This is a genomic window from Bradyrhizobium sp. Ai1a-2 (assembly GCF_000426245.1).
GTDB lineage: Bacteria > Pseudomonadota > Alphaproteobacteria > Rhizobiales > Xanthobacteraceae > Bradyrhizobium.
This window is the reverse complement of record NZ_AUEZ01000035.1, coordinates 1-91,538: the sequence shown is the minus strand read 5'-3', so window position 1 is coordinate 91,538 and position 91,538 is coordinate 1. Positions and strand designations below refer to the sequence as shown.

The window sequence follows — 91,538 nt, the reverse complement described above, 5'->3', positions numbered from 1 at the left end:
CGTGCGCGAAGCCGCATGGCTCGCCATCTCGGCGACACTCACCCGTTCATTGCGCAGAAAGCGCGTAAAACGCACCTCCTGCGCTCGGTCCCCCGCAAGACGACGAATGCATGAACCAGGCCGGCGAACGAGGGCGTCATGCAACGACGCCCCCCTTTTTCCAGGCGACGATCGCCAAATCGTCCCAGTCCAACCTCCATCGACATAAGACCTCCCTCCACAAGACCGCCTCTCATCAGGGAATCAGTCTTCGCCGATCTTCGCAACAAAGATGTGTGCATTAGATAGCCGGCGGTCCGGGACCTTGCCCGGCAGCACCTTCAATTCCTGCAGTTGTCCGTCGCTCAGGACGAAAACGCCGAACGTGCTGGGAAGCGGAAACCCAGGCTCAGCCGCGGAGGCAGGGGAGACGGTCGGTGCGTTGGCCACTGCCTGCGGACGCTCGATGGGTGCGCCTTCTCGCGGCGCGGAAGGCGCGTTCTGTGCCGGTGCGCGCGGAGGGCGCAGGAGCGCGACGATACCGGATCGCGCCGTTGGCCAGGAGAAGACGGCTGCGCCAACGATCGCGAGAACGAGCAATACCGCTGCGAGCCGGATGGGCGTGCTGAAGTCGCTCCATCGTTTCGATCGGCTGAAAGCGGAAAGCGCTGCAGTCCGGTGCTGGGGTGTTGCGCGCGCCAAGAACGGTGGAGCGGACATCGCTTGCGGGAATTCTGGCTTGGCCGTGCCCGGGCTGGTGGGCGATGCAAGCAGTGTGATGTCCTGGCTGCCTTCGGCGAAGAGGCGTTCGACCTCGCCGATCGCGCTCTCCAGCACCTCCATGGTCTGCCGCGAATGTCTGGCGTCGCCATGTCCGAATTGCTCGAGCAGGCGGATGCGGGCCAGGTCATAGACCAGCTCGCGCATTTGCATCGGATCAGCGGAGACGGACTGTAGCCGCGCGGAGAGAATGCGAATGAACTCCGCCCTCATCGCCGAATTTTGCGCAGTGTCAGACGGGTCGCCGGAAGCAGTCATTGCAATCGATCAAACTTCTTCTCTCTGCCTAGCAGCAAGAACGCGGGCATCAAAGTCCGAAGCATGGACTGCAACCCGTTGCCGCGGACCGATGTCGATAAGGCGCTTGCTTTTGCCGGAAAACCTGCAACATTCCGGGGAGTCATTCTTTAGTCGGTACTTTGATATGCGCGGCGTTCTGCCAGCTCTCGGTCTTTCCATCGTTTTGATGCAGCCGGCATTGGCGCAAGGCATCAAGGATCCGCCGAACTATCCGATGTCGGCCTCGCAGCGCGCGCAGAAGGCGCAGACAACGCAGAGCGCGTCACGGCCTACGACGATTCGCAACGTTGCAACCGGTAGCCTGCCCGCGGGCATGGCCGTCCAGCGGGTGTACCGCGACGGCAAACTTGTCGCACTCCCGCGATATTAGATCTCGGGAACTGCGGGCGGGCTTAGGCGTTTCTCGTCGCTCAGGAGACAAGGCGATGAAGGGCGTATTGTTGTTCGTATCTGTTCTGATCATCCCATCCGCCGCTGCCGCGCAGGGGGTGAGAGACCCGTCGACCCCGAACACGAATCAGGTCTTCACGGTGAATCCGCCCCAGCAGCCCGCGCGGCCAACTGCGACGCCCAACGTCCCGACCCAGATACCTTCTCCACCGCTTGGAGTACGACGCGCGCTTCCCTACCGAAGCAATGTCCGAGGAAGCGGCATCCGATAATCAGGTACACCTATCTCCGGTTGCGTGCGGTGGCAGCAGGATGAACGGATGGAAGACTGCGGCCACGCTTGTTGTTGCACTCGGCATCGTCGATTGCGCAAACCTCTCGTGCGCCGAAGACGTAGCGGCCAGCACCACGGATGACAGTCCGCTGCAGCCCGAGATATCGCGCAATGCGTGGCGGCAGAGGATCGAGGACGCGAAAAGAAGGGCGCGGGAAGTCGCGCAAGAGCGGCGGGAGCACCCCGAGCTCTATATGCCGATTCCCGAAGATCCCGACCTCGTCGCCACCGAGCGCGTTCTTAACGACGAAAGCCTGCAGGCCGGCGACATCGTCTCAACCAACCAGGGAATGTTTGTCTTCCGCGGCCGCACCGACCAGCCGCGGCGAGAGGAGGACTTTGTTCCGTTGCCGGCACGATGAGCCCGGCCGCAGGCGTGGCCTGCACATAAAGAAACCCAAAGCGAGGTGCTTGACGCCCGCTTGGAGAACTCGCACATCCAGGCGAACTGTCCAACGAACGCCATGAATGCCCGCGATTTTGCGCTGCAAATCGATCAGATAATTATGGCCTCACGTCCGAGCATCCGCATCGCCCGAAAAGCCCACTCCAAAGCGGAGGCGGATTTTGCCACATGGCTGATGATGGCCAAGCTCGGGAGCTTCGATGACTTGCCTCCAAATGCGCAAGGGTTCTTGCTCAGCTATCGAGCCAGGCTCGAGCGGATGAGCGAGGCCGAGTCGAAAGCGGTGGCAGTTCGCGAGGTCTACGACGCCTATTATGGCGAGATGGGAGGCGTTGGCGCGGCGCCGGAACTGGAAGCTCTCGCTACGTCAGTGGATAACGGCGTCGTGCGGTCGCAGGGACAGCGTAAGCCTCCGCCAGCTCGGCAATCGGCGGCCGCCCCCGAAAGGCCAGCCGTCCGAAAATCCGTGCCGGCCCTGCTGATCTTCGCAGCCATGGTGGCTCTGCTCGTCGCCTACAAATTTCTGATAAATTGAGCGGTCAGATTCCTGTTTTGACGCGTTTTCTTCACGCGAACCGGTATCCACTTCGCTCGAAAACGCTCTAGCGCTTCGGCTTGGGGAGCACCATCCTGCCTTGGGACGCAACGCCACCCCATTTCGCGGACCAGGCGACTTCCGAGCCTGAGGGTCGCTCGGCGACTTCCTGACCCCGAGCTCCCTGCAGTGCAAACAGGGCGCCCTGGGGATCGACACATCGCGCGATCCAGCAACCATCAGGCAGTTCGATCGGACCCTGAAGGATCCGGCCTCCGCCAGCATTGACGCGCTTCGCAGCCGCGCCGATGTCGTCGACATTGAAATAATAGAGCCAGCATGGCTGCGGCACGCTCGGAAGCTTGGTGAGCATGCCGCCGATCGTCTGTCCGGCCGCCGAAAACAATTGATACAAATCTGCGGGATCGGTTTCAGCGTTGGCCTTCTGCCAGCCAAAAAGCTCGCCGTAAAAATCAAAGATCTTGTTGCGGTCTTGAGCCAGCAATTCGTGCCAGCCCACGCGCCCAGGTTCGTCTAACCCAATTGGTTGCCGTTGGCCGTACGTCAGTCCAGTGACCAGCGCAAAGGTCGCCATTTGCGGATCGGCGACCACTGAAATTCGCCCGATATTGCTGTCGGTCGGCGGCACGAAGATGGCGCCTCCGAGACGCCCGATCTCGGCGGCCGTCGCATCCATGTCATCGACGGCGACGTAACCGACCCATCTCGGCGTTGCCCCCAATCGTCGCCCTTCTTCCGGGAGATCCATAAGCCCGCCTACCGGGACATCGCCGGCAGTCAGCACCGTGTAGGCCAGTTCCGGAGTCGATGCGTCCTTCACACTCCAGCCGACGACTTCGCCATAAAAGGCGCTTGCTGCTGCAAGGTCCGTGGTCAGGAGTTCATACCAAGCGAAGCGTCCGAGTTGGTCAACCAAACCAGTTTCTCCGTTCAGCCTGGGGACGATTGCGGCACTGCATCAGCGGCGTCGTTGCAATTTGCGCCGCGGTGCGATGACGAAAATATGGCGGTCTCGTTCATGAAGATGAATGCAATCTGAACGCGCGTCATCGCACTTTGGTGTATGCGTCAATCTTGCTTGCCTTGCGCGCTCAGCGTACAGTTACTCTGACGGATATCCTTCTTGCAACGTTCGGAGGATGCGACCATGCAGCGGCTGAAGCAAGCTTCGAAAAAGAAGCGCGTAACCAAAACCGCCGTACCGGCACTAGGAGCAGCCGGACTAACTTTTTCGCTAGCCGGTAGCGCATTAGCAGCGGTCGTACCGACAGGCGATCTTCAACAGAGGCCGAATTCCGCACCTGGACCGGTGATCACGCTCGGTGAAGAGGAACTTGCCGACGTCAGCCTCGCCACCTTCCATCTCTTCGACAACGAAAGCATCGCTGGCGGCGTGCAGCTCGCTCGCGGATGCGGTGGCTGCCACGGATGTGGTGGGTGCCGGGGATGCGGTGGCTTCCGCGGATGCGGTGGTTGTCGCGGTTGCGGAGGCTGTGGATGCAGAGCCTGCCGATGCGGCGTCGGATTTGGTGGCTGTGGCGGCGGTTGGATAGGGATCGGCGTGCCGTGGGTGGCATGCGCAGGTTGCTGTGCATCGTGGGGCCGGTGCCGCTGGTGCTAGGCGGCGGCGCGTCCTGATTGCGTATCAACAAGCCGCGATTGCATTGGCCGGGCTCGCGATCGACCCGGCCAGTTTCTTTGTCCTCGTCGTAACGTTCGCCCGCCAGCGTGGACAGCTTGCCGGTAACAAGCGAGTGTGATCCAACTCAATCGAACAATTCCAGAAGGCGCCAGCGCGCAAGTCCGGCTGGGCCAACGGCTCGCCGTGCGCTGGCGATCTGAGATGACAGCCAACAAGGTTCGCGTGCTCACCCGATGACAGCCAATCGCAAGACCCGTGTTGCAAGCCAGACCCGCAAAGGCATTTTGCGGTTCGCGCCAAATTTCACCGCCTATGTCCTGCCTCCCGATGTGGTCTGCCTCTATTCCGAGGATCGCAAGTTCTTCCTGCACGGCGAGCTCTATTGTGCTCTGGCCACGGCGATCGGAAAGAATGGGAAAGCAGCACCGGAACTCATTCGCCAGCTTTCGAAGAGCTTCCCGCCCGACAAGATCGAGGAAGCGATCAAGCGGCTGCTCGAGCGTCGATATGTCGTGACAGCGGCATCGCACGGATTCGGCGACGCCGTCGCTGGATATTGGGCGAGCCTCGGCCTGCCTCCCGGGGTCGCTGAACAGAATCTGCGCGACTGGCCCGTGCAGGTGGAATCGATCGACGTCAAAGGCGCCACGCAACTGACCGCCGCCTTGAGCAAACTCGGCGTTCGATTCGCCAAGCGTTCGCCCAAGCTCGTGATCACGCTGGTGAACGACTATCTTGACCGGCGGTTGGCCGAGATGAACGGCGAGCGCGTGGCCGACAAGACGCCGTGGCTGCTGGTGCAGCCGTCCGGCGTGTTTCCGCTGGTGGGACCGGTGTTCAAACCGGGCGAGAGCGCCTGCTGGACGTGTCTGTTCGATCGCATGATACGCAATCGCGAGATCAAGGGGTTTCTCGATCGCGGATCTGTGCGCCCGGTCGCCGTATCGCCTCTGGTCAATGACCCCATTGGGCAGACCGCAATCCATTTCGCCGCCGTCGAAATTGCGAAGGCGATTGCTTCCGGCTTTCGCACGGACCTGCGCGATCACATTGCAAGCTTCGACCTGACTGGTGCGGTCATCGCCAAGCACCATGTCGCGCGGCGCCCGCAATGTCCGACCTGCGGCAGCAAGAAGCTGCAGAATCCGCGTCGGGCGGCGATGCCGATCGAGATCGCCGAGGGCAGAAAGCTCATCATGACCAGCGGTGGATACCGCACCGTGACGTCTCGAGCCACCGTGGCGCGTTTCCGCAAACATGTAAGCGCGCTGACCGGCGTGGTTACGCGGCTCGAGCGGATCGAGGCCGATCTGCCGATGAACACCAATTTCTTCGCCCACCACAATTTCTCTGCACCGGCCCTCAGCGTCGACCAACTCAGGTCGGGACTGAGCGGCGGTAGCTTCGGCAAGGGCTCGACAGCCGAGCAGGGCGAAGCCAGCGCTTTGATGGAAGCGATCGAGCGCTACTCGGGCATTTTTCAGGGTGACGAGATCAGGACGGAGCGCCGCTTTGTCGATTTCGCTCCCGGCGACGCGCTGCTTCCCAACGATGTCCAGCTTTTCAGCGAAACCCAGTTTCAAAACAGGTATGCGCCGCCACCGGACGATTCACATCCGGTTCCTGAGCCGTTCGATCCCTCGACCAAGACCGAGTGGTCACCGGTCTGGTCGCTGCGCGACAAGCGCTTCAGACATCTTCCGACCGGCCTGCTGTACTTCTTCTATGGCGGCTTCCATACCGATTCCAACGGATGCGCGGCCGGCAACACCCGCGAGGAAGCCATCGTTCAAGGCTTCCTCGAACTCGTTGAACGAGATGCCTACGCTATCTGGTGGTACAATCGGCTGCAGCGTGCCGAGGTCGATCTCAAGCAGTTCGACGATTCCTACGTGCAGGATCTGCAGACACAGTTTGCCGATGCCGGGCGCAGGCTGTGGGTGCTCGACATCACCAGCGATCTCGGCATTCCCGCTTACGTGGCGATCACGCACTGGATGCAGAACGGACATGAAAATATCGAGTTCGGTTCCGGCGCGCATTTCGATCGCCGGATAGCCCTGCTGCGTTCGCTCACCGAGCTGACCCAGTTCATGTCGATCGGCATGATGGGCGGCGGAAGCGGCGAGAAGCCGACGCTTGACGGCGTCACGCCGCTGCGCCTGCGGGATTACCCGTTCCTGATCCCCAGCGACAATCCGATTGTCCCGCCGGCGCCAAGCCTCAAGGTTCACGACAATACGCGCGACCAGGTCAACGCCTGCGTCGAGATCGCCACCGGCGCGGGATACGATTTCCTCGTGCTCGACCAGACGCGGCCCGATGTCGAGGTCCCCGTCGTCAGAGTGCTCGTTCCAGGCTTGCGGCATTTCTATCGCCGCTTCGCACCGGGCCGGCTTTACGATGTTCCGGTGAAGCTCGGATTACTGGATCGCCCGCGGCCGGAAAGCGAACTCACTCCGTTCCTTCCGCACACCTGAGGGTGGTCCTTCGTGCCCGCTCCACGGAAAAAGCCGACCAGCAAGATCGCGCCAGTCATTACCGCCCGATTGAACGGTCGTTTTTCCCTTCAGATGCAGGCGGACGGAAACGTCGTCATCTCCCTAGGCGACCATCTGGTCAGTCTGGGACCGTTGAGCGCGGCCGCGATGGACCGCGCCGGACACCTGACGACCGGTCTGCCGCTCGCTTCCTTCGCCGGCAAGAGCGCGCTTGCGAGGGAAGTCGACGTGCTCGTACATCGACTGGCGCGGCATGGGCTTCTCGAATACCGCCTGTCCAGTCCGGGTGACGAGCGGGACGTCGTGGTCATTGAGCCGCAGGTCCCCGAGTACTGGCCGCAGCGCGCCAAGCTGGGCGACGGTGATACGGTCGTGCTGTCGCGCTTCGCCTATCTGCGTCGGCGCGGCAACGAGATGGTGCTGGAATCGCCGCGCGCCGGCGCGCTGTTTCGGATTGGCGATCCCGCCATCGCCGCTACCCTCGCTGCGCTGTCACGGCCGCAAAAGATCGGCAAGCTTCGCCGCCAGGCGGCCTCCGTCAACCTCGACCTGGTCGGGCTGCTGCTTGACAGCCAGATTCTGCTCAAGCTCGACGCGAAGAGCGGCGAGGGCCTTCGGCTGAATGAAGGCGACGGCAATCTCGTTCTCTGGGATTTTCATGATCTCGTGTTTCACACGCGGAGCACGGAGGGCCGGCAGGCCAATCTGCTTGGCGGCACCTTCGCCTATGCGGGCGCCGTTCCACCGCTGCCCGCGGTGCGTGCACCTTGGCCCGGCAAGACAATCGACTTGCGCAAATTCTCCATCTCGGAGCCGATCTCATCCTTCGCAAAGTTGTTGCGCGAACGCCGTTCGATACGGGATTTCGACGACGAGCATCCGGTCACCCTCGCCGAGCTCGCGCAGTTTCTCGACACGACCGCCCGCGTGCTGTCGGAATGGAAGAGCGGCGCGAGTTTCGACGGCGGTCCCGAAGTCACCTACAGCACAAGGCCCTATCCGTCGGCCGGCAGCGCGTACGAACTGGAATTGTACCTCGCGGTGTCCAACTGCGAGGGGCTTGCCCGCGGACTTTACCATTACGATGCGGGCGGCCACGCGTTGGTAGCGATCGGCGCCTCCGCCCAGCAGCTCCATTCGCTCTCGACAGCGGCCGAGTTTGCCATGGACGCGCCCGGTCCGCCGCAGGTCCTGATCATGATCGCCGCGCGCTTCGGGCGGATCTCCTGGAAATACAGCTCGATCGCGTATTCGCTGATCCTGAAGGATGTTGGCATCATGCTTCAGACATTCTACCTGGCCGCGACTGATATGGGCCTTGGCGGCTGCGCCATCGGCATTACCAACATCGATCTGTTTGCAAAAATGACGGAGCTCGAATTTCACGTGGAGAGCCCGGTCGGTCAATTCGCACTCGGGCGCGGCAAGAAACCGCTTGCCGCAAGCTAGAGAACCGGCCGCATTGTTTCGCAATACATGACGGTCCGCGCGCGGCACGGCTGCGTCGTGAGAAGCGGCTCGCGCCATTCAAAATCGCTCAGGTCATATCGGCTCATCCAAAGTCTGAATCAGATTCCGCCACGAGATGGAAGTTCCTAGGCGGCAACGCCCCAATTCTTGTCCTTCCCGCCGTTCTATCGCATCCTGAAAAGCGGACGTGCGAACCGCTTTGAGGACAGGAATTTCGATGGCGACATCACTGTACGATCTTAGCGTGCCCACCTTCCTTCAGACTGTGCAGGCTGTTGGGGGTTTTCTTGACCGTGCTGCCGCTCATTGCTCGGAGACGGGCGCTGATCCCGACGATTTCGTCAACGCGCGCCTCTTCGACGACATGGCGCCTTTTCACTTTCAGATCGAAGCGGCTTGGCACCATGCCGTGTGGGGACTGGAAGCCGCGAAGACCGGTGTTTTTGCTCCACCTGCGCTGGTTGGACCGGTTCCGTTCGCCGATTTGCGGGCCATGATCGACAAGGCGGAAATGGCGCTGGCGGCCTTCACCCCCGACGAGGTGAATAGCTGGGCGAGCAAGGATTTGGACCTTCAGATTGGTCCGCGAAGGCTCGCCTTCACTTCGGAGACCCTCATTCTCTCCTTCTCGTTGCCGAACTTCCATTTTCACGCCGTCACTGCCTACGACATCCTGCGCTCGCGAGGCGTACCTCTCGGAAAGCGCGATTACGAGGGACGGCTACGCACCCGATCAGCGTAAACCGAAAGTCTACGATCCGCCCCCGCACGAAAAAGCAGGCGTTCCGCGATCCATCAATCTCAGCCGTTCCGATCTATGGGTCCACGGCCTAGCTCGATACGTGCAGTAAGAAGTGGTCGCATTGAAACAAAAATTGATCGAATCCTCCAAGAAGAGCGAGGATATTTCCTAGAAATGGCTTGATTTCTCCGTTCGCTAACTCGTCAGCGGTACTTTATTTGATGAGTAGGCAATCATGATTGATCAGCAACTAGCTCTACGGGCAATTGGCGAAGCCCGACTCATTTTGGAAGAATACGTCCGGCCTTCTCCTGCACGCTCTGACTTGATCGTTGCTGCAATCCGATTGCCGCAACGAAGCGGTTGAGCGCGCTCATGAGACAGCCGCTACAATCGTTGGCTTTGACCGCGTGTATTTCAGTGCTCCCGTTGATCGGGATATCAAATGCGCAGGCAAAGCAACAATGCAGCGCCGCGATGCCATCAAATCCGCAGGGGCAGTGGTGGTCCTATCGCCTCATCGACGGAAGAAAATGCTGGTATGCGGGCAAGCCGATGCTTTCGAAAGCGTTGCTCGAGTGGCCCAGGAAGGCGTCTGTCGAATCGGGTTCTCCAGAAGTCGGAGGCGTCGTCATGGCGAAGACTGGCGACCCATTGGACGCACAAGCGTTGGCACTGAGAGAGACTGACACCTTCGAAGCGCGATGGCGTGCCCGGATATCTATTTGCGGCGCATGCAATTGATCAACATTCATGACCGAGCGATACGAGCTCGCATGGCATTGGTCGTCGGTGCGAAGAGGTTGATTGTCTGTTCGCCGGCGTGCACCTCGACGAGATAGACGGCGATATTCTCTGCGCCAAGGACGAGGGTACCGCCGCAAGGGATCAAGGGCGAATTCGGACTGCGCGTTCGGTTGCTGCGTCCAAGATATTGGGACGCGAGCTCATGCCGACTGTTTCATAGGTCTGGACACCGTTGACGTGCCCGCGTTTGGGGCGCCGGGCTTCGCCATCCGCAAGCCACCGCCGCTTTGTCCGGAAGTTGGACAGTGGGCTCCAGCGGCACCGCCGGGCGAGAGTCAGCAGAAGCCATCTGCAATTTCGAGCGCGAGTCCGGTCAGCGCAGAAAGCCGACATCGCGACGTTGGTCAGCCTTGGGCCATAAGGCGAAACAGCTATGATATGAAAGGGGCCTCCAACTGAGTGGCGTTGCATCCGAGAATTACCCATCATGGACGAGATCACGAGGTCATTGAACGAGTTCGATCCGATTGTCGGCGGAAGACCTTTGCGATTAGTCCAGACAGAGCGCTTAAAATTGCCTTCCTGATCCGCGGTGATGATTGGCGCCCTCTGAGAGCACCATGGTCACTCGCGCCATGTTTGGCCTAATCGCCGGATGTCTGCTTATCCGCTGACGCGCCACGACGCGATTTCCGGGTTCAAATGGGTCGAGCGCTCGGCCTTACTTGTGTAATGGCGACGCCGCAGATCGCGAGCAGCCCACCGACAATCAACTTTGGGGTCATGCGGTCGCCAAGGAACAACACGCTCGAAATCAAGGCGAACACCGGAAGCAGCAGACCGAACGGCGCGACGCGGCCCATGGAGCAACGGGCGATCAGCCAGAACCAGAGGCCAAACCCAACAATTCCTCCGATGAAAATTGTGTAGGCGAGCGCCAGCCAACCACGTTCATCCGCCGTGACAAGGCTCGCCAGTTGTCCATATTCGAGGAGCAACGACATCAGCATGACCTGCGGCACCGTGAGCAGCGACGACCACCCCATCAACATCAGGGGATCGAAAGGGCCATAGCGTTTCGTCAAGACGTTGGATACCGCGAATGCGAAGGCTGCCCCGACCACAAGCAGCAGCGGAAGCGCGTTTGCCGACAGGCCAGGCTCCGCTGCCAACACGACCACGCCGACGAATGCAAGCACCACTCCGGCGGATGTGGTGCGAGACGGCCTCTCCGCGAGCAGCGGCCAGGCTAACAGGACGGTGAAGGGCGTGGCGAGTTGATATGCGACGGCCGACATGCTTCCCGAGCCGAGCCCAAGGCCAACATAGAAGAGCCCGAAGTTCAGTCCGCCAAAGAAAATCGAAATAGCGGCGATAGGGCCGAACTGTTGACGCGTGGGCCTTTTGACGAACGGAACCAGCAGCAGCGCGATGGCCAGGAAGCGCAGTGCGAGGAAGAAGAGGGGCGGAAACTCCGTAACGCCCACCTTGATGGCCACGAACTGATAACCCCAGAGCAAGGGAACGGCCACCGCGCAGACGATCTGGATCGCAGACATGGCATCCTTCCTTTCAAGACCGATCAGTCCAAATATCGACGTGCCATTAGCGAAGACGTCCATGGGTTCTTCTACTTGATGAAGCGGTCGAGAAGGGCCTCAACGGTGGCTTGCGATGTGGTCCGTGTCGGTGCCGTTTTGCCGACTACTCGCAGCCCTTCAACGAAACAAACGAGAATTCGGGCGGCACTTGAAGGCTCAACACCATCGGCCAACTTGCCCGCCGTCCTCGCACGGGAAAGCGCATCCGCCACCCTGGCCTCCATGGCTTTGAAAAAGCTCGCGATGCGACGACCAACTTCAGCATCCTGGCCGGCCAGCTCCATGGCCGTGGCCACCAGCAGGCATCCGCGCCGACCATTGGCGCCGCTCGTGCGGTCAACATAACCGGCAAGGTAGGCCCGCAGGCCGTCGACCGGCTCTCTGCGGGGGTCGAGTTCGACATCCATCCGTGTCAGGGCATCGGCGATGTAGCGATCAAGCGCACGCAAGAAGAGCGAGTGTTTGTCACCGAAAGCGGCGTAAAGGCTGCCACGCGAGAGCTTCGTCGCACGAAGAAGGTCCGGGAGCGCCGTGGCGTGATAGCCGCGCGACCAGAATACATCCATCGCGCGCTCGACAGCGGCTTCCACGTCGAAACTTCGGGGGCGGCCACGGGGCAACTGCATTGGGGTTTGGCGGCTCATTGCTGATATATAGACCAATTGGTCTTTAAATCGCAAGTGACCCGCTCGTAAGGTACCAACGGCGCCCTCGCTCGTCCCCTGTAAATGACCGCAAGGCTCTGAAAGCCAAGGCCGTTTCTCGCGCCTGGCCGATTGCACCGGCCGCAGGTGTAGTCTCCTTGGCCTCAGAAACCGAGGAGTAGGGTCATGCCAGACAATGCATCCGGTCGGCTGACCATCCCCGGCCGCACGTCCCGCATCCCCGCCACAAACGAGGCAGAGCGTACCTTGGGTCGAGACGGGCGGATGGATGCCGCAAAGGAGATGGGCCAGCACAAGGGAGAAGCCGATGACCAGATCAAATGCGATGATTATTCGCAAAGCCTACGAGGACTTCGCGCTGGGAAACGTCCCTGCGGTCTTTGCAGCCTTCGATCCGAGCATTACTTGGCATGTTCCCGGCCATAGTCCGCTATCAGGCGATTACACCGGGCACGATCAGGTGGGGAGCTTCTTTCAACGCACGATGGAGCTTTCCGGGGGGCTGTTTAGCATTGATGTGCACAACGTCCTGGCCGAGGGCGATCTCGTGGTCGTGTTGGCCACCGCAAATGCAGAGAGAAGGGGGGTCTCCGAGAGATTTCCGGAGGTGCATGTCTGGAAAATGAAGGACGGGAAGGCGATCGAGTTCCGCGAGTATCAAGGTGACGAGCAGCGAGAGGATCGCTTCTGGTCCTGAGACCGGATTTGAGACCCGCTCGCCAAGCCGCGCTCTTGATGTTTACGATCCACTAGCCGCTGGCCCCATCGGCATTGGGAAACCGCCATGAAAATTAGATGCTATACCAAGGCGTCTCTTGCTCTCGCAACTTTGTTCATGGCGCCAGTCAATGTCAGCATGGCACCCGCAATGGGGCAGCCGGCCGCGCTCACGACCAAACAATCGAACGCACGCGATACCTACACTCACTCATTGAGCAACTTCAAATCGATCCTGAACGAGCGGCGCAGCGAGATCGACTCGAATCGCCGGCTTCCGAACCTGCCGGGACAAGCACTCTATCTTGCACGTATCGATCTCATGAGTGCCTACAAGGATCTCACGGATGCGCTTCCATCCAAAATCGGAAGACCCAACAAATTCGGAATTCCTCCCGAGTACTTTGACGCCGATATTGAGCCGCTGGTTGATGAGTACGGCAAGCTCTTCGACCTCATGGAGGCGCCGCCCGCCAACGCGCAAAACTCGGCGACACCGTTCAAGGATGTTTTCGATTTGGGCGTTGCGATCGCGCGAGCCAAGGGCCTTGATGCCACTCAGGCCGAAGCGGCAGGTCGGATCAGCCTGGGGCTCTTTTTTGCGGAGACAAACGGCAAGCAAAATGTCGGGAATGCGCGCTCGAATACATACAAGGGTAGTCTGCAGACAGGACCAGATGAGGATCGGAATGGCCGAAGGAAATGGGAGGCCCTGAAGAAGTCGATGATCACCTCTGATCCGGAATTGATCGCTCGCGATGACAGGGAAGAGGCGCGGATCGGCGACATGGATCATCGGCTCAATCACTGGACCGCGGTGAGAGACGGCCTCATGAACGCCCACGCAGACCTTTTCCGGGAAATCCCCGCAATCGTGAAAACGCTGCCAAGCCCGATCGATCAAATGAAATTCTTTGAGCTCATACAGATCATTCCGACGCCGACAAGGTCCGCGCTCAGGTCGGGCCACTTGACGGACTACAGGGTGTCCGACCGCGTGATCATGAGGCATCTGCGAAACAACAGTATCTTCGCTTTTGGACAAGCCGACAGAAGAAGAACATCGGCATCCTTCCGCGAAATTCTTGATGCGATGTGGCTTTTCAATAGGAAATTTGAGCGAGCGATTTCGAAGGTTGAAGAAGTCAGGGCGCGGTAAAGGGTTGTTCTTCCGTACGGCCGAGGGTCAGCCAGAGCACCGGCCCTATCGGCGAAACGGTCAGCGCGGCCACGACTGCGCCTTGAGCGGCCTGATTGTCCTCCGCCTGGATCGAAGCATCGAGCGCGGGTTGATTCAGAACCTGCGCCGTCAGCCGTGCCCAATCCTGGGGGCCGCCCCAAAATCAGGGTTCGACAGGGCCGTCGGGACGCGACCGGGCTTCGGGTGAATTCGGGGGCCAACCCCCGTGACGACGTACTCGAACCGGAATAGCATCCGCGCATTGGAGGCGATCATGTTCAACCCAACTCAAATTGTCATCCAAGCGTTCGTTGAGCAACTTAAAGGCAAGTACGGCCAAATCTACGGAATCCTCGAGCCCGCCTATCCGGATATCATTGGTTTCGTCGGGCGCCTCGCGCTGGAGAATATTGCCAACAGCGATGCGGCCTACCACGACATGAACCACACCATCATGGTGACGTTGGTCGGCCAGGACATTCTACTCGGCAAGCATACGATCGAAGGTGGCGTCAGGCCCCGCGACTGGCTCCATTTCATGATTTCGCTCTTGTGCCACGACATCGGCTATGTGCGTGGGGTCTGTCGGGGCGACCGGAATGGACAATATGTCTGTAACGAAAACGGTGATCTCGTGCAAATATCCGCCGGAGCCACGGACGCATCCTTGACCCCGTATCATGTCACGCGATCCAAGCTCTTTGTCCGCGAACGTTTCGGCAGGGTGAGCTTGACCGACATCGATACGCAAGAAATCGAGGCAAACATCGAGCACACGCGCTTTCCGGTACCGGAGGGCGAGGAGCATACCAATACAACGGATTATCCTGGCTTGCTTCGTGCAGCCGATTTGATCGGCCAATTGGCCGACATCGACTATCTGCGCAAGACGTCGGCCTTGTTTGCCGAATTTCGGGAAACCGGTGCGAGCGGGAAGCTCGGATATCAAACTCCCGATGATTTACGCGCAGCGTACCCCACTTTTTCTGGAATGCTGTCTGCCCCTATATCGGCGACGCACTTCGGTATCTGCGGGTCACGCAGGAAGGCAAGCAATGGATCGCCAATCTCTATGCGCACGTGTTCTCAGAAGAGCACCGGGGAGCCATTACTGGTGCACTGCCGAGTGGCCCAGCTGGCGGAGGCAGCGGGTCACCAGCGTCGCTTTGACCGCGTTACGACCGCGTCCGGTCTTCCCCTGACGCAAAATTTGCGCCTACATTGCTCCGGCTTGGCGTTACGTACGACGGCAGAACCAACTAATTGACGGATTGCATGGGTGCCGACCGGCTTCGACTATCTACATCCATGACATCCGACCATAACGACGGCCTTTACCCGCACGAGAAAATACGATGCAGCCCAGCATTGCAGATTTTTCGACGATACTGGACCGCATTCTTAATGCGGCCGCAGACAATCTCAGGATCGCAAAGATTCTGGTCCAAATGGGACTTGATCCCAACAACATCACCTCCGACGCACTGTTTAATCGGCTGGTCGAAATTGTGCTGGCCAACATCACGCTCGCCAACATGTTCGCCTTGGTCGGCGCCATCTTCTTTGTCGCTACCTTGCTGATGCAGACGATGGTGCCGCTTCGGGTCGCGAACATGGTCGGCTGTACATTCTTCGCGACCTTTGGCGCGCTTTCCGGAAACGTCTCCACTTTTCTCCTTTATCTGCTGTTGCTGCCGATCAACGCCGTTCGCCTCCGTCAAATGCTCAAGCTCGTCAAGAAGGCACGCAGCGCGACGCAGGGCGACATGTCGATGGAATGGCTCAAGCCGTTCATGACCGAGCGTCGATATCGCCGGGGCGACAGATTGTTCAAGAAGGGTGATGCGGCTGCCGAAATGTTTCTCACCGTCACAGGGAAGTTTCTGGTCAAGGAAATCGGCGTCGAGCTTCCGCCAGGACGCCTCATGGGAGAACTTGGCTTTCTCACGCCGAATAACCGACGAACCGGGACGGTCGAGTGCATAGAAGACGGACAAGTCCTCACCATAACTTATGAAAGGCTACTCGAAATCTACTTTCAGAATCCGCAATTCGGCTATTACTTCCTCCTCCTGACCAGTCAGCGCCTCCTGGAAAACATCTCGCGGCTGGAAGGAATCATTGCGCAACAAACGGCTGGACCACAGACGGCGCCCCCGAGTGACCTGGCTTAGCCCTTGGCCCTCAATTGCGGCACACGCGGTAAGCAGGGTACGCGTCCTGGATTAGTATCGCCGCAACAGGCCGCTGAACTTCGGGTCCAGGGCCTGCGCGGATTCCATCAGCAGGGTTTTGCCGCTCTGGGTGGCCTGTACATAGGCTGCGATGAGCGCGGCTTCGAAACGGGGGCGGTTCGAGAGTACGGCGCGGATATCCGATAGAGCGAGCAGGCGGATTTCTTCATCCGAGGCGGCCGAACTCGACGTGACGGCCTGAAGTCTCATAAACGCGACGTCGGACGACACGGGTCCCGTGAGGTAGGAAGCCTTCAGTGCGGGAAGGGCTGTGCCGTTGGTCCGCGCTTTCAACGTTGCGAGGGTCAACCAGAGCACCGGCCTTATCGGCGAAACATTCAGCGCGGCCACGACTGCGCCTTGGGCGGCCCGATTGTCCTCCGCCCGGGTCGAAGCATCGAGAGCGGGTTGATTGAGAACCTGCGCCGTCTTCGCGATGGCATGATCAGCGAGAAAATCTCCATCGAAGGGAAACAGAGCCGCGAGGACGGTGGAGGCAAAACCTGTCCCGGCCTCGGGTTGAAATCTGCCCGTGACCAGCTCGTCTGCACGAAGCTTGGACCGACTCAGGGCCGCACAGAAGGCGAAGCCGGCATAGGTGATCAGTACCACCGCCGTGCACGCTCCTACCGCGCGGAGCCAGGTCATTTGATTCATCGGCTGAATATGTGGATGAGCACCGTCTGTTCGCCGGCGCGCTGGATAAACCCAATTGAAACTTCAAATCGCGAGCAGACTATCACCCTGTATCGTCAGCAGCGTCAAGTTGCCGGTCGCATAGGCGCCCGTATCGATGTTGATCCGGTTCGGCCGAACGTCGGGTGCGCTGACGGGCGTGTGTCCGTGAACGATGTATTTGTCGAAACGCTCCTCGGAATTGAGGAATTCCTCCCTGATCCAGAGCAGATCCTGGTCGTTCTGCCTGTCGAGCGAAACGCCGGGACGAACGCCGGCGTGGACGAAGAAGAAGTCCCCGCAGGTGAACGAAGTCGGCAACTGCTCGAGGAACGCGAGGTGCTCGGGCGGCAAGGCATGCTTCAATCGCTCGATGAACTCGACCTGTTCCTCGGCGGTCGGATTCATGGTCGGGGTCACGCCATAGGACATCAGCGTCAACAGGCCGCCGTAGTGGCGCCAGTCCTGCAGCTTGGCGGGGTCCTTCAGGACGTCGAGCAGAAACACCTCGTGGTTCCCCTTGAGGCAAACCGTTTCGTGACTTTGGCTGCGCCGGATCAGGATATCGAGCACAGCCCGCGATTGCGGTCCGCGATCGATGTAATCGCCGAGAAAGACCTGGATGGCGCGCTCCGGCGCCGACCGGTCGAGATCAACGTCGATTACGGTTAAGAGCGATTGAAGAAGATCTGCCCGTCCGTGGACGTCTCCGATCGCATAGACGCGAACGCCATCGGGAAGCCGGGGCTTGATGTTCTTGCGAAAGCGTCGGGTCAGACCCATCCTTAAGCCAACTCGCCTGTCTCTGGAGCCGAAGCTCCAGGTCCTTGTTTTGACACGTTTTCTTCACTCGAAAACGCGCTAGAGCCGATCAGTCCTGCGACGGCTCTTATCAGAGACCATTCCGGACTAATATCGTTAATTGTTATAGAATGAGTTGCGTCGGTTTTGACTAAATGGCCGCGCAGCGAATGAGCTGTATCTCAAGAGGTCTTTTGTAGCTTGCCCGCAACAAGAACGGGGGAGCGCAAAATGCGCGGAGTTGTAAAGGTCTTGGCGGTTGCCGCCGCCATCTTCACGATTGGGTTGCAGCACGGTGCGAAGGCCGGCTTTGTCGGTACGCCGATGGCGCTGCGCGGGGCCATTCAATACATCAAGTTCGATGCGCCGACACTGCCGCCGATGGCGTTCACGATCTTTTGCCTCAAATATTCCCAGGAGTGCAAACCGCGCCGCATGGTGTTCCGAGGCGGACGGCTGAAGCTGACCGCCGAGCGTTGGGCCGATCTCAAGGAGGTCAACCATTCGGTGAATGCCGGGATTCGGCCGCAGGCCAATCTCGAAGGGCTTGCCGGCGAGAAGTGGCTGCTGCATCCCGCGAGCGGGGACTGCAACGACTATGCGGTGACCAAGCGCCACGAGCTGATCGCAAGGGGGTGGCCGGCCCGGGCCGTCCTGCTCAGTGAGGTGGTGACGAACTGGGGCGAGCATCACCTGGTCGTTGTGGTGCGCACGTTCAGCGGCGAGCTGGTCCTCGACAATCTGTCCCAGAACATCATGCCCTGGTCGCGCAAGCCCTATCGCTGGGTGCGGATCCAGATGCCCAAGAACCCCAACTATTGGGCATCCCTGGGCGACCGCAACGCCTGATCTCCACGCAAACGCTTCGCGTTTGTCGCGAGTGCTCTAGATTCTTGTTTTGACGCGTTTTCTTCACGCGAACCGATGTCCACTTCGCTCGAAAACGCGCTAGCTCATCGCGCGGCTTGGCTGACGCTTTGCGAGAGGCCAAGCCCCACGATCACCGCAAGGCAGATGATGGCCCCGGTGCGCAGCAGGCCGGGACCGGCAAACCCCTGCACGATGCCGAAGCTGAGGCAGGCGGCGGCCGCCGCCGGGAAGAAGGAGTCGCGGCCGCGCCGCAGCGCGCCTGAGACGAGGCGTGTCAGGAGCGAGAGCGCAATCGCGACCGCCAGTGCCAACCCGATCCAGCCCGTTCCCACGAATAGCGCGATCGCCGCGGAGGGGGCGGCGAGCGGTCCCGTTGCATCGCCGGGTTGATAGATCCGGCCAATCGACTGGAAGGCTCCGGCGCCGGCACCGAACCAGCGCGTGTCGGCAATCAGGCGGTCGAGCACAGCGCGTGTCTCATCCGGCTGGATCGGCAGGAGCCGCAGCAGCGGCGATCCGGAGCCCTTTTCAAAGATCCAGGTCAGAACAAGAGCCGCGCCAACGGCTGCGGCCACGGCAATCGCGGTCGTGGCCAGCATCGACAAGTCCAGCCTGCGGATCGCCAAGATCAGCAGAAACAACGCGATGCCGAGCGCGCAGGCAACGGTGCCGTTCGCGTTGGAATCTGCCATGACAACAGCGCCGTTGATCAGCAGGCCGGCAAGCCCCAGCAAGCCGACGGCAACTGAACGGATGATGGCGTGACGCGTTTCGGCTCGTTCTGCAGCCAATTGAATGACGGCGAGATTGAGCGCCACGCCAAGGCCGCTCAAGCTGGTCGCGAAATCCCAACTATCCGGACCAATGCTCTCTCCGTGCAGCCGATAGTCAATGATCTTCAACATGGCCACGAGAGTTGTCAGCCCGCACAACACGAACAGGATGACTTCGGCCCGGCGACGATCCCTGCCCAGAACGATCGTCACCCCGAGCAGAGCGACAGATGCGAGCGCCAGAAAGAACGCACCGAGCGTCCGGCTGAAGTCGGCCGTGACGTATCCGAACGGGATTCCCTGCAGGGCATCGTATGTGGTGGTCCAGATCGGATGGGCCATCGCCAACCCGATCGGAATCAATTGCGCGCCGATGCAGAGCGGAATGGCTATCAACGCCCAGCGCAGCTTTGCCGTCGTGCGCAGGAAGTGCTCTCGATCGGCCTTGCTCGCGTCCATCGATGCCGCCAGCAGGCACACGCCTGCCGCGGCCATTCCGAGCTCGGTGACGAAGTCGGAGTTGGAAGGCTCAAGGGTGGTGGTGAAAACAAGCGCGAAGAGGAGGGCGAAATAAGCTAAGGACAATCGGACTGCTCAAAAAATGCCTGGACCGAGTCGGCACCATAGCTTCCGTCCGCTGCTTTTCAAAGAAGCGGTCGTGACAGCCGAATCTGCAAGTGCGGCGTCGGATCAGCGGGCCGTCTTGAGCGGACGAGCCACAGCGCGCGTTGCCCGCGCGGCCGCCACGGCGAAGCGCGTGAATGATCCGAACAGATATCCGCTGTGGAGGGTGAGCGCGCCGATTGCAAAGCCGGCGAGGCTTTCGACCAGCGTCAAGGAAAGGATCGGGGCGATCAGGAGTGCGATTGCGCCAGTCGCAAGGGTCAGCGGCAGAAGCACGAACACCTTGAAGCGCAATCCGAAGACGGCGCCAAAAAGAAAGCTGAATATTGCAACCTGAGCCATACGCACACACTCCTGGTTCGGAGTGTCGGCTCCAGACCTTAAAACGCGCTTAAGTCGGACAGACGGATTGCAGCTACCAGAGCGTTTTCAAGCGAGTGGGTACCGGTTCGCATGAAGATAACGGGCGTCAAAACAGGAAGCTCTAGCTGCAGCTTGCCAGCAACGTGCCGTAGGCTTCGCGGAGTCCGTTGAGCGCAACGATACCTTTGATTTCGCTTGTGGTTTCCTTGACGGTCACCGTCAATGAGGGCGTCGACTGCCATTTGCCGCTGGCCAGCACGCCTGCTTCCTCGGGCAGGAGCACCGCTGCTCCTGCGGCGGCCATCGTGGCCTCGAAGCTCTGGGAGAATCCCGCGGAGGCAAGGGTCACCTGGGGATGACTGCGCGGCGGAAAAGGCCGGATCAGCGCCACCAGCACTTCGACCTTGCCCTTCGGCGCACAGCGGATGATCAGGCCGGCGAAATCCGGATCAGACTGCCGGGTATCGGCCGTCTTCATGATGGCAACAAAGCTCTCGTCTGCCTTGGTCCCCTGGGTTCGGCTGAACTTCCAGTTCGACATATTGGCCACAGGTATCGGGGTCATCCTGCAGACCTGCGCTGAACCTGTGGCGTGACAGACAGTGTTCTCATAAGCCAATCGGCTGGCCGGTCCGACGCCGGTTTGCCCGAGCATCAGCAGCAATCCCAAGGCTGGAAGCATGTGAAAAGGTGCTCCGATACGGTAATTCGGGCCAAAAATTCGGGCTAAGGCTTAGCAAACCGGTGCGGGTTGGGAAACTCGGACGATGAGCTACCACCTTCACGAAGGGCCTTAACTAAATACCTGTAAAGGGCAGACTGCCTGTCATAAATGTTGCATATTTGATCATGATACCGTTGATCCGCATCCCGTAGTTGCGCCAACGCAACACTCACGGTTCCAAATCGCCGTTAACTATTTATTCGGGGCGGGAACGTCTTGTCGCAGTGCGAACAGCGCCGTACGACTTCCGTCATTGGGGAAGTTGGGGCGATTCATGTTTTGGTTTGCCAAGAGCTCATTTTTGAGCACGTCTGTTTTGTTGGTAAGTTTGGCCCTTGCTGGTTGCTCGACCAATCCGGGATCCGGGCCGCTCACCGACGATGTTCTTTCCCAAACGACCGAGAATGGACCGCAATACGAGCTCATTCCGATCAATGCGACCACGGTGAAGATCCTTCACACCCACGAGCCGAAGGGCCTCGCGGGCGCCTTCACCGACCAGCGGCCGCCGGCGAGCATCGTGTTCGGCATTGGCGACGTCGTCAGCGTCACGATCTTCGAAGCTGCTGCGGGCGGTCTTTTCATCCCGGCGGAAGCAGGCGTGCGTCCGGGTAACTTCGTGACCATTCCCGACCAGTCGGTGGATAACGACGGCTTTATCACCGTGCCCTATGCCGGTCAGATCAGGGCCGCCGGCCGTACCGCGGTCGAGATTCAGCGGGCAATCATCGAGCGCATCGGCAATCGCGCGATCGAGCCGCAGGCCGTCGTCGCGATGGCGAGCCAGCGCACGCAGCTCATCAGCGTGCTCGGCGAGGTCAACACGCCGGCGCGCTATCCGGCGAGCGCCGCTGGTGCCAAAGACAAGGTGCTTGACGCCATCACCCGTGCGGGCGGCATCAAGGGCCAGGGCTTCGAGACCTGGGTCATGCTGGAGCGCAATGGCAAGCGCGCCACGGTGCCGTTCGAGAATCTCGTGATGGCGCCGGAAAACAATATCTACGTTCGTCCCGACGACAGCATCTATGTCCACCGCGAACAGCAGAAATTCCTCGCGTTCGGCGCAAGCGGCCAGAGCGGCGAGTTCAATTTCGACGCCTGGCGCATCAATCTCGGGGAAGCGGTGGGCAAGGCGGGCGGTCTGCTCGACTCCCAGGCCGACCCGGCAGCGGTGTTCCTGTATCGTCGCGAACCGCGTGATGTGGCGGCTCAGCTCGGCATCGACACCAGCAAGTACACCTCGGACACGATCCCGGTCATCTTCAGCGTGAACTTCCGCGATCCCGGTGGCTTCTTCCTCGCCACCAAGGTGATGATGAAGAACCAGGACATCCTCTACGTCTCGAACTCGCGTAACGTGGAAGTTGCGAAGTTCCTGACCTTCCTGCGGGTGATCATGGCGACCGGCGGCGATGCGGTTAACCTCGCGAACGACTCGCTGATCTTCCGCAACAACATCAAGCTCGCGCCGTAACTCACCTCGGCCCGGCAAACAAAATGGCACCGTGACTTTGTCTCGGTGCCGTTTTGCGTTTATGAGCAAACTTTGTGTTGCTCAGATCTGTAGAGGCCACATGCTGTTGGTTCGGCTCGGGCGGGGTCACCTTGCTGCGGCGGCGTGCGCGGTGATCGGCTTGCTGGCAAGCGAAGGTCGGGCCCGTTCTGAGACGCTCGGCGTTCGCCACAGGATCGATGTCCTTGTCTCTGCCGAGCCGAATGCTCCCCTGATGGATCGCATGCGCGGTTCGAAAGGAGCGCTTTCCTTTACGGTGCGTCTGTCGGCGAACTCTCAGGAATCGCGCTATTTTGGTATGCTTTCACCGTCCTTTTCCGATATCGTCGTTCCAGAAAACGCGAGCACACCGCTCGTTGTGCAAACCAAGATCTGGGAGGAGCAGACCTGTCATCAGCGACGGGGTTTGCCGAAGGTTACGGTCACGGAGATCAAGGCGAATTTCGGTGGCGACGAGAACGGCATCGAGGTCTCGTCCGTCAATCGTCACATCGGGCTTCGCGTGCCCGCCGATGAACTCACGCCGGGCATCAAGCTGGGGCAGGGCAGCGACGAGAGCGGCTCCTTCTATGCGGTGCGCGCGCAAACGAGGGACAGCCGGCTGAATGTCGACCTGAAGATCTATCCGATCGACTGCTTCTTCTGAGAAACTTGCAAGAAACCTGAAAGCAAGAAACCTGAAAGAATGAGATTCGCGCGAAGAGGCCCATGCGGCTAGGCAGGCTCAATATCCGGTGGTCGAGAAACCTGCTTTCCACCAGCATCTTGGTTTTTGTCGTTGCCGGCGCGCCGTTCCCGTTCGGCTCCACCAACGATCTCTCGATTGCCTTTTGGTGCCTCTGCCTGGGTCTCGCGCTGACGCTCGCCTCCACCCGCGCGCTTCGAAGCGAACACGCATGGATCGTCGCTGGTATCGGGGTGATCATTGCGGGATACGCATTCGTGCTGCACGAGCAGCTTTCCGACCGCCCCTGGCTTGCGCCATTTCATCCGATCTGGAAGCAAGCCTCTGACCTGCTCGGCACGCCGATTGCGCCATCCGCGTCCATCGTCAAGAACGAATCGTTCTTTGCGCTCGGCGCGCCGCTCGCGAACATCCTGGCGCTGCTGCTTGGCCTGATCATCGGGGCGGAGCGTGAGCGGGCGCGGTTGATCCTGTGGGTGATCGCAGCCTCGGGCGCGATCTACGCGCTCTATGGCGTGTTGTCGTTCCTGATCGAGCCCACCATGATTCTGTGGCGCGACAAGACGGCCTATCTCGGCAGCGTCACCGGGACTTTCATCAACCGCAACACGGCAGCCGCCTATTTCGGCTCCTGCGCGGTGATCTGGATGCTGCTGATCCTCGAGAAGATCCGGCGGCGGATACCGGAGCGGCGCCTGATCTGGGGACGTCTTTCAAGAGACCTGGCGGACATGCCGCCACGCGAGATCATGCCGCAGGCGCTGGCGTTTCTGGTCTGCCTGATGGCGATGTTCATGACCACCTCGCGCGCCGGCGTCGGCCTGTCGCTGCTGGCGATGATCGTTTCAATCACCGTATTCTTGCGGAAGGATCTGCCACCGCGCACCGGCATATGGATCTCGCTCGGCTCCGGTATCGTCGTAGCGCTGGGTCTGTTGCAACTGCTCGGCGGGCGAGTCTCCAGCCGGTTTGACTCGCAAGGATTGGTGGACGAGGGGCGGGTGGAAGCCTGGAAGTCGACGCTGCGCATCATCGCCGACAATCCCTGGTTCGGGACCGGCATGGGCACGTTTCAATGGGCGTTTCCGCCGTATCGCAGCCCGAACATTTCGATTCGCGGTGTCTGGGACGCCGCGCATTCGACGCCGCTCGAGCTTGCCTCCGAGGTCGGGATACCGCTCGCGCTGCTGGTGGCGGCCGGCTGGATCGTGATGTTCGTCGTTCTCGCCAAGGGCGTGTTCGGGCGGCGACGCGATGTCATCATTCCGCTGGCGGCGGCTGCCACCGCCTGCCTTTCGCTCTTGCATTCGATGCTCGACTTCACCCTCCAGGTGCCTGGTTACAGCATTCCGTTTTTTGCGCTTTTTGGTGCAGGCCTTGCGCAGTCGTTTCGCTCAGGCGAGGCCGCGATCAAGCCGGGCGAGATGCAGGAGGGAAGCGACGGCGTGGCCGGCGAGCGGCAGCCGCGTACCCTTGAAGTTCATAAAACTGTCTATTTTTGAAGCGCTTGCCGCTTAACGAAGTTTTTAGAACATGTGGACAGCAGGAATCGGTTCCGCTACGTTGCGCAGCGCAGAGCGATATTCTCGCGCTCAGGGGCGGCTGATTTCAGGAGGAATTATATGAGCGTTCTTAAGTTCGCGCTGCGGTTGGCCGCGGCGGCGGCCATTGTTGCGACCGTATCATCGGCAGCCAGCGCGGCCGTCTATCCGCCGCGGCAGCAGCTTGCGGCGCAGATCATTTCGGACTTCAAGGGTTCGCCCACAAGCCTGTTGCAGCAGCATCCGCAAGGCGGCGCGGAGATGATTTCGCGCGTGCGTGACCTCGCGGCGTCCGATCCCACGACGCTTCCGGTGCTGATCGGGCTGCTGAAGGATTCGGCCACCAGCAAGGATCAGGTCCGGGCGATCGTGGCGGGTCTTGCGCAGGTTGCGCGGCTTGCGGCACGGAACGATCAGAGCTTCGCCGACGAGATTCAGCGCGCGATCGCCGGCACCAACAACCAGGACGTGATCTCCGCCTATCAGGCCGCGACCGGCGATGTCGCGATCGCTGCGGCCGGCGGCGGTGGTGGTGGCGGCGCTGGTGGTGGTTCGGGCGCCGGCGGGCCGACCGGTAATTTCGGTGCCGCGTTCGGTGGCAACAATGGCGGCGCCAGCCCGTTCGGCGGGTTGCACTATGCCAACTCCGGCTCGAACTTCGGCAGCGGCTCCGTCGGCAGCACGAGCAGCAGCGTCAGCCCGCGCCGCTGAGCGCGTTCGATTCCGCCGACGCGTTTCACCGGCTTTCGAGAGCGGCGCCAGTGCGCCGCTCTTCCGTATTTGGACGGGGCATTCACGCGAGTGTCATGCTTGTATGTGAGCTGTTTTCGAAACAGCGACACCGCTTTTCCGACCACGCTCGACCGCCGTTAAGCTTCACGCGAAATCTCGTGTGTGGAGTGCGACTGCGCCGCATCAATTAAGTTCATCCCCGTCTTGCGCCATGCTATTCTGCCGCACGGCATCGCGCGTTGGGGCACGGTATTTCCTTACGCTCGCGCGGGCTGCGGGGCGATCCAGATTAAAAATCCCGATCCGTTTGTCGATTGATACTTGAACGCTGGTTGATTTCAGGAATTTCAGATGCTGCAGGTGAATAAGCCGACCTCGGAAATCAACCGCGAATATATCGAAGTCGAGAGCTCCCCGACGCAGACGCTGACCTCCTATCTGGAGGTCATCAGGCGGCAGTTTCCGACCATGGTGGCGATCGTCTCGGCCTGCCTGATTCTCGCGCTGCTCTACCTGTTTACCGCCGCGCCGCAATTCACCTCGAGCGCCTCGATGGTGATCGACACCCGCAAGGTGCAGCTGTTCCAGCAGCAATCCGTGCTCGGCGACATCGCGGTGGATTCCGCGACGGTGGAAACCCAGGTCGAGATACTGAAATCCGAGAACATCAGCCTGGCTGTGATCCGCGACCTGCATCTGATCGACGATCCCGAGTTCACCGGCTCAGGCGGCGGCCTGCTCGGCACCGTGATCGGCGCGGTCGGCAGCCTGTTCTCGAGCGGCAGCGCGCCGTCCGAATTCGAACAGACGCGCAAGGCGCTGGAGCGGTTCGAGAAGAACCGCACCATCAAGCGGCTCGGCCTCACTTATGTGATGGAGATCGGCTTCACCTCGCTCGATCCGGCGAAGGCGGCGAAGATCGCCAATGCGATCGCGGACGCCTATATCGTCGACCAGCTCGAGGCGAAGTATCAGGCGACCCGCCGCGCCAGCGTCTGGCTGCAGGACCGCATCAAGGAATTGCGCACGCAGGCCTCCGCCGCGCAGCGCGCCGTGGTCGATTTCAAGACCGCCAACAACATCGTCGACACCGGCGGGCGGCTGATGAACGAGCAGCAGCTTGCCGAGGTCAACAGCCAGCTGATCCTGGCGCATGCGGCGACTGCGGAAGCCAAGGCGCGACTCGACCGCATGAACGACATCGTCAAGCAGGATATCCCGGACGCCTCCGTCGCCGACGCGCTGAAGAACGACACCATCGTCAAGCTGCGCAGCCAGTATGTCGACATGGCCTCGAAGGAATCGATCTGGTCGTCCAAATATGGCAGCGAGCATCTCGCCGCGGTCAACCTGCGCAGCCAGATGGCCGAGATCAGGAAAAACATCCAGGACGAGCTCAAGCGCATCCAGGAATCCTACAAGAGCGACTACGACATCGCCGTGACGCGCGAGGAGGCGATCAAGACCAGCCTCGCCAATGTCGTCTCCGAATCCCAGCTCACCAACCAGGCGCAGATCCAGCTGCGCGAGCTCGAGAGCAACGCGCAGTCCTATCAGGCGATGTACGACAATTTCCTGCAGCGCTACATGGAATCGGTGCAGCAGCAATCCTTCCCGATCACCGAGGCGCGCGTGATCAGCGCGGCGACCGCGCCCTTGAAGAAGAGCTCTCCGAAGACGTTGATCATCCTCGCCGCCGCGCTGATGGGCGGCTTGATGCTGAGCTTCGGCGCGGCGATGGCGCGCGAGCTCACCGACAAGGTGTTCCGCACCACGGGCCAGGTGGAGGAGGTGCTGGGGACGAACTGCATCGCGATCCTGCCCTCGCTGGCGCCGCCGGCCGGCCTGCCGTCGAAGCTTCCGGACGGCCTACAGTCGAAGCTCCCGACCGGCCTGCAGTCGAAGCTCGCCGGCAAGCTCGCAAGGCCGAAGAACAATCCGGAGCCGGACCTGCTCCGCTATGTCGTGGAGAATCCGCTGTCGCGCTTCGCCGAGGCCGTGCGCTCGCTGAAAGTGGCGGTCGATCTCAATTCGATCGTGCGCGAGAACCGCGTGCTGGCGGTGACCTCGACCTTGCCGAACGAAGGCAAGAGCACGCTCTCGACCAACCTCGCGCAATTGATGGCGCATAGCGGCGCGCGCGTACTCCTGGTCGATTGCGACCTGCGCAACCCCTCGCTGTCGCGCGCGCTGGTGCCGACAGCGCAAGGCGGCCTCGTCGACGTCGTCGCCCAGAAGGTGCAGCTCGAGGACACGCTGACGGTCGATCCCGTCACCAGGCTCGCGATCCTGCCCGCGGGCACGACTTCAAAACTCCTGCACACCAACGAAATCCTCGCCTCCAAAGCGATGCACGCGCTGATGACCCTGCTGCGCTCGAAGTTCGACTACGTGGTGCTGGACATGCCGCCGATGGCGCCGGTGGTGGATGTGCGCGTGACGTCGTCGTTCGTGGATTCGTATGTGTTCGTGGTGGAGTGGGGGAGGACCAACATCGACGTCGTCAGCCACAACCTTCGCGGCTCGCCGGAAATCCAGAACAAGCTGCTCGGCGTGGTGCTGAACAAAGCCGACACGAAGATGCTGGCGCGGTATGAGTCGTATCACGGACGGTATTATTACCAGAAATACTACGCCCGTTATGGGTATGTTGAATAATCGTCACTTGGTGCAACAAGCGTCGTGGCGCGGATTGCCCGTACTGTTCGGCCTTCTCGGCGTAATGTGGTCGTCTGCCGCCCTGCCTTCGCTCCGGCTGACGACACCGGCGCGGGACGTGAGCGCTCGCGTCATTGCAGATGAACGCTTCCAATCGGGCGTTTTGACAGACTTACTGGCGCGCATGAAAGGCGCTCAACGGCCGTCGATCATTCAGCCGGAACTCCCTCGGGCTGAGGCTCTGATCATGCTGCGCACGGCCGAAGATGCTATGCAGCGAAAGAGCTCGGATGATGCTGACCGCGAGGTGGAAGACGCCGATAAAGCGGTCAGATCATCGCTTTCCGTGATCCCGACCGACTCGTTCCTCTGGCTAATGCTTTATTCGGTGGAGACGGCGCGCAACGGCTTCAACCCCGAGCACATCAGCTATCTTGAGCAGTCTTATGCTGCTGGCCCGCTCGAAGGTTGGATCGCACTTCGACGCAATTGGGTGGCGCTCACCATTTTTCCGGTACTCAGCGACTTCACTCAGCGAAGGGTTGTCTCAGAGTTTGCGGCGTTGGTCGACTCAGACTTTACTGAAGAAGCGGCGATGAATCTAATGAGAATCGGGTGGTCGCAAAGGGAGCGCTTGCTGACCGCTCTTGAAGGTGTGGATATCGCATCAAGAAAGAGCCTTATGAAGCGGCTCTCCGCGGACGGAGTTAAGCTTCTAATCCCTGGTATCGAATACGATGAGAGGCCCTGGCGCCGATGATACTTCGCAGATACTTGGTGATAGCCGGAACACTCCTTGGCAGCCTTGCTAGTGCTCACGGACAGTCCAATTCGCCGTTGACGAGTTTGACAACTCAAGGGCCTGCCGAGCAGGCAGGCAATGCTATTAGGGATGCTCTTGGTCGTCCGTGTCTTGATATCGAAGCCGCTGCGCGAGCACAGACAATCAATCGCGATATGTTGGAGCACGTTGTTAGTGTGAAGAACAGCTGTCCGCGTCTGATTAAAGTAAAGGTCTGTTACTACGGTTCAGAGCAATGTAAGCAGTTTGACGTTCAGCCTTACAAGCGTGTCGATACCATTCTCGGTGTCATGCGAGGAGTGAAGTTTTTCAAGTATACGCTCTCGCAGAAGTAGCATCGGATCAAACGCTACATAGGGAAAAGCGGACCGCGTTGGCCGTGCACCTGATTTAATCTGTCGACGTTCTTGGAAGGCAAGGCCGTGGTCAAGCTCATATACTCATTGCTAACCACAGCATTGGTACAACTAGCCAACCTGGGTTATGGCGTAGCTGCGGCCCGATTGTTGGGACCGAATGACAGGGGCATATTGGCCTATCAAGTAACCTTATCAACTGTTGTCGCCACCTTATTGTCGTTCGGGATCAGCGAAGCGGTCGCCTATAAAGCAACGACGAATTCCGAAAAATTCTCTCACTCCAACTACGTCGCTTTGTCGATGGCCTACGGCCTGGTCGGATCATTGGCGTGGCTTCTTATCTATCCGCTGGTGGCGGTTATTTCTACCTCTGATCAATATTGGGCGTACATTGCATTTTCTTGCTATCCTGTCCTTAACTACATTACTTTGAGTCTTGTGGCTTGGTTCGCTGGTGCTGGTCTGACAAAGGCGTGGAATATTCAGCGCCTGCTTGTTCAATTGGTGCAACCTATTTCCTTGCTGTGCCTTTTGTTGGTCGCGACACCATCAATCTTCCTTTTCGCCCTTTCGATAGTCATAGCCCACCTGTTCGCAATAGCGGTTGGGTTTTACCAGGTCTCCCTATCGGCTTTCCTTGAGAGCCCTCGTGGGGCCGACCTGAAAGAAATCCTCATACTTGGAACTCAAAGCTTCGGGAGCCGAATATCAAATCTCATTAGAGACAATGCTGACAAGCTCATCGTCGGTGCGTTGGTCACGCCAGAGGTTCTGGCTCAATACGTTGTGTCGGTATCGTTTGCGCAAATGTTCAATGCGTATTCGCAAACGATTTTGCAGCTGTATTTTTCACGAATTGCGCAGAGCGTGAATTCAAGAAGGCGGTCAAGGATCGAACGTCGATCTGCGCTGCTGATCCTTTTCGGCGCGGCAGTTGCCGTCTTGGGAAGCGTGCTCGTCGGCAAATGGCTTGTTATCACGATCTTCGGCAGCAAATTTGCGATGGCTGGAGATTTGGCGCCGCTTCTCGTACTTGGTATGGTCTTCGCTTCGATCAAGGCATTCATATCGGCACATGCGCTGGCCATGCGTGAGCCATGGATCACGAGTAAGATCGACGTCTATGCTGTTGCCCCTATGTTGGCTCTAATGTTCCTATCCGTGCGCTTTGCTGGCGCGTGGGGAGCTGCCTACGCATTTGTTGCCTCCCAAGCAATCACCGCAATTGTTATGCTCGTGATGTTTCAAGCTAAGAGCCAAGAATTTAAGAGTACTACTGCGTAGCATAGGCCGCTCTACAGATTTTGAAACTCGTCGCATGCCGCGATTAGCTGGGAAACGTAGTCGTCCCAGTCGCGATTTCGAGCCGTTCTCGCGATGTACGCAAAGTCGAGTTCTCGGTCGTGGTAGCGACGGTTTACTTCGATCAGTAGATTTGTGAGCTCTGTTACATTTCCCACCGAAACCATTTTTCCGCTTTGCGCGTCAATATTCATGTCGGGGCCGCCAGTGTTCGCCGTGTAGATGATGAAGTTACCGTGGCTGCGAGCCTCGTTGTAGACGAGGCCAAAGCCCTCGATGATTGAGGGCATTACAAAGACATGAGATCGAGAGTATTCCTCTTGGAGATCCGTATAGCCGAGTTGACGCCTCAAGATCACGTCTGAGGGAATACATTCGGCAAGGTTAGGGTCGAGATATCCGCATACGCAGGTCAATTGCGCATTCTGTAGCTTTGCTTCGCGCCATGCACGGAACAGGTGATGGATGCCTTTGCGGATGACGCCTTGGCCGACAAAAAGGAATCGGCATTTATCACCTTGCTTGTGGCGAGGGTTGAATGCCTCTGTTCTCAGTTTCGAAAAGTAAGGTACGACGGCGGTACGCTTGTCAAATCGGGCATGTGCTAAGCTCCGCGCCGAAAATTGACTCGCCGTAATAATGCCGTCAGCCAGCGCAATTTCTTCATCAGCGAACTTCCAGCGCCACCATGTGGTGACTTCTCGATCGGACCGCTGCGCTTTCGCTGATTCCGGAAAATGCTCGGCATCTACTTTGAGCAGGTCAGCGATGATTCGATAGTGCGGATGATAAAGAAACAGTAGTTTGAGTGAATTCGAGCCTTGGGCAGCCCGGAAAGCATCGCGAGCGTAACCCGAATACAATAGCAGGTTAGCAGGATGATCCTTCCATATTGCGGCAGTCTTCCGAGCTAGCAATCTATTTGCAATGTAGTGCGTATCGATAATCCGACTTAGCTGGCGTCCTCCTAGAAACTGGATCGCGGCTGCGGCCAAGCTCTCGTCAACGTATTTGGAGTCTACGTCGGGGCTGTAGTGGTCGGCAAGGCCGGGTAATAGGCGTCGACGCCACGCGGGGCCTTTGGAGAAGTAGAGGTCTGTTACCAGCCTAACAAGCCGATTCCGGGATACCAGGGCTCTTGGGACAATGTAAGAATCTCGATCGCGCAGGAAGTTGACAATATATCCACGACCAATTTCGCTGGAGCTGGCCGTTGTCCGTCCTTCCTTCAAGGTAGCAGTCATCATTTTTCGTTCGATCCGCGTGACTGGCTTCCAGGTTTCAACTCCAGCGAGACCGCGAGATAGTTAAACGTCGTTAGCTCGCCTTCCTTGCTGTCGTAAGGTATCGGCGCTTCCCATTCGGCAGACGCGTCTTCCGAACGAGCAATGATTCTAATCGGGCCCGGCAGTAAAGCTAATTTGTGGAAACTTAAACCGGGTGCGCCTCTGAATATCTGATGTGCAGATCCGTTAGCGATTTCGATCGTGACGGATTTGTCAGCCTCGGCAACGACATGGATCAGGTCGCGTAGATCGCCAAAACCTCTTGGACAAGAACCAATGGGCGCCAACGAGCAGCGAGTCGAAGATTGCGGCCGGTAGAACACATGTATCCTGCTCTTGGCAACCTTGGGCATTTGCCCTGTCTTGAACCATTTGATGTAGTATTCCGAAAGGCTTAGATATGCATCATGAGCAGCGAGTAGCCCCCAGTGGTTGTTCCATAGCGGTATCGTTGCTTCTCCCTCGAATGGCCGTACATAGCTGGATTCGGCCCAATCGTTCCATGTTACCAACTCGATCCAGTCGACTTTCGATTCAATCGCAGCCTTCCACTGCTCGGCCATACCTACAAAGCCGTCCGCCTCGAACACACGAAAATTTTGTTTAAGTCCTCGATAGTAGGGTGTTACCGGAGCCATGTATAATTTCGAATGCGAGCGGGTCAGGTCAGAACCTATTTCAATCGATTTCGAAATCGCATGGTATTTTCCAGCCGCGCCAAAATAGAATAGCCCGTCCGCGAAAGGTACATCCGACAGTATTGCTTGAACCGTCGCCTTGTCAGGGGTTTCGATAAGTGAACCTGGGATATTCTCGGGGGATGCGGGACGACGCACGTTGGGCACGAAAAAAATCGAGATTCCTCGGCTTTTCAGTTCGTCTAGTATCTGTTGGTACCATTCAATTGATCCACCAAAGGTGGATAATACAGGTCGTCCCGATTCCTTTAAGTAACTTGATTCCTTCCAAAACCGAGTGACCATATCTACGACTTCGGCGGACGAAAGGCCGGTCGCTGCGTCAGCAGAGAAAAAGAGCTTGAACCCGCTCTGCTGCGCGGCTTGGAACAGACGCGACGAGATGTTTTGATAATAGGGCTCCTTGAGCCAAGCGCCGACGTTGATGGCAAACCCATCTATCCCGGCGCGGGCAGCGAGACTCATTTCATGCTGAAGAGACTCGATTGAAGCGTTACGACCGGCAAATGGGCAGCACGCCATGTAATGTGCGAATACGAGACGATCGGTATGCTGATTTGCGCTGGAAGGCGAGCTGATGGTTGTCGAGAGGATGCAAGCGATCGTCCTGAGCCATGCGTTCGCTTTGTCCCACCGTGCAGGCATCTCATCCGCCTATCTATGCGACGTTGAGGTAGTCGAAGCTTGTCTACGCGGGACGTACTTTCGACTCGCTCTCGTTAAGTGGGATGCCATTAGAGCAGAAATTATTGCCGGCACTGTAAGGAAGAGGGCAAACTTGAGTACGGAGACTAGCACGCCATCTCGCATCCATTGAAGATGAAGGGGTATGAGGACTGCGTACGCGAAGGCGGCATTGGGGCCGCCATTCTTCAAAAGGATACGAAGCGCAAACGATGACAGCATCGCGTAGATGATGCACGTACTGAGTAAGCCCAGGATGCCATAGCTAAGCCAGCCCTGCCCATACCAGCCGGTTGACAAACTGATGAGATTTACGAAGCGGTTTATTTCGAACATCTTTATGGGATCGCCGAAGGGCTTGTCGCTCCACAAGGCGCGCGGAATCGGCTCAGTCAAGATCCGGAGATGCTCGGTAAAGTATGTGTAGCTATTGGTAAGCCGCGGAACTGTATCCACAACCGCGGTCTGTACTTCGAATGTTGAAATATCGAGCGTATCAAATGGAGATTCTCGCTTCCACTCACTCACCTTCGTTGGGCTGTTTGCACCAAAAATTGCGTCCCTTACCGCAGCTCTATTCTGCCCGAGAGCCACGAAGGCGCTGATCAAGATCGTTACCAGCGGGAGAAAGAAAAGAACCTTTCGTAGATTCAGCCTTGATCGGACCAGGACTAGGATCGCAACGGTGAGGGCCCAATAAACGAAGACAAACCTAGATTGTCCGACGGTCAACCACAGAAATCCCAGTGCGACCATGATAACTGTCCAAGCTCTGGAAAAACCGGAGGTCATCCAAAGATAGATGCCGCAGAACACGTAAGCAGAAGACAGCTCAAACCACCAGCCGCTACCTCCCGAAAAGCCGAGGTTCCCTGTTCGAGCATCCTGAACGAGTTGAAAGCCATCGTCTGAACCCAGATAGCCTCTGAGCCGTTGAACAAAAGCCATAAACGAAAGAGCCAGCACAACGAGGATGACCGCGCGCGTCGTTTCGGAAATTCGGGCGATTGCGATTGCGGACGCAAGTCGTGCCCTGATTGCGTCGTTGTCGTATCTGAAGAACAAGACGTACGCCCAGTAGCTGGTCAATAAGCCTACTATCGAGACGAGAATCGAGTTCGCAATATCCTGTTCACTGGGGTAAAAGTGCATATATTCGAATGCGTGATTATGGTCGAAATAGTACCAGAGAAACGGCTTGGCCAAATGAAACAAAAAATGGTAGCCGAGCAAAATGCTCACTGGTTGGAAAATACTTAGCTGGCGGTTGACCTGACAGTGAAGCAGGCATCCTATCCAGACCACGAATTCCAAGAGTAGCAGAAGGGTAATCATCCCGTTGAGGTCTCAGGCGCGTGAGAGAAGTGGATGTCACGTCCACAAATCCTTGCCGATCCGTCAAGAATCTCGTGAGCGGCAGTCAGAGGCGTAGAAGACGATATCTGTCCAATGCAGGCACGGGCTGTCGCGCCCACATCCTTGAAGGTATCGGGTGCGCGGAGCAACTTCTCGGTTAAATCGAACGGGTTATCCCACGCGAAGCTATAGCCAGTTTTGCCCTCGACTACCAGTTCGGGTACGCACCCGCACCGGTTACTGACGATCACAGGACAGCCGTAGCTCAGGCTTTCGTTGACCACTAGTCCCCAAGGTTCGCTGTAACTGGGTAGGACCAGACAGGTCGCCGATAGGTATACATCAAACAGCGCGGCGTCGAATTTAGCTCCAGCGAATTCCACGGTGTCGCTGAGCCGAAGTTTATTCGCAAGCGACCTCAGTTGCTGTTCCTGTGGTCCTTTTCCGACGACCTCAAGTCTTGCGCCTGGAAGGCTCTTCACCACCTCAGCGAACGCGTGCAGCAGTTTATCGACGCTTTTTTCCTCAGAGAGGCGACCTACGTACAAGTATCGAGGCTGATCGATCGGAGCGTTGCATTCCATTCTTCGTGCCAGTGCAGCTTGTTCTGAATAGTTCCTCGGAAGAGCTGCGGCCTGACATCGTACAAAAATCTTCTCAGGCGGTACCCCATAGTGTCTGAGGTATTGCGAAGCTCGCTCACCGTAGCAGAAGATGCCGTCGGCCGACCTGAACAGGATACGTTTAGCCAAACCCTTTATGAGGCTTTGTTGTTTGTCGAAAATCGTTGAATCACAAAAGAAGGCAAAACGTTTCCGACGGGTGAGAAGCGCAAGCACCTGGACCCATACTTCGGGTCGTTCGAATCCCGTCAGGATTGTCAGGTCGGCCTTGTCCGACCAGACTTTGCTTGCAAGGGACCAAAACAATTTCAGTTTCGGGATCGCAGAGTAGGCTCCCTTGAACAGGAGAACATAAGGATATTCGTGCCAAGAGGTATCTAGTGGAGCGAGGGATTCTCTTCTTAGTTCCGTCTCTGCAATTTGGTAAACGGTCACACGGTCTCCGCGCCTCTCCGCTTCTCGATGCAAAGCTGAGAAAACGACAGCCTTGTACCGGGACCACATTATATTGTGCCAGATGCTGATGTTCACGCCGCGGTCCTTTCAGCAGGCGGGTGATCTAGGGCGCATTGCGCCTTCGCGCGCTCGCATGCATGCATTTCCAGTGCTCGTTGGGTGATTAGCGGACGATTATGCAAGGATTCCGGTTCGGAAAGCAGGTCTTCGAGCCAGGAGATCGCGAAGGGTACAAAAGGCTTATTCTGGGCGATAACCAATCCGTCGCGCTTCACCTGCGAGGCAATGCATCCTCTATCGTAGGCCACAATGAGATTACCCGCCGCAAGGGCTTCATACAGGACCGTCGGCTGCGCCTCGTTCGCATAAGTTGTAGGGAATACGAACACGTCGAGCGATTCATAAAACTGCAGCTTTTGCTCGCCATACAATGGGCCAGAATAGGTGAGTTGAGGGCCAAACTCCTTCTGCGCAGCTTCAATTGCGAGTTTGTCTTTGTCCAATTTTGCTGGGCCCGCCAAATTTCCGCTGATCTCCAGCCCGGTCTCGCGGATGGCTCGCATCAGATCGAGAAAGACATACAGTCCCTTCTCCTCGTTCAAGTTGCTTAGCAGACCTATCCTGAGCGGACGATTTAAGCCGGGAATTCCTCGGACTCGAGGCTCAACTCCGGACGTGCTTGGCTTAACAAACGCGGAGTTAGAAATCACCATTGACGAAGGCGGTCGCCAATAAGTTTCGCTAAATCGATCGCGCATCCGATCGCAGAGGAAAATGTGCGTCGTCGTCGGTCCAGCTACGGACAGAACAATCTTCATCAAGAGTCGATATTCGTTGATGTAACCGAAGTTATGATGATGCAAACATCTCCGGTAATTTAGTGCCCTGGCAACCGCTAGAAGATAGATCGTGTAAATGACGCCAAAATCGCTCTGGCACGGCATGTAACAGATGCGATTTGATTTGGTGGCGTCAAGGAACAAACGGACTGAAGCTCTTAGTACCGCAGCTGCTCTCGAAAGGTGATAGAGGACGCCCCGCGATGCTTTGGGAGAGATATTGACCGTTCTGACGTTATGTTTCTCGCCGAGCAATTCCACAAATGCGGAGGTGATGTATGCGAGGCCGTCCATTGGAGGTGGGATCTGTCCAATGGCCACGATGTGCTTCGAGCTCTTACTCATGAGGCATCTTGTCTGAATGGTTGCCTTGGCGCGAGAACGAAGTATCCCGGCTCATCCAGCGATTGAGATCACTTGGGAATCGATATGAGCGTTCTCAGAACAGCTTGACCAGCACCGAGGTCTCGTTGGGATGCAGTGAACCCGGGGCGTAGCCTGAGTACCGGTTGACCTGAAAGGCACCGATAGCAAGAGCTGCAGGAACAAGGTCGGTATTGACGTCGGTGTTGTCTAGGATGAGGAGGCCACCTTTCTTCAGCTTTGAAACGCCTTCCTCAACGCACTTGCGCCGCGCGATTCCGTCCACAAGAAGAATGTCAAAGACGCCGTCGCACCTGCTGATATAGCGAGCGTAGGCGTCAGCGTCCGCGACAAGTGCGACTGGCGGCTTTCCACGCGCCGTTAACGCAGCATTCAGGCGTTGGGCCCACTCAGGGTTCGATTCTACAGAGATAACTTCGATTGCCCTTTCCGCAAACCACAGCGTTGACATCCCCGCTCCGTACTCGAATACACGAGCGCCGTGGACATGCCGTTCAATTATCGGCATTGCCTTATTGACAAGCCAAGGGCGTTTGACGAGCAACCCGAACAGCAGACGGCTTAAGGTCGTTGCCGCTGCGTAACTCAGCTCCATCGGGTTGAGACAAAGAGCCCCTGACGCGGTATGAAAGCGCGATTTGCGGCTTTCATCTGCGCGATAAATGCGCTCAATGACGTTCAAAAGGGGTCTCCAGAGTTTCTGTAGAGTTTCTGTTTAGTAAGCAGTGCTTTGGCCGAATACACTAGTCGCGGTAGCGAGAAGAATCCTCACATCCAACCACAAGCTCCAATTATTAATGTACCACAGGTTCAACTCCACCCGCTTTTCCATCATCCCCACCGTCCTCGTCTCGCCCCGATACCCAGGCTTCACGGGGTGACGGAAGGCGTGATTGCTACTTTGCATGGGGTTGTTTTCGACATTTTGATTGGACGGTCGCGAAAGCGCCTGGTGCGGACCTAGTCCCATCCCGCTTTAGCTCGTTAGTGGGCTGTCGGCCGTGTAAAAGTAACCATTAGCGTCCCCAGCAGGATCCGCAGATCCAACCACACCGTCCAATTATTGATGTACCACAGATCAAACTCCACCCGCTTTTCCATCATCCCCACCGTCCTCGTCTCCCCCCGATACCCGTTCACCTGGGCCCATCCCGTAATCCCCGGTTTCACGTGATGCCGGAACGCGTAATTGCCGATGATCTGCTCGTATTCGGAGTTGTGGGCGGCGGCGTGGGGGCGGGGGCCGACCAGGGACATGTCGCCCTTCAGGACGTTGAAGAGTTGCGGCAGCTCGTCGATCGAGGTCCTCCGCAGCCATTTGCCGACCGGCGTCACGCGCGGGTCGTTCTTCGTCGCCTGGCGGATCGTCGGGCCGTCCTCCAGCACGCGCATGGTGCGGAATTTGAAGATGCGGAACGCCCGGCCGCCGAAGCCGTTGCGGGTCTGGCGGAAGAACACCGGACCTCGCGAGGTGCATTTGATCAGGAGTGCGGCGAACAGCATGATCGGCGCGAACACGATCAAGGCGAGCGAGGCCCCTAGCAGGTCAAGCGCGCGCTTGACCGCGCGCTCCTTCCAGCTGAGCGGCGCGCGGCGCAGCTCCGCCGTCCAGGCGCTGCCGCTGTGGATGAGCGGGTATTTCAGGAAGCGCGAGACGTTGGCGTCGGGCACCAGGTGCACCGGGATCGGCAGGATCTTCAGCCCGTCCAGGAGGCTGTCGATCGCGTGCTGGCGGCTCCAGTTCATCAGCAGGAACACGTGCTCGATCCGCTGCTCGCGCGCGTAAGCGATCAATTCGTCGAAGCGCGGGCCGATCGAGGACATCAGAAGCGGCGAGGCGAGCTCGCTGGTGCGGATCTCGAACAGGCGCATCAGGCGATAGCCGTGCTGGCACAGTTCCAGCATCGCCGCCGAAGTCGCCTGCAGCCCCTGCTCGGCGATCACGACCACGCGGCTGTTGGCAAACGCGCCTTCGCGCAGCGCCCGCCGCGTCCAGCGCGCCGCCACCGTCTTCCAGAGCGACAGCGCGATCAGCCCGACCAAATAGAACGAGATCGTGGTGCCGCGGGAAAACTCCTCGCTCACCTTCATCGTGAAGGCAATTGCGAGAAGCGCGGAGAAGACGCCCGTCCAGGTTGCCAGCGTGATCCGAAGCTGCCGCGGCAGGTCGGTGATCGCGGTCAGCTCGTAGCACTTCTGCACGGTAACGAGCAGCCCGAAATTGATCGCCACCAGCAGGCTGGCAGCGGCGTAGATGTCGGTCTTGCCGAGCGTCGATTGCATCAGGAGGTGATATGCTACCGTGCAGCCGACGCCGCAGACGAAGATCAGCAGCCCGTCCGCCACCGTCACCAGCCATTCCACCAACGCCGGCCGCAGCCAGCTCCGCCCGGACCATTCCGGGAGCTGGCCGTTAACTTGTGCGGGCTGAAGTGGTGGGCCTCCCGTGGGTAGTGAGGCCGGACGCGTCGCCAATATCGTCATGAAAAAATATCCGCCAGCCAAAACAAAATCGATGAAAATACTTGCTCAGCCGGGCCTCAGCGTATCAATCCAAACGGAAACGAAAACAAGGGATACCGAACAGTAACCTTACTCAATATGCTGGCATTGTATCCCATTTGCATCTCACCCCTGCGCGCCTTGCGAATATCTCGTGGAGTTTCTCATTGAGCAGCACGTCCCGGCGCTCGCGCAAAGCGACGCGGCGCAGCTATCGGCTGGCTTGGCTGGCGGTCGCTGCGCTCGCCATCGTCAGCGCCGCCTATCTGGCGTTCAAGCGCGACGACGTTGCTCCTGCGCGGAAGCCTGCGCCTGCACGCAATGAGACAAGGATCTTCCTCGACGGCCGCTTCGGTGCGCGCTTCGCCGGCGAGATGCTCGCGCAGCAGCAGGGATTGTTCGCCCAGGATGGTCATACGATCACGGTCGCGGAGAAAGCCTCCGCGGATTTTGTCGAGATGGTCGCACGCGAGCATGCCATCGGTGTGACAACCGGGCAGAAGTTCCTGCTGGCGGCCTGGCGCGGCGTGCCCGTTGTGGCATTCGCCGCCAGCTTCCTCGATACCTCCGTCGTGATCCTGACGCTCGAGAGCTCCGGCTTGCGGCGCCCGGCCGACCTCGTCGGCAAGCGGGTCGGCGTCCTCAGGGGAGGCGAGGGCGAGGTGATCTTCGACGCGATGATGGCGCAGCTCGGCCTGCCGCGAAGCCAGATCACCAAGGTCGCCGACCGCGACAATCTGGAGGCGCTGCGCGCAGGCGAGGTCGACGCCATCATCACGGACATCGGCGCGCGGCCAATGCCTACCGACACCGGGATGCCCCGCGTCAACATGATCAGGCCGCAGGAATACGCCATCCACGTGCCGGGCCAGATCTATTTTGCGAGCTCCGATCTCGTGCACGATCGCCCCTCCATCGTCGGCCAGGCATTGCGAGCCATCATCCGCGGTTGGCAGCTCGCCTATGGTGATTATGCACGCAGCGTGCCGTTGATCGTGGGATTCGATCGCGCCGGCCTGCGAGCGGACCGCGTTACCTTCGATCTTCAGCAACAGCGCGACCTCGTCTCACCGACAGGGATGCGAATCGCGGAATATGACGAAAGCCGCTGGCGAACGTTGCGTGACATTTTGATGTTCGCAAAGCTTGGCGAGGAGACGGTGCCGCTGCCGCAAGCGGTAAATTACGGCTTCGTTCGCGACGTCTACCGCCGCTCGCCCGATCTTGAAGGCCCAGGGGCGTGGCCCGGCAATCCCTGAACACCGCAACCGATGCCGATAAAGCACAGCGACGCGCGGATCGTCGTGGTCAAGTTGCGCTCGTTTCCTGGCGTTGATAAACTTAAAGCTGTTGGGGCTTTATTTTCTGCGATTTCTCGCTTCCCTGTAACCGTCGGCGACGGCGGGCTTCGGGATGCGCCGTTGGGGCAAGGGGGTTTTGATGCTCAAGACATTCGCTGGGGTTATTGGGTTGACGTTTGGCGTCGCCCTCATGGCAAGTTCGGCCACGGCCGCTGTTCAGATGCCGGCAACGGCAGCCATGCTTCGAGCAGACAATGGCGTGCAGGCCGTTACCTTCTGGGGACAACCTTATCCTCACCACTACGTGCCGTGGCGTCGTTGTCCGCGCGTCCGCGTTGAAACGCCGTACGGATGGTATTGGGATCGTGTCTGCGTAACTCCCGGCACGACAGTTCTTCGGCGCGCGTACTAGAGCACCGCACAAAGCTGGATTCACCGGCGCAGTAGCTTAAGTCGCTGCTGCCTTCTTGCGCCGTGTGTTGACGCAACTTTGTGCGGCTCTCTGTCTTCACCATGAACTATGGTGACCTTGGGCGTGGGGCTGTCTGATGCTGAAGCTTGTGTTAGCAAGTTCTCGCGCTTGGGGCTGCAAGCGCGCAGTGCGGGTTGGGCATTTTTTGAAATGAGTTTTCATTGTCTGTTTTTCCGCGCGGGGCACGCGGAAGGGGGCGCATGATGGCGCCTTTTCATTACGATCTTGCAGGCAAACGAATCTTTGTCGCAGGACACCGAGGTATGGTCGGCTCAGCGATCGTACGTCGGCTTTCAACCGAGAGTTGCACTATTCTGACGGCAGACCGAAGCACGCTCGATCTCGCCAGGGAAGAGGCGACGCTTCGCTGGTTTGAAGCAAACCGGCCTGAGGTCGTGGTGCACGCCGCCGCAAAGGTCGGGGGTATCGGCGCCAACAACAATTTCCCGGTCGACTTTCTCTGCGACAATCTCTCGGTTGAATTGAACGTGGTCCGCGCCAGTCACGCGATCGGGGTTCAGCGCCTGCTGTTCCTGGGGTCTTCATGCATCTATCCCAAGCATGCAGCGCAGCCGATCAGCGAAGACCAACTGCTGACGGGCCCGCTTGAGCCCACCAACGAGTGGTACGCGATCGCCAAGATCGCCGGTCTGAAGATGTGCCAGGCCTATCGTCGTCAATTCGGCGACGACTTCATCTCGGCCATGCCCACCAATCTCTATGGCAAGGGCGACAACTATCATCCGGATCACAGCCACGTTCCTGCGGCGCTGATCCGTCGCTTTCAAGAAGCCAAGCTTGCGGGAGCGCCGACGGTCACGGTGTGGGGCACTGGCACGCCGCTCCGCGAATTCCTCAACGTCGATGATCTGGCGGATGCCTGCGCGTTTCTCCTGAAACGGTATTCGCAGGACATGCCGATCAATGTCGGCAGCGGCGACGAACTTTCGATCGCCGACTTCGCGACCCTTGTCGCCGAAGTCGTCGGTTATCAAGGCAAGTTCGTCTTCGACGTCAGCAAGCCCGACGGCACGCCGCGCAAGCTCCTCGATAGCTCGCGCATCCGCGAACTCGGCTGGCGCCCGCAGATTTCGATGCGTGCCGGCCTCGCCGCTGCCTATGCCGATTTTCTCCGGGGATACGGCCGCAACCTCGAGCTTAGTCCAAGTGCGTCAGACTGAACGGAAGCGAGCATCTCGCTTAAGAAAACTAAAAAGACTTAACATCTTTAATTGGTCTGCATTGGAATGCGAATACTTCTGGTGGGCATCAACTACGCGCCCGATCTCGTCGGCGTCGCGAAATACAACACTGAGCTCTGCGAAAGTCTTGTGGCCGAAGGCCACGACGTCCGAGTGATCACTGCACCGCCGTACTATCCAGCGTGGCGAATTCCCCGGGGCTTCAGATCCTGGTACTTCCGGTCCAGAAAGCTGAATGGCGTGCAGGTGATCCGTACGCCAATCTACGTGCCTGCCCGCCCATCGGGAGCCAAGCGGCTCGTTCACCACGCCTCTTTTGCGTTGGCGAGCGCGATCCCTCTGGTGCGGACGGCGCTCTCGTGGCGACCCGACATCATGCTTTCGGTGGCTCCATCGCTGACATCCGCGGCTTTCGTTGCCGTCGCCGCGCGCCTGACCGGGACGAAGTCCTGGCTACATGTGCAGGACTTTGAAGTGGATGCGGCCTTTGATCTCGGCCTCCTGCAGAACCAAAGGCTCCGTCGGCTGATGCTGCGCGCGGAAGCGAGGATCCTGAAATCTTTCGACCGCGTCTCCACGATCTCACCGCAGATGTCGCGACGTCTCAAAGACAAGGGGATTCCGCCGGAGAAGGTGAGGGAGGTTCGAAACTGGATCGACACCGGCGCAATCACTCCAGGTCCGGCAACGGTCAATTTCCGGACTGAACTCAAGATCGGGGAAGACGACGTCGTCGCCCTCTACTCTGGGACGATGTCGAACAAGCAGGGGCTCGACCTCGTCGTGGAGGCGGCGTCCGCTCTCGAAGCAAGCCACCCCAACGTGCATTTTATTCTCGCCGGAGAGGGACCTCACAAGCCAAAGCTCGTGGAGATGTCGCGGGGGCGCGGCAACGTTCATTTCCTTGGCTTGCAGCCCAATGATCGTTTTGCCGCGTTGATGGCGACCGCGGATATTCACCTGATTCCGCAGCGGGCGGAGGCGGCAGATCTCGTCCTGCCCTCGAAGCTCGGAGCCATCTTCTCGTCCGGGCGGCCGGTGATCGCTATGGCGGGATCGGGCACCGGGCTGGCCGATGAAGTGGAAGGCGCCGGTTTGGTTGTCCCACCAGGTGATGCGAATGCGCTGGCCGAAGCTGTCCGAACGCTCGGCGAAGATGAACCGCTTCGAAATGTCCTCGGCAAGCAGGGCAGGACGCGCGCGCTTGAACGTTGGAACAGGGAAAGCATCATCCATCAATGGCTGAGGGAGATGCTCGCCATCGATGATGATAGCGGCAGGCCGCACAGCAGTGGTGGGACACAGCTCCAGCCGGAAGCGCTGTTGCTTCCCGTCAAGGAGCAGGTGCGCCTGACAGGCAAATAGAGCATGATCCGGAAAAGTGGAAACCGGTTTTCCCTCGCGACAAACGCGAGGCGCGTGCGCGGAGATCATGCTCAAACAAAACGATAGAGCTGGATGATGATTCGAAGAAAAATCATCACGCTCCAGGGTGGTCAAACGCTCGAGCGGTTGGATGACCAATGCGCTCGAGCAATCGCCACAAGCGGTCCCCGCTCGGCGGCCCGCGCCTTATTCGTGCCTCGCGTAGTAGCGGAAGCCGTGCTGCTTGATCAGTTCGTCCCGCTTGGCCGATTCTAGATCTTCCTGCATCATTTCCTTGACCAGCGCCTCGAACGAGGTCTTCGGCTCCCAGCCAAGCTTCTGCTTTGCCTTGGACGGGTCGCCGAGCAGGGTCGCGACTTCCGATGGCCGGAAATAGCGGGGATCCACCGAAACGATGCATTTGCCGGTCGCGTCGTCATAGCCTTTCTCGCGAACCGCGCTGCCTTCCCATCGAACCTTTATTCCGATCTCGGCGGCCGCATGGTTGACGAAATCCCTCACCGAATACTGTTTGCCGGTGGCGATCACGAAGTCTTCCGGCTTGTCCTGCTGCAGCATCATCCACTGCATCTCGACATAGTCGCGCGCATGTCCCCAGTCGCGTAGCGCGTCCAGGTTGCCGAGGTAAAGGCGGTCCTGCAGCCCGAGATGGATCCGCGCCAGCGCCCGCGTGATCTTGCGCGTCACGAATGTCTCGCCGCGGACCGGGGACTCGTGATTGAACAGGATACCGTTGCACGCATAGATTCCATAGGCTTCACGGTAGTTGACCGTGATCCAGTAGGCATAAAGCTTGGCGACGGCGTAGGGCGAACGGGGGTAAAAGGGCGTGGTCTCCTTCTGCGGGATTTCCTGCACAAGCCCATACAGTTCGGAAGTCGAGGCTTGGTAGAAGCGTGTCTTGTTCTCCAGTCCGACAATGCGGATGGCCTCGAGCAGGCGCAGCGTACCGAGGGCGTCGGAATTTGCGGTGTATTCCGGTTCCTCGAATGAAACTGCCACATGGCTCTGCGCCGCGAGATTGTAGATCTCGTCCGGCTGCACCTGGCCGACGATGCGGACCAGACTGGACGAGTCCGTCAGGTCGCCATAGTGCAAACGGAATGGCGGATCGGCCTCGTGCGGATCGAGGTAGATATGGTCAATTCTATCGGTATTGAAGAGCGAAGCGCGGCGCTTGATGCCGTGGACCTCGTATCCTTTTTGCAGGAGCAATTCTGCCAGATAGGCGCCGTCCTGACCGGTAACGCCGGTGATCAAAGCCCGTTTCTTCGTCATTGATAAAGCCCCGTACTGAAATTTCAGCCCCGTTTCATAACGCAATAACTCTGCCAGAACAGACATTCCGGCGGATCAAGTCGCGCGATCGACCAATAGGATTAATCGGGAAGTGTGTCCTTTGGAAAAAGGTACCACGTCGTGCAGCGCTCTGCCTGAAAAGGCGGCGCTGCGCGCAATGAGAATCGGCACCGATCTTTGATCGCGGCCTCAGCGATAAGCACGATATCGCCGCAGGTGACGACAGTGCTTTCAGTGGCCACGATCAGCAATATCCGTTGGGATTATTGCTCTGCCAGCGCCAATGATCTGCGCACATCGTCTCAAGCGATCTGGCCGCTTTCCATCCGATCAGTTGGGATTCGGTTTCCGTGGCGGCGTAGTAGGCATCGATGTCACCCGCCCGGCGCGGCTTGATGTCATATGGGATGGGCCGGCCACACGCCTTTTCAAAGGCGCGAACGACTTCGAATACGCTGCTGCCGGTACCCGTTCCCAGATTTACCGAGAAGCATTTGGGGGCGTCCAATGCCTTCAGCGCGGACAGGTGTCCGAGCGCCAGGTCCATGACATGGATGTAGTCGCGAACGCCCGTTCCATCAGGCGTGTCGTAGTCGGCGCCCCATATGTTCAATCGCTCGCGTCGCCCGATTGCGACCTGAGCCACGAAGGGGACCAGATTGTTGGGGACGCCCCGGGGATCCTCGCCGATCAAGCCGCTCTCGTGCGCTCCGACCGGATTGAAGTAGCGCAATATGGCGATCCCCCAGCTCGGGTCGCTGATATATTGGTCGCGGAGCATGTCTTCGATGATGAGCTTGGTCCGGCCATAGGGGTTCACGGGATTGAGGGGATGGTCCTCGGTATAGGGCAAGAATTTCGGGGTACCATAAACGGTGGCCGATGAACTGAACACGATGGTCTTGACGCCCGACCGTTGCATCGCCCGAAGCAGCCGGTGCGATCCAATGACGTTCTGATCGTAATATTCGAGCGGTTGGGCAACGGAGTCCTGAACGGATTTCAGCCCGGCAAAATGCATGACCGCCCTGCAGTTGTATTGCGTCAATACCTGCTCGATCGCGCGTTCGTCGCGAATATCGCCTTCAACGGCAATCAGCGATTTGCCGCAAATCTGCTGCACGCGCTGCAGGGCAATCGGACTGCTGTTGGAGAAGTTATCAAATACGACGACCTCTTCGCCCGCAGCCAGCAGGGCCACACAAGCATGCGAACCGATATAGCCGGCCCCACCGGTCACAAGGATCATCGTCATTCTCCGCCAGATTGGGTTCTCAAGGAGCTGTCCGCTGCGCAAACAGTCACCACAATCCAGAGTTGTTGAAAGCAAACGTGTGATGCGAGGGGTAGACAGCGGGATAGAAGCCGTGCTGTCAAGATCGATCGGAGAAAATTTGATCGAGGCCTGCTCCGGCCGACTTTGCCAGGAGGTGAGGCGGCGTCTCCAGCAAACGTGATGACAATGCTGCGACAACGCACGCGGTCGACACGAATGCCACACTATATCACAGGCGGTTCATGCCCGAGAAAGTAGCCGATTGCAACCGAGTGGCGGCGTAAACCACGCCACTGTCATCGACCGGGCGATGACAGGCGTTCGTTTTCGATGGAGAGGCCGCGGCGTACTGGATACCCCGCCTGCGCGGGGTATGACGACAGAGAGTGCGGCGCGATCTGGCCTCAGATCTTCTGATTGTACTCGCCCACTTCCGGATGCGTGCGCAGCACGCCATCCACGGTCTCGAACATGTCGCGCATGCGCTGCTCGCTGACCGGGCTTTCGACCACCACCACGAGCTCCGGCTTGTTGGAGGAGGCGCGCACCAGGCCCCAGCTGCCGTCCTCGACCGTGACGCGCACGCCGTTGACGGTGACGAGATCGCGGATCGCCTGGCCGCCGATCTTGGCGCCCTGCTTCTGCAAGCCCTCGAAGTGCTTCACCACGGCGTCGACCATCCCGTATTTGGCCTCGTCCGCGCAATGCGGCGACATCGTCGGCGACGACCAGGTCTTGGGCAACGCGTTCTTCAGGTCGGCCATCGACTTGCCGGGCGCCCGGTCGAGCATCTCGCAGATCGCGATCGCCGAGACCAGGCCGTCGTCATAGCCGCGGCCGAACGGCGTGTTGAAGAAGAAATGGCCGGACTTCTCGAAGCCGGCGAGCGCATTGAGTTCGTTGGTGCGGCGCTTCATGTAGGAGTGGCCGGTCTTCCAGTACGCGGTTTTCGCGCCTTGCTTTTGCAGGATCGGATCGGTGATGAACAGTCCGGTCGATTTCACGTCGACCACGAATTGCGCGTCCTTGTGGATCGCCGACATGTCGCGCGCCAGCATCACGCCGACCTTGTCGGCGAAGATCTCCTCGCCGGTGTTGTCGACCACGCCGCAGCGGTCGCCGTCGCCATCGAAGCCGAGGCCGACATCGGCCTTGTGCTGCAGCACCGCGTCGCGGATCGCGTGCAGCATCTCCATGTCTTCCGGGTTCGGATTGTATTTCGGAAAGGTATGGTCGAGCTCGGTGTCGAGCGGGATCACCTCGCAGCCGATCGCGTCCAGGACCTGCGGCGCGAACGCGCCGGCGGTGCCGTTGCCGCAGGCGGCGACCACCTTGAGCTTGCGTTTCAGCTTCGCCCGGTTGGTGAGGTCGGCGATGTAGCGCGCCGGATAATTCTCGTGGAATTGATACGCGCCGCCGGCCTTGTTGCCAAAGCTCGCGCCGAGCACGATCTCCTTGAGCCGCGTCATCTCGTCGGGCCCGAAGGTGAGCGGGCGGTTGGCGCCCATCTTGACCCCGGTCCAGCCATTGTCGTTGTGGGAGGCCGTGACCATCGCGACGCAGGGCACGTCGAGATCGAACTGCGCGAAATAGGCCATCGGCGTCACCGCGAGCCCGATGTCGTGCACCTTGCAGCCTGCGGCCATCAGGCCGGAGATCAACGCATATTTGATCGAGGCGGAATAGCCGCGGAAATCATGCCCGGTGACGATCTCCTGCTTGACGCCGAGTTCCGCGATCAGCGCGCCGAGCCCCATGCCCAGCGCCTGCACGCCCATCAAGTTGATTTCCTTGCCGAACAGCCAGCGCGCGTCATATTCGCGAAACCCGGTCGGCTTCACCATCGGTTCGGATTCGAAAGCATAGGTGTTCGGGAGGAGCACCGGTTTTGGTGTTGGAAACATGCAGTCGTCTTTCTAAGAGACAGTCACTTATTCGGGAGATCGAATCGGGACAGCATCATCGCGATCGCACGACGCTGGGCGCGACGGACGCGGTTCTTCTCATCACGGAAACAAAAACAGCCCAGCTAGACGGCCGCACCCGTTGTGCCGACGCCCACGCCGACATCGAACAAATCGCGCCGATCCGATAGCGCCAGGCTGCGCAATTCGCCGAGCGTGCCGCGCGCGGCCGAACAATGGCTGCATCTGACAATCGCGGAGGGCGGGGCGAGCTCACCGTCGTCAATCACCACGCCGATGCTGTCGCATTCAATGCATACGAGCTGAAAACTCATTTTCGAAATTCAATCCACCGGACGCTGCAAACTATCGACGGAGCAAGCCTCATGCCAGCAATGCATCGCCGTGCCGCCGAGGTTATTCGGACGATGGTGGCATTTCAATGTGACGTTTGTTTTAACCCTAAGCGCTCAGCGCAAACGCTCCGCGTTTGTCGCTAAGGCTGCAGCGCGGACGGAGGCTCCTGCGCGCCGTCAGGGCGTATTCCCTTGAACCGGTTGAGCGGGCCGCGCAGCAGGAATTCCGCCAAATGGGCGACGGCAATCCCGGAGAGCCCGCCGCCAGCCTTGAGCAGCGCGTCGATGAGGCGGCCGTGCCTGTCCGGCGTCAGCAGTTGCAGGGCTTCCAGCGCGAACGCGCTGCCGATGACGACTGCGATGATCATGAGCAGCCGGTTGGGATAGGCCCGCATGAATGCAAACCCCATCAGCGCGAACGCTGCGAAGTGTTCGAGCTGGGGACCTGCGACGACAGGACGGTCTTGAAGCGGGGAAAGCGTCGCGAAGGCAATGAAGGCCAGCACCAGCCAGGCGGCGCCCAGGGACAATCGTTGATTCATAGGTTGTTGCTAAGCAAAAACGGGGCCGAGCTCAACCCACGCAGGATCGCCGCCGCACGCATGGCAGCGCTACCAGCCGATATCGTTAACCCGGCGGCTGTTCAGCCGGTCCAAATCTGCTATCAAGCCGCAGAAATGAACAAAAAGTAACATGACACCGTTCATCTGTTCATAACCCGTTCACCCCGGTGGGTCTCATCTTATTAGCTGTGTTGCGACCTCACCATCGGAGGCCAAATTGCGCCTACTCGTCGTTGAGGATGATCCGGATCTCAATCGCCAGCTGACGACGGCGCTGACGGATGCCGGTTATGTGGTCGATCGCGCTTACGACGGTGAGGAGGGGCACTATCTCGGCGACAGCGAGCCCTACGACGCCGTCGTCCTCGACATCGGCCTGCCGAAGATGGACGGCATCTCGGTGCTCGAAGCCTGGCGACGCAACGGCCGTGTCATGCCGGTCTTGATCCTGACCGCGCGAGACCGCTGGAGCGACAAGGTGCAAGGCTTCGACGCCGGCGCCGACGACTACGTCGCAAAGCCCTTTCACATGGAAGAGATCCTGGCGCGGATCCGCGCGCTGCTGCGCCGCTCCACCGGCCACGCCCAGTCCGAATTGAGCTGCGGTCCGGTGACACTGGATACCCGCACCGGCCGTGTCAGCGTCTCCGGCAACCCGGTGAAGATGACCTCGCACGAATACCGATTGCTGGCCTATCTGATGCATCACACCGGGCGCGTGGTGTCGCGCACCGAGCTGGTCGAGCATCTCTACGACCAGGACTTCGACCGCGACTCCAACACCATCGAGGTGTTCGTCGGACGCATCCGCAAGAAACTCGATGTCGACATCATCCAGACCGTCCGCGGCCTCGGCTATCTCCTGACGCCGCCGCCGAACGGCGCGTAACCGCCCCGGCGCCGCTGGTCGCCGGGCTTACTTTTTGACCGGAGCATGATCTTATCCGAGAACCGGTGCCCACCCCGCATCAAGCGCGGGGCAAGCCTTTTCGGGATCATGCCCTGATGCGTGGAAGCTCGCTCGCCACCCGCCTGTTCTTGTCGGCGACCGCATGGCTGGTGGTGATCCTGGCGATCACCGGCGTCATCCTGTCCTCGGTGTATCGTGATGCGACAGAGCGCGCCTTCGACCGCCGCCTCAACCTTTATCTCCGCACCCTGATCGCCGAGGTCGCCACGCCTGACGAGCCCGCGGACCACCAGTTCCAGCTCGGCGAACCGCTGTTCGAACTGCCGCTGTCCGGCTGGTACTGGCAGATCCTGCGCACCGACGTGGAAAAGGGCGAGACGCGCGCCTCGCGGTCGCTGTGGGACAAGAAACTGCCGAAACTGGAGGATCAGGGCTTTGAGCTGACCGCCGCCGGCATCCGCATCGGCTATGTCGATGGCCCCGAGGGACAGACGCTGCGCATGGTCGAGCGTCCGGTCGATCTTGGCAGCGACGGCAGGTTCCTGGTCAGCGTCGCCGGCGACGCCAGCGAGATCTTCGATGAGACGCGCGCCTTCGACTACTACCTCGGCGGCACCTTCACCGCGCTCGGCATCGTGCTGTTGCTGACCACGATCTTCCAGGTCCGTTTCGGCCTGGCGCCGCTCAAGCGCATTTCGGAGGCGATCGCCGATATCCGCTCCGGCCGGGCGGAGCGCCTCGAAGGCAAGTTTCCGGTGGAGATCGCGCCGCTCGCCCGCGAGACCAACGCGCTGATCGACGCCAACCGCGAGATCGTCGAGCGCGCACGCACCCATGTCGGTAATCTCGCCCACGCGGTCAAGACGCCCTTGTCGGTGATCGTCAACGAGGCCGCGACGCATACCGCCGATCCCTTTGCCGCCAAGGTGCTGGAGCAGGCCGAGGTGATGCGCGACCAGGTTGCGCATCATCTGGAGCGCGCCCGCATCGCCGCGCGCGTCACCATCGTAGCCACGGTCAGCGAAGTCGCGCCGGTGCTTGAGGCGTTGCGGCGAACCATGGAAAAGATCCATCGCGACCGCGACATCACCATCGAGCTGAAGGCCGACTCATCGGCGAAATTCCGCGGCGAGCGCCAGGACCTCGAGGAGATGGCCGGCAACCTCGTCGACAACGCCTGTAAGTGGGCGGCTTCTCAGGTCTTCATCGAGGTCGTGGTCGAGCCGCCGGTGGAGCCGGGCGCCGGGCCGCGGCTGCACATCATCGTCGATGACGACGGGCGCGGACTGTCGGCCGCCGAGCGGGCGCAGGTGTCGCGGCGCGGCCAGCGGCTTGATGAAACCAAGCCGGGCTCGGGCCTCGGGCTTTCGATCGTCACCGATCTCGCCGGCCTCTATGGCGGCAGCCTGTCGCTCCGCAATGCGCCGATCGGCGGCTTGCGGGCAGAACTGGAATTGCCGGGAGTTTGAAGACCGAGGGTTGCAGCTTCACTTGATCTTGTTGATCCGCCGCAAATCGGCGTCGATGCGCGACTGCCAGCCGGGACCTTTGGCCTTGTAAGCTTCGATTACCTGCGGTGAGAGGCGGAGCGAGACAAGCTTTTTCGTCGGCGCCTTGTTCGGCCCGCGGCCCTTGCGAATCGATGCCGCGAGCTTCGGAAACACTTCCGCAAAGGGCCGTGCCTTCGCAAAATCCTCCTTTGTCCATTCCGGATTGTCGCTGACTTCGCGCAAATCGCGCGCACTGTAACCCTTATGGCCCTTCCTTGCTTTCGGCATAGAGCTTCCTTTCCTGTCTGCTCGCGGGGCGCATGCTGATCACGCTGATGGCCTCGGCGCCGAGCGCGAAAAAGACGACTGCGATGACGCCATGGGGACTCATGCCGATGCCTCTCCAGCGTCGGCTGTGTGTTGGGCGAACCAGGGCATTATCAAAGAAAGTCTCGTCGAGATCGGCGAAATCCAGCCTGTGCTTGACAAGATTGGCCTGCCGCTTCGGCTCGTCCCACACGATCATTATCGAATTATCTCGTAGATACAATATGGCATGTTGTCAATGTGAACGTGACGGACGAGAAGCCAACATCACCATCGGAATGGCCTCGCGCATCATTCCTAAACGCCTTCTTAACGCGCGCCCGCCTATCATGCCGAGCCGACGTGTTCCTGCGTCGCCATCACGAGCATTCAATCACCCCAGGCCAATGAGCCAGACACCAATCGAGCGGCTGAGGGAATATCTCGCGCAGCTTCCGCCGCAATCGCAGGCGCTGCTGATGCGGGAGTTCGAGCGCGCGGTGGAGCGCGGCGAGGATGTCAGCGTCGCCACCCTCGTGCTCGAGCAGTTGCGCAAGATCGTGCGCCGGGCCGAGGAGGACGAGACGCGCCCCCGCGGCGACGATCCTGCGCGCCTGTTGTTCCATCCGCTCGAGCCGTTCCTGGCCGAAGGCAATTTCCCGATCCGGCCGGGACAGGTCCGCCGCGCCTCGCTGCTGCCGATATGGCAGTGGCTCCGCCGGGAGGGCGCGCCTGAAGCGACCCGCGAATTCGAGGCCGTGCTGGCGAAGGCGCACGACAGCGGCGCAACTGCGGCGGCCGAGGCCGCGGCCCGCAAATATCAGCCCGCCGCGGCGGAGGCGATCGTCAAGATCGCGACTCCGGTGCCGGGCGACGACAAGCAGCGTGCGCTGTCGCGCGTCGGCCCGCCCAATATCGTCGAAGATCTCGTGTCGGTCGGGCTTGTGCTGCGCGCGCGCGAGGCGCTGGAGACGCTCGGCAGCCGGCTTCCCAGCCAGCTCCGGGCGTTCGGCGACACCCAGATCTCCGCTGTCACCGCCGCGCTCAACGTCCCCTCGCTGCAGACGCCGCAATTGCTTCCTTTTGCGCTGTCGGTGGTGATGCAGCGTCTGGTCGCGCCCTGGCAGATCATCCGCCTCGCAATCAAGATGGCGGCTTCCGACGACGAGATCCGCGTCGCCGCCACGCCATATGGCGTCGCCGTCACGATCGCTTTGCACGATCTGTCCTATCTCGCGGCCTGCCTGCGCAGCGATATCCGGCGCGGCCATCTCGACAACGTCGGGGATCAACTGAAGACGCTGCACGATGGTGTGCGCGGCCTGCGCACGGAGCTCGACCTGCGCAATGATTCCTCCTGGGGCAAGCAATTGGCCTCGATCCGGGCCGACATTTCCAACTCGCTGCAATCGGAGATCGACAGCGTTCCCGGCCGGGTCCGCCGCATCCTGCGTCAGCGCGCGGACAAGGATATTTCCGCTGCCGCCCGGATCGACCCCACCGAAGTCGAGGAGGTTGCCGCCCTCATTGATTTCGTTGCGGTGTGCCGCACCCATGCGAGCGAGCTTGCGATCAACGAGGTGACGCTACGCACCTATTCCGACCTGCAGCAATATGTCGAGCAGTCCACAGAGGCGCTGGTGCAGTCCTTGCGCGCCGGCGACCACAGGGTGCGCGGCTATCGACAGCAGCAGGCGAGCGCGGCGATCCGGTTCTGCGAGGTCTTGTTCGGCCACGACTACGCTTCGCTGATGAACCGCGCTGCGGAAAACGCGATGACCGGCGAGCGCAAGTCCTCCCGCGCCGGCTGATCCTCATTTTGACGGTTTTCCTTCCGCGAACCGATATCCGGAGCACGTATATGCGGTTGCTTCCGCAAGTTCTTCCTCCGGATCGTTACGGAGGGCGGTTCCGATCCAGCAATTGTCAATTGCTCCGCTTCCCGCCGGTAGTGTAAAGCGGCACACAGGCACCAGCTTTCGGTGCCGTTCGTCCGGGAACTCGTTGATGACACTGTGGTTTGTGTTCGCGCTGATGACGGTCGCGGCGATCTTCGCCGTGCTTTGGCCGCTTGGTCGCGCGACGCCTGCGACATCCGGTGGCAGCGAGGCCAGTGTCTACAAGGATCAACTCGCCGAGATCGAGCGCGATCGCGCCTCGGGCATGATCGGGGCATCGGAAGCCGAAGCGGCGCGGGTCGAGATCGGCCGACGCTTGCTCGCCGCCGCGGACGGTGAAGCTGCGACGGCGCCGAAAGCCAACCTGCCGCTGCGGCGCTCGGCCACCGTGGCGGCGCTGGTGGGATTGCCGGTGATGGCGGCGGCGTTCTATCTCGCACTGGGCTCTCCGCAGCTCAGCGATTTTCCGCTCGCCGCGCGCAGCCGCATGGCAGACGTCAATCAGCCGCTCGCCAACCTGGTCGCGCAGGTGGAAGCGCATCTTGAGAAGAACCCAACCGATGGCCGCGGCTGGAACGTGCTGGCGCCGGTGCTCTCCAGGCTCGGCCGTTATGACGACGCGGTGCGCGCCTATCGCAATTCGATCACCTATAGCGGCGATAGTTCGGAGCGCCGCGCCGATCTTGGCGAAGCGCTGACCGGCGTCGCCGGCGGCGTCGTCACCGCGGAGGCCAAGGCCGAATTCGAGCGCGCCGTGGCGCAAAACGCCGACGATCCCAAGGCGAACTACTTCCTTGGGCTCGCCGCCGAGCAGGATGGCCGCAAGGCCGACGCCGCCTCGATCTGGCGCGCGATGCTTGCCAAGGCGCCGGCGGATGCGCCGTGGCGATCGCTGGTACAGGCCTCGCTGGTCCGGGTCGGCGGCGCTCCTGCCGCGCCCGCGCTGTCAGACGAGACCATGGCCGCGGCCAAGGACATGAGTGCGGACGACCGCTCTGCAATGATCCGCGGCATGGTCGACCGGCTCGCCACGCGCCTGAAGCAGGACGGCAGCGATGTCGAGGGATGGCTGCGGCTGGTGCGCGCCTATATGGTGATGGGCGAGCGCGACAAGGCGGTTGCCGCGCTCAACGATGCCCGCCAGGCGGTTGCCAATGACGCCGAACGCTTGCGCCAGCTCAATGAAGGCCTGAAGAATCTCGGGCTGGATGGATGACATGCGCATAGACAGGACCATAGGGAACCATGACGCGTAAGCAGCGGCGTTTGGTGATGATCGGCGGCTCGCTGGCGGTGCTCGCTGTGGCGGCCGCGCTGGTGCTCAGCGCCTTGCGCGATTCCATCGTGTTCTTCTCCACGCCCTCGATGGTCGCCGAAAAGCATATTGCCGCCGGGAAGCGGTTCCGCCTCGGCGGGTTGGTGCAGCCCGGCTCGCTCAAGCGCGGCGACAACCTCGCGGTGACCTTTGAGGTCGCCGACGGCAGCGCCACGCTGCCGGTCGCCTACAAGGGAATCCTGCCGGACCTGTTCCGCGAAGGGCAGGGCGTCGTCGCCGAGGGGACGCTGGATCAATCCGGCGTGTTCCGCGCCGACACCGTGCTCGCAAAGCATGACGAGACCTACATGCCCAAGGACGTCGCCGATGCCCTGAAGAAGCAGGGCCACTGGAAGGACGATTACAGCAAGCCCAGCGCCTCGGCCGAGCCGCAGCCGGTGCAGGGGGCGATGCGTTGATCGCGGAAGCCGGACATTACGCGCTGGTGCTGGCGCTTGGGCTGGCGCTGATCCAGTCGGTCGTGCCGATGCTTGGCGCGCGCTGGCATGATGTCGCGCTGATGAACGTCGCGCGCTCCACCGCGCTCGCGCAGCTGTTGTTCGTGGGCGCCTCGTTCGTTGCACTGGTGACGCTGCACGTGACCTCGGATTTCTCCGTCGTCAACGTGTTCGAGAACTCGCACTCGATGAAGCCTCTGATCTACAAGATCACCGGCGTCTGGGGGAACCACGAGGGATCGATGCTGCTCTGGGTGTCGATCCTGGCGCTGTTCGGCGGCCTCGTCGCCGCGTTCGGCAACAACCTGCCGCTGACGCTGCGCGCGCATGTGCTGGCGGTGCAGGCCTGGATCGCAACCGCCTTCTATCTCTTCATCCTGCTCACCTCGAATCCGTTCCTGCGCATCGCCAATCCGCCGATCGAGGGCAGGGATTTGAACCCGGTGTTGCAGGACATCGGCCTCGCCGTGCACCCGCCGATGCTCTATCTCGGCTATGTCGGCTTCTCGATTTCGTTCTCCTTCGCGGTCGCAGCCCTTATCGAGGGCCGCATCGATGCTGCCTGGGCGCGCTGGGTCCGGCCATGGACGCTGCTGGCCTGGATCTTCCTTACGCTCGGCATCGCGATGGGATCGTACTGGGCGTATTACGAGCTCGGCTGGGGCGGCTGGTGGTTCTGGGACCCGGTCGAGAACGCCTCGCTGATGCCCTGGCTTGCCGGCACGGCGCTGTTGCATTCGGCTGTCGTGATGGAGAAGCGCAACGCGCTGAAGGTCTGGACCATCCTGCTGTCGATCCTGACCTTCTCACTGTCCTTGCTCGGCACCTTCCTGGTCCGCTCCGGCGTCCTGACCTCGGTGCACGCTTTCGCGACCGATCCGGCGCGTGGCGTGTTCATCCTGTTGATCCTCTGCGTCTTTATCGGCGGCAGCCTGTCGCTCTATGCGGCCCGGGCCGCATCGTTGAAGCAGGGCGGGCTGTTCGCGCCGATCTCGCGCGAGGGGGCGCTGGTGCTCAACAACCTGTTCCTGACCACGGCCTGCGCGACCGTGTTCATCGGCACGCTCTATCCGCTGGCGCTGGAGGTTCTGACCGGCGACAAGATCTCGGTCGGCGCGCCGTTCTTCAACCTGACCTTTGCGCCGCTGTTCGTGCCGTTGATGATCGCCGTGCCGTTCGGCCCCTTGCTGGCCTGGAAGCGAGGCGACCTGCTCGGCGCCGCCCAGCGCCTGACCGCGGCCGGCATCGTAGCGCTGATCGCGATCGCGGTGCTGTGGGCCTGGACGTATGGCGGCAGCAGCCTTGCGCCGCTCGCGATCGGGCTTGCGGTCTTCGTCGTCGCCGGCGCGCTCACCGACCTCGCCGAGCGCATCGGGCTATTCCGGCTTCCGTTCGGCACGTCCTTGCAGCGGGCGCGGGGCCTGCCGCGCGCGGCCTGGGGCACCGCGTTCGCCCATGCCGGCGTCGGTATCGCCCTGATCGGGATCGTCTGCGAGACCACCTGGAACAGCGAATATATCGGCACCATGAAGCCAGGCGAGTCCGCGCAAGTCGCCGGCTATGAATTGAAGCTCGACGATATCGGCCAGCGTCAGGGACCGAATTTCCGCGAGCTGGTGGCGAGGTTCACGGTCGGGCTCGACGGCAGGACGCTCAGCGTCATGACCCCGTCGAAGCGCAATTTCACCACGCGCGGCGCGTCCACCACCGAAGCCGCGCTGCTGACGCGCGGTGCGAGTCAGCTCTATATCTCGCTCGGCGATATCGCCGCCGATGGTGGCGTCGCGGTGCGAATCTACCACAAGCCCATGGTGCTCCTGATCTGGTTCGGCCCGGTGCTGATGGCCTTTGGCGGCCTGTTGTCGCTATCGGACCGGCGCCTGCGCGTAGGCGCGCCGAAGCCGGCCAAGGCCGCGCGCGCATTGCAGGCGGCGGAGTGATGCGAAGGGCGCTTGCCGCTTGGGCGCTGCTGGTCGCCGTGTCGCTTGGCGCACCGGCTTTCGCCGTGCAGCCCGACGAGATCATGGCTGATCCCGCCAAGGAAGCGCGGGCGCGGGAGCTCTCGCGCGAGCTGCGCTGCATGGTGTGCCAGAACCAGTCGATCGACGATTCCGAGGCGCCGTTGGCGCGCGACCTCCGCATCCTGGTCCGCGAGCGGATCGCGGCCGGCGACAGCGACCGGCAGGTGATCGATTTCCTGGTGGCGCGCTACGGCGAATTCGTGCTGCTGAAGCCGCGCTTCAATCCGCATACGCTGCTGCTCTGGTTGGTGCCGCCGCTGGTGCTGGTCGGAGGCGGCGTGGCGCTTTGGCGGTTCGGCCGCCGCCGGCCAGCCGCCTCTGTGGCGGCCGGCACCAGCGCCCATCTCACCCCCGAGGAGGAGAGCCGGTTGGCTGGGTTGATGTCGGAGGACGTGCCGGAGGAAAGGCGCAGCTAGAGCATTTCCGGTTCTGATTGAATCAGAACCGAAAGCTCTAGATCCTTGTTCTGACGCGTTTTCTTCACGCCACCCGTTACCGCTCCGACCTACGTACTGTTACGTAAGTCCATGCCCGCCGGCATCCGCCGCGGCATTCATCCAATCTTGACCTTTTGTGTGGAACTTTGCCTCGCCCTTCCTCCAGAGCATGATCCGGAAAAGTGGGTACCGGTTGTCCGAGAGGATCACGTTCACAAAGCAATGGAGCGTGATGATGCTTCGTTGTAACGCTCTCGAGCAAACCGATGTTTTCCAACAGCAATCTGACTATCCGCTTCCTCGTCGCATCCGTCGTTTTCGCGCTTCTGGTGCTGCTGGGGATCGGCGGCGGCACGGGCTTCGTCGCCGTGCTTTACCTCAACAATGAGATCACGGCGCTTGCCGCTGAGTTCAAATCGCTGAGCGGCCCAGGCCGTGAGCATGCCATGCAGATCTATCAGGAGGCGCAGACCGCGTTCTCCTACTTCCTGATCGCCTGCGGTGCCATTGCCGCGATCGCGATTGCGGTTTGCCTGACGACCTATTTCGCGGTTCGCGACGGCATCATGCGGCCGTTGGCCGCCATGGTTCATGCGATGCGCGAGGTCGCTGAACAGAAGTACGAGACCCCGATTCCGGGCCTCGGCAGGGGCAATGAAATCGGTCTGCTCGCCGGTGCGCTGGAAGTGTTCAAGACCAACGGGATCGAACGCCAGCGGCTGACCGATCAGGAGTTGCGCGACGCCCACAATCAGCGCGAGCGCACCCGCTATCTCGACGAGAAGATCCGCGACTTCAACGGCCTTGTCGCCAATGTCGTCGGCAGCGTCGCCGCATCGGCCGTTCGGCTGAGGGGCAACGCCGAGACGCTGTCGCGCGCCGCCAACGAGACCAGCGAGAAAGCGAGCGCGGTTGCCAGCGCAGCCGGTCAGGCCAGCACCAGCGTCCAGACGGTGGCGGCTTCCGCCGAGCAGATGACGACCTCGATCGCGGCCATCAGCCAGCGCGTCACCGACGCCACCCAGCGCGCCGAGGGAGCGGTGTCGCGGGCGCGCCAGAGTGCCGACACCATCCACGAGCTCTCGGACGCGGCCGAGAAGATCGGAGCCGTCGTGCAATTGATCCAGACGGTTGCCTCGCAGACCAACCTGTTGGCGCTCAACGCCACCATCGAGGCGGCGCGCGCCGGCGAGGCCGGCAAGGGATTTGCGGTGGTCGCCTCCGAGGTGAAGAACCTTGCCAGCCAGACCAGCAAGGCGACCGAGGAGATTTCGCAACAGGTAGCGAGCATCCAGGCGATCACGGCGGAAACGCGCGGCGCCATCGACGGGATCTCGAACACCATCGCGGAAATCAGCTCGATCATGTCGGGCATCGACGTCGACACCGCACGGCAGCGCAACGCGACCCAGGACATCTCCAGAAGCGTCCAGGACGCGGCGAGGGGAACCATGGACGTCACCAACCACATCGTCCAGATCACCACCACCTCGTCAGACACCGGCCGCATGGCCGGCGAGACCAAGGATTCCGCAGTCGACCTGTCGCAGCAGGCGGATATCCTCAAGCGCGAGGTCGAGGGTTTCATTGCCGGCGTCAGGGCGGTCTGACCGCGGGCCTTCTTGCGGTCCCAAAACCTCTTGACGGAACTTGCCGCGAGCGTTGTTAGCTCGCGGCTAACTCATTGGCGTGGCTGCGATATTCTGCCGCATCGGGTTTTATCTCTATTACAAAACTTTAATTCCGCAGCCAGCGCGCCGTAAGGCTGACATCCCCATGTTGAAGACACATCTGGTGCTCGCCCCGCACCCTTCGAATTCTGGCTCTTGGAGATTTTAGGAATGACCGAACGACCCACCGATCTTTCGTCTTTGCCGTCTTACCGCGGGCCACGGCGCTCGCTGTTCTCGGCCCGCAGAATTGCGTTGATGGCTTCGGTCGTCGCCGGCCTCGGCGTCGCCGCCTATGGATTGAGCCCGCAGCACACGCCGAGCGACCTGTTCGCCAGCCCGGCGCAGGCGCAGGTCAACAACGAGGTCCGCAAGGTTCAGCAGCCGATTGGCTTCGCCGACATTGTCGAGCGCGTGAAGCCGTCGGTGATTTCGGTGAAGGTCAACATCGGCGAGAAGCTCGCCAAGGACGACAGCAGCAACGAGGACTCGCCGTTCCCACCGGGTTCGCCGATGGAGCGCTTCTTCCGTCGCTTCGGTGGCCAGGACGGGCTCCCCCCGGGTATGCGCGGCGGCCCGCGTGGCCGTGGCATCGTGACCGGCCAGGGTTCGGGTTTCTTCATTTCGGCTGACGGCTATGCCGTGACCAACAACCACGTCGTTGACGGCGCCGACAAGGTCGAGGTTACGACCGACGACGGCAAGACTCATTCGGCCAAGGTGATCGGCACCGATCCCCGTACCGACCTTGCGCTGATCAAGGTCGAGGGTGGTTCCAACTTCCCGTTCGCCAAGCTTTCCGACAGCAAGCCGCGGATCGGCGACTGGGTGCTGGCGGTCGGCAACCCGTTCGGGCTCGGCGGTACGGTCACCGCCGGTATCGTCTCGGCCTCCGGCCGCGACATCGGCAACGGCCCGTACGACGATTTCATCCAGATCGATGCGCCCGTGAACAAGGGCAACTCCGGTGGCCCGGCGTTCGACGTGTCCGGTGAGGTGATGGGCGTCAACACCGCGATCTACTCGCCCTCCGGCGGCAGCGTTGGCATCGCCTTCTCGATCCCGGCCGCGACTGTGAAGAGCGTGGTCGCCCAGCTGAAGGACAAGGGCACGGTCAGCCGCGGCTGGATCGGCGTCCAGATCCAGCCGGTGACCTCCGACATCGCCGACAGCCTCGGCATGAAGAAGGCCGAAGGCGCGCTGGTGGCGGAGCCTCAGGCCAATGGTCCGGCGGCCAAGGCCGGCATCGAGTCCGGCGACGTCATCACCTCGGTTAACGGCGAACCGGTGAAGGATGCGCGCGAGCTCGCCCGCACCATCGGCGGCCTGGCACCCGGCAATGCGGTGAAGCTCAACGTCCTGCACAAGGGTACGGAGAAGACCGTCAACCTTACGCTCGGCCAGTTGCCGAACACGGTGGAAGCCAAGGCCGATAACGACAACGGCGATCGCGGCTCTCCCTCCCGTGGCACCGATGTGCCGAAGCTCGGCCTGACGGTGGCCCCCGCCAACAGCGTGGCCGGCGCCGGCAAGGATGGCGTCGTGGTGACCGAAGTCGACCCGAAGAGCGCCGCCGCTGAGCGTGGCTTCAAGGAAGGCGATGTCATTCTTGAAGTCGCCGGCAAGAACGTCGCCAGCGCGGGCGATGTGCGCGACGCGATCACGTCGGCACGGAACGACAACAAGAACAGCGTTTTGATGCGCATAAAGAGCGGCGGTTCGTCGCGCTTCGTGGCAGTGCCGCTAGCCAAGGGTTAAATACGAGATGGAAGGTGTCGCCGGCAATCGTCGCCCCCGCCGACGGCCCTTCCTGGGGAGCGAGCTCAAATGCTCGCCCCCTGTTGCTACCTTCCGGTGGAATGCGCCCCCCTCCGTCGGAAGGCCTAGGGCGGTGAAGTCCCCCAGCTTCACCGCCCACTCTTTCCCCGCCAGCATGATCTGGAAAGGCGGAAGCCGACCGTCCGAAAGGATCATGCAAAACAACGCGAGCGATTGCGGCCGTCTTGCATGTGCAGGGCGGCCGCGCCATGGTGAGAGGAAGCCAATCCCGTGACCGCCACAGCACCCGCGACCGCACCCCAGATGCGCCTCCTGATCATCGAAGACGACCGCGAATCCGCCGACTATCTCGTCAAGGCGTTCCGCGAAGTCGGCTATATCGCCGATCTCGCCGACGACGGCGAGGAGGGGCTGTCGATGGCCGAGAGCGGCGACTATGACGTCCTCGTCGTCGACCGCATGCTGCCGAAGCGGGACGGCCTGTCCCTGATCGGAACGCTGCGCGAGAAGGGGAACCGCACGCCGGTGTTGATCCTCTCCGCGCTCGGCCAGGTCGACGACCGCATCAAGGGTCTGCGTGCCGGCGGCGACGACTACTTGCCGAAACCCTATTCATTCGCCGAGCTTTTGGCGCGCGTCGAAGTGTTGTCGCGCCGCAATGTCGGGCCGGCGGAAGAGACGGTCTATCGGGTCGGCGATCTCGAACTCGACCGCCTGTCGCACCGCGTTGCCCGCGGCAAGGACGAGCTGACGCTGCAGCCGCGCGAGTTCCGCCTGCTCGAATATCTGATGAAGCATGCAGGCCAGGTGGTGACCCGCACCATGCTGCTCGAGAATGTCTGGGACTATCACTTCGATCCGCAGACCAACGTCATCGACGTCCACATCTCGCGCCTGCGCTCCAAGATCGACAAGGGCTTCGAGCGGCCGTTGCTGCACACGATCCGCGGCGCGGGATACATGATCCGCGACGGGATACGGTAGGGTCACCCCGTAGGTTACGATAGGTTTTCGTTGAGCTGACGCTGCGATGCTTCAGGGTGCGCGATGGTAAAGAAACTACCGCCGATGCACCCCGGGGAAGTGCTCCGGGAGGAGTTTCTTGTTCCGCTCTCATTGTCGGCCGGTGCGCTCGCGAAAGTTTGCGGCGTCCCGCGTACCAGAATCGAGCGGATCGCGAATGAGGAAACTGCAATAACGGCGGACACTGCACTCCGGCTATCGAGGGCATTGAACACGTCTGCTCAGCTATGGTTGAACCTGCAGATTGCTTATGATGTCCGAATGGCTGAGCTTGGGATTGGCCGTGAGTTGGACAAGATCAAGCCGATCGTTACGGCGGCTTGAAAGTGAGCGCCCGCTCCACGGCGCTTTCCGGTGCCGAGGGAATCGACGAGTGCTCGGCGCATGAACGCATTGTCACTTCTGGCGGTCGGATTGCCCTGTTAAGTTGGGAACGTCAGATAGCAACGCGCGGCAGCAACAGCTTGGGTAGCATCATTCGTGACGGCATTCGGTAAACTGATCCGCACCACGGCGTTCCGGCTGACGCTGGTCTACCTGTTTTTGTTTGCGCTGTTCGCCGCCTCGCTGCTCGGCTATTTCGCGTGGAATACGCGCCGCCTGATCACCGAACAGATCACCTCCACGGTCAATGCGGAAGTCGGCGAGGTCACCGAGATCTACAACCGGCGCGGCCTGCGTGGCCTCGCGCTCACCGTCGGCAACCGGGCGCTGCGGCCGGGCGCCAACCTCTATCTGGTGACAGCACCTAACGGGCAGGCGATCGCGGGCAATGTCGGCTCGCTGGCGCCGGGCGTGATGGGAATGGAGGGCTGGACCGAGACGGCCTATCGGCGGCTCGACGACAACGACAACACCGATCACCGCGCGCTGGTGCGCGTCACCGAGATGACCAACGGCTTCCGGCTATTGATCGGGCGCGACCTGGAGGAGCGCCGCCGGCTGTTCGGCATCGTCGCCAAGGCCGCGCAATGGTCGATCCTGGTCGTGGTCGTGCTCGGCATCGGCGGCGGCATCTTCGTCGCGCGGCGGGTGCTGCAGCGGATCGATGCCATGACCGGCACCGCCCAGCGCATCATGGCCGGCGATCTCTCCGATCGCCTGCCGGTCGGCCGCAGCGGCGACGAGCTCGATCGCCTCGCCGAAAACCTCAACGCCATGCTGGAGCGGATCGAGGCGCTGATGACGGGGCTGAAGGAGGTCTCCGACAACATCGCCCACGACCTCAAGACGCCGCTGACGCGCTTGCGCAACCGCGCCGAGGAGGCATTGGCGCGCGCCAGGAGCGAGGCGGACTACCGCGCGGCGCTGGAGCGGACCATCGAGGAATCCGATGGCCTGATCCGCACCTTCAATGCGCTCTTGATGATCGCACGCGCGGAGTCCGGGCAGGCGCGCGGCAACATGGACGATTTCGACGCGGCCGAGGTCGCTGCCGGCATCCACGAGCTCTACGAGCCGCTCGCCGAGGACGACGGCATGAGCCTGCATGTGAAGACCGCACCCAGCCCGATCCACGGCAACCGTGAATTGATCAGCCAGGCGCTCGCCAACCTCGTCGAGAACGCGATCAAATATGGCAAGCCGGTGGTGCAGCCGATCGACCCGGAGGCGGGCGCCGCGGCCAAGGAAATCATGATCGAGGCGCGGCGCGAGGGCGATTCCGTGCTGCTCAGCGTCACCGACCACGGTCCCGGCATTCCCGAGGCCGACCGCAAGCACGCGGTGGAACGCTTCGTCCGGCTCGAGGCGAGCCGCACGCTGCCGGGTTCCGGCCTCGGGTTGAGCCTCGCCGCGGCGGTGGCGACACTGCATGGCGGCGAACTCAGGCTCGGCGACGCGCATCCCGGCCTGATCGCGACCCTGCTGCTCCCGACGCGCGCCGGCTCGGCCGACAGGCTTGCGGCCCAAACGCAGGATGTGCCACAGAAGGCGGCATGAATGCTTCCGCGCCGGGCTCTGCGGGACATCGTCTGGCCGCTCGGTTCGCGGACGGACCGTATGTGTCCGCGCCCACCCAAGCCGAACAGCGCCTGACAGACTGGCTCGCTGAACTCGAGCCAGCGCAATCGGCCGCGCTCGACGAATTGCTCGGCTATCCCTTCGCCAAGCGCATCCTGCTCGGCATTGCGGAATTCTCTCCGTTCCTTTTCGAGCTCGTGCGCGCTGATCCGGCGCGGCTGATCCGGCTGCTCTCCTGTGACCCGGAGTCGCATCTCGCCGGCCTGATCGAAAAGACCTCGCACGACGTGTTTGCCGCCTCAGGCGAGACCGAGGTGATGCATCTGCTCCGCCGCCTGAAGGCGGAGGCGGCGGTCCTGATCGCGCTTTGTGATATCGGCGGCGTCTGGCCGGTCACGCGGGTCACCGCCGGGCTGACCGACCTTGCGGTCGCCTCCGTGCAATCGGCGCTGCGCTATCTGCTGCGCCAGGAGATGACGCGAGGCCGCCTCCGTGCGCCCGACCCCGACCACCCTGAAGAGGGTAGCGGGCTGATCGTGCTCGCGATGGGCAAGATGGGCGCGGGCGAGCTGAACTATTCCAGCGATATCGATCTCATCGTGTTCTACGATCCGTCTGCGACCTCGCTGGCCGATGACATCGAGCCGCAGCCGTTCTTCGTCCGCGTCACCCAATCGATGTCGCGCATCCTGCAGCAGCGCTCCGGCGAGGGCTATGTGTTCCGCGTCGACCTGCGCCTGCGGCCTGATCCGGCCTCGACGCAGGTCGCGATCTCAACCGATTCGGCGCTGAATTATTACGAGCGGGAAGGGCGGACCTGGGAACGCGCCGCGATGATCAAGGCGCGCCCTTGCGCCGGCGACAGCAGAGCGGGCGAGGTACTGCTTGCGGAAATCGCGCCCTTCGTCTGGCGCAAGCATCTCGACTTCGCCGCGCTTGCCGATGTCCACGACATGAAGCGGCAGATGCAGACCTATCGCGGGCAGAGCGAGATTTCGGTCGAGGGGCATAACGTCAAGGTCGGCCGCGGCGGCATCCGCGAGATCGAGTTCTTCGCCCAGACCCAGCAGTTGATCGCGGGCGGGCGGCATCCGGAATTGCGGGTGCGGCCGACGCTCGAGGCGCTCGCGATGCTCGCCGCCAGCAACTGGATCACCTACGAGGCGCGCGACGAGCTCACCGCGGCCTATCAGTTCCTGCGCCGCGTCGAGCACCGCCTGCAGATGATCGCGGACGAGCAGACGCACACGCTGCCGGAGGATACCGCCGCGATCGAGCGCTTCGCTCAATTTCTCGGCTACACGAGCAGGGCCACGTTTGCGATGGAATTGCTCGCGCATCTCAATATCGTGCAGGGTCACTACGCCAAACTGTTCGAGGGCGACGAGCCGACCGGCACGGCGAAGCTGCCGCAGTTGAACTACGGCGCCGGCCCCGAAGACCAGCGGCTGCTCGAGCATCTTGCCAATCTCGGCTTCGAGAAGCCGGTTTCGGTCGCAAAGACCGTGCAGCAATGGATCGAAGGCGACTATCGCGCGCTGCGCGTGGAAGCGACGCGCAACGCTTTCCTCGAGTTCATTCCGGGCCTGATCGATGGCCTCGCGCATGCCGAGGAGCCGGACGCTGCGGTCGCGGCGTTCGACCGTTTCCTCGGAGCGCTGCAGCGCGGCGGGCGGCTGATCACGCTTTTGAGCCAGAACCGCGACCTGGTTGCGCTGGTGGCGCTGATCCTCGGCGCTGCGCCGCGGCTCGGCGACATGCTGGCGCGGGCGCCGCAGATCATGGACGGGTTGATCGATCCGCGCTTCTTCGGCGCGATGCCCGACCAGCGCGAATTATCGGAGCGGCTCGCGATCACGCTCAAGGACGCGGGTTCCTACGAGGACTTCCTCGATCGCCTGCGGCTGTTCGGCCAGGAAAGCCTGTTCCTGATCGGCACGCGGATCCTGTCCGGCACGGTGTCGGCGCAGCAGGCGAGCGTTGCCTTCGCCGACGTTGCGGAGGGCATCGTGCACACCGTGCACGGCCTCGTCACCGATCAGTTCGCCGCGCAATACGGCCGCATCAAGGACCAGGAGACCGCGATTCTCGCCATGGGCCGGCTCGGCAGCCGCGAGATGACCGCGTCCTCCGACCTCGACCTGATCCTGCTCTACGACTATGACCATGAGCAGCCGGACTCCGACGGCGACCGCGCGCTGCACGGCGCGCAGTATTTTGCACGCTTCACCCAGCGCCTGATCTCCGCCTTCACGACGCGGACCAACTACGGCGTGCTCTACGAGGTCGACATGCGGCTGCGTCCGTCGGGCCGCGCCGGTCCGCTGGCGTCACGGCTCGATTCCTTTGCCGAATATCAGGAGCGCGAGGCCTGGGCCTGGGAGCACATGGCCCTGACGCGCGCGCGTGTGATCTCGGCTTCGCCGGCGTTCCGCGAGAAGATCGAAGACATCATCCGTCAGGTGCTGACACGCAAGCGCGATCCGGCTGCGACCGCCACCGACGTCATCGAGATGCGGCGCGCGATCGCGCTCGAGAAGGGCGAGGACGACGTCTGGGACCTGAAACTCGCTGCCGGCGGTCTCGTCGACATCGATTTCATCGCGCAATATCTGCAGCTCGTGCACGCCGCCGAGAAGCCCGGCATCCTCAGTGTTTCCACAATGCAGGTGCTCGACAACGCCGCAAGGCTGGGCGTGCTCGGCCAGTCGGAGGCCGAAGTGCTGCGCTCGGCCGCGCGGCTCTATCACGACCTCACGCAGATCCTGCGGCTTTGCGTGATCGGCAAATTCAATCCTGAAACCGCCGGTGACGACTTGCTGCGCGTGATGGCGCGGGCAGGGGACACGCCGGACTTCTCCGCCCTCGAAGCCCGCGTGCGCGAGACGCAGAGCGAAGTGAGGCGCGTGTTCAACGCGCTGGTTGGGGGACGTTAGGCGCGCAGCCAGCCACAATCTCCCAGCCACAATCTCGATGTCGTCCCGCCTTGAGTCGTAGGGTGGGTAAAGCGAAGCGTGCCCACCATCCACGGTCGGTGCTAGAAAGGTGGGCACGCTTCGCTTTGCCCACCCTAAAATCCGTGCTTACGCCTTCTTCAATTTCTCGAGCGCCTCGTGCACATACGGATCAAGCCCGGTGCCGCCGGTGTCGAGATGGGCGAAGATCGCCGTCCGCATGCGCGGGTCCCAGAACTTCTTGATATGCTCGGCGATGCCCGGCACCGCGCGGTCACGCCCCTGGTTCTGGAAGAACTTGCCGATCTGGTTGGCCATGTAGATCAGTCGGTCAGGCGACATGGATGGCCTCCCTAGCATCGGCGCGGGTCGCGATCCGTCCCGCATGCGTGAACACCTCGAACCCGTCGGCGCGCGCGATCGCGGCAAGCGTGATGCCGGCGGCGTCGGCCATGCGCACGGCAAGCGCTGTTGGCGCCGATACCGCGACCATCAGCGGCGCGCCGATGGTCGCCGTCTTCTGCACCATCTCGACCGAGACGCGGCTCGTCAACAACACCATGCCCTCGCTGGTTGGCACTCTGGCCTGCGCCAGCCCGCCGGCAAGCTTGTCGAGCGCATTGTGGCGGCCGACGTCCTCGCGCAGCGCGACGATGCCACGCGCCGGCGTCCAGAACGCCGCGGCATGCACCGCGCGCGTCCTGAGATTGATTGCCTGCAGCGGCGCGACCGCCGCCATCGCGGTCATGATCTCGCGCGGCGAGAAGCTGCGGCCCTTAGGCACGATCGCCGCCGGACGAACCGCTTCCGCGATCGAATCGATGCCGCAGATGCCGCAACCGGTCGGGCCCGCGATGTGCCGCCGCCGCTCGCTGATCAACGCGGCCTTCTCAGGCGCGAGCCACATCCGCAGCTCGATGCCATCGTCGAGCTCGATGATGTCGAGCGTCTCGATCTCTTCCGGCGACTCCACGACCCCTTCGCTGAGACTGAAGCCGACGGCAAAGTCGCGCAGGTCCTGCGGCGAGCCCATCATCACGGCGTAGGTGCCGCCATTGTAGGTCAGCGCCAGCGCCGTCTCCTCAGGGATCTGGCGCGTGCCGTCGCTGAGGCTGCCGTCGCGCCACACCTGCCGCTCCGCGCTGATGATGGGATCGTGCATCCTCACTCCGCGGCTTCCACGACCGGCGCGATCCGGCGCGAATGCTTCGCCTGCGCGTCATAGGCCTTCTGCCAGTCGGACGGACCGTTGGACGGCGAGACCTGGACCGCGGTGACCTTGTATTCCGGACAGTTGGTCGCCCAGTCCGAATAGTCGGTGGTGATCACATTGGCCTGCGTGTCCGGATGGTGGAACGTGGTGTAGACCACGCCCGGCGCGACGCGATCGGTGATGAGCGCGCGCAGCGTGGTCTCGCCGGCGCGGCTCTTGAGCCGCACCCAGTCACCGTCGCGCACGCCGCGCTGCTCGGCATCGTGCGGATGCATCTCCAGCCGGTCCTCGCTGTGCCAGACCACATTCTCGGTGCGGCGGGTCTGCGCGCCGACATTGTACTGGCTGAGGATGCGGCCCGTGGTGAGCAGCAGCGGAAAGCGTGGGCCGGTGCGCTCGTCGGTCGCGAGATATTCGGTGACGATGAACTTGCCCTTGCCGCGGACGAAGCCGTTAATATGCATCACTGGCGTTCCCTCTGGCGCCTTCTCGTTGCAGGGCCACTGCACCGAGCCGAGCTCGTCGAGCTTGGCATAGGAGACGCCGGCAAAGGTCGGGGTCAGCGCCGCGATCTCGTCCATGATCTCGGAGGGATGGCTGTAGTTCATCTCGAAGCCCATCGCCTTGGCGAGCGCGATCGTCACTTCCCAGTCGGCCATGCCGTTCTTCGGCGTCATCACCTTGCGCACGCGCTGGATACGACGCTCGGCATTGGTGAAGGTGCCGTCCTTCTCCAGGAAGCTCGAGCCCGGCAGGAAGACGTGGGCGTAATTCGCGGTCTCGTTCAGGAAGAGATCGTGCACGATCACGCATTCCATCGAAGACAGCGCCGCCACCACGTGGCTTGTGTTGGGATCGGACTGCAGGATGTCCTCGCCCTGCACATAGAGGCCCATGAAGGTGCCCTCGATCGCGGCGTCGAACATGTTGGGGATGCGCAGGCCCGGCTCCGGGTTGAGCGTCACGTTCCACATCGCCTCGAACTGGTCGCGCACCGCATCCGTCGAGATGTGGCGGTAGCCCGGCAGCTCGTGCGGGAACGAGCCCATGTCGCAGGAGCCCTGCACGTTGTTCTGTCCGCGCAGCGGGTTCACGCCGACGCCGGGGCGGCCGATATTGCCGGTCACCATCGCGAGGTTGGCGATTGCGATCACCGTGGTCGAGCCCTGGCTATGCTCGGTGACGCCGAGCCCGTAATAGATCGCGCCATTGCCGCCGGTGGCGTAGATGCGCGCCGCCTCGCGCAGGGCCTTCGGATCGACGCCGGTCAGGATCGCGGTCGCTTCCGGGCTGTTGTTCGGCTGTGCGACGAACGCGGCCCATTCCTCGAACTCGCTCCAGTCGCAGCGCTCGCGCACGAAAGTTTCGTTGACGAGTCCCTCGGTGACGATGACATGCGCCAACGCGGTCATGACCATCACGTTGGTGCCTGGCATCAGCGGCAGGTGCAGCGCCTTGAGGTGAGGGGCTTCCACCATCTCGGTGCGCCGCGGATCGATCACGATCAATTTGGCGCCCTGCCGCAGCCGCTTCTTCAGCCGCGAGGCGAACACAGGATGGGCCGAAGCGGGGTTGGCCCCGATCACGATCACGACGTCGGTCTCCTCGACGGAGTCGAAATCCTGCGTGCCGGCCGAGGTGCCGAAGGTTTGCGATAGGCCGTAGCCGGTCGGCGAGTGGCAGACGCGGGCGCAGGTATCGACATTGTTGTTGCCGAAGCCGGCGCGGATCAATTTCTGCACCAGATAGGTCTCTTCATTGGTGCAGCGGGACGACGTGATGCCGCCGACCGCGTCGCGGCCGTATTTCTGCTGGATGCCCTTGAACTTCGCGGCGGCAAACGAGAACGCCTCGTCCCACGATACTTCGCGCCAGGGATCCTCGATCCGCTCGCGGATCATCGGCTTCAGGATGCGTTCCTTGTGATTGGTATAGCCCCAGGCAAAGCGGCCCTTGACGCAGGAGTGGCCGCGATTGGCCTTGCCGTCCTTGTACGGCACCATGCGCACGACTTCCTCGCCGCGCATCTCGGCCTTGAAGGCGCAGCCCACGCCGCAATAGGCACAGGTGGTCACCACGGAATGCTCGGGCTGACCGATCTCGATCACGGACTTTTCCGTCAGCGTCGCGGTCGGGCAGGCCTGCACGCAGGCGCCGCAGGAGACGCATTCGGAGCCGAGGAAGCTTTCGCTCATGCCGGGCGAGACGCGGCTGTCGAAGCCACGGCCGGCGATCGTCAGCGCAAACGTGCCTTGCACCTCCTCGCAGGCGCGGACGCAGCGCGAGCAGACGATGCATTTCGAGGGATCGTAAGTGAAGTAGGGATTGGACTCGTCCTTCGACATCCAGGCCGGATTGACCGCGCCATCGGACTTGGCGAACACGTGGTTGTCGCCCTCATAGCCGTAGCGCACGTCGCGCAGGCCGACCGCGCCTGCCATGTCCTGCAATTCGCAATCACCGTTGGCGGCGCAGGTCAGGCAGTCCAGCGGATGGTCGGAGATGTAGAGCTCCATCACGCCCTTGCGCAGCTTCTTCAACCGGTCGGTCTGGGTGTGAACCACCAGGCCGGGCGCCACTGGCGTGGTGCAGGAGGCCGGCGTGCCGGCGCGTCCCTCGATCTCGACCAGGCACAGGCGGCAGGAGCCGAAGGCGTCGACCATGTCGGTCGCGCAGAGTTTTGGGATCTGGTGACCTGCGTCCATCGCCGCGCGCATGATGGAGGTGCCCTCGGGCACCGTGATGGGCTTGCCGTCGATGGTCAGCGTGACCATCGTCTCCGATTTGGAGCGCGGCGTGCCGAAGTCGGCTTCCTCGATCAATGACATGACGATTCTCCTATTCCGCGGCCTCTAAGCGGGCCGGTGCCGGGCCGAAATCATCCCGGAAATGCCTGAGCGCACTCAGCACGGGGTAGGGCGTAAAGCCCCCGAGCGCGCAGAGCGAGCCGAACTTCATGGTGTTGCAGAGGTCCTCGACGAGGGCGAGGTTTTCGAGCACGCGCTCGCCGCGCATGATCTTCTCGATGGTCTCCACGCCACGGGTCGAGCCGATCCGGCACGGCGTGCACTTGCCGCAGGATTCGATCGCGCAGAATTCCATCGCAAATCGGGCTTGCTTCGCCATATCGACGCTGTCGTCGAACACGACGATGCCGCCATGGCCGATCAATCCGTCGCGTGCGGCGAAGGCCTCATAGTCGAACGGCGTATCAAAGAGAGCGCGCGGGAAGTAGGCGCCCAGGGGGCCACCCACTTGCACCGCGCGCACCGGACGGCCGGTGAAGGAGCCGCCGCCGATTTCGTCGACAAGCTCGCCGAGCGTGATGCCGAACGCAGTCTCGAACAGGCCGCCATGTTTCACATTGCCGGCAAGCTGGATCGGCATCGTGCCGCGCGAGCGGCCCATGCCGAAATCCGCGTAAGCCTTGGCGCCATTGTCGAGGATGAACGGGATCGCGGCGAACGACAGCACGTTGTTGATCACTGTCGGCCGCCCGAACAGGCCCTTGTGTGCGGGCAGCGGCGGCTTGGCGCGCACGATGCCGCGGCGGCCTTCGAGACTTTCGAGCAGCGAAGTCTCTTCGCCGCAGACATAGGCGCCGGCGCCGACGCGCACCTCGAGATCGAAACTATGTGCGGAACCGCCGATGCGCGCGCCGAGATAGCCGGCACGCCCGGCCGCCGCGATCGCGGCATTCATCGCCTCGACCGCATGCGGATATTCGGAGCGGATGTAGATGTAGCCCTTGGTGGCGCCGACCGTGACGCCGGCGATCGTCATCCCCTCGATCACGACAAAGGGATCGCCTTCCATGATCATGCGGTCGGCGAAGGTGCCGCTGTCGCCTTCATCGGCGTTGCAGACGATGTATTTCTGATCTGCGCTGGCCTGCGCGACCGTCTTCCACTTGATGCCGGTCGGAAAGCCGGCGCCGCCGCGGCCGCGCAGGCCGGAGGCGGTGACGTCGGCAAGGATCTCGTCGGAGGACAGCGTCAGCGCCCGCTCCAGGCCCCTGTAGCCGCCATGGGCGCGATAGTCCTCGACCGAGCGGGGATCGACAACGCCGCAGCGCGCGAAGGTCAGGCGGGTCTGCCGCTTGAGCCAGGGGATGTCGTCGGTGACGCCCAGCCGCAGCGGATGCGGCGCGTCGGCTGTCATCGCATCGAGCAAGGAAGCTGCGTCCATGGCGCTCACCGGTCCGAACGCGACCCGGCCCGCTGCTGTTGCGACCTCGACCATCGGCTCCAGCCAATAGAGCCCGCGTGAGCCGGTCCTGATGATCTCGATTCGTAAGCCGCGCTTCTCGGCGGCGAGCTCCAGCGCGGTTACGACCTCATCGGCGCCGACGGCGACCGCGCCGGCATCGCGGGGGACAAAGAGTCGCATCGTCATCGCTGCGCCTCCTTCACCAGCGCATCGAGGCGCGCTTCATCGAGCCGCCCGACCACGCGGCCATCCAGCATCGCTGATGGCGCGGTGGCACAGAGGCCGAGGCAGTAGATCGGCTCCAGCGTCACGCGCTCATCGGCCGTGGTGTTGCCGAGCGCAACGCCGAGCTTGGCTTCCGCGCGCGCGGCCAGCGCATCGCCGCCAGCGGCCTGGCAGGCCTCCGCGCGGCAGAGCTTCAGCACATGGCGGCCCGCGGGCGCCTTGCGGAAATCATGATAGAAGGTGAACACGCCATGAACCTCGGCGCGCGACAAATTGAGCGCGGAAGCGACCATCGGGATAGCGGGCTCGGGCACGTAGCCGAAGGCTTCCTGCAGGGCGTGCAGGATCACCAGCGTCGCGCCTTCGAGCTTGGCGTGCTCAGCGATGATCTCGGCGCCGCGCGCTTCGTTCCAGGGTTCGTAGGCCGATGTCATCCATGCTTCTCAAATCGGAGGATTTTCTGTCGCTCCTATGAGAGTTGGAATCGATCCAGATATCAATAAAGCTGTCTCATGCTGCGATCGTGAACAGCGATCGATTGGGATATGAAATCGGTCAATATAGAAATAGAATTGGTAGCGGAACACCTTGTGGGGTACGGCTTTTTGCGTGTTCGTCCCGGCTGTGATCGTTATATTCGAAGTGGCATGCCAGAGCTGATGAGGCCTTCTTGATCGACAAACTTGAACTCCTGTTGGCACTCGCAAAGGAGCGACATTTCGGCCGCGCCGCGGAGGCCTGCGGCGTCACCCAGCCGACGATGTCGACGAGCCTTAAGCAGCTCGAAGATCTCCTCGGCGTGATGCTGGTGCAGCGCGGCTCCCGCTTCCAGGGCTTTACGCCCGAGGGCGAGCGTGCGCTCGATTGGGCGCGGCGTATTGTCGGCGATGCCCGCGCGATGCGGGAGGAGATCAACGGGCTGAGGCACAAGCTCTCCGGCGAAATCCGGATCGCGGCGATCCCGACTGTGCTCGGCATGGTGGCTTCGCTCACCACGCCGTTCCGCGCCCGTCATCCCGACGTGCGTTTCCGCATCCAGTCCTGCACCTCGTCCGACGTGCTGGGCCTCCTGGAGAACCTCGAGGTCGATGCCGGGCTGACCTATATCGAGAACGAGCCGATCGGCAAGGTTCGCACCATCCGCCTCTATAACGAGAGCTACCGGTTGCTGACATCACCCGACGCCATGTTCGGCGATCGCGACACCGTCACGTGGAAAGAGGTCGGCCAGGTGCCGCTCTGCCTGCTGACGCCCGACATGCAGAACCGCCGCATCATCGATCGCGCACTTCGTTCGGTCGGCGCGGAAGCAACGCCGACGCTGACTTCGAACTCGCTGCTCGTTCTCTACACCCACGTAAAGACGGGGCGCTGGGCAAGCGTGATGCCGGCAAAACTCGCGGAGACACTCGGCCTCGCCGACGCCGTGCGCAGCATTCCGATCGTCGACCCTGTGGTGAACTACAGCATCGGCCTGGTGATCCCGCAGCGCGACCCGATGACCCCTTTGATCGCGGCCCTGGTCCAGGTCGCGCGCGAAGTCGCCCCGACGCTGGAGTCGATATCTCCAAATCATAGCGCGTGACCAACGCGCCGCCGCCCTTGCTTGCGAAAGATGGCGGTGAGCCACGACGCTGCGTGGGCAGTTTGCTACTGCCTGAAACTGCCGTTCACGTTGTTGACGGGTTCGGGACATTTTCGTGGCCGTGCGACGGCTGGATGCCAAACTTTCCCAAAACGACGGAGTGGAGATCGTCTGAAGGGAATCTTTAGGCGCGGTTGCGGCATTCGTGGAACTTGCCGACGGCTCGGCTGTTTCCATGCGGCGCCTGGACCAAACGCTGAGGAGCTCTCGTGAATCGTCGCCAGCTACTGCAAGGCTCGGCAGTGCTGCCGACACTCGTGCTGTTTCCGGGAACCGACGCGGTCGCGACTGTTCCGTTTGGTCCATCCACCGTTCGGGAACTCGCGCGCAGCCTCGCGAGCAAATCGTTCGAGGCGCCCGACGAAAAGCTGCCCGCAGAGCTGAAAGATCTGAACTACGACCAATATCGCTCGATCCGCTTCCTGCCGGAGCGCGCGCTCTGGCGCGCCGACAAGCTGCCGTTCCAGGCGCAGTTCTTTCACCGCGGCTTCTTCTACAAGAACAAGGTCAACATCTTCGAGGTCGTCGACGGCCAGGCCAACGAAATCCGCTATCGCAAGGAGGACTTTTCGTTCGGCGACAATGTGCCGGCGTTCGCCGCTGATGATCTCGGCTATGCCGGCTTTCGCATCCATGCGCCGATCAACAAGCCCGACTATTTTGATGAGGTCTCCGTTTTCCTCGGCGCGAGCTATTTCCGTGCCGTCGCCAAGGGTGAAACCTACGGATTGTCGGCGCGGGGATTGTCGATCGATACCGGCGAGGCGAAGGGAGAGGAATTTCCCTACTTCAAGGCGTTCTGGCTGGAGCGCCCCGCAGCCAACGCGACCTCGCTCGTCATCCACGCGCTGCTCGACAGCAAGAGTTGCACCGCGAGCTACCGCTTCACCTTGCGGCCCGGCGAGACCACCGTGTTCGATGTCGAGATGGCGCTTTATCCGCGGGTCGATCTCGAGCACGCGGGCCTGGCGCCGATGACCAGCATGTTCTTCTTCGGTCCCAATGATCACAACGATGTCGACGATTTTCGCCCCTCGGTGCATGATTCCGACGGGCTCGCCATTTTCAACGGCAAGGGTGAAAGCCTTTGGCGTCCCCTGAGCAATCCGCGGGATCTTCAGGTCAGCACCTTCCAGGACCTCAATCCACGCGGCTTCGGGCTGATGCAGCGCGAGAAGAGGTTCGCCGCGTACGAGGATATCGAGTCGCGTTTCGAAGCGCGGCCGAGCCTTTGGGTCGAACCGATCGGCGATTGGGGCGAGGGCGGCGTCGTGCTGATCGAGATCCCGACCAAGGAGGAAATCCACGACAACATTGCAGCGTTCTGGCGGCCCAAGGCGCCGCTGAAGGCGAAGAGCGAAAACAATCTCACCTATCGTCTGCATTGGGGGCCGGATGCGCCCAAAGCTCATTCGCTCGCCCGCTTTGTGCGCACCGGCGTCGGCGCGCGCGGCGAGGACAGCAAATTGTTCGTGCTGGATCTGGTCGGCGACAACCTGAAGAGCGTCGATCCCAACAGCATCAAGGGCGTCGTGAGCGCCGAAAAGTCCGAAATCACCAACATCGTCACGCAGCCAAATCCTGACGCGGGTGGATGGCGGCTCAGCTTCCAATGCGCGGTGAAGAAGGATACGCCCATCGAGCTTCGAGCCTTGCTGGTGCAAGACGATAAGCCTCTTTCCGAAGTGTGGGTCTATCGATGGGCTCCGTAGCGACGACGTCGCCGCTGACGCCGGACGCGCCGACCGACGGGTTCCTGCCACGCGAATATCCGCTCGAAATGATCACATCCGACTTCGGTCGCGCGCCGCACGCGACGCGGCGGCCTGTGCCGGTGGCATCGGCCATGTGGCTGCGGCGGGCATTTGTGCTTGCGGCCGCCATCGCACTCACTGGCGCTGGCGCCTACGAGATGTACAAGGTGCTCGAAGTCGGAGGCGTGACCGTCCTGGAATGGATGGTGCTCGCGCTGTTCGTGGCGTTGCTCGCCTGGATCGGCTTCTCGTTCGCCTCCGCGCTTGCGGGCTTTTTCGTCCTGCTCGGCCGAGGAGGGAACGCACTGCAGATCGCCGCCAGCGGCGCCTTACCCGAAATCGCGAGCCGGACGGCAGTGCTGCTGCCGACCTACAACGAAAACGAAAGCCAGTTGATGGCTCGGCTGCGCGCGATCTACGAGTCCGTTGAGGCGACCGGGCATGGCGAGCACTTCGATTGGTTTGTGCTGAGCGACACCACCGATCCCGATATCTGGATCGCCGAGGAGCGCGCTTTCCTGAAATTGCGGCGAGCCTGCGGTTCCGATCGGCTCTACTACCGTCACCGCGCCAACAACGTCGCGCGCAAATCCGGCAACATCGCCGATTGGGTCTCCCGCTTCGGGAGCGGCTATCAGTTCATGATCGTCCTCGATGCCGACAGCCTGATGACGGGCGACACGATGGTACGGATGGTTCATGCGATGGAGGCGAATCCTGCGGCCGCGTTGCTCCAGACGTTGCCGATCATCGTCAATGCGCGAAGCCTGTTCAGCCGCCTGCAGCAATTTGCCGGCCGGCTCTATGGGCCGATGATCGCAGCGGGCGTGGCCTGGTGGCACGGCTCCGAAGGCAACTATTGGGGACACAACGCCATCATCAGGGTGGAGGCCTTCGCCGAAGCTGCCGGGCTGCCGGAGTTGCACGGGCGAAAGCCGTTCGGCGGACATATTCTGAGCCACGACTTTGTCGAGGCCGCGCTGATGCGGCGCTCCGGCTGGGGCATCTACATGGCGCCGACGCTCGGCGGCAGTTTTGAGGAAGTGCCGCCTTCGCTACTGGATTTCGCGGCGCGCGACCGGCGATGGTGCCAGGGAAATCTGCAGCATCTCGCCGTGTTGCCGACGCGCGGACTGCACTGGATTTCGCGCCTGCATTTCATGACCGGGATCGGTTCCTATATCACTGCGCCGCTCTGGTTCACGTTCCTGCTGCTCGGCATACTGATCTCGCTGCAGGCCCGCTTCGTCCGCCCCGAATATTTTCCAAAGGGGTTTTCGCTGTTTCCCAACTGGCCGGCGCAGGACCCCGTCCTTGCGGCCTGGGTGTTCGGCGCCACCATGGCGCTTCTGATCGTGCCGAAACTGCTCGGCTTCCTGTTGCTGTTGACGCAGCGGGAAACGCGACGGCGGTTCGGCGGTGCCATTCGCGCTTTCCTTGGCGTCATCGTCGAAGTGTTGATCTCCGCCATGATCGCGCCCGCGATGATGGTGTTCCAATCGATCGCGGTGGTCGAGATCCTGATTGGCCGTGACGCCGGATGGCAGACGCAGCGCCGCGACGACGGGTCGGTCGAGCGACGCGAGCTCTACCGCAAATACGGAGTACCCACGGCCTTCGGCGTGCTGATGGCCGCGAGCGCCTACGCCGTCTCCCTGCCGTTGCTGTTGTGGATGTCGCCGGTCATCGTCGGTCTGTTGTTTGCGATTCCGATCGGCGCCTATACGGCGACGCCGCGGATGAAGGCGCTGTTTGCGACACCCGAGGAGGTCGCGCCGCCGGCGGTGCTGACCCGCGCGAACGAGTTGGCGGCATCACCTCCGCTTGATCGCGGCCGTGCGCTGGTCGAATTGCAACGCGATCCGCCGTTCCTGAAGCAGCATCTCCGCTCGCTTGCCCCGCCGAAGCGCCGGCGACCGGAGGAAATCGACCCGCACCTGGCAACAGCCCGCGCCCGCATCGAAGCGAGCGACACCTTCGAGCAGGCGGTCGCCTCCCTCACCACCCGCGAGACTCTGGCGGTGTTGAACGACCAGGCCTTGCTGGAAAATGTCCTGAAGCTGGCCCCGGAAAAAGCCGCTTGAAGCGCCGCGTCATTCCGGGTCGTCCGAAGGACGAGCCCGGAATCCATCGGGCCACAAGGCGTGCCGCCAGAAGGGTATCGTTCTGATACTCTTTTACTCAATCGCATCCGAAGGCCTCACTTATCCGGCTGGATATTCTGGTTCATCCGGAACAGGTTTTGAGGGTCGTAACGGCGCTTGATCTTAGCCAGGCGGCGATAGTTCGCGCCATACGCGTTCGCCACCCGGTCATTTTCATCCTCGGGCATAAAATTGACGTAGACGCTGCCCGAGGCGAAGGAGGCCGTGGCGTCGTACAGCCGACGAGCCCATGCGACGCAGGCCGCATCCTGGGCCTTGTCGCGCCAACGGGTATGCGCATTCATGACGAAGTGTGCATTTCGGTTCGGCCACGCAGTGGCGTCAGGAGCGACACGAGCCATGGCTCCACCGACGTGGGCGATAAATACCTCGCATTCAGGCGACGGCAACGTACGCACTGCGTCGACGATCGCTTTGATCGCGGCATCCGGAAGATCGGCGAAGTCGTGGCTCTTCCAGTAGTTGCGCGCGCCGGGCGTCAACAGAGGATCGAACGCCGTCTGCCAGGCGGTGAACGGCTGAGGAGTGATAACGTCGGCTATGGCCTTGCCCAGCTCGCGCAGGGGCTTGATCGCCTCGTAGCCATCTTTCATGTCGCCGCTATAGCAAGCCGCAAAGATGAGCACTTCCTTGCCGTGCCATTCGGCGGGCAGGAAGGGAAGCGGCGGCGCCTTGCGCATCACGGCCCAGGTTGTGAGTTCGTCCGGCGCCTCTTTGGCGATGCGGCGATATCGAGATAGCAGCTCACCGGCCTCGTCGAGGGGGTGCACGATCAGACCCGACAGCACCTCCGGCCCCAGTGGATGCAGCCTGAACTCGAAGGACGTCACGACACCGAAATTGCCGCCGCCGCCGCGCAATGCCCAGAACAGGTCCTGGTTCTCCTCTTCGCTGGCGTGGACCAGCCTGGCGTCGGCAGTGACCACGTCGGCGGAGATGAGATTGTCGATAGTCAGGCCGAACTTGCGCGTGGTCCAGCCGAAGCCTCCGCCGAGCGTGAGGCCTGCAACTCCCGTGGTGGAGTTAACGCCAAGCGGCGCGGCGAGCGCGAAGCCTTGTGCCTCCTTGTCGAAGTCGGCCAGCGTGGCGCCGGGCTCAACCCGCGCTGTGCGCGATGCCGGATCGATGCGCACCGATTTCATCAAGGAGAGATCGATCAGAAGGCCGCCTTCGCATACCGCGTTGCCGGCGATGTTGTGACCCCCGCTGCGCACGGCAAGCAGCAGCTGTTCGTCGCGGGCGAGTTTGACGACATTGATGACGTCAGCAGCACCCAGGCAGCGCACCACGAGACCAGGACGCCGGTCGATCATGGCATTCCAGACGCTGCGGGCGGCGTCATAGCCATCTTCTCCAGGTAGCGCGACTGCGCCACGAAGCTTTCCACGCAAGGCTGCAATCGTGTCCGGCGCAAAGGCTTTAGTCGACCCGTCAAGTGTTCGAATGGTCAGGTCCGTCATCTTGAAGCTCCGTTTCCAGTTGGGGGTCGACCACTTGCGGTCTTGCTCCGCTCCGCGGCTCCCGTCGCACGTCATGCGCGCGGGGGGCATCGGTAGGAAACGCCATCGGACAAGTCATGATGAATTCATGAGACCAGGATGAGATAGCGCGGCGCGATCGCCGACTATTTTGATCGCGTGGTCAGTGCCCGCGCCGTCGCCTTCGTTACAGGCGTAGCGATGGATCGGCGATGAACGCGTAAATCTTTACGCTGCCGCCCGCATCCTCGCCGCGAAGGCGTCGCGCGGCAGGGCGATGCGGACCACGGTGCCGACGCCGAGCTTCGAGCGCAGCTTCATCGAGCCGCCGTGCAGGCTGGTCAGCGAGCGTGCGATCGCAAGGCCGAGGCCCGAGCCCTGGTAGGTCTTGGTGAGCTGGCTCTCGACCTGCTCGAACGGCTTGCCGAGGCGCTGCAGCGAGTCCTGTGCGATGCCGATGCCGGTGTCGGCGATCAGCATCACGATGCGATCGTCCAGCACCTGGCTGCGCACGATCACCCGGCCATTGTCGGGCGTGAACTTCACCGCATTGGAGAGCAGGTTGACGACGATCTGCTTGATCGCGCGGCGGTCGGCCACCACCGGAATCGCGCGTTCGATGTCGGCATCGAGTGTCAGCTTCTTGGCCTGGGCGCGTCCGGAGACCACCCGCAGCGATTCCGCGAGCGTCCTCGACAGATCGAGCGGCTCAAGGTCGAGCTTCATACGCCCGGCCTCGATCTTCGACATGTCGAGGATGTCGTTGATGACGTCGAGCAGGTATTTGCCGCTGGTGAGGATGTCGTGGCAATATTCCTGGTACTTGTCCGAACCGAGCGCGCCGAACATGCCGCTGCCCATGATCTCGGAGAAGCCGATGATCGCGTTCAGCGGCGTGCGCAGCTCGTGGCTCATATTGGCGAGGAATTTCGACTTGGCGGCGTTAGCCTCCTCGGCGCGGGTCTTCTCCTGCGAATATTTCTCCGCGAGATCGACAAGCTCGATCGCCTGCCGCTCGAGCTCGGCCTGCGAGCGCTTCAGGTCGATGACGCTGGCGCGCAGGCGCAGATCGTTGTCGACGAGCTTCTGCTCATGCGCCTTGATGCGGGTGATGTCGGTGCCGACGGAGACGTAACCGCCGTCCTTGGTGCGGCGCTCGGAGATATGCAGCCACTTCCCGTCGTCGAGCTGCGCCTCGAAGGTGCGCGCGCCAGGCATCGGCACGCCGGCCTCGTGCAGCCGCGTGCGCACCTCCGGCATGCTGCCGACCTCGATCACGGTCTCGTAGGAGGTGCCGGGGGCGACGGCCGAATCCGGCAGCTTGTGCAAGCGCTGGAAGTGCGAGTTGCAGAGCACGAGGCGGTCCTCGGCGTCCCACAGCACGAAGGCTTCCGGAATGGTCTCGATGGCGTCGCGCAGCCGCAGGTCCGCTTCCACCGTCTTCTCGGCAAGGCTCTTCTGCTCGGTGATGTCGACCGCGATCCCGATCAGGTGCAGACCGCCGTCGGCCGACGGGTGGCTGAGCTCGCAGCGCACGCGCAGCCAGATCCAGTGGCCCTCGGTATGCTGCATGCGGAACGACTGGTCGATGTGGGCGATCTTGCCGGAGATGAGCTGGTCGGCGATGTCGAACAGATCGATGTCGTCGGATTTCACCAGCGCGTTGACCTCGCCGAAGGTGAGCAGGTCGTTGCGGGATTCAAGGCCGAGCAGGGTGAACATCGACTGCGACCAGAAGATGCGGCCGCGCGAGAGGTCCCAGTCCCACAGCCCGCAGCGGCCGCGGTTGAGCGCGGTGTCGATCCGGCCGCGCACGGCGTCATTGATCAGATCGCCCTCGCGGGCGCGGGTCGACTGCCAATGGAAGGCGAAGCCGAGGATCAGCACGACGAAGCCCGTGGTCGCCGAGAGCGTGACCGAGAGCGCGGCGTCCGATCCCCAGATCGGCTCGTTCATCTCCTGGATCACGATCACCTGGCCGGGCAGCGATTTCACGAGAACCGAGACGGCCAGTGCACCGTCGCCATTCGGCAGGATCATGTCGGCGAGGAGGCCCTGCTGGCTCGGAGCGGCGAGCAGTTGCGCGGTGGAGACGATGTCGAGCACCCGGTCGTTCTCGCCGAGCCCGTCGATCGGGGCGCGAGCGAGCATGCGGTGATCGGCGCTGGTGACGACGATGTGGCGGCCCCTGGCGATGCCCCAGGACGGAATGAGATCAGGCAGCAGGCTCTGCAACTGCTCGATATTGCCAAGGCGTTCGCGGCGGCTCGACGTCAGGCGATCGAGCCGCTCGGCGAGGATATCGGAGAGGGCGGCGAGGTCGCGTTTCAGGGCGGCGCGCTTCTGCCGGTTCTGGTCGACCACCTGGACGAAGGCGCCGAGGCAGATCGTGATCAGGAAGGCGATGATGAGCGTGGGCACAGCCCGGCGCAGCGCAGGCTCTGCGGTCAAGAGCCTGTGGTAGTCAGGTTTCGCGATCGATTGCGCCAATCCCTTGATCGAATCGGATTGGACGCACACGTTCGCCGCATGCGCACGCGTCATGCCCTAGACCCCCACCGCAGTCTGATTTGCACACTGTTCGGAAGGCAACCCCACGTCGCTCCCGAATCAATGTGATTTGAATCCAGTTTTTCCGGTGTGTCGAGAGTCAACGATTCGTTAATGCGAAATAATTCTTGTCCAAGGAAGAATCGAAGCTCGCGAACCGAGTCCGAAACGAGAACGCCGAGGTGTTCCTACCTATGCGGCGGCTCGGCGTGGCTGATGACGCGCTTGATGCTGGGGAAGGCGCGGCGCAGGGCGCGCTCGATCGCGTCGACTCCCTCATGCACCTTGATGACGCTCATCGACGGCGCCGCACGGCAATGGAAGTTGACGATCTCGCCGGCGTCGGAATCGCGGACGCGCACATTGTGGATGTCATGGATCGGGCCGTCGGCGGCAAAGCGCGTCAAAGCTTCCCTGATGGTCTCGACGCGATCAGGCGCGGCGTCGCTGCCCCACGGCAGTTCCGGCTCGAGCGGCTCGATATGGGTGTCGACCTCGACGTCTTCGCCGAAGTCCTCGCGGATCGCGCGTTCGAGATCGTGGGCAATGGCATGGGCCGCGATGAGCTCCATCTCGCCATCGACTTCGAGGTCGATGCTGACGATCAGCTTCTCGTCGAGCGCGTGCACGGTGACGTGATGGATCGCAAGCCCGGAATTGCGCGCGATCACCATGATGCGCTCGCGCACGCTCTCATTGTCGCGTGCGACCGGCACCGCGGTGAAGGTGAGATCGGCATCGCCGAGCACCTCGGTGACCGCGGCCTGGGCCCGGCGCTTGATCTCTTCGACACGGTCGATCGGAATGGTGCGCGGCACCTTGGCGATGGCGTCGATGAAATAGGTCGGACCGACCATGCGCACGCGCAGCCGCTCGACTTCGAGGACACCGGGCACGTTCCGGATCGCCACGGTTGCTTTCTCGAACGCGCCTTCCGGCGCCCGGTCGGTCAGCGTCTCCACGGTCGAGCGAGCCATCCGCAGGCCAAGCAGCGCGATCATGACGGCGACGGCGATGGCAGCGGCGGCGTCGCCCCACCAGAAGCCGAGGCCGGCCAGCAGGAGGCCGATGATGACGGCAAAGGAACCCATCACGTCGGAGGCGAAATGCAGTGCGTCGGCCGCGAGCGCCTGGCTCTTGGTGTCGCGTGCCGCACGATGCAGCGCCCGCGCCCGCCACAGGTTGACGACGATGTCGATGATGAGGACCACGAACGGGATCGCGGAGATCGACGGCGGCGGCGCGCCTTCGCGCAGCCGGCTATAGGCCTCGACCAGGATACCGCCCGCGAGCACGTAGAGCAGCGCGATGATGCCGAGCGCGGAGACGCTTTCGAGCTTGCCGTGGCCATAGTGATGCTCTTCGTCCGCCGGCAGGTCGGATACCCGCACCACCGCCCAGGTGATGATGGTTGCGACCAGGTCGATCGAGGAGTGCAGGGCTTCCGAGATCAGCGCCAGCGAGCCGATCGCAATCCCGACGACGAACTTCGCCACGGCCATGCTGCCGCTGGCAAGCACCGAGATCGCTGCGACCGAGGATTTGACGTTGTGAGCACTCATGGGCTGCGGTGTAGCAGGGCGTTGGTGAACATCAAGTGTCGTTCACGACACGCAATCGCCACTCACTCGCAACAGCAGGCGTGTTGCGAATTATTCCGAATCCAGAAAATGTTTTGCGTGAGTTCACCAGACACATTTCAGATGCAGGTCCACATTCTCGCGGCGCGTTTCACCCGAGCTTTGCAAAATCATTCGCCCAAGAGGGCGCAGGGAACGCCGGGTGCGCGCTGCACCCGCGGTCTCGTGTGCATAAGTGCACAAAGAAGCGCACACGAGCATACAGGTTCAGCGGAGACACTCCGGCATTCCCTGCGCAATGGTTTTACGGCTTATATCGTGCTCTCCCCGGTGAGACCGGGCTTCTTGCCACCGTCGCCCGTGAGAGGCGTTGGCTTCTCACGGACTTGACGCCAGCGTCGGGGCGTCAGGACCACACGACTTCGCCGTCCGCCTCATGCGCACTCGTCCGTTGCGCAATCCGCGTCCACCGCATCCCACCGCAACACTCGTGACGACCGCGAAGCGCCCCTCAATCGGGTGAGACGCGCGGATTAATAGACTGATTTGCATTTCGGAAAAACAGAAATATTTTTTCCACGCGGACTGGACAGGTTTTTGCTGATTTGCTCGTCGGGTTGATTTGTCGCACCCAAGGCATCCACATCGTCATTGCGAGCGCAGCGAAGCAATCCATAGCTCCACGCGTGGAGGTGTGGATTGCTTCGTCGCTACGCTCCTCGCAATGACGGGGGACTGTGTGCCACCTGTTCGGGTCAGCTCAACAAACTCTTTTCACCGAACGGTGACGTTCCGCAGTCGCGCGATTGGCCGCATTGGTGGGGTGCGTCATTACGAAATTCTAACTTGAGTAAGTTCACGGCAAAGCCAATCATGTTAGCGCGCCCTTCGGTAGTATATTGAACAGGCAACTACTGAGCAGCAAAATTGCGGCGGCTAGATTTGTCGTACACTTTCCCAGTTGAGGCTTTCGCGCCATGGGTGGAAAGCGGCGAGTTCCGAGCGGACGCAGGCTGTCGGCGATCGTGGCCGCCGACGTCGCGGGCTATTCGCGGCTCACGCACGACGACGAAGAAGCCACGCACGCGCGTCTCACGGCGCTCCTCGCAGATCATATCAAGCCGACAGTGGCAGAGCACGGAGGCCGCATTGTCAAGAACACCGGCGACGGGTTCTTAGCCGAGTTTCCGAGCGCGGTTCAGGCAGTTCGAGCGGCCGTGCGCTTCCAAAGCGCTGTTGGCGATCTCCAGAAGAATGACGCGGAAGGCAAACGCGTTCTTTTTCGCGTGGGCATCAACATAGGCGACGTCATCGTCGAGCCGCATGACATCTTCGGCGACGGCGTGAATATTGCGGCTCGCCTTGAAGGCATAGCGGAGCCAGGCGGCACTTGCATCTCGTCTTCCGCCTACGATCAGGTTTGCGGCAAGGTCGATATTGCGTTCGAAGACATGGGGCCACAGGCGCTGAAAAACATCGCCGAGCCGATACGTGTCTGGCGCGCAAAGCTGTCGGAAGCCCAGAAGGTGGTACCGGAGAAACCGCTATCCGCTGGCGCTGGCGGCTTGCTGGGTCAAGTCCGGGGCGTTTTGAAGCTTGCCGGCGCGGCGCTCGCGTCGGTCGCCGCTGTCGGGGCGGTTGGCCTCGTCGGTTATTGGAATGTCTGGACCACCAGCCCCACCCACGTTTTTCACGTCGGACAAGAGACGCAGCGGGAGGCGGCGGCCCGGCCCGACATCGCTCCCCGCTTATCTATCGTCGTACTGCCGTTCGCAAACCTCAACAACGATCCGGAGCTGGACTATTTCTCCGACGGTCTCACGACCGATTTGATGACCGATCTCGCGCAAATGCCTGGCGCATTCGTCATTGGGCGCGGGACCGTGCGTCCCTCCCGAACGCGTTTGACGCCGAGCGCCCTGAGATCCGCTGCCGTGAGGGGCGCTAGAACTTGTCGCAACGCGCGAAATTACATCACGGTGCAGGAGACTCACATGAGAACCTTCTTGGTGGTCACGGGCTTGATCGCGTTCTCACTTCCGGCGATGGCGCGAGACACGCCCGACGCGGATCACCCCTGATGCATTCGCGTGGAAAGAGCATCCGGCCTTCCCCAGTTGCTCCCGAAAGGTGCTCTCCATCGCCGACGAGATGATAGAATAAGGACGCTGTGAGCTGCAGTGCATGTGTCCGGAGTTGCCCACCGCGTCGTTTCGCTCTCAAAAGGTAACCGCGTCGCCGTAGGGGCAAAGCTGACATCGCTTCGCTGCGTTCCGCCGCGGGTTCACGAGAACACGACGCAATCCGCCTGGCTGAAAAGCCGCTTACTTATTGGCTGCTACGTGCTGGCCGCAGTCCCGAAGCAGAGGTCATGAGCTCAGCCTGCCGGCCGCGAAGGACGCGGACAAAGCGCGTGCGGCCGGGTCGGCGGCGCCGCTGCTGGGTCTGCCGCTCAGGGTGAAGGACAGCTATCTGACGAAAGGGCTGCCCACGAGCCCGGGTCTCGACGGTCTCGACCATTTTGCGCCGTGGGAAGACGCGGACATGGCGTCTGTCCTGTCCCTCGGCGGGAGGTGTATCAAAACCGCAACGCCAATTTAGGCGACGCGGCCGAGACAGGCCGCACCTGCGCCACAGGTGCGCCCCATTTGTCCCCTTAATCTGCGCACCAAGATCGGGGATCTGCAGTCGGAATTGTATGGGGAAACCGCGGCCGCGCGGCTGGCGACATTGAAGATTTGGCAAGCAAGCTATGTTGCCGGCGCGCTGATCGCGACGTCGCTTGCCGCGATTTGTCAAATCGCGGTATCGCTCCCGAGCGTCGCAACGCCGAATGCGAGAGTTGCTGATGCATTCAGCGCCGTCCCGCTTGATGTGACGAGGGTCCTGACAAACGCCCTGGCAGCGTTGCCGGCCCCGGTCCTCAAGGCGAAACTCGATACAAGATCATCGGCTAATGCGATTGTTGCGGAGGGATTCAGCGCCGCGCCGCTGCCGTCCGATGTGACCAGTTCGCTGCCGCAAGGACGAACGTTGCACGCCAGTGCCAGCCTTGAGGCTGCGCCGCCCGAGAACGAGGGAACGCTACGACAGGGCCGTCCGCCTGCTTCGCCCAATCCGGACGAAGGCGCACTGCCGTATCTGAAGTACTACGTTTACTCGGAAATTCCGCCGCCGGAAAAACCCGCGAAGATCGCTCTCGCGGCATTTAGCGACGTTCCGCTCGGAACGCCGGTCCAGGAGATCGAACGCGCGGCCAAGGCGTTCGATGTCGATGCCAATTTCATGAAGGCGGTCGCCAAAATCGAATCCGATTTCGATCCCAGGCAACGCACCGGCTCCTATATCGGTCTGTTCCAGCTGAGCAAGTCTGAGTTCGGTAAATACGGATCGGGCGACATCCTCAATCCTCGCGACAACGCGATGGCTGCCGCCTACAAGTTCCTCTCCGAGGCTGCGCTATTCGAAGCAGTAACGCACATGGAGCTGACGTTCGCCAATCTCTATCTGATCCACCAACAGGGCTGGGAAGGAGCCGCCGAGCACCTCAGCCATCCGCAGCGGATTGCCTGGAAGTCGATGTGCGCAACCCAGGAGGGCTCGGCGAAGGGCGAGCGATGGTGCAAGCGCGCCATCTGGGGCAACACGCTGCCGGCGGTCAAACGCGAATGGAAGTCGGTCGATCGCCTCACCTCGGCCGCGTTCGTGGCGATGTGGCGGGACCGCGTCGACACCTTCTATGCCCGCTATCCAGCGCCAACGCTGGCAGCGGCCGAACGCTCGAAATGACGGTTTGAGACTGCCCACACGTCGTTTCGCTGTCAAAAGGTGACCGGCTCGCTTTCGGGGCAAAGCCGACATCGCTTCGCTGCGTTGCACCTGCGGGTTAATGAGGACACGGCCCCATCCGCCCTGGTCCGAAAAGCCGCTCACTGCCTAGCGGCCGCTACGCAAGAGCGAGAATTCGCGTGCTTAGGTGGCCATATCTCCGTGTGCACCTCCGCCACCGCTTGGCCGTTGCTGCTGGCGTCTCACCTTTATGTGTCCGGCGACGCCACATCTCCGCGAAGGTTCCTATTGAATTACGATCGTAATTTTATATGATGATCGTAATGACATAGACCTGTGCCGCCGTTCGCGGCCGTGAGATGCCGGTTTTCAGCTCTTCGAGGATTTCATGGACGACACGATCGCCACTTCACGCCGCATCGCATCGCGAGATACCGCGGATCTCAGCTCGCTTGGGCTCGCAGCCGCTGCAGCCGCGATTCGTCACGGCGACATCACGTCGGAGACCTACACCACGGCGCTTCTGCAGCGTGCCGGAGCGCTTGCCGAGCTCAATGCCTTCATCACCATCGACGAGACCGCCGTGCTCGCGGCCGCGCGGGATGCGGACAAGGCGCGTGCGGCTGGGGCGGCGGCGCCGCTCCTGGGCGTGCCGCTTGGGGTGAAGGACAGCTATCTGACGAAAGGGCTGCCCACGAGCCTGGGTCTCGACGGTCTCGCTCACTTCGTGCCGCGGGAAGACGCGGATGCTGTCCGCGCCATCAAGGACGCGGGCGCTCTGGTCTTCGGCAAGAACAACCTCGTGGAGATGTCCTACGGTTTGACCGGTCACAACGCGCGCTATGGCCAGGTGAAGAACCCGCACGCCCGCGATCGCGTGTCGGGCGGCTCCTCGAGCGGCTCCGCCGCATCCGTGGCCGCCAACATCGTGCCCGCGTCGCTCGGGGGCGATACCGTCGGATCGATCCGGGTGCCCGCATCGCTCTGTGGCGTGGTGGGGTTCAAGCCGACGACCGGGCGATGGCCGCGCAATGGCGTCGCGCCGATCTCCCATACGCTCGACACGACGGGCGTGTTCGCCCGCAGCGTCGAGGATTGCGCTCTCGTGGATCAGGTCGTGACCGGTGAGCAGGCCGCGGAGCCGCCCGGGCGCGGATACGATGTAAAGGGAGCCCGGCTGGCCTACGCGCCGCGGCAATTTCTCGATCTGGTCGACCCGGAGGTCGAGGCGCGCTTCCGCGAGGTGGTGCGGCGGCTGCGGGAGGCCGGCGCCGAGATCGTGGAGGTGGACTTAGGCGACGACTTGGGCGACGACTTCGGTGCCCTCACTCAGACTGCGACATGGAGCATCTTCTTCCATGAGACGATGGGCGCGATTTCCGAGTTCCTTCGCAACCACGACATCCCGACCACGTTCGAGGCGATCTACGAGGGCCTCAAGCCCGAGCTTCGGGAGGTGTGGAAGCACGTGGCCCTACCGGGAGGCGGAGGCGCTATCTCCGCCGAGGCCTATCAGACCGCGCTGGCCGTCAGCCGCCCGGAAATCCAGCGCCGGCTCGACAGGGCGTTCGTTGCCCACGGAGCGCAGGCCATCCTGCAGCCGACGACGCCCTGCACGGCGCCTTTGATCGAACAGCAGGCGAGCTTTCATATCGCGGGGCGGGAGGTCAGCCACCTCACCCTGGCGAATCATACCGTGTCGGCGAGCAGCGTGGGTCTGCCGGGCATCAGCCTTCCGGTGGGCCTGTCGCGCGGCGGCCTCCCGATCGGCCTTGAGCTGGACGCCCCCTTGGGGAGCGACCGGGCGCTTTTGCACCTTGCACGCCGCATCGAAGGCGTCTTGTCAGCAGGCTGAACGATGCGTTTCGAGAAGGGTCATAAGGCGGCGACGCGACGGCACATCGTCGATGTGGCGTCGAAGTGCATCCGCCGAGACGGCGTGTCCGCCGCTGGGATCGGCGGAATCATGGGTGAGGCCGGCCTGACCAAAGGGGCATTCTCTCCCCACTTCGAGTCCAAGGAGGCGCTCGTTCGCGAGGCGCTGGCGAGCGCGCTCGCCGACCAGCAACATCGCCTCGATGAGGATCAGCAGAGAGGCCTCGACCTCGAAGGCGCGATCCGGAGCTACCTGAACCGCGCCCACCTCAAGAACCCGGCAGCGGGGTGCCCTTCGGCGGCGTTGCTCCCGGAAATCGCCCGCCAGCCCCTGGCCACCCGGCGGGCCTACGAGGAGGCGCTGCGAAGCTACGTTTCGACGCTGGCCGCACTGCTTCCAGATGCCGGTTCGGCCGCCAGCAGACGCCGCGCGACGGCCATTTTCGGCCTCATGGTGGGCACCCTTCAGTTCGCGCGGGCCGTTCCGGACGCTGCCCAGGCGGAGCAGATCCTGGAAGGCGGCGTCGAGGCTGCGCTGCACCTGGCGCGAACGCCGCCTCCCTAAATTGGGAGGGGCGGAGAACAAGGCCCAATCCACCTGGGTCCGAAAAGCCGCTCACCGCTTAGTGGCCGCTACCTGTTGGCCGCAGTCAGAGAGCCCTTTTTATTGTTTTGGTTTTGTCGGTGCGCGCTTTTTTGGTCCCGCCCTGGTGGATGACTCGGCGTCGTCCCCCTGGCAGGGCCAGGCATCTCTGAATGATTCGATAGCGACGGTGAGCCCCGGTTCTTTCGCTCGATCCGGATTGTTACCAAGGTACCGCAGAAAGACCTTGGCGCCCTGCAAGATGCTGCCTTGCGCGGGGGGGCAGGCACGTATGTTAGCTGGCAGATTTGGTGAAAAGATCATTGCAGTCTCGATCATTCCCTCACATGCGCCGGCCGACCGAGCGTCGTCCTGATTGCGAAACGAGCTCTGAACAAGCAGCTCGCAAGATTTCTGCGCATCGGTTCCCTTATCGACAACCGTGGCGCTTGCCCCTCCGATCATCGAAAGGACCAGGCCGGCAACAATGACATAGACCCGCATTAGCGTCCCCGAACCGGCGCAATAGCTTACGCGCACTTGATTTGCCGTAGTGAAGCCGCCCGCGCCGTTCGAGGCGGCTCGAACGGCTTAGCTCAAAACAAGAGTCTGATCCATCGCCTCCAAGTGCGGGCGACGCTAGGCTGTGTGGACTCTTGGGATTCTCAAATCAGATGGAACGTGATTCAAGGCTTTCTTTTAGGAGGAAGCCTTGGGCGTTACGGATCGGCTCGTTCTGAGCGACAGGCAATGGGACCGTATCTCCGGCTTGATCATCGGTCGGCCGGACCAGCGTGGTTCGACAGGCCGCGACAACCGGATGTTTGTCGAGGGCGTGTTATGGATCGTGCGAACCGGTTCGCCGTGGCGTGATCTGCCCGAAGCGTTCGGCGAATGGAACAGCGTCTTCCGACGTTTCAGCCGGTGGAGCGCCAAGGGGGTCTGGCTAGGTATGTTCGAAGCGCTGGCGGATGATCCGGACTTCGAATACCTGAT

General features: G+C 61.5%; 75 protein-coding genes and 1 pseudogene. 43 read left to right on the top strand and 33 right to left on the bottom strand.

Annotated elements, in window-relative coordinates; all coding sequences use genetic code 11:
- Window positions 1-243 precede the first annotated feature (243 nt).
- The gene (locus tag K288_RS46225; RefSeq protein WP_152535626.1) at window positions 244-906 is read right to left on the bottom strand and encodes a hypothetical protein; all 663 of its coding nucleotides are present in this window, start codon (window positions 904-906) and stop codon (window positions 244-246) included.
- 49 nt (window positions 907-955) lie between these two features.
- On the opposite strand from K288_RS46225, the gene K288_RS54830 reads away from it, so the two are divergent.
- The 3 genes from K288_RS54830 (at window position 956) to K288_RS0122225 (ending at window position 2,724) form a co-directional block, all read left to right on the top strand.
- A complete protein-coding gene (locus K288_RS54830; protein WP_244443210.1) occupies window positions 956-1,429 on the top strand; it encodes a hypothetical protein in 474 nt (157 codons plus the stop codon).
- A gap of 266 nt (window positions 1,430-1,695) precedes the next feature.
- A complete protein-coding gene (locus K288_RS54825; protein WP_244443209.1) occupies window positions 1,696-2,145 on the top strand; it encodes a hypothetical protein in 450 nt (149 codons plus the stop codon).
- Between the two features lie 144 nt (window positions 2,146-2,289).
- Window positions 2,290-2,724, top strand: a complete 435-nt coding sequence (locus K288_RS0122225) for a hypothetical protein (protein ID WP_027581547.1) — start codon at window positions 2,290-2,292, stop codon at window positions 2,722-2,724.
- A 67-nt stretch (window positions 2,725-2,791) separates the two neighbouring features.
- On the opposite strand, the gene K288_RS0122220 is transcribed toward K288_RS0122225, so the two are convergent.
- Window positions 2,792-3,661, bottom strand: coding sequence for a VOC family protein (locus K288_RS0122220; RefSeq protein WP_244443208.1), 870 nt, complete (start codon window positions 3,659-3,661; stop codon window positions 2,792-2,794).
- Window positions 3,662-4,620: 959 nt separating this feature from the next.
- On the opposite strand from K288_RS0122220, the gene K288_RS0122205 reads away from it, so the two are divergent.
- From K288_RS0122205 to K288_RS0122190, 3 genes are all read left to right on the top strand, one after another.
- Complete coding sequence (locus K288_RS0122205) at window positions 4,621-6,867, top strand: TOMM precursor leader peptide-binding protein (protein ID WP_027581545.1); 2,247 nt, start codon at window positions 4,621-4,623, stop codon at window positions 6,865-6,867.
- 93 nt (window positions 6,868-6,960) lie between these two features.
- Window positions 6,961-8,337 carry a SagB family peptide dehydrogenase gene (locus K288_RS0122200; protein ID WP_027581544.1) on the top strand — a complete coding sequence of 459 codons (1,377 nt, stop codon included), beginning with the start codon at window positions 6,961-6,963 and terminating at the stop codon, window positions 8,335-8,337.
- A 238-nt stretch (window positions 8,338-8,575) separates the two neighbouring features.
- Window positions 8,576-9,100: a DUF1993 domain-containing protein gene (locus K288_RS0122190; protein ID WP_027581543.1), complete on the top strand. Its 525-nt coding sequence runs from the start codon at window positions 8,576-8,578 to the stop codon at window positions 9,098-9,100.
- A gap of 1,445 nt (window positions 9,101-10,545) precedes the next feature.
- Here K288_RS0122190 and K288_RS0122185 read toward each other — a convergent pair.
- Both K288_RS0122185 and K288_RS0122180 read right to left on the bottom strand, forming a co-directional pair.
- On the bottom strand, window positions 10,546-11,406 hold the full coding sequence (locus K288_RS0122185; protein ID WP_027581542.1) for an EamA family transporter: 861 nt from the start codon (window positions 11,404-11,406) through the stop codon (window positions 10,546-10,548).
- Between the two features lie 71 nt (window positions 11,407-11,477).
- Complete coding sequence (locus tag K288_RS0122180; protein ID WP_027581541.1) at window positions 11,478-12,074, bottom strand: TetR/AcrR family transcriptional regulator; 597 nt, start codon at window positions 12,072-12,074, stop codon at window positions 11,478-11,480.
- Window positions 12,075-12,420: 346 nt separating this feature from the next.
- On the opposite strand from K288_RS0122180, the gene K288_RS0122175 reads away from it, so the two are divergent.
- The 4 genes from K288_RS0122175 to K288_RS46210 all read left to right on the top strand — a co-directional run bounded on the left by K288_RS0122175 (window position 12,421) and on the right by K288_RS46210 (window position 16,184).
- Window positions 12,421-12,810 (top strand): nuclear transport factor 2 family protein, encoded by a 390-nt coding sequence (locus tag K288_RS0122175; protein ID WP_084799689.1) that lies wholly within the window; start codon window positions 12,421-12,423, stop codon window positions 12,808-12,810.
- Window positions 12,811-12,948: 138 nt separating this feature from the next.
- Window positions 12,949-13,989, top strand: coding sequence for a hypothetical protein (locus K288_RS0122170; RefSeq protein WP_244443207.1), 1,041 nt, complete (start codon window positions 12,949-12,951; stop codon window positions 13,987-13,989).
- Window positions 13,990-14,284: 295 nt separating this feature from the next.
- Complete coding sequence (locus K288_RS46215) at window positions 14,285-15,277, top strand: metal-dependent phosphohydrolase (protein ID WP_201449708.1); 993 nt, start codon at window positions 14,285-14,287, stop codon at window positions 15,275-15,277.
- 88 nt (window positions 15,278-15,365) lie between these two features.
- A complete protein-coding gene (locus K288_RS46210; RefSeq protein ID WP_043160406.1) occupies window positions 15,366-16,184 on the top strand; it encodes a cyclic nucleotide-binding domain-containing protein in 819 nt (272 codons plus the stop codon).
- 51 nt (window positions 16,185-16,235) lie between these two features.
- Here K288_RS46210 and K288_RS0122150 read toward each other — a convergent pair whose 3' ends face one another.
- Window positions 16,236-16,892, bottom strand: coding sequence for a hypothetical protein (locus tag K288_RS0122150; protein WP_244443206.1), 657 nt, complete (start codon window positions 16,890-16,892; stop codon window positions 16,236-16,238).
- A 72-nt stretch (window positions 16,893-16,964) separates the two neighbouring features.
- Window positions 16,965-17,702, bottom strand: coding sequence for a metallophosphoesterase family protein (locus K288_RS0122145; RefSeq protein ID WP_027581535.1), 738 nt, complete (start codon window positions 17,700-17,702; stop codon window positions 16,965-16,967).
- 249 nt (window positions 17,703-17,951) lie between these two features.
- Between K288_RS0122145 and K288_RS0122140 the strand changes: the two genes are divergently transcribed.
- Entirely contained in the window at window positions 17,952-18,569 is a 618-nt protein-coding gene (locus K288_RS0122140; RefSeq protein ID WP_027581534.1) for a transglutaminase-like cysteine peptidase, read from the top strand.
- Between the two features lie 104 nt (window positions 18,570-18,673).
- Here K288_RS0122140 and K288_RS0122135 read toward each other — a convergent pair whose 3' ends face one another.
- From K288_RS0122135 to K288_RS0122125, 3 genes are all read right to left on the bottom strand, one after another.
- Window positions 18,674-19,858 carry a hypothetical protein gene (locus K288_RS0122135; protein WP_244443205.1) on the bottom strand — a complete coding sequence of 395 codons (1,185 nt, stop codon included), beginning with the start codon at window positions 19,856-19,858 and terminating at the stop codon, window positions 18,674-18,676.
- A gap of 195 nt (window positions 19,859-20,053) precedes the next feature.
- Window positions 20,054-20,329: a hypothetical protein gene (locus K288_RS0122130; protein ID WP_027581532.1), complete on the bottom strand. Its 276-nt coding sequence runs from the start codon at window positions 20,327-20,329 to the stop codon at window positions 20,054-20,056.
- Window positions 20,330-20,471: 142 nt separating this feature from the next.
- Entirely contained in the window at window positions 20,472-21,005 is a 534-nt protein-coding gene (locus K288_RS0122125) for a hypothetical protein (protein ID WP_244443212.1), read from the bottom strand.
- A 343-nt stretch (window positions 21,006-21,348) separates the two neighbouring features.
- Here K288_RS0122125 and K288_RS0122120 point away from each other — a divergent pair, with 343 nt between their 5' ends.
- The 7 genes from K288_RS0122120 (at window position 21,349) to K288_RS0122085 (ending at window position 30,648) form a co-directional block, all read left to right on the top strand.
- Window positions 21,349-22,548, top strand: a complete 1,200-nt coding sequence (locus tag K288_RS0122120) for a polysaccharide biosynthesis/export family protein (RefSeq protein ID WP_027581530.1) — start codon at window positions 21,349-21,351, stop codon at window positions 22,546-22,548.
- Between the two features lie 100 nt (window positions 22,549-22,648).
- On the top strand, window positions 22,649-23,233 hold the full coding sequence (locus K288_RS0122115; RefSeq protein WP_051334662.1) for a hypothetical protein: 585 nt from the start codon (window positions 22,649-22,651) through the stop codon (window positions 23,231-23,233).
- A gap of 62 nt (window positions 23,234-23,295) precedes the next feature.
- Window positions 23,296-24,774, top strand: a complete 1,479-nt coding sequence (locus K288_RS0122110) for an O-antigen ligase family protein (RefSeq protein ID WP_027581528.1) — start codon at window positions 23,296-23,298, stop codon at window positions 24,772-24,774.
- Window positions 24,775-24,894: 120 nt separating this feature from the next.
- Entirely contained in the window at window positions 24,895-25,524 is a 630-nt protein-coding gene (locus tag K288_RS54200; RefSeq protein WP_027581527.1) for a hypothetical protein, read from the top strand.
- Window positions 25,525-25,896: 372 nt separating this feature from the next.
- Entirely contained in the window at window positions 25,897-28,203 is a 2,307-nt protein-coding gene (locus K288_RS0122100) for a polysaccharide biosynthesis tyrosine autokinase (protein ID WP_027581526.1), read from the top strand.
- Window positions 28,204-28,321: 118 nt separating this feature from the next.
- Window positions 28,322-28,963 (top strand): hypothetical protein, encoded by a 642-nt coding sequence (locus tag K288_RS0122095; protein WP_160168993.1) that lies wholly within the window; start codon window positions 28,322-28,324, stop codon window positions 28,961-28,963.
- A gap of 464 nt (window positions 28,964-29,427) precedes the next feature.
- A complete protein-coding gene (locus K288_RS0122085) occupies window positions 29,428-30,648 on the top strand; it encodes an oligosaccharide flippase family protein (RefSeq protein WP_160168992.1) in 1,221 nt (406 codons plus the stop codon).
- Between the two features lie 11 nt (window positions 30,649-30,659).
- Here K288_RS0122085 and K288_RS0122080 read toward each other — a convergent pair whose 3' ends face one another.
- The 8 genes from K288_RS0122080 to K288_RS46190 all read right to left on the bottom strand — a co-directional run bounded on the left by K288_RS0122080 (window position 30,660) and on the right by K288_RS46190 (window position 39,476).
- Window positions 30,660-31,913 (bottom strand): glycosyltransferase, encoded by a 1,254-nt coding sequence (locus K288_RS0122080; RefSeq protein ID WP_027581522.1) that lies wholly within the window; start codon window positions 31,911-31,913, stop codon window positions 30,660-30,662.
- Window positions 31,910-33,295, bottom strand: coding sequence for a glycoside hydrolase family 71 protein (locus K288_RS46205; RefSeq protein ID WP_084799681.1), 1,386 nt, complete (start codon window positions 33,293-33,295; stop codon window positions 31,910-31,912). Before K288_RS46205 ends, K288_RS0122080 begins: the two co-directional genes overlap by 4 nt.
- 9 nt (window positions 33,296-33,304) lie before the next feature.
- Window positions 33,305-34,669: a hypothetical protein gene (locus tag K288_RS0122070; protein ID WP_027581521.1), complete on the bottom strand. Its 1,365-nt coding sequence runs from the start codon at window positions 34,667-34,669 to the stop codon at window positions 33,305-33,307.
- The gene (locus K288_RS46200; protein WP_064737346.1) at window positions 34,666-35,817 is read right to left on the bottom strand and encodes a glycosyltransferase; all 1,152 of its coding nucleotides are present in this window, start codon (window positions 35,815-35,817) and stop codon (window positions 34,666-34,668) included. Before K288_RS46200 ends, K288_RS0122070 begins: the two co-directional genes overlap by 4 nt.
- 23 nt (window positions 35,818-35,840) lie before the next feature.
- Window positions 35,841-36,953, bottom strand: a complete 1,113-nt coding sequence (locus K288_RS50745; protein ID WP_084799680.1) for a glycosyltransferase family 4 protein — start codon at window positions 36,951-36,953, stop codon at window positions 35,841-35,843.
- 94 nt (window positions 36,954-37,047) lie between these two features.
- The gene (locus K288_RS0122055) at window positions 37,048-37,674 is read right to left on the bottom strand and encodes a hypothetical protein (RefSeq protein ID WP_152535621.1); all 627 of its coding nucleotides are present in this window, start codon (window positions 37,672-37,674) and stop codon (window positions 37,048-37,050) included.
- A 33-nt stretch (window positions 37,675-37,707) separates the two neighbouring features.
- Window positions 37,708-37,962, bottom strand: coding sequence for a sugar transferase (locus K288_RS0122050; RefSeq protein WP_084799679.1), 255 nt, complete (start codon window positions 37,960-37,962; stop codon window positions 37,708-37,710).
- A gap of 14 nt (window positions 37,963-37,976) precedes the next feature.
- Window positions 37,977-39,476, bottom strand: a complete 1,500-nt coding sequence (locus K288_RS46190; protein WP_084799688.1) for an undecaprenyl-phosphate glucose phosphotransferase — start codon at window positions 39,474-39,476, stop codon at window positions 37,977-37,979.
- Between the two features lie 185 nt (window positions 39,477-39,661).
- Here K288_RS46190 and K288_RS0122040 point away from each other — a divergent pair, with 185 nt between their 5' ends.
- The 3 genes from K288_RS0122040 (at window position 39,662) to K288_RS0122030 (ending at window position 43,834) form a co-directional block, all read left to right on the top strand.
- A complete protein-coding gene (locus K288_RS0122040) occupies window positions 39,662-40,753 on the top strand; it encodes an ABC transporter substrate-binding protein (RefSeq protein ID WP_027581518.1) in 1,092 nt (363 codons plus the stop codon).
- Window positions 40,754-41,470: 717 nt separating this feature from the next.
- Window positions 41,471-42,448, top strand: a complete 978-nt coding sequence (locus tag K288_RS0122035) for a GDP-L-fucose synthase (protein ID WP_084799686.1) — start codon at window positions 41,471-41,473, stop codon at window positions 42,446-42,448.
- Between the two features lie 66 nt (window positions 42,449-42,514).
- A complete protein-coding gene (locus K288_RS0122030; RefSeq protein ID WP_027581516.1) occupies window positions 42,515-43,834 on the top strand; it encodes a WcaI family glycosyltransferase in 1,320 nt (439 codons plus the stop codon).
- 207 nt (window positions 43,835-44,041) lie between these two features.
- Here the strand turns inward: K288_RS0122030 and gmd are convergent, their stop codons facing one another.
- The 5 genes from gmd to K288_RS46185 form a co-directional block, all read right to left on the bottom strand.
- Window positions 44,042-45,133 carry a GDP-mannose 4,6-dehydratase gene (gene gmd, locus K288_RS0122025; protein WP_027581515.1) on the bottom strand — a complete coding sequence of 364 codons (1,092 nt, stop codon included), beginning with the start codon at window positions 45,131-45,133 and terminating at the stop codon, window positions 44,042-44,044.
- A gap of 265 nt (window positions 45,134-45,398) precedes the next feature.
- Window positions 45,399-46,409 (bottom strand): UDP-glucose 4-epimerase GalE, encoded by a 1,011-nt coding sequence (gene galE / locus K288_RS0122015; protein WP_201449709.1) that lies wholly within the window; start codon window positions 46,407-46,409, stop codon window positions 45,399-45,401.
- Window positions 46,410-46,834: 425 nt separating this feature from the next.
- Window positions 46,835-48,334: a phosphomannomutase/phosphoglucomutase gene (locus K288_RS0122010; protein ID WP_027581513.1), complete on the bottom strand. Its 1,500-nt coding sequence runs from the start codon at window positions 48,332-48,334 to the stop codon at window positions 46,835-46,837.
- Between the two features lie 125 nt (window positions 48,335-48,459).
- On the bottom strand, window positions 48,460-48,669 hold the full coding sequence (locus K288_RS0122005) for a hypothetical protein (protein WP_027581512.1): 210 nt from the start codon (window positions 48,667-48,669) through the stop codon (window positions 48,460-48,462).
- 161 nt (window positions 48,670-48,830) lie between these two features.
- Window positions 48,831-49,220, bottom strand: coding sequence for a VanZ family protein (locus tag K288_RS46185; RefSeq protein WP_201449707.1), 390 nt, complete (start codon window positions 49,218-49,220; stop codon window positions 48,831-48,833).
- 250 nt (window positions 49,221-49,470) lie between these two features.
- Between K288_RS46185 and K288_RS0121995 the strand changes: the two genes are divergently transcribed.
- Together K288_RS0121995 and K288_RS0121990 are read left to right on the top strand one after the other, a co-directional pair.
- Entirely contained in the window at window positions 49,471-50,142 is a 672-nt protein-coding gene (locus K288_RS0121995) for a response regulator transcription factor (RefSeq protein WP_027581511.1), read from the top strand.
- Window positions 50,143-50,258: 116 nt separating this feature from the next.
- On the top strand, window positions 50,259-51,632 hold the full coding sequence (locus K288_RS0121990; protein ID WP_027581510.1) for a sensor histidine kinase: 1,374 nt from the start codon (window positions 50,259-50,261) through the stop codon (window positions 51,630-51,632).
- 18 nt (window positions 51,633-51,650) lie between these two features.
- On the opposite strand, the gene K288_RS0121985 is transcribed toward K288_RS0121990, so the two are convergent.
- A complete protein-coding gene (locus tag K288_RS0121985; protein ID WP_027581509.1) occupies window positions 51,651-51,941 on the bottom strand; it encodes a BrnA antitoxin family protein in 291 nt (96 codons plus the stop codon).
- On the bottom strand, window positions 51,916-52,179 hold the full coding sequence (locus K288_RS0121980) for a BrnT family toxin (protein ID WP_084799678.1): 264 nt from the start codon (window positions 52,177-52,179) through the stop codon (window positions 51,916-51,918). The genes K288_RS0121985 and K288_RS0121980 overlap by 26 nt, the downstream gene beginning before the upstream one ends.
- 187 nt (window positions 52,180-52,366) lie before the next feature.
- On the opposite strand from K288_RS0121980, the gene K288_RS0121975 reads away from it, so the two are divergent.
- The 11 genes from K288_RS0121975 (at window position 52,367) to K288_RS0121915 (ending at window position 67,458) form a co-directional block, all read left to right on the top strand.
- A complete protein-coding gene (locus K288_RS0121975) occupies window positions 52,367-53,770 on the top strand; it encodes a hypothetical protein (RefSeq protein WP_027581507.1) in 1,404 nt (467 codons plus the stop codon).
- Between the two features lie 196 nt (window positions 53,771-53,966).
- Window positions 53,967-55,073: a c-type cytochrome biogenesis protein CcmI gene (gene ccmI, locus K288_RS0121970; protein ID WP_027581506.1), complete on the top strand. Its 1,107-nt coding sequence runs from the start codon at window positions 53,967-53,969 to the stop codon at window positions 55,071-55,073.
- 29 nt (window positions 55,074-55,102) lie between these two features.
- The gene (ccmE, locus tag K288_RS0121965) at window positions 55,103-55,591 is read left to right on the top strand and encodes a cytochrome c maturation protein CcmE (protein ID WP_027581505.1); all 489 of its coding nucleotides are present in this window, start codon (window positions 55,103-55,105) and stop codon (window positions 55,589-55,591) included.
- Window positions 55,588-57,570 carry a heme lyase CcmF/NrfE family subunit gene (locus tag K288_RS0121960; protein ID WP_027581504.1) on the top strand — a complete coding sequence of 661 codons (1,983 nt, stop codon included), beginning with the start codon at window positions 55,588-55,590 and terminating at the stop codon, window positions 57,568-57,570. Before ccmE ends, K288_RS0121960 begins: the two co-directional genes overlap by 4 nt.
- Window positions 57,570-58,067, top strand: a complete 498-nt coding sequence (locus tag K288_RS0121955; RefSeq protein ID WP_027581503.1) for a cytochrome c-type biogenesis protein — start codon at window positions 57,570-57,572, stop codon at window positions 58,065-58,067. Before K288_RS0121960 ends, K288_RS0121955 begins: the two co-directional genes overlap by 1 nt.
- A gap of 287 nt (window positions 58,068-58,354) precedes the next feature.
- A complete protein-coding gene (locus K288_RS0121945; protein ID WP_027581502.1) occupies window positions 58,355-59,698 on the top strand; it encodes a HAMP domain-containing methyl-accepting chemotaxis protein in 1,344 nt (447 codons plus the stop codon).
- Between the two features lie 231 nt (window positions 59,699-59,929).
- Window positions 59,930-61,516 (top strand): Do family serine endopeptidase, encoded by a 1,587-nt coding sequence (locus K288_RS0121940; RefSeq protein ID WP_027581501.1) that lies wholly within the window; start codon window positions 59,930-59,932, stop codon window positions 61,514-61,516.
- 324 nt (window positions 61,517-61,840) lie between these two features.
- Window positions 61,841-62,521 carry a response regulator transcription factor gene (locus K288_RS0121930; protein WP_027581499.1) on the top strand — a complete coding sequence of 227 codons (681 nt, stop codon included), beginning with the start codon at window positions 61,841-61,843 and terminating at the stop codon, window positions 62,519-62,521.
- A 63-nt stretch (window positions 62,522-62,584) separates the two neighbouring features.
- Window positions 62,585-62,884 (top strand): HigA family addiction module antitoxin, encoded by a 300-nt coding sequence (locus K288_RS0121925; RefSeq protein WP_027581498.1) that lies wholly within the window; start codon window positions 62,585-62,587, stop codon window positions 62,882-62,884.
- Between the two features lie 156 nt (window positions 62,885-63,040).
- Entirely contained in the window at window positions 63,041-64,501 is a 1,461-nt protein-coding gene (locus K288_RS0121920) for an ATP-binding protein (protein WP_027581497.1), read from the top strand.
- Window positions 64,498-67,458, top strand: coding sequence for a bifunctional [glutamine synthetase] adenylyltransferase/[glutamine synthetase]-adenylyl-L-tyrosine phosphorylase (locus K288_RS0121915; protein WP_027581496.1), 2,961 nt, complete (start codon window positions 64,498-64,500; stop codon window positions 67,456-67,458). Before K288_RS0121920 ends, K288_RS0121915 begins: the two co-directional genes overlap by 4 nt.
- Window positions 67,459-67,605: 147 nt before the next feature.
- Here the strand turns inward: K288_RS0121915 and K288_RS0121910 are convergent, their stop codons facing one another.
- From K288_RS0121910 to K288_RS0121890, 5 genes are read right to left on the bottom strand one after another with little or no spacing between them, the layout of a single operon-like run.
- Window positions 67,606-67,818, bottom strand: a complete 213-nt coding sequence (locus K288_RS0121910) for a formate dehydrogenase subunit delta (RefSeq protein WP_027581495.1) — start codon at window positions 67,816-67,818, stop codon at window positions 67,606-67,608.
- Window positions 67,808-68,638, bottom strand: a complete 831-nt coding sequence (fdhD, locus tag K288_RS0121905; protein WP_027581494.1) for a formate dehydrogenase accessory sulfurtransferase FdhD — start codon at window positions 68,636-68,638, stop codon at window positions 67,808-67,810. Before fdhD ends, K288_RS0121910 begins: the two co-directional genes overlap by 11 nt.
- Window positions 68,639-68,640: 2 nt before the next feature.
- Complete coding sequence (gene fdhF / locus K288_RS0121900) at window positions 68,641-71,517, bottom strand: formate dehydrogenase subunit alpha (protein WP_027581493.1); 2,877 nt, start codon at window positions 71,515-71,517, stop codon at window positions 68,641-68,643.
- Window positions 71,518-71,527: 10 nt separating this feature from the next.
- Entirely contained in the window at window positions 71,528-73,084 is a 1,557-nt protein-coding gene (locus tag K288_RS0121895) for an NADH-quinone oxidoreductase subunit NuoF (protein ID WP_027581492.1), read from the bottom strand.
- Entirely contained in the window at window positions 73,081-73,557 is a 477-nt protein-coding gene (locus tag K288_RS0121890; protein ID WP_027581491.1) for a formate dehydrogenase subunit gamma, read from the bottom strand. The genes K288_RS0121895 and K288_RS0121890 overlap by 4 nt, the downstream gene beginning before the upstream one ends.
- Before the next feature lie 236 nt (window positions 73,558-73,793).
- On the opposite strand from K288_RS0121890, the gene K288_RS0121885 reads away from it, so the two are divergent.
- From K288_RS0121885 to mdoH, 3 genes are all read left to right on the top strand, one after another.
- Window positions 73,794-74,708 carry a LysR family transcriptional regulator gene (locus K288_RS0121885; protein WP_027581490.1) on the top strand — a complete coding sequence of 305 codons (915 nt, stop codon included), beginning with the start codon at window positions 73,794-73,796 and terminating at the stop codon, window positions 74,706-74,708.
- Window positions 74,709-75,010: 302 nt separating this feature from the next.
- Window positions 75,011-76,480, top strand: a complete 1,470-nt coding sequence (locus K288_RS0121880; protein ID WP_244443211.1) for a glucan biosynthesis protein G — start codon at window positions 75,011-75,013, stop codon at window positions 76,478-76,480.
- Window positions 76,468-78,606, top strand: coding sequence for a glucans biosynthesis glucosyltransferase MdoH (gene mdoH / locus K288_RS0121875; protein WP_027581488.1), 2,139 nt, complete (start codon window positions 76,468-76,470; stop codon window positions 78,604-78,606). The genes K288_RS0121880 and mdoH overlap by 13 nt, the downstream gene beginning before the upstream one ends.
- Before the next feature lie 116 nt (window positions 78,607-78,722).
- On the opposite strand, the gene K288_RS0121870 is transcribed toward mdoH, so the two are convergent.
- The 3 genes from K288_RS0121870 to K288_RS0121860 form a co-directional block, all read right to left on the bottom strand.
- Window positions 78,723-80,147: an FAD-binding oxidoreductase gene (locus tag K288_RS0121870; protein ID WP_027581487.1), complete on the bottom strand. Its 1,425-nt coding sequence runs from the start codon at window positions 80,145-80,147 to the stop codon at window positions 78,723-78,725.
- A gap of 246 nt (window positions 80,148-80,393) precedes the next feature.
- Complete coding sequence (locus K288_RS0121865; RefSeq protein WP_027581486.1) at window positions 80,394-82,709, bottom strand: ATP-binding protein; 2,316 nt, start codon at window positions 82,707-82,709, stop codon at window positions 80,394-80,396.
- Window positions 82,710-82,903: 194 nt separating this feature from the next.
- The gene (locus K288_RS0121860; protein WP_027581485.1) at window positions 82,904-84,277 is read right to left on the bottom strand and encodes a cation-efflux pump; all 1,374 of its coding nucleotides are present in this window, start codon (window positions 84,275-84,277) and stop codon (window positions 82,904-82,906) included.
- A 995-nt stretch (window positions 84,278-85,272) separates the two neighbouring features.
- On the opposite strand from K288_RS0121860, the pseudogene K288_RS46180 reads away from it, so the two are divergent.
- The 5 genes and pseudogenes from K288_RS46180 to K288_RS0121835 all read left to right on the top strand — a co-directional run.
- Window positions 85,273-86,166: pseudogene (locus K288_RS46180) on the top strand (adenylate/guanylate cyclase domain-containing protein); the annotation flags it as partial.
- Between the two features lie 460 nt (window positions 86,167-86,626).
- The gene (locus tag K288_RS0121850) at window positions 86,627-86,896 is read left to right on the top strand and encodes an amidase family protein (RefSeq protein WP_027581484.1); all 270 of its coding nucleotides are present in this window, start codon (window positions 86,627-86,629) and stop codon (window positions 86,894-86,896) included.
- 129 nt (window positions 86,897-87,025) lie between these two features.
- A complete protein-coding gene (locus K288_RS0121845) occupies window positions 87,026-88,084 on the top strand; it encodes a transglycosylase SLT domain-containing protein (RefSeq protein WP_027581483.1) in 1,059 nt (352 codons plus the stop codon).
- 388 nt (window positions 88,085-88,472) lie between these two features.
- The gene (locus K288_RS0121840) at window positions 88,473-89,939 is read left to right on the top strand and encodes an amidase family protein (RefSeq protein ID WP_027581482.1); all 1,467 of its coding nucleotides are present in this window, start codon (window positions 88,473-88,475) and stop codon (window positions 89,937-89,939) included.
- Window positions 89,940-89,942: 3 nt separating this feature from the next.
- Window positions 89,943-90,524 carry a TetR/AcrR family transcriptional regulator gene (locus K288_RS0121835; RefSeq protein WP_027581481.1) on the top strand — a complete coding sequence of 194 codons (582 nt, stop codon included), beginning with the start codon at window positions 89,943-89,945 and terminating at the stop codon, window positions 90,522-90,524.
- 99 nt (window positions 90,525-90,623) lie between these two features.
- Here the strand turns inward: K288_RS0121835 and K288_RS0121830 are convergent, their stop codons facing one another.
- The gene (locus tag K288_RS0121830) at window positions 90,624-91,046 is read right to left on the bottom strand and encodes a Rap1a/Tai family immunity protein (RefSeq protein WP_027581480.1); all 423 of its coding nucleotides are present in this window, start codon (window positions 91,044-91,046) and stop codon (window positions 90,624-90,626) included.
- Window positions 91,047-91,254: 208 nt separating this feature from the next.
- Here K288_RS0121830 and K288_RS0121825 point away from each other — a divergent pair.
- A partial coding sequence (locus tag K288_RS0121825) for an IS5 family transposase (protein ID WP_027580940.1) occupies window positions 91,255-91,538 on the top strand: 284 nt, incomplete at its 3' end.

What these genes read in the sequence shown, in the direction of transcription:
- K288_RS46225 (WP_152535626.1), bottom strand. Translation starts at nt 906, where the DNA reads ATGCGCGAGCTGGTCTATGACCTGGCCCGCATCCGCCTGCTCGAGCAA.
- K288_RS54830 (WP_244443210.1), top strand. Translation starts at nt 956, where the DNA reads ATGAACTCCGCCCTCATCGCCGAATTTTGCGCAGTGTCAGACGGGTCG.
- K288_RS54825 (WP_244443209.1), top strand. Translation starts at nt 1,696, where the DNA reads ATGTCCGAGGAAGCGGCATCCGATAATCAGGTACACCTATCTCCGGTT.
- K288_RS0122225 (WP_027581547.1), top strand. Translation starts at nt 2,290, where the DNA reads ATGGCCTCACGTCCGAGCATCCGCATCGCCCGAAAAGCCCACTCCAAA.
- K288_RS0122205 (WP_027581545.1), top strand. Translation starts at nt 4,621, where the DNA reads ATGACAGCCAATCGCAAGACCCGTGTTGCAAGCCAGACCCGCAAAGGC.
- K288_RS0122200 (WP_027581544.1), top strand. Translation starts at nt 6,961, where the DNA reads ATGCAGGCGGACGGAAACGTCGTCATCTCCCTAGGCGACCATCTGGTC.
- K288_RS0122190 (WP_027581543.1), top strand. Translation starts at nt 8,576, where the DNA reads ATGGCGACATCACTGTACGATCTTAGCGTGCCCACCTTCCTTCAGACT.
- K288_RS0122185 (WP_027581542.1), bottom strand. Translation starts at nt 11,406, where the DNA reads ATGTCTGCGATCCAGATCGTCTGCGCGGTGGCCGTTCCCTTGCTCTGG.
- K288_RS0122180 (WP_027581541.1), bottom strand. Translation starts at nt 12,074, where the DNA reads ATGCAGTTGCCCCGTGGCCGCCCCCGAAGTTTCGACGTGGAAGCCGCT.
- K288_RS0122175 (WP_084799689.1), top strand. Translation starts at nt 12,421, where the DNA reads ATGACCAGATCAAATGCGATGATTATTCGCAAAGCCTACGAGGACTTC.
- K288_RS0122170 (WP_244443207.1), top strand. Translation starts at nt 12,949, where the DNA reads ATGGCGCCAGTCAATGTCAGCATGGCACCCGCAATGGGGCAGCCGGCC.
- K288_RS46215 (WP_201449708.1), top strand. Translation starts at nt 14,285, where the DNA reads ATGTTCAACCCAACTCAAATTGTCATCCAAGCGTTCGTTGAGCAACTT.
- K288_RS46210 (WP_043160406.1), top strand. Translation starts at nt 15,366, where the DNA reads ATGCAGCCCAGCATTGCAGATTTTTCGACGATACTGGACCGCATTCTT.
- K288_RS0122150 (WP_244443206.1), bottom strand. Translation starts at nt 16,892, where the DNA reads ATGACCTGGCTCCGCGCGGTAGGAGCGTGCACGGCGGTGGTACTGATC.
- K288_RS0122145 (WP_027581535.1), bottom strand. Translation starts at nt 17,702, where the DNA reads ATGGGTCTGACCCGACGCTTTCGCAAGAACATCAAGCCCCGGCTTCCC.
- K288_RS0122140 (WP_027581534.1), top strand. Translation starts at nt 17,952, where the DNA reads ATGCGCGGAGTTGTAAAGGTCTTGGCGGTTGCCGCCGCCATCTTCACG.
- K288_RS0122135 (WP_244443205.1), bottom strand. Translation starts at nt 19,858, where the DNA reads ATGGCCGCGGCAGGCGTGTGCCTGCTGGCGGCATCGATGGACGCGAGC.
- K288_RS0122130 (WP_027581532.1), bottom strand. Translation starts at nt 20,329, where the DNA reads ATGGCTCAGGTTGCAATATTCAGCTTTCTTTTTGGCGCCGTCTTCGGA.
- K288_RS0122125 (WP_244443212.1), bottom strand. Translation starts at nt 21,005, where the DNA reads ATGCTCGGGCAAACCGGCGTCGGACCGGCCAGCCGATTGGCTTATGAG.
- K288_RS0122120 (WP_027581530.1), top strand. Translation starts at nt 21,349, where the DNA reads ATGTTTTGGTTTGCCAAGAGCTCATTTTTGAGCACGTCTGTTTTGTTG.
- K288_RS0122115 (WP_051334662.1), top strand. Translation starts at nt 22,649, where the DNA reads ATGCTGTTGGTTCGGCTCGGGCGGGGTCACCTTGCTGCGGCGGCGTGC.
- K288_RS0122110 (WP_027581528.1), top strand. Translation starts at nt 23,296, where the DNA reads ATGCGGCTAGGCAGGCTCAATATCCGGTGGTCGAGAAACCTGCTTTCC.
- K288_RS54200 (WP_027581527.1), top strand. Translation starts at nt 24,895, where the DNA reads ATGAGCGTTCTTAAGTTCGCGCTGCGGTTGGCCGCGGCGGCGGCCATT.
- K288_RS0122100 (WP_027581526.1), top strand. Translation starts at nt 25,897, where the DNA reads ATGCTGCAGGTGAATAAGCCGACCTCGGAAATCAACCGCGAATATATC.
- K288_RS0122080 (WP_027581522.1), bottom strand. Translation starts at nt 31,913, where the DNA reads ATGATGACTGCTACCTTGAAGGAAGGACGGACAACGGCCAGCTCCAGC.
- K288_RS46205 (WP_084799681.1), bottom strand. Translation starts at nt 33,295, where the DNA reads ATGCCTGCACGGTGGGACAAAGCGAACGCATGGCTCAGGACGATCGCT.
- K288_RS0122070 (WP_027581521.1), bottom strand. Translation starts at nt 34,669, where the DNA reads ATGATTACCCTTCTGCTACTCTTGGAATTCGTGGTCTGGATAGGATGC.
- K288_RS46200 (WP_064737346.1), bottom strand. Translation starts at nt 35,817, where the DNA reads ATGTGGTCCCGGTACAAGGCTGTCGTTTTCTCAGCTTTGCATCGAGAA.
- K288_RS50745 (WP_084799680.1), bottom strand. Translation starts at nt 36,953, where the DNA reads ATGAGTAAGAGCTCGAAGCACATCGTGGCCATTGGACAGATCCCACCT.
- K288_RS0122050 (WP_084799679.1), bottom strand. Translation starts at nt 37,962, where the DNA reads ATGGGACTAGGTCCGCACCAGGCGCTTTCGCGACCGTCCAATCAAAAT.
- K288_RS46190 (WP_084799688.1), bottom strand. Translation starts at nt 39,476, where the DNA reads ATGACGATATTGGCGACGCGTCCGGCCTCACTACCCACGGGAGGCCCA.
- K288_RS0122035 (WP_084799686.1), top strand. Translation starts at nt 41,471, where the DNA reads ATGGCGCCTTTTCATTACGATCTTGCAGGCAAACGAATCTTTGTCGCA.
- K288_RS0122030 (WP_027581516.1), top strand. Translation starts at nt 42,515, where the DNA reads ATGCGAATACTTCTGGTGGGCATCAACTACGCGCCCGATCTCGTCGGC.
- gmd (WP_027581515.1), bottom strand. Translation starts at nt 45,133, where the DNA reads ATGACGAAGAAACGGGCTTTGATCACCGGCGTTACCGGTCAGGACGGC.
- galE (WP_201449709.1), bottom strand. Translation starts at nt 46,409, where the DNA reads ATGACGATGATCCTTGTGACCGGTGGGGCCGGCTATATCGGTTCGCAT.
- K288_RS0122010 (WP_027581513.1), bottom strand. Translation starts at nt 48,334, where the DNA reads ATGTTTCCAACACCAAAACCGGTGCTCCTCCCGAACACCTATGCTTTC.
- K288_RS0122005 (WP_027581512.1), bottom strand. Translation starts at nt 48,669, where the DNA reads ATGAGTTTTCAGCTCGTATGCATTGAATGCGACAGCATCGGCGTGGTG.
- K288_RS0121990 (WP_027581510.1), top strand. Translation starts at nt 50,259, where the DNA reads ATGCGTGGAAGCTCGCTCGCCACCCGCCTGTTCTTGTCGGCGACCGCA.
- K288_RS0121985 (WP_027581509.1), bottom strand. Translation starts at nt 51,941, where the DNA reads ATGCCGAAAGCAAGGAAGGGCCATAAGGGTTACAGTGCGCGCGATTTG.
- K288_RS0121980 (WP_084799678.1), bottom strand. Translation starts at nt 52,179, where the DNA reads ATGATCGTGTGGGACGAGCCGAAGCGGCAGGCCAATCTTGTCAAGCAC.
- K288_RS0121975 (WP_027581507.1), top strand. Translation starts at nt 52,367, where the DNA reads ATGAGCCAGACACCAATCGAGCGGCTGAGGGAATATCTCGCGCAGCTT.
- ccmI (WP_027581506.1), top strand. Translation starts at nt 53,967, where the DNA reads ATGACACTGTGGTTTGTGTTCGCGCTGATGACGGTCGCGGCGATCTTC.
- ccmE (WP_027581505.1), top strand. Translation starts at nt 55,103, where the DNA reads ATGACGCGTAAGCAGCGGCGTTTGGTGATGATCGGCGGCTCGCTGGCG.
- K288_RS0121955 (WP_027581503.1), top strand. Translation starts at nt 57,570, where the DNA reads ATGCGAAGGGCGCTTGCCGCTTGGGCGCTGCTGGTCGCCGTGTCGCTT.
- K288_RS0121945 (WP_027581502.1), top strand. Translation starts at nt 58,355, where the DNA reads ATGTTTTCCAACAGCAATCTGACTATCCGCTTCCTCGTCGCATCCGTC.
- K288_RS0121940 (WP_027581501.1), top strand. Translation starts at nt 59,930, where the DNA reads ATGACCGAACGACCCACCGATCTTTCGTCTTTGCCGTCTTACCGCGGG.
- K288_RS0121930 (WP_027581499.1), top strand. Translation starts at nt 61,841, where the DNA reads ATGCGCCTCCTGATCATCGAAGACGACCGCGAATCCGCCGACTATCTC.
- K288_RS0121925 (WP_027581498.1), top strand. Translation starts at nt 62,585, where the DNA reads ATGGTAAAGAAACTACCGCCGATGCACCCCGGGGAAGTGCTCCGGGAG.
- K288_RS0121915 (WP_027581496.1), top strand. Translation starts at nt 64,498, where the DNA reads ATGAATGCTTCCGCGCCGGGCTCTGCGGGACATCGTCTGGCCGCTCGG.
- K288_RS0121910 (WP_027581495.1), bottom strand. Translation starts at nt 67,818, where the DNA reads ATGTCGCCTGACCGACTGATCTACATGGCCAACCAGATCGGCAAGTTC.
- fdhD (WP_027581494.1), bottom strand. Translation starts at nt 68,638, where the DNA reads ATGCACGATCCCATCATCAGCGCGGAGCGGCAGGTGTGGCGCGACGGC.
- fdhF (WP_027581493.1), bottom strand. Translation starts at nt 71,517, where the DNA reads ATGTCATTGATCGAGGAAGCCGACTTCGGCACGCCGCGCTCCAAATCG.
- K288_RS0121895 (WP_027581492.1), bottom strand. Translation starts at nt 73,084, where the DNA reads ATGACGATGCGACTCTTTGTCCCCCGCGATGCCGGCGCGGTCGCCGTC.
- K288_RS0121890 (WP_027581491.1), bottom strand. Translation starts at nt 73,557, where the DNA reads ATGACATCGGCCTACGAACCCTGGAACGAAGCGCGCGGCGCCGAGATC.
- mdoH (WP_027581488.1), top strand. Translation starts at nt 76,468, where the DNA reads ATGGGCTCCGTAGCGACGACGTCGCCGCTGACGCCGGACGCGCCGACC.
- K288_RS0121870 (WP_027581487.1), bottom strand. Translation starts at nt 80,147, where the DNA reads ATGACGGACCTGACCATTCGAACACTTGACGGGTCGACTAAAGCCTTT.
- K288_RS0121865 (WP_027581486.1), bottom strand. Translation starts at nt 82,709, where the DNA reads ATGACGCGTGCGCATGCGGCGAACGTGTGCGTCCAATCCGATTCGATC.
- K288_RS0121860 (WP_027581485.1), bottom strand. Translation starts at nt 84,277, where the DNA reads ATGAGTGCTCACAACGTCAAATCCTCGGTCGCAGCGATCTCGGTGCTT.
- K288_RS0121840 (WP_027581482.1), top strand. Translation starts at nt 88,473, where the DNA reads ATGGACGACACGATCGCCACTTCACGCCGCATCGCATCGCGAGATACC.
- K288_RS0121835 (WP_027581481.1), top strand. Translation starts at nt 89,943, where the DNA reads ATGCGTTTCGAGAAGGGTCATAAGGCGGCGACGCGACGGCACATCGTC.
- K288_RS0121830 (WP_027581480.1), bottom strand. Translation starts at nt 91,046, where the DNA reads ATGCGGGTCTATGTCATTGTTGCCGGCCTGGTCCTTTCGATGATCGGA.